We start from the raw sequence: 115,343 nt of genomic DNA on the forward strand, positions 1-115,343 counted from the left end.
AGCGATAGGATACAAGGTTGAAAAAGAGGAAGACCTAGAAAAATTGGAATCTTTCTTCATGTCCAAGGGAATGAAGATGAAGTGGATGAAGGAAGGAACACAGCATGCACTAGGCAAGTCGCTCCGGGTTCAGGATATTTCAGGATTGCCGGTTGAGTTTTTTAGCAAAATGGATAAAGCAGAGAGATTGCTGCAACGATTCGATATGCATAGGGGTTCAAGGGTCCAAAGGATCGATCATGTAAATTGTAGTGTAACGAATGTGCAAAGAGCCCATGATTTTTATGTGAAAGAATTAGGTTTTGCCTGCTCGGAAGATACAGTGGATGAATCGGGTCAATTATGGGCAACGTGGCTGCATAGAAAGCAAACGGTCCATGACCAGGCATTCATGAACGGACTTGGTCCAAGACTTCATCATGTAGGCTTCTTTCTGCCTGACCCCCTTGCACTTATCCATGCCTGTGATGTACTGGCATCACTAGGATATGCCCAGTCCATCGAACGCGGTCCCGGAAGGCATGGCCTATCCAATGCATTCTTCCTATATTTAAGAGACCCGGACGGTCACAGAATCGAATTATATAATGGGGATTACTTAACAGCTGACCCGGATACCGAACCGATTCATTGGGATTTGAATGATCCAAGGCGTCAGACCTTCTGGGGAGCCAAAGCTCCGGATTCATGGTTTGATGAGGCTTCTGCTGTTCTAGATATAATATCAGGTGAAGAAGTTCCTCTTGAAGAACCGATTCTGGCAAAAAGCAAGCCCGAATTCATCATCTGAAAAGAAGCGGGGGGGGGGGGGATAGGGTGAATGATTGTGCTTCCCGGCAAAACATATTGAAAATCATGATCAATTTGGAGAGGGCGGACATATATCTGTTCACCGCTTAAGGGAACAGAACTGGTGAATAGTTGATGGAAAACTGCTCGATTTTGGAAGATTTGTTTACTGAGTTCTTAATGTAACCTTTCACAAAGAAAAGGAAGAAAGATGGATTTGGATATCATTCATGTTCAGCGCCCACTTGAGTTGGCACTTACATTTCAATGATTCTCTTAAATTGGAAGGAAAGGAGATTCATATCAAATGGAAAAGTGAAAGAATAAAGAAGTCGAAAAAGATGACGGATATGCGAGCCAAGACTATTACTTAAAAGATATGGTCAAAGGAAAGGGCAGCAGTGGGAACTTACTGCTGCCCTATCTGTAAGCGTCATCGGTTAGACAAAAGGAGTACGGAGAGCTTAAGAATTGGGGATTTATACCTCTTGCAGCAAATGAGTTTGTTTGGGTTAGGGGATCGAGGGGGATATGGGCCAATAAGCAAGCGGCGGATTACTAGTACCGTCTTTGGAAAAATATAAACAAGTAGAGGTGTGAATTGATGGTTCGGTTGGAAAAAAACCTTGAAGAATCAGAACAAACTAATCTAGTGGATTATGAAAAGATTGTTGCCTCCAAAGAGTTTCAGAATATGCTTTCCGATAAAAAGAAATTCATCATCCCTTTTACAATTTTCTTTATGGGATATTCCCTGCTTTTGCCCTTCTTAGTTTTTTACACAAATATCCTGGATCACCCTTTCATAGGAGACATAACATGGGCGTGGGTGTACGGTGTCTCCATTACGGTTATGTCTGTATGGGTTTGCAGCATATATGTAAGGAAATCAGAAGGAATCGATGAACAAATAAAAGAAATCATCGAGAAAGAAGGGCTTTGAATCATGAATTGGACAGTTATTATTCTCTTTGCACTAATGTCGATAGGCACCCTTTTCATTACGTATTTCGCTTCAAAAAAAACTAAAACGGCAGGCTCTTTTTATACGGCTGGGGGCGGTTTGACCGCTAGGCAAAATGGACTTGCACTGGCCGGGGATTTTATGTCGGCATCCACGTTTTTAGGGTTGATTGGAGCATTTTCCTTAACGGGGTATGATGGATTTTTCCTGATGTATGGAGCACTTGTATCATTCCTTGTCGTGTTATTCCTAGTGGCTGAACCTTTAAGGAACTTAGGGAAATACACATTGGCTGATATGGTGACTACAAGGTTTAAATATAAACAGGTCCGGGGAGTGACCGCTTTCAATACCTTGGTGATATCAGTCATGTACATGCTGGGTCAACTTGTTGCTGCAGGTGCTTTATTTAAATTGCTTTTAGACATCCCGTATAATACCTCTGTCATCATCGTAGGTATTGTAATGTTGGTATTTGTTCTATTTGGGGGGATGACGGCGACGAGCTGGGTGCAGATCATTAAAGCCATCCTGCTGATTGGCGGAGTGTTTATATTATTCATGATCGTCATGTGGAAGTTGAATTTTAGTTTCATCGGAATTTTCACGGAAATGAAAACAGCGACACCCATGGGTGCAGATTACCTGAAGGCAGGTATTAAATATGCCAGTGGGTGGGATGCAGCTTCCTTGTCTCTGGGCCTAATTCTGGGAACGGCAGGTCTACCGCACATATTAATCCGTTTTTTGACTGTCCCGAATGCACAAGTGGCAAGGAAGTCGGTTGTTTGGGTGATGTGGATTATGGGTGCTTTTCATATCATGGTCATTTTTCTCGGATTCGGTGCTGCGAAGTTGGTTGGAACATCGAATATCATGGCCGCTAATCCAGCGGGTAACATGGCTGCACCTTTATTGGCCCAACTTGTGGGCGGGGACATCTTATTCGCCTTTATTGCGGCCGTTTCCTTTGCAACGATACTCGCAGTTGTTGCGGGAATCGTTTTAACAGGTGCTACGGCATTTTCACATGATTTTTACAATGAAATATTAAAAGATGGAAAAGCTACGGAAAAACAGCAAATGACTATGGCTAGATGGGCTTCCATTGGTGTGACTGCACTTGCAATCGTTTTATCATTAGGTCTGCAGGAATTCAATGTAGCGTTTCTGGCATCGATTGCCTTTACATTGGCCGCCAGTTCGAATTTACCAGTCATCCTTCTTACGATCTATTGGAAAAAATTCAATAAAACCGGTGCAATAGTCGGTATGATGACAGGTCTTTTTGGTACACTTTTGCTCGTGGCACTAAGTCCAAATGTCTGGAACCCGGTCCCCGGAGCCACCATTATGACAGGTGACCCGATTTTTCCTTTGAATTCACCAGGAATCGTTTCCATTCCGCTTGGGTTCCTTGCATGCTATTTGGGTGCCATGCTCGGTAACCGCAGGACTGGTTTGGAAACGGTTACAAAAGACAATTATAATGAAATCCTCGTAAAGTCCAATACCGGTCATGATGTTAAGGGTGTTTTGCGACATTGAATGATGTGCCTATAAATAAAGTGCAGGTCATCGCACTTGTGAATCGAATTTAAAAAGCAGCCATCTAGGTTGCTTTTTTTCTTTTTCATTGGAATAGAAATTCAAACCAACACCATAGATTATGAGAAGAGGTACAAATGATATGAAGGTTTAAGGATAACTGGCCATTCATTCAGAAAATGTTTCTAGAAATTTGACGGCGCCTTTGGAAAGATAGCGTTCTTCGAGCCAAATAAGGGCGGCTTCGGATTGTACTTCACAATCTATCAATTCGACAATTTTTATACCCTGGGTTGAAAACGATTTGGATGTGGTACGTGGCATGATGGTAGCGCCTATTCCCTCCTTCACTAAAGATAATATCATTGCAGCATCAGGACATTCACATAGAACCGCAGGTTCAAATCCATGTCTGAAGCACTCATCCACTATAAGTTCATAAGTACCTGGACCGCTTACCCTATGCAGCAATAAGAGGGGAAATTCCTTAATTTGTTTAAATTCGATGCAGTCTGGGATATCCCAATCATTTGGGGTGACAAGTACAAAATCTTCCGGTGGAAGGTTAACCGATGAGAATCGCTTCCCGTTAATTGGGAGTCGCACAATGGCCAACTCGATTTCCCTGTTTATTAAGCCTTCCGTCAAACGGTACGTATCTCCTTCCATTAACTTGAAGCGTATCTCAGGAAACTTTGCTCTAAAGGTTTTCATCCTTTGTGGAATGTAAGAAAAGCAAGTTTTTACTGACCCTATGGAAAGAGTGCCCTTTACCCCTTTACTGACTTCCTTCACTTCCAGAAGTGTTTCTTCAAACTGGTTCAATAGAGCTTCAGCTTTTTTATATAGGACATGGCCAGTTTCAGTGAGTTCAAGTTTCTTTCCATTCCGATCGAAAAGTTTTTCACCGATTTCCATTTCCATCAATTTAAGTTGCTGGCTAAGGGGCGGTTGAGCCATATGCAATTTTTTTGCAGCTTTTGTTACTTGTTCTTCCTGAACGATTGTCACAAAATATTTTAACTGCCGAATGTCCATTTGATACACCTCATACATATGATTTACATATACATATTGAATTTTTTAAGTATTTTATATATATCATAACACATGGTATATTTTGTTATAGAAATTAATTCAATATTTAGAATTTATTATATTGTAAGCGCTTCATTTACATTGATGCTAAAGGGGGATGCAAGCATGCCGGCTAAAACAGGTAAAGAATATATCGATAGGGTAGACAAAGCAAAGGCGAATGTATGGATAAATGGAGAGCAAGTAAAAGATAAGATCAGTCAACACCCAGCTTTTAAAGGGGTCATGAAAACACAGGCTGAATTATATGATTTGCAGCATGATTCCGCGAAAAATGACATCATGACTTATATTTCACCAACTTCAAACGAAAGAGTAGGGACCTCATTCATGCAGCCGCGGACTAAGGAAGACCTTGAAAAAAGGAGGAAAATGATTCAAGAATGGGCAAGGCATAATAATGGAATGATGGGACGTTCCCCTGACTATATCAACAGTGGGATGATGGCGTACGGTACTGCAGCGGATATGTTCGGCACTCAGGATTCGGCATTTGCAAAAAATATGAAGGATTATTATGAGCTCTGCCGGGAAGAGGATTTGTCGTTGACACATACCTTGATTCAACCCCAAGTTAATAGGGGAGTTAGTGCCGCAAAGCTTCCGGACCCTTACATCGCTGCACGGATTGCTGGCAAGAATTCAGAAGGGCTTATTATAAAGGGAGCCAGATTATTAGCTACACAAGGTGGAATAACGGATGAAATCATGGTTTTCCCTTCAACATTGCTAAAACAATCAGAAGAAGAAAACCCTTATGCATTCGCATTCTCCATACCAAATAATACACCGGGGTTGAAATTCATCTGTCGTGAATCATTCGACTATGGCAAATCACATTTTGACCATCCACTTGGTTCACGATTTGAGGAAATGGATACGATTATCGTTTTTGATGATGTAGTCGTTCCTTGGAATCGGGTATTTGCATATGGGGATGTCGGCATTTGCAACCAGGCTTATAATGAAAGCAATGCAGTTGTTCATATGACCCATCAGGTGGTATCGAAGAATATCGCCAAAACCGAGTTCATTCTGGGGATTTTGCAACTTATGGTGGAAACCATCAATATTGGGCAATACCAGCATGTTCAGGAGAAAATCTCGGAAGTCATCATAGCGCTTGAAACGCTAAAGGCTTTCATTACAGCTTCGGAGGCAAACGCGAAAGTGGATAAATGGGGAATGATGACACCTGATTTTACACCATTAAACATTGCCCGTAATTATTATCCGAAGATTTACCCTAGATTCAGTGAAATAATGCAGCTTCTTGGAGCTAGCGGCTTAATGGCGATTCCAAATGAAGCCGATTTCAATTCCGAGCTTCGACCGGATTTGGATAAATATCTTCAAGCCGCGAATGGCGGAGCCTATGACAGGGTAAAATTGTATCGTCTCGCATGGGATGTATGCATGAGTTCATTTGGATCCAGGCAAACGCTGTACGAAAGATTCTTTTTTGGAGATCCGGTCCGTATGGCGAGCGCTTTATATAACGGCTATGATAAACAGGAATATGTGGATCGTGTCAAGGAGTTCTTGAACCGCACTGAAAACCTTGCAGAAATAAACTGAGCACGGCAGCATTGGCAAAACATTTTAATTTAAAGGCCTTCCCGATGATGAGGAAGGCCTTTAAATATGAAATCTTGTTCATTTATTATATCGTTTATGGATATTATTCTTTTTATATGTGCCAAAGTCACTGAATTCCGTAAGTTCCATGGAGAGGGCAAGATACCTTTTTGAAAAGAGGGATGACAAATGGGTTTCCATCGTTTCGAAAAGTTGGTCACATACTTTGGTTTTATCACTGTCCTGGCGTCCAGCGCCAATTTTTAGTACGGCATGAACAAAGGCATCATCCTCTGTACCATCGGCAACACGATAATGCTTCAATTCAATGGCCCGGGAACGAATGCCGCCAATTGGAAAGATGGAAGGATAAGATATCAGTACATCATTCACCTTCCTTAATAAGTTGTCAATCTGGATTTCATCTTTGATATTATCCGTATATTCAATAATAATATGAGGCATGTGATTAGTCCCTTCCGTTAATTCTGGATTTTAGGTGAGGCAGATCCCCGCCTTCAGTAAATATATCGTCACCGACTATTGTGCTGACGAGTTTCCCGATACCTTCAATTTCAGTGATGATTTCATCGCCTACAGCAGTATCCGCCAATCCTTCTGGTGTGCCTGTCAATATGATATCGCCTGGTCTCAATGTCATGAAGCTGCTAAAATATTCAATTAAATCAGCAATGCTGAAAATCATGTCTTTCGTGTTGCCTTGCTGAGTCAATTTTCCGTTGACGTAGGTTTTGATGGCAAGATTCGAAGGATCTGGAATATCTTTGGCATCGACTAGCCACGGCCCAATGGGGGTGCAGGTATCGCGATTTTTGACCTTTAAGTTCGGTCGGTAGTAATTCTCCAGATAATCCCGTATTGCATAATCATTTGCGATCGTATATCCACTTACATACTTAAAGGCTTCTTCCTTTTTTATGTTCTTCGCCTTTTTTCCGATGACGACTGCCAGTTCACATTCATAATGCATATAAGCTGCATCTGCAGGCCGTCTTGTCTGTCCCCGGTGGCCGATAAAGGTATTGGGACCTTTTAAGAACGCAAGGGGTTCTTCCGGGGCTTTAAAAGCAAGCTCCTTCGCATGGTCTGCATAATTCAAGCCAAGCGCGAAGACAGTTCGTGGTTCCACCGGGGGAAGCCAGACAACATTCTGCTCATTGACAATCCGGCCATCCGCCAATTGTAGCTGGCCATGATATTCAATTGCTGGATGTATGGCACCTGCATAGGCTACACGTGCTCTCTTCATAAAATCCCCTCCAGTGACAGTTTTTCTTCGGAAATGATGGTATTTTCCAAATATCCGATTTCGTCAATTTCTATTCTGACATGATCATTGGCTTTTGCCAGCGGTGCATTCTCTGGAACTCCAACCAGAAGGACGTCACCCGTACTCAAAGTCATGAAGTCTGTTACATCCTCAATAAGGCGTGATATGGAGCGAATTAGATTTGAAGTTGAATTTTCTTGCCTTAGCTCTCCATTTATATATACACGGATTCCTAAAGAATCGGGGTTGGATATAAATTCCTTGGATACGACCCAGGGACCGATCGGGCAAAATCCATCACGGGCTTTATGGCGGATAGCAGGGCGGAAAACGCTTTCATGAGGGATGCTAATATCATTGGCAATCGTAAATCCTTCTATATAATCCAATGCATGTTCTTTCTTGACTCTTGTGGCCGTTTTACTGATTACAATTCCAAGTGCGGCCCCGATTTCCAATTCAGGTATGCTGTTTGGAAGGGGAACTGGATTTGAAAAAGAGGAAAACGTGTTTCTAGGTTTAATATAAAGGATCGGCCCTTTAGGAGGTTCATTATAGGGAGGATGGTCGAACTTTCCCTTCAATCCTTCCAATGATCCTTTATAGTTTAATAATGTTCCATATACCGTTCCAGAAATAGGGTTATCCAACTTTATTTGTGATACCTCATACTTATTACCGTCCATTAATATATAGCGGTTCGACAGTATTTCGATTTCTTCGGAATAATCTGACTTTTGGAGCTTCACCCTTGCTTTTTTCATGGACACTCACCCCTTGATTTTTTATTAATCATATATGATATCGTATATGATTTTTTGCTTAAGTTCAACAAATTTAGATTATTCAGTATAATTAGACAAAAAATGTTAGAAAAAAGATTGGTTTCAACAGAAAAATGCCTTGAACATTTAGTTAGTATGAAGCTAGGAATTCAAATTGAAAGAATGTGAATGGGGGATGTTCCAATGATGAATGGCAAAGAGTATTTAGAAAGTTTACGAGATGGAAGAACTGTATTCTTGAACGGCGATAAGGTAGATGATGTGACGACACACCCGGCATATCGCAATTCTGCCAGATCAATTGCCCAACTATATGATGCTCTCCATGATCCGGTAAGTGCACGGATTTTAACGGCCAGGACAGATGCAGGCCATACTACCCATAAGTTTTTCAAGGCTTCAAAGAACGCAACAGAGCTGCTTGAAGCAAGGGATGCCATAGCACAATGGTCAAAATTGAGCTATGGTTTCATGGGTCGTACGCCTGATTACAAAGCTGCTTTTACAGGATCATTGGGACCGTATAGCGATTTTTATAAGGGATTTGAAGATAATGCGAAAAGATGGTATGAAAAAACCACAAGGGACGTTCCCTTCTGTAACCATACAATTATAAATCCGGCAATGGATAGGAATAAACCGCTACATGAAAATAAAGAGGTTTTTGTGCGTACTGTAGAAGAACGGGATGATGGAATAACCGTAAGCGGAGCCAAAATGGTTGGAACTTCTGCAGCTCTTACGAATTACAATTTTGTCGCGAATTATTCTCCTGTCGATCTTGGGGAAGGAGATAGAAGCCATGCATTGATTTTCTTTGTGCCGATGAATGCGCCGGGATTAAAAATGATCAGCAGACAGTCTTTTGAAGAAACGGCTGCCAAGACAGGCACTCCTTTCGATTACCCGCTTTCAAGCCGGTTCGACGAAAATGACGCAGTCATCGTCCTAGATCATGTTTTCATCCCATGGGAGAATGTATTCGCCTATAATAATGTGGAAATTGCCAATGGATTTAGATCCAAGACTGGGTGGATGAACCGATATACATTTCATGGCTGTACACGCTATGCGGTGAAATTGGACTTTATGGCTGGGCTTCTAATGAAGGCTACGGAAATGGCAGGAACGAATCAATTTAGGGGAGTTCAAGCCAATATCGGGGAAGTGCTTGCTTACAGGAATATGTTTTGGGCAATCTCGACAGCGATGGCTGCAGATCCGATGGAAGGGCCCAATGGCACCGTTCTGCCCAATAGCACATACGCAACTGCATATAGGGTGTTCGCACCTATGGTTTGGCCAAAGGTGAAACAGATATTTGAACAGGTTGTAGCAGGTAATCTCATTCAACTCCCATCAAGCTCCAAAGATTTTTTAAACCCTGAGGTCCGTCCGTATCTCGATAAATATTATAAGGGTTCAGGCGGGGTTTCGGCTGTGGAAAGGGTAAAACTGATGAAACTTATATGGGATTCCATCGGAACGGAATTTGGTGGAAGGAATGAGTTATATGAAATCAATTATGCGGGTAACCATGAAAATATTAGGCTTGAAACCATGAAAATGGCAGATTCAAATGGACAATCGGATAAATTCAAAGCTTTTGTGGACTCGGCAATGGACGATTATGACCTTCATGGCTGGACAAATGATAAGTGGATAAATGAAGATGAAGATTAATGCATTGATGCTGATTTGATCCAGCTCTGAATGAATTAATCTGATTAAGAAAACGTGAAAAAGAAATGTTTGTATCGGACTCCCACCGGCCTTTCCACCACTGCGTGATATGAATGCGTTTACATTTTATCTTGATAGGTAAGGTGTGGAAAAAGTATAATATTATGTAAAAGGAAAGCCCAGGGGGAATCATGACGAATCTTTTGAATCTTAAGAATGATAAAGGTGAAATTCATTTAAATGATGAGAGGATGATCCTGACTTCCTCTTCAATTTTCGGTACCCTAAGAAAAGATTTGATCGAAAATATTGGATTTGAAAGGATGAAGTCTTTTTTAATACGTTATGGCTGGAATATCGGAGTCAATGATGCTAAAAAGGCACTAAAAGGGAATTTGTCAACGGTTAAGGAAATACTGAGGCAAGGGCCCATTTTACATATGCTGCAGGGTTATACAAAAGTTAATACTACGAAACTGGAATTATCAATGCATAATCAAACGGATGTACACTCTGTGAAGGTGGAAGGGGTTTGGGTGAATTCCTATGAGGCAGAGGAACATATCACCCAGACAGGCATCGCAAAAAAGCCAGTCTGTTATACATTGACGGGTTATGCAAGTGGATTTTATTCAACGGTCTGCGGTCATGAAGTGATTTTTAAGGAAAGTGCCTGTAAGGGAGCAGGCCAATTAGAGTGTATATACGAAGGTAAATCGATACATTTATGGGGCATGGAGATTCAGGATGAGTTGAAATATTATAAAAGCAAACCGATTGTTCAAGAGCTTGCCGTGACATATGAAAAGCTGCTGGAGGAACGCAATAGTTTGTCAAAAGTGATGGATATTCATAATTTGCTGACAGAAGAGTTAATTAACGGAAGAAGCCTTCAATCGATTGTGAGGACGGTTTATCAGAAAACGAAACTACCTTTGTTGATGGAGGACTTCAATAGCAATCAGGTTTATCATGCCGGGTTTCACAAAGGGAAGGTAAGGGAAGTCAGGAATCAGCTCAAACTAATGAGGGAAAATGGTCCTGTCACATTGGAGACCGGAAGAATCGTAAAAGATGGGATGGAGCTGCTTTATACTCCCATTACGTTACAAAATAAAACGTACGGCTATTGTGTTTTTGTGCAATCGGATCGGGTCGAAGGAAAAACGAACCTGGAAATCAATCGAATGATTCTTGAAAGGGTGTCCATGACTGGTTCCTTATTCCTCTTAAATGAAAAAAGCAGTTTTGAAGTCCTTGAAAGGGTAAAAGGTTTATTTCTTGAACAAATATTAAACGGAGAGTTTGCTTCCAGGGAAGAAATAATCAAAAAAAGCATGTATTTAGACGTTTCATTGGATCATCCTTTCACCATTGCGGTGCTGGGCTATGGTTTTTCCTCCGATCGGGGGACAGAGGATGACTATTTCATTCAGCAGAAAATCATCGAAGAGGTTTATAGTTTCTTTAAAAAGCGGAATCAAGTTGTCTTAACAGCCTTAAGGGATGGCAATATCGTATTGCTTATACCACTGAGCCCTGGAAATGAATTCCAATTCCGCACCAAGGAATGCATCAATCACTTATACACTGTTTTTAGCGGATATAACTTTAAAATGGGACTTGGCACTATAAGTGATGAATTGGAACGGGCTCACGAAGTTTTTCAAGAAGCTTTAACCGCATTGAATATGAATGAAGGAACTCGGGATATTATCCAATTTGAAGAAGTAGATCTGCTCTCCATTTTAATGCATACGGGAAGTACTCCAGCGGTCCTGCAAAAAGCAGAGAAAATGCTGGGTCCTTTATTGATGAAAGATGATCCAAAAATGAATGAATTATTGAAAACGCTTTATGTATTTCTGCAATGCGGTGGAAATCTTGAATGCAGTATGAAAGAATTGAACATTTCAATGAGTGGTTTACGCTATCGGATCAAAAGACTTGAAGAGCTGCTTTCCTGCCAAATAAGAAATCCTAAAAGCGCTTTTCAATTATATGCATCATTTGAAACCTTGTTAAAGGCGAAAATGATTACCATTGGTTGATTGGATTCAATCCTTTGTTAAAATTGAAATGTCGATCGATACATATACCCAGATGATTTTACTGTAAAAAGCAAGGGTATTAGTGAAAATTAATCCACCATACAATCTGGTGAGTACACTCCAAAACATAATAAAGAGTGATAGAAAAGGCATGGAAGTTCCGCTTCAATTGATTTATTTGCTTGTAAGCAGGGCTATGGGTATAATAAGTAGAGTAAATTCCTTAGTAAGTTAAGCTATTTTTGGAGGTAAATTCCGTGAAAATTACAATAAAAGATGCTAGCAAATTCGTCGATCAAGAAGTTACCATTGGAGGCTGGCTTGCCAGCAAACGTTCCAGTGGGAAAATTGCTTTCCTTCAAATCCGTGATGGCTCGGGTTTCATTCAAGGTGTGGTCGTGAAAGCTGATGTGGGTGAAGAAATTTTCGCTCGTGCGAAATCGGTTTCGCAAGAGTCTTCCTTGTATGTAACAGGTGTCATTCAAAAGGATGAACGCTCGCCGTTCGGTTTTGAGTTACAGGTGAAAGATATTGAAATCATTCATGAATCATTGGATTATCCCATTACACCTAAAGCGCATGGTCCTGAATTCTTAATGGACAACCGCCATTTGTGGCTGCGTTCAAAACGGCAGCATGCAGTCATGAAGATCCGGAATGAAATAATCCGTGCTACATATGAATTCTTTAATGAAGAAGGTTTCGTTAAAGTGGATCCCCCAATTTTAACTGGAAGCGCACCAGAGGGAACGAGTGAATTGTTCGCTACCAAGTACTTTGATGAGGATGCATACCTTTCACAAAGTGGCCAGCTCTATATGGAAGCGGCTGCCATGGCACTTGGGAAGGTATTTTCATTTGGTCCTACCTTCAGGGCAGAAAAATCCAAAACAAGACGACATTTAATCGAGTTCTGGATGATTGAACCAGAAATGGCTTTTATCGAGTTTAAAGAAAACCTGGAGGTTCAGGAGCAATTCGTTTCTTACATCGTCCAATCCGTATTGAAAAACTGTCAGCTTGAGTTGAATACACTGGGCCGTGACACAGCGAAGCTTGAACAAATTCAAGCTCCTTTCCCGCGTATTACATATGATGAAGCCATTAAGTTCCTTCATGAGCAAGGGTTTGATGATATCCAATGGGGTGATGATTTTGGAGCTCCGCACGAAACTGCGATAGCGGAAAGTTATGATAAGCCCGTTTTCATAACTCATTACCCAACCAAAATCAAACCTTTTTATATGCAGCCAGACCCTGACAGGGAAGAAGTCGTTCTTTGTGCCGATTTAATCGCTCCAGAAGGATATGGAGAAATAATTGGCGGTTCAGAGCGGATTCATGATCAGGAATTGCTTGAGCAGAGAATCAATGAGCATGGCTTGAGCGAAGATGCTTACAAATGGTATATGGAATTAAGAAAATATGGCTCTGTACCGCATTCAGGCTTCGGTTTGGGATTAGAACGCACCGTGGCATGGATCAGTGGAGTCGAGCATGTCCGTGAAACCATCCCGTTCCCACGTCTATTAAATCGATTATATCCTTGATTCCGTAATGAAGCGGTTATTTGCCATTTTTGGCAGATAACCGTTTTTTGTTAAAATTATAAACTTATTCGGGGAGCCTTATTCATGTTATACTTAACCAGAGGTGTCCAAAAACATGAATAAAGAACATTTATATGCGTGGTTTAAGGAAGGAACGATAACGATTCCATCCTTTTTGCTGACTAACTATAGTACAATGGGACTGAATGAACAAGAAATGGTCCTATTATTACAATTGCAAAGCTTCATCGATAAAGGTAACCATTTCCCTGCACCATCCCAACTTTCTGACCGAATGACATTACAGGAAACGGAATGTCTATTCTTGATCCAGCGTTTGGTCCAAAGGGGATTTATTGAAATGATGGTTGAGGAGAGCCAAGAATTCGGACAGGAAAAATACTCGTTGTCTCCTCTTTATGAAAAAATGATGGACTGTTTCTTGAAAACTTTGAAACAGACAGAGTCTGCTGAAATCCAAAAATCGGGGGAGAGCCTTTATACGATTTTTGAACAAGAGTTCGGCCGCCCTTTATCTCCATATGAATGTGAGACATTGGCAATGTGGATGGAGGACGACCATCAACCTGAAATCATTAAGTCAGCTCTGAGGGAGTCTGTCATTTCCGGTAAATTGAATTTCCGGTATATTGATCGAATTTTATTCGAGTGGAAAAAGAATGGAATTAAAACCTTGGAACAGGCAAGGGCGCAAGGACAAAAATTTAGAGTTCACCAAAAGAGGGACCGAAAGACGGAAACTGCACAACCATTGAAAGATGTGCCTTTCTATAATTGGCTCGAGCAGTAATGTAAATTGAAGGAGAACCAATATGTTGAATAAAGCTCAAATTCGATATTGTCTGGATACGATGGGTGAAATGTTTCCGAATGCCCATTGTGAGCTGAATCACTCCAATCCATTTGAATTGGTGATTGCTGTTGCCCTATCAGCTCAGTGTACGGATGTATTAGTCAATAAAGTGACGAAGGATTTATTTCAAAAATATAAAACGCCTGAGGATTACATAAGCGTTCCGTTAGAAGAGCTGGAAAATGACATTCGCTCAATCGGTTTGTTTCGTAACAAGGCTAAGAACATACAAAAGTTGTCGCGCATGCTGATCGAAGAATACGGTAAGGAAGTTCCCAGAGATCGTGATGAGCTTGTTAAATTACCTGGCGTTGGCAGAAAGACGGCGAATGTAGTCGTATCCGTTGCTTTTGATGTGCCAGCGATTGCTGTGGATACCCATGTAGAGCGTGTTTCCAAGCGCTTGGGATTATGCCGTTGGAAGGATAGTGTCCTCGATGTTGAGAAAACGTTGATGGCTAAGATACCAAAGGATGAATGGTCCGTTACGCATCACCGCCTGATATTCTTTGGACGCTATCATTGCAAGGCCCAGTCACCAAGATGTGAAACCTGCCCGCTTCTTGAATTATGCCGTGAAGGAAAAAAAAGAATGAAAAGGAAAGAAGCCAATTGACGCAGTCCATATCATTAAAAGTCCCTGAAGAATTGGACCACCCTTTGTTTTTTCCTGAAAAGGAAACCATCTTGGAAAAAAAGCGATATGCAGGTTGGAGTGGAACGATCCCATTCGAGGCTTTCCCGTATGAGTTACTTTATTATAATAATGTAGAGGTGTATGCTCCTTGGACTAAGGGGGCAATGCATATAAATGAACTGCTGGAAAAATGGAAGGAAATTGATTCAGAATGCAGTTTGCTATTTTCCGAGCGAAAAGTGGGACAGACATTGGGACTCATGAAGCAGGGTATAGGCTTATTTTTAACTGCGGTCTTCTGGATGCATGGAAAGCCAGTGGTATTGAGTGATTTCCGTGCAAAAATGGAATCCTTTACCAATATTCCGGTGAACCTGATTGAAAGGCTTTCTTTCATTCTTGCTAAACCCGCTTTTTTTCATTCTTATAGACAGCTTAGTGAGTTGTTCCGAGAATTTGAAAAGCAATATGTGAAGTTCATGATCAAAAATAAGAAGAGCCAAAAAAAACGTCTAAGCTAAAAGCTTAGACGTTTTTTTTCAATCTTTATATATTTATTCCGTATCTTGGTTTGGATCTGGATCCGGGTTAGGGTCAGGGGTCTCGACTGGTATTTCCTCTTCTACCGTACCAGGGTCAGTGGCATCATCCCCGCCTTCGACGTCCTCATCTCCATTATTGCCATTTCCATCATCAGTGTTGTTGCCATTTCCATTTCCATTTCCATTTCCATTTCCATTATTATCATTGTTGCCATTTCCATTATTGCCGTTATTGCTGTTATTTTCGTTATTACCATTATTGCCGTTTTCGCCATTGTTATTTTTGTCTTCGTCTTGATTATCTTCTTCGCCTTCAGCAGGTGTTTCTTGCTCAGTATCTTCACCTTCGGCCGGATCTTCAATCTCCTCGTCCTCAGTATCCTCAGGGACTTCCGCTACAGCAGGTATTTTGACTGATGTACTCGCAGGATCACTTTGTTGGTTATCCACTAAAGCTACCACTGAGAAAGTATATTTACTTCCAGGGGTTGGATTAGGGATCGTTAAACTAGTATCCTTCGATTTTTTTAATACGCTCTGTGCTCCGCCATCAACGGACATCTTAACCTCGAATTGGGTATTACCTTTAGGATGTGACCATGATAGATTGATTTCATTGCTTTCCTGGTTGTAAGAAGCGTTAATGCCAGGTGAGTCGATTTTTTCATATTCTGTCGTCACTTGTGTTGGCTCGTGACCTTTTACATAATATTCATAAGTGATTTTACTGCTTGGTGTATATTCATTGGCTTTGACAGCTGGATTTGAACCTTTGATGACTCCAACCTTCACAACACTATCAGGTTGATCAAAGTCCTTCGTTTCTTTTGATTGAGCCATATGTTCCATTAAATTCTTAAAGATGGATTTAGGGATCCTTTGAGATGATTCACCCAGATATTCCATTTGCTCACCAGATGCATTATCATAACCAGCCCAAACCGCGACTGTATAATTGGTTGTATAACCTGCCATCCAGCTATCTTTTACACCGGAAGATGGGATGTTGTTCTTTGCACGCTGTTCAGGCGTGAAATTGGTTGACCCCGTTTTACCGGCTACCGGGAGACTAGGTATATTGGCTAACCTTCCTGTTCCATAAGCTTCTTTCATGACGCTTTTCAACATATCCGTCACGATGAAAGCTGTGGAATCTTTCATGACCGGTTTTGATTCCGTCTTGTTTTTGATGGTTGTTTTATCACGTAAAACAATCTTTTTCACACTATGCGGTTCATTATAAATACCGTTGTTTCCGAATGAACTGTATGCACCGGCAAGTTCAAGTGTAGAAACATCCTTACCGCCGCCCAATGCTGCAGCTTCGGTGATTTCCTTGTCAAAAGGAATGCCAAGGTCAGTGGCAAAATCACGTGCCCGGTCCAAGCCGACTGCTTGAAGCGTTTTTAAAGCAGGAATATTTAATGAACGTGCCAGTGCTTCGCGAGTCGTTACAGTACCATAATGTCGTCCGGAAGCATTTTTAAGCGGTGTTCCATCACTGTAAGTATATTCCTCATCCTTGATTTGATGGTAGGTGGACCAATTTAAATATTCTACGGCAGGACCATAATCCAGAATAGGCTTAATGGTCGAACCAGGTGATCGCTTGGCATCCGTTGCATAATTCCAGCCGCGTTTAACCGTCGTGTTCCTGCCGCCGCCCACTGCTTTAATTTCACCAGTTTCTGTATCGAGTAATGTGACTCCGGCTTGGAGATCTTCACTTGGATAATTGATGATTTCATCACTATTCAACATGTTATAGACATATTCTTGGGCATCTTTATCAATGGTCGTTTGGATTTCCAAACCATCGGTAAAGACGTTATAGTCACCCATATCCCCGACTTCCTCAATTACCAAATCGATGAATGCATCGTATGCGGTCGTATCGATTTGGCTCTTATCGATTTCTTGAAGTCCTTCTGTTATATCGATGCTTTGTGCATTTTTCATTTCCGTTTCGGTGATATATCCATGTTTATTCATTAAGTGCAGAACAATATCACGGCGTTCTTTCGCACGTTCAGGGTATTTATATGGGTCATACCTGCTTGGACTTTGCGGTAATCCTACAAGCATGGCCGCTTCGTTCAATTTCAATTCGTTAAGATCTTTTCCATAATAAGTTTGCGATGCAGTTAAGATCCCGTTTGCGCGGTTTGCAAAGAAAATCTTATTCACATACATTTCGAAAATTTCTTCTTTTGTATATTTTCTTTCAAGCTGTATGGATAGCCACATTTCCTGGACTTTCCTCTTAATGGTCTTATCAGGTGTTAAATAAGAACGCTTGATAACCTGCTGGGTCAATGTACTTGCACCCTCTGAGCCGAATCCGTTTTTGAAGTTCGCTATGACGGCACTGCCCAGACGTAAGAAATCGACCCCGTGGTGTTCATAAAAGCGTGAATCTTCCGTTGCCAGGAAAGCTTCTTCGACAAGATCGGGTATGTCTTCATAATTTACATAATCCCGGTTTTCCTTTCCGATTTCAGCTAGCAATTTACCATTTTCATCGAGAATCTTGGATGTGACCGGATCTTTCAAAAGCTTTTCGTCAAGTTCTGGAGCGTCGCTTATAAAGTAAGCCATTGCAGCTCCTCCTGCAACCAGGCCTATTATTCCGATTGTAACAAGTATAAGGAAAATTCGCTTAAGCATATTGGTTGGCTTTTTAGGACCTTTTTTCTGTTCCTTTTTTTGAGTCTGCCCCTGCTTTCGGCGTTCTTCTCTAGTATTATATTTTTCAGCCATTACAGCTAACCTGCCTTTCTAAAAAAACTAAAAATTTTCTGCGATGAGCGAATCTACTACTTTAATATAGTCAATTCTCGGTTGAAAGCCAAGAGTAATCTTTCGTGAACTGCTTTCAACCTCTTGAAGAGTTATAGATTTGCGTCCGCCTTCTTTCATTCTCTTCCAATAAAAACTCAGTTGTTCAGAACTCATTACATATATATCATCCATTGCGGAAAACCGGATGATGACAAATGCAATTCCGTCTTGCTGAACGATATTTTTCATATGCTCAATTTGATGGTCATGAAAATTTTTCAGAGGGAACGAACTGCTGTTTTTCGTTTCCTTTGCCTCAAAATCAATGTACTTTCCTTTATAAACACCATTGTAATCCGTGGTCGATGCTTGTTTGAAATAAGCTTCTTTAATGACTGCAGCACTTCTTTTCGGATAGTGGACATCGACAATTTGAATGGGTGTCGGTTTTTTATGGATGACGGCAATGCCGTGTGCTAAATAATACTGATTGGTTTCGTTCAAATCGTCTTCCAATGTTTTACCCCGGTTGCTGTAACTGATTTTTTTTAGTGGGCTTTTCTTTTCTTCCATAGCCTGCGGTACAAATCTTCGCCCGTTGGGATAATGAAATGCCACTTTTACCCCTCCTTTTTTTCACTTATCTATATTAGCAAAAAAAGAATCCAAAATGTGAATAAAAAGAATTGTTTCTTAGAACGATAGGATTTATGTACAACTATATGTCACAATTCATCGCTATAGAAAGGCTGGACACATAGATGCAAATGTTAAAGATGGAAATGCAATTGCTCCATTCCATAAAAGCCCAAACCGCTAAAGGGAATAGGGATAATATTTCAAGGACGAAGGCATATGAACAATTTTTCAAAATGCATCCCGAAATACAATGGTCTTTTTTAGCGGGGATGGTTTCTAGAAATGCAGGCTGGAATATGTGTGATCTTAAAGGGATTTGGTTTTCCCATTTGCTTGGCCTGAAATACAGGCATCTCTTATTCCTGACGTATGAAGAAGCCAACTGGAGAATATTCCAAGATGCTTATCCGCAATTACTTCTCTATCATTATTCGACGAAATATGGACGTCCTTTGTTTCACTTATGTCATTATTTTTTTATTACCAAATTCATGACGAACGAATGGTATTCCTTTTGGAAACATGGAAATCGGGAAAAATTAGTCACTGCGCTTATCATAAATGAACAAAACATCATAGAAGAACCGGTTATTAAAAAGCAATCTTTCGTATTTCATTCTTTATTATTTTTCCTGCAGGACTGGATGCATTTTAGCACCGTTTTATTTCCTACTTGCAATGGAGAACTGTATGGCTCGTCCGTTTCGCATTTTAGAAATATTGATAAAAGGATTGAATTGGGGAAAAGGTTGGCCGGCCTTTTATTTTCTGAAGATTTGTTTCCGCTATTTTATGAATTTTCCTGCAGGACTGAACCAACGGGGGCCAGATATGATTATGAACAATATCGAAAAAATCCTAGGTACCATGAAACCCCGATGCTGAGGGGAGTATATCCATTGATTCATCATCAAGCAGGAAAGACAGATCAATGGGATATGAAAAAAAAGGTTAAAAAAAAATGGTTCATTGAACCCAAATGGGAAGAAGACCCGCATTTGACCGAATGGTATGACCATAAACAAAAGCAGCTGCACACGGCAGCGATGATCAAAAATTGGATTTTATAATCGCAAACAGGGAAGGCGTCGCATATGCCTTCCCTGTTTATCGGTAGTATTTATGTCTTACGTAGAGGGGCGGTTTTCTCCACTAAGCTTCGGGTTTCCCATTCCTGCCTTTTTAGTGGGCGGCTTTTGTCGTTTTTCGTTTTTTTGCTGTCTGCTTTCATTCGACTGCATAAAATCACCTCCTGTCTGTATTCTTGTTTAAAACTTCATTCTTCATTCTGCCATTGTTGTCGAAGGGCATAATAAATTAAGTGAATTGCACTTTCTTTGCCGATTCCCTTCTAGTTTTGTCAGTCATGAAGGGCTTTCTGATAAAAAAAAGAATAGTACAGGTAAAGAATGGGAGGGATCAGCATGGTCAATAAAAGTGTCGCAACAGAGGAGATATTAAGGATGATAGCTGAGATCAGTACCAGCCTGGATCGTTTGGAAATTTCATATGGGGAAACTGTAAATACAGTGCGGTGCAAACTATGGGCGGAGCAATATACTTTAGTTAATGAAGCCCAGGAAGCCATTGAGAAAGCCGAGGATTATTGGGTAAATGCTGAAGGTGCAAACCATTCCTTTTCCATTGTCCCGAAAAAAACAATAATAAAGCACAAGGTTTTCACTGAATTGCACGTATAAGCCAGAGGAATATCATTTTATAATGAACTGGATTATACTAAGGGAAACAAATGTGCGGAGGAATATATTGTGCAAAAAGAAAAACTGCAGCTATTAACAGAACAATTAATAAAATTCACGGACCAAGCTGATGATATCTATGAGGGTGTACGGAAGGAAGGAAAGGAAAAGGATTTCTTTTCGGAAGTCAAGCCGTTTGCAGATCAGGTCGGGACCGCATGCATCGAATGGGAAACCGGAATGAAGGAGTGGATGAAAGAAACCGAATTTAGGCATCTTTTCCCCGAGCAAATCGAACAAACCGCCCATAACCTTTCTGATGTGGCCGTACAGGCATTTTTTCCTAAAACAAGTTATAAGCGATTTAAAAGCCATGTTCAATCGGTCGAATTCATCCTAAATAATGTAAGAACGGAAATCAATCGGATTTTATCATAAAAACACCTACACTTTATTACCACTTTTTTCATATATTATCAGAACCATGTAATGAAAAAAGAGGAGGGCTCATTGACATGATGAGATCCGGTTTTAACCAAATCTCCCCAAATCAAGGACAGTTTCCTCAATCAATGCCGGAATATTGGGGAGGGTACCAGCAGCCAATGCCGTATTCTCCGCCTAATAATCATAATCTTGAACAACCATTTATGTATCCATATCATCTCCAGGATACAGGGGGCTATATGGCACCATATCATGATCCTTATCATGATCCTTATCAGCAAAAGGCCTATCATCCATTCCAATCAGTCCAGCAGCAGGCGATGCCTGTGGGAGCTTATCCGGGCAGCAGTGTAATGCAGCCAATGGCACAAATGCCGCCGCCAATCCAGTCCAATCAGCAGCCGCAAGCTTTTAGTCCGTTCGCCAATCCGTTACAGCCAGCTAAAAGGCCTCCGCAAGGTCAGCAGCAGGCTCATAATCCATATCCTAAGCAGCAGTTCATGCAAAAACCCCAGCCATCGGGTTTCAAATCGGTCATGAATCAATTCAAAACACAAGATGGCTCAATGGATATAACGAAAATGATGAATACAGCTGGACAAATGATGAATACAGTTTCTCAAGTATCTTCAATGGTCAAAGGAGTAGGGGGCTTCTTCAAAGCTTAGATGGTGAATAAAGGAAAAGCAGACTTACAAGTGACCCAGCCACTTTTTTAAGTCTGCTTTTATTCATGTCTAATGGATTTCAATCCGATTCCCCCTGATTTTGGGTAGCTGAAGCGTGAGGATTCCATCGCGATGTCGAGCGGTGACTTTTGCTTCATCAATGGGTTTTGGAAAGGAAATGGTTCTTGAAAGAGTACCTGCTGAAACTTCTTTTTGAAACATTCCTTGATTTTTATGTCTTCTGTCTACATGCTTTGCAGTTATGGTTACGGCATGGGCCAGCACATCAATTGATATTTGGCTGCGTGCAATTCCAGGCAAGGTGGCGGTAAGGGTATATTCTGAATGTGTTTCGTGAACATCAACCGGAAAGCTGCGTTCTTTCGCCGAACCGAAGAAATCGTCAAGAGATTGCAGCATGCCTTTAGGAGGCCTTTCGGAAAACAGCCGATCCATTTTGTTAATGAAATGGGTAAAGGGTTCTATTCTCCGATTATTATTTTTTTCAGAAGAGGTCATCACGGTGCTCCTTTCTAAAAAATTCCTTTGCCTATAGGCTATGTGAGGAATGAAGAAATGTGAATGCGCTGTTGGGTTTCAGATACAGGTCTATAGGGAATAACGTTATTGAATGATAAGTAAAGGAAATGAGGGATTAATATGACAGAAAATGGCAAGCTTTCCTACATAGATACCGGAAAAGGAAATGAAACATTGTTGTTCATTCATGGTTTTTGCGGAAGCCATGAATATTGGAGTGACATCATTGCTGGATTAAAGGATGAATACCGGATTATTGCCGTTGATATACGGGGGCATGGTGCAAGTGAGGAAATAGGGGGATCTTTCTCGATTGAAGATATGGCTGCTGATATTGCGTCATTACTGGAAGAACTGGAAATCGGACAGGTATATATGTTTGGTCATTCGCTTGGGGGATATATCACCTTGGCGTTCGCAGAAAGGTTTCCTGGGAAATTATCTGGTTTTTCATTGGTACATTCTACCGCTTTGCCGGACGATGAGACTGGAAAGGCTGGGCGCTTAAAATCTGTCGAGAAAATCGAAAGTGAGGGAATTCCTGCTTTCATTGATGGACTAATACCAAAGCTTTTCGCTAATTCCGATGATCCCAATATTGAACATACTAAGGAAATCGGATATAAAACAAGTGAAAGTGGTGCGATAGGATCTTTACATGCCATGAGGAACAGAATAGACAGAAATCATGTACTCAAAGATACGAAGTTGCCTGTCCTATTGGTTGCAGGTGAACAGGATAAGGTGATTCCCGTTGAAAAAACCTTTTCTGTTAAAGGAAGCCATATCCATGAAGTCATACTTAAAGGCAGCGGCCATATGGGAATGTTGGAAGCTCCAAGCAGACTACTCGAAGAAATCATTCGCTTTGTCGAGAAGAATTAAATGAAAAAAGAACCGAGCTGGAGACGGGATATTGACGTTTCCAGCATTTTTTTTTGAATAGGAAATAGTTTCCCTTTTGCATAGAACGTTCATTCGGTAGAATAGGAGTATGAGGTGGTTATATGAAACTGCGAAAAAATTTACAAGAAGTTATTAAGGATATAAAAACAAATGAAGATTTTAAAGATAATATAGTACATTGGCAAGTAATTGAAGCGAAAGAGGCAAAACATGTCCCTTTTCCCGATGCAATGAATGATAAGATCAAGCATGCTCTTGAAAAACGGGGGATAAATGGGCTGTATACCCATCAGGCAACTGCATTTGATACTGCTGTCAGTGGCAATAGCCTTGTAGCGGTCACACCAACAGCTTCTGGTAAAACATTATGCTATAATTTGCCGGTCCTTCAAAAAATACTGGAAAATGAAAAAACCAGGGCTCTTTATATATTTCCGACAAAAGCGCTGAGCTATGATCAAAAAAGCGAATTGAATGAAATGATTCATGAAATGGATGCTGAAATAAATAGTTATACATACGACGGGGACACACCTTCAAATATCAGGCAAAAAATTCGCCAGGCCGGGCATATCGTGATCACCAATCCAGATATGCTCCATTCCGGAATCCTGCCCCATCACACGAAATGGGTCTCTTTGTTTGAAAACTTGAAGTATGTGGTCATCGATGAACTTCATATTTACCGCGGTGTTTTCGGAAGTCATACAGCCAACGTCATAAGAAGGTTAAAAAGGATCTGCCAGTTTTATGGAAGCGACCCTGTATTCATCTGTACTTCCGCTACCATCAATAACCCAAAAGAGTTGGCAGAAGAGCTCACGGAAAAACAAATGGTTCTTATCGATAATAACGGAGCCCCAAGTGGGAAAAAGCATTTTGTGTTTTACAATCCCCCAATAGTCAATAAACCGCTGAACATACGCAGGAGCGCAGTTTTGGAAGTCAGGAAGCTGGCAAATGAATTTTTGATAAATAAAATTCAAACCATCGTATTTGCGCGAAGCAGGGTTCGCGTGGAAATTCTTTTGACATATTTACAGGAACTTGTATCAAAGCAATTGGGGCCAAAATCGATCAGGGGCTATCGCGGTGGATATCTGCCAACACAGCGTAGGGAAATTGAACAAGGCCTCAGGGATGGTTCCATTTATGGGGTGGTTTCCACAAATGCTCTTGAGTTGGGTGTCGATATCGGCCAGCTTCAGGTTTGCATTATGACTGGTTACCCTGGATCCATATCGAGTGCCTGGCAACAGGCGGGACGGGCAGGAAGAAGGCATGGTGAAGCATTGATCATCATGGTCGGCAGTTCCAGTGCCCTTGATCAATATATCGTACAGCATCCCGATTATTTCTTTACCAGAAATCCAGAAACTGCAAGAATCAATCCGGATAATCTTTTGATCTTGGTTGATCATGTAAAATGTGCAGCATATGAGCTGCCATTTAAAAAAGGCGATACCTTTGGGAAAACAGAGATTATGGACGTTCTTGAATTCCTTACGGAAGAAAGGGTCTTACACCTGAATGGGGACAAATGGCATTGGATGAATGATGCTTTTCCAGCGAGCAATATCAGCCTGCGCTCAGCGGCACAGGAAAATGTCGTGATCATCGACCAAACGAATGCACCGGTTAATCGGGTCATAGGGGAAATGGATACGTTCAGTGCAATGACCCTTCTCCACGATGAAGCCATTTATTTGCACCAGGGAATTCAATTTCAGGTGGAAGAACTTGATTGGGATGAAAAGAAAGCTTATGTACGTGAAGTCAATGTGGACTATTATACGGATGCCAACCTTGCTGTCCAGTTGTCTGTATTGGAAGTCGATAAACAGCGAACTTTCGCTTCCACAGCAGCTGCTTTTGGTGATGTCGCAATCCGAGCGATGCCTACGATCTTCAAAAAAATCAAGTTCGAAACTCATGAAAATATTGGTTCAGGTCCAATCAGTCTCCCGGAGATGGAGCTGCACACGAGTTCGGCCATGCTTTCCATGGATCCTGATATATTTAAGTGGGACGAAAATCGAATAGAACAGGGAATGGTAGGTGCGTCCCATGCACTTAATTACATGATTCCGCTATATGTTATGTGCGATCCGCATGATATTCATGTTTATCCGCAGGTTAAGGCAGCGCATAATGAAAAACCGACCATTTTTATCTATGATAGTTATCCGGGAGGCATAGGGTTAAGTGATAAAGTATATGAAAACTCTGAGGTCATTCTGCTGGAAACAATATCCATGATCGGAAATTGCACTTGTGAAAGCGGCTGTCCTTCCTGTATCGGGACGGAATCCGCAACGAAAACAGCCAAGAGTGATGCCAAACAATTATTAGGTCAATTTTGTAAGCAAAAACATTAATAGATTGCAGTGATAGGTGAAAAGAGGTGTAATTCCATGTCTTTAAAAAATAAATTGAACCGTATGAAAACGCATATGAACCTAGAGGCCGTTAAACATCCTTCTCCTGTAGAGGAAAATGACCAGACAGTGAATGAAGAAATTCCTTACTATGAAAAGTGGCTGGAGAACGATACCGTTTCCTTTCAATTCGACGGTGACTATTGTTTCATCAGGGAAGTCCGCTACCCTATAAATCACAAACACGGGTTATATGCATTTTCCGAGCTGAAAAAGGTCGTAAAAGAGTGGAATCAAACTTCATTGGAGCATCCACTATCCGCCGGGGGCGTTAAAAGTGAAGATCTGTTTTTCTTCGATACCGAAACGACAGGGCTAGGAGGCGGAGCCGGCAATACCATTTTTTTACTAGGTTATGCCTATTTAGAAGGTGAAGAAGTAGTAGTGAAGCAACATATCCTTCCGCAGCCTGGAAGTGAAATACCGCTTTATCAAAGCTTTCTGGAAAACATCAATTACGAAACGCTTGTCACATATAATGGTAAGTCCTTTGATTGGCCCCAGCTAAAAACCAGACATACCTTGATAAAAGAACATGTACCAAAACTACCGGAATTCGGACATTTCGATTTGTATCATGCTTCAAGACGCCTTTGGAGAAACAAATTGGAACGAGTGAAATTATCAGCTGTCGAAACAGATATTCTAGGTGTACATAGGGAGGATGATATTCCTGGATATTTGGCACCGATGATTTATTTTGATTTTGTTGAGAGGAAGAATCCGGAAATACTGTTTGGGATCATGAAGCATAATGAATTGGATATCTTATCATTGATCACATTGTATATTCATCTGTCCCGGAAAATCCTCCAAATCGATGGATATACGGAAGAGACCATGGAAATTGCACGATGGCTCGCTTATTTGGGAAAAAAAGAGGAGTCAGTTGAGACATATCAAAAAATATTGGAAGCGGGAAATGAGGTAGATCGGATAATAGCTGGCCATGCATTAGCCTTCCAGAAAAAGAAGCAAAAACAATTCGATGAAGCTTTGCAAATTTGGAAGGAAGTCGCCTTAAAAGGGAATGTGCAAATAAGGATACAGGCACAGATCGAATGTGCAAAATTATACGAACATCAATTTAAGGACGTCGGTCATGCGCTAAAATGTTCAATTATCGCGCATCAAGAGATGGTTAGGGAAGGGACCGCTCTGGGGAAAAAACAGTTGGAATTGGAAAAGAGAATCCGGCGGCTCGAAAAGAAAGGGGAATCAAAGGGTATTTCTGTATAAGATAAGGGCCCGAGAATGGTCTTTTAGTGCAAAAGGCCGAAAATAAAAAATATGTATACAATTATTGTAGCCTTCAACTATTATGTGTAAAATGGAAAGAGTTGAGGGTGAAATTCCGAAGCGTTCATTTCATGCCTTTACATCATATAAAATTAAGGTGAAAGCGGAGCGGAGAAATGTATAAAACGACTTTATTTCTATTTTTTGTAGTCCTTTGTTTAACGATAGTTTTGTTTACCTCATTAAAAGACAGTCTCTATTCCTTTTTATAGAAAATTCCTCAGTTCATTTGAAGGTTAGCCAGATATTAAAATGATAGTGTACTTATTGACAGCCATACATCGTTTTATACTTATTCTGTATAAATAGGTCATTTCATCAGTACACGTATCCCCTTTTTTTCATAGTCTGTAATGGTAAGACTAAACTTATCATGATGAAAGGGGACGTATTATAAATGTATTTTCGTAATAGTGGAGGAAATAACCCCCATGTAATGGGCGCATCCAACAATGTAATGGGCGCATCCAACAATGTAATGGGAGCATCCAACAATGTAATGGGAGCATCCAACAACGTAATGGGCGCATCCAATGTAATGGGAGCATACGGAAACGCACCTGGAGTAATGGGCGCATCAACCGGTAAACACTCCAACGTAATGGGAGCGTCAACCGGTAAAAACTCAAACAATGTAATGGGGGCGTACTCTAATACAATGCCAACGGCTGTGTCTCCAACACAATTTGGCCCAGCTCAAACTCTTCCTTCTCAAGTTGCTCCAGCACAAGTCTCTCCAACACAGCAATATGTTAATACGAATGTATCGAACACAGTGATTCCTGTCGTTCATCCATCACATACTACAACTGTCAATAAACATGTGAACACGTATAAGCATTACTTCCCGCATACTCAATCCGTGGTGAACGAATGCTATACTCAAAACTTGATTTGTGGCAAGCCGCCGCATAAACCATGCTGTCCGCCTAGGCATTTCGGATACTAAAAAATAAGGGCTATTAAGCCCTTGTTTTCATACATAATCATGTTAAAAGGAGATTAGTCAAGCGATGAAGGTTTTGTATATGACGGGCTACAAAGCTTTTGAATTCGGGATATTCAAAAATGACCATGAAGCCGTAAAATATATAAAGAAAGCGATGAAGGAGCGTCTCCTGCCATTGGTGGAGGATGGGCTGGAATGGGTGATCATCTCAGGTCAGTTGGGTACGGAACTTTGGGGTGCCGAAGTGGTGTTCGAATTACAGGAAGAATATCATCAGCTTAAATTAGGGGTGCTTACTCCTTTCCTGAAACAGGAAGAGTCATGGAACGAGACGAATCAAGACTATTACAGATCCATATTGGCCCGTGCCGATTTTGTTGAGTCCATTTTCAACAAACCATATGAAGGACCACAACAGCTGAAAATCAAAAATAGGTATATGGTCCATAAAAGCGATGCCATGCTCATCATTTTCGAAGCAGAAAAAGAAGGATCAGCCCGATATCCTTATTTCGAGGCGACGAAAAAAGCGGAAACACAGCCATACCCCATCTTTCAGATAAACTTTGATGATCTGCAACTTGCTGCGGAAGAAGCCAGCTGGTCCGAAGAATGATGGAGTGAAAATAATTATGGATTAAAAGTTGTTTCTAAAGCATAATCATATTATGATGAAATCTAGATACAGATTTAATGGGAATACATATCGTTCTCTGAAACAGTAAGCATACAAAAAGGTGTTTCGTTGACAAACCCAAGCAGATTTGAAAAAATAATAAAAAGTCGATTGTATTGGCGAAAGTATTGAGGTGAAGTCTTATGCTATCCGATAAGATAAAATTAACGGCTAAAGATATTCTTGAAAAAGATTTTAAAACAGCCATGCGCGGTTATAAACCTGAAGATGTGGATCAATTCCTGGATCTGATCATTAAAGATTATGAAGTGTTCCATCAGGAAATTGAAGATCTTAAACAAGAAAATCTTAAATTGAAAAAACTAGCCGAAGAGAGTACAAAACGTCCAAATCAACCTGCTCCAAGTGCCACTCCGGGAACCACTAACTTTGATATTCTTAAACGGTTATCCAACTTGGAAAAGCACGTTTTTGGTAACAAGCTTTTTGACTGAGATTTTGCATTGTAAAAGTGAAAATGATTTTGGTATTGTGTTTTCATGAATAATGGGGTATAATCAATAATGTTATGTTAACGTTTGGGTAATTGCTGCTGCATTTATGCAGTAGAGGAAAGTCCATGCTCGCACGGACTGCGATGTCCGTAGTGTTCGTGCCTGGCGAAAAAATAAGCTTGGGCAGCAATCTTGGATTGCTGACGGCTGGGAAAATGCCTAAGTCCTTTTGGATATGGCATGAATACCTATAAAAGTGCCACAGTGACGGAGCCTTTACAGAAATGTAAAGGGTGGAACGAGGTAAACCCCACGAGCGAGAAACCCAAATTAATGGTAGGGGCGCTTTCTTCCTTGGAATTGAACGAGGAGAAGGACAGAAGCACTTGCTTCTGTAGATAGATGATTACCGCCGAAGTACGAGACGCGAGTCGCTTGCAGTACTGAGGAACAAAACATGGCTTACAGAACGTTATCATATAACACCAAAAGCACAACTCTCCTTTTAAAAGGGGAGTTTTTGTTTATGGAGAATGTCCTATTATAAAAAGATTGGGCATTTCCATTTATTTTTCGTTTTCTGAAACACGGCTGTGTTAAACTTAAAACTTGGCAAGATTTTCATTGCGTTCGAATGATTAGGAAAATGGCTTAAATGAAGTCTGTCGAAACATTTTTAAAAATAGTGTTGGAATGTTAAGCATTTCTTTGTTTCTGGGTATCCTATTTATAAAGGTGCCTTAACTCTTGTTAGCCCTAAAATGAAGGTATCAAGACAGAACTAAATTTCAGGATAATGGATGGGAAGCATACATAATTGGTTTGGATGGTTTAATTGCAGCGTGTATCTTAAGGTACATGGATAATTGAGTAAAGCTTCATTTCACGGTTATTAATAAATGTTCTCGCTAAATGATCATGATATAAGCTAGGCAAACAACTGAAATATAAAAACGCGGTGGACCAAAAGGTTTACATGTAAAAAATCAATGCCTGATTCTAAAATACATAAATGAAAGAAATTCGGGAAAAGGTGCCATTGATTTGGATTAATGGAAAGAAGGTGCAGGATTAATGAAACAATTCGATATTATCGCAACATCAGCAATGGGATTGGAATCAATTGTTGCCAAGGAGGTGCGGGATCTTGGTTACGATTGTCAAGTCGAAAATGGTAAAATCACCTATAAAGGGGACCAATCCGCCATTGCCCGCTCTAATTTATGGCTGCGCAGTGCCGATAGGGTGAAAATTAAAGTTGCGGAATTTAAAGCATATTCATTTGATGAGTTGTTTGAAAAAACAAAGGCCTTGAATTGGGAGGATTTCTTATCAGCCGATGTCGAGTTCCCCGTGAGTGGTAAATCCGTTAAGTCAAAGCTATACAGTGTCCCTGATTGTCAGGCTATTGTCAAAAAGGCGATTGTTGATAGATTGAAAAGTAAATATAAGCAAGTATCCTGGTTTGCAGAGACTGGTCCTTTGTTTAAAATTGAAGTGTCTATTTTAAAAGATGTAGTGACACTTACCATAGACACTTCAGGTGCAGGTTTGCATAAACGGGGTTATCGGACAGGTCAGGGAGAGGCGCCCCTAAAAGAAACATTGGCGGCTGCGTTAATCATGCTGACCAATTGGAAACCGGATAAACCTTTCATAGATCCATTTTGTGGATCGGGAACGATTCCCATCGAGGCGGCCTTAATTGGGCAGAACATAGCACCTGGGTTTAACAGGGAATTCGTTTCTGAAACTTGGTCATGGATGGATAGCAAGGTTTGGGATGAAGCGCGGATTGAGGCTGAAGATTTAGCTGACTATGATCAATACTTGGACATAACCGGTTGTGATATTGACCATCGAATGGTCGATATAGCTAAAGCGAATAGTTTTGAAGCCGGTCTTGGTGAGCTGATTGAATTCAAACAAATGCAGGTGAGGGATATCTCGACCAAGAAAGAGTATGGTGTCATTGTCGGGAACCCGCCTTATGGTGAACGTCTTGGTGAGAAAAAAGCGGTTGAGCAGATGTATAGGGAGATGGGCCAAGCCTTCAAGAAGCTTGATACATGGTCGGTATACATGATTACTTCCAATCCTGACTTTGAACAGCATTACGGTAAGCCTGCAACGAAAAAAAGGAAATTGTTCAATGGTTTCATCCGTGCTGACCTATATCAATATTGGGGGAAAAGGCCGCCAAGGCAGCCTCAAGGTGAATGAGTAGGTAGAATATAATGGGGGATTTTTCTAGTCAGGACGATTTATTCATAATAGGTTCCAGTCTTGCTTATCATTTCCTTTTCTGTTATTCTAATAATGAATTATTTTTGTTCAGATTTAAGGAATACCTTAATATTCAATGAGCAAGAATAGTAATATAATGTGTGGAGAACACACTAGGAGGCAACAAAAATGGAACAAGGTAAAGTAAAATGGTTTAACGCAGAAAAAGGTTTTGGATTCATCGAACGTGAAGGTGGAGACGATGTATTCGTACATTTCTCAGCTATCCAAGGCGAAGGTTTCAAAACACTTGAAGAAGGCCAAGACGTTACATTTGATGTAGAACAAGGTCAACGTGGACCACAAGCATCAAACGTAAACAAAGCTTAATTCAACCCTATATTATCTACAGACAGGCTCTCTTTTAGAGCCTGTCTTTTATTTTACGAATCGGCAACCAGACAGCGTACATAGAAGAAAAAAATACATATTGCCTTTCTAACTGATAGTAGGTAAATATCTTGACTATTAATGTGAAATAAAGGATAATATACTTTTGCTTAAGATTATAATGATTCGGATTCTATATACTGATGATAGATAAAAGGGGAGACCATGATGCTTAAAACACTGCCTTTTTCGGTAACAAAGGAAGATTCTTTTTACGATAAGCTTTCAGAATGGATCGGTGATGTTTTTTACGATATTCTTCCCGAAAAAGGATTTGAGCTGCGTGACGAACAAATCTTCATGGCTTTTCAGTTAGAAAAAGCCTTTAAAGAAAAAAATGTAAGTTTTGCTGAAGCAGGGGTAGGGACCGGTAAGACCTTGGTCTATTTACTATATGCGATTTGTTATGCGAGATATACGAATAAACCGGCAATTATTTCATGTGCAGATGAAACGTTGATTGAACAGCTTGTCAAAGAGGAAGGCGACATCCAAAAAATCAAGAATGCTTTAGGTCTTGAAGTGGATGTTCGGCTAGCCAAATATCACGACCAATATGTATGTCTTAAGAAATTGGATTATGCAGTGAATCATGAGGATTCAGAGGGGATAGATCAGCTTTATGATGAGCTACCCAAGTTTGTCCATGATAACTCATCCATGAACGCCTATACAGCATATGGGGACCGTAAACAGTATCCATATTTAAATGATGAAGACTGGTCTAAAGTTGGCTGGGATCAGCTTCAAAACTGTTTTACTTGTGATAAACGCCATCGTTGCGGGCAAACCCTATCACGGGACCACTACCGAAAATCAAGTGATTTGATCATTTGTTCACATGACTTCTTCATGGAGCATGTATGGACTAAGGAAAAGCGTAAGCGTGAAGGACAGTTACCATTGCTGCCTGATCATAGCTGCGTTGTCTTTGATGAAGGGCATCTTTTGGAATTTGCTGCTCAAAAGGCTTTAACTTATAAAGTTGGGGAACAAACCCTTGCTTCGGTTTTAGAATTGCTTACAGCCAATCAGGTTCGTGAAGAAACCTTATACATCATCGAGGACTTAATTGATATCAATGAAGAGTTTTTTGATTTGTTGGATGAAAAAGCGATACATGTCAGCGGATCTAATCGTTATGAAATCCCAATGTCCAAAGAAATAACAAGCTTTGCCCAAAAGCTTCATAAAAAGGTTGAAGAATTAGAGGAGAACCTTGTTTTTGAAGCGGAAATGTACACGATCAATGATTATGATTTAAAAGTGACGGAAGAGTATTTAGAGCAGCTGGGCTACTCCCTTTCTCTATTTGTGAAGGATGAACAGGCCGTTTCCTGGTTTGAAGAAAATGAAATGACCAAAACATTGGTCATCATGCCAAGGCTTGTGCAGGATATCTTGTCTGAACAGGTATTCTCGAAAAAAATCCCTTACATTTTTTCATCGGCAACATTATCGGATAACAAATCCTTCCAATATATTGCAGATAGTTTAGGGATAGAAAAGTATGACAGCTTCTCCGTTGAATCACCATTTGATTACGATGAAGTCATGAAAATGAACATGCCGGTCTTCGAAAATGGAGATCAATTGGCAAAACTTCAATATACAATGAAGACAATTGAGGAAAATGAAGGTCGAACACTAGTGTTATTCCAATCAAAAGAAGAATTGCATTGGTTCAAGGAAAACTGCCCAATATCATCTTATCCATTTTATTTTGAAGGGGAAGCGGAAATCAGCGAGCTTGTTAAGAAGTTCCAAGAGGATGAGCAATCTGTCCTTTTCTCCTATCATTTATGGGAAGGGCTTGATGTTCCAGGACCTTCATTACAAAATGTAGTGATACACTCCCTTCCATTCCCGCCTCGCGATCCGGTTTTCGAGGCCAAACGTAACTCTGTTACCGATGCATTCGAAGAAGTGGACCTTCCATACATGCTCCTTCGATTGCGCCAGGGAATAGGGCGTTTGATCAGGACGAGCAATGATTCGGGAACCGTACAGATTTTGATTGAAAGTGACCTTTCGGAACATGTGAAAGAGAAGATTGTATCCATTCTTCCTGTAACGCTTTAACTAAAATCCAATTCAAAATAAGAGCCAAGGGACCCCTTGGCTCTTATTTATTTTAATTTATTAATCGGAGTGGTTCTGATATGAAAGACTTTTGTATAATATGGTAAAGTGTAGTTGGAAGGAGCAGTGAATATGAATAAAAAGGGTATAGATCTGATAGAAAAAGAGTTTAAAGAATATGTAAAGAAAATCTCGGCTTATAATGAAGCTCTCGCGTTAATTTTTTGGGATTTGCGTACAGGTGCACCAAAAAAGGGAGTTGAGCAACGTTCCGAAGTCATCGGCATGCTTTCCTCCGAGGTGTTTAATATGAGCACAAGTAAAGAAATGGAATCCTTCATTGCAGAACTTTCGCTGGAAAAAGCCATTCTTAGTGAAACGACGAATATAATGGTACAAGAGTGTAAAAAAGAGTTTGAAAGGAATAAGAAAATTCCTGCAAACGAATATAAGGAATTCGTCATTTTACAATCGCGTTCTGAAAGTGCATGGGAAGAGGCAAGGGAAAAAGCTGATTTTTCTTTATTTCAACCTTATCTCGAGCAAATTGTAGCTTATACCCGCAGGTTCGTGGAGTACTGGGGATATGAAGGGACGAAATATAATACCCTTTTAGATATATATGAACCAGGCATGACTGTAGATATACTTGACAGCGTATTCAGTGAGCTTAGGTCGAGGATAGTTCCATTGGTAAAACAGATTGCTGAAAGTGAGCATAGACCGGAAACAGCGTTCCTATATAAAGAATTTCCAAAAGAAAAACAGCATCAACTCAACTTGGAAATTTTAAAACAGCTAGGTTACGATTTCAAGGCTGGCAGGCTTGATGAAACAGTCCACCCTTTTGAAATTAGAATAAATAGGGGCGATGTCAGGGTGACGACCCGATACGATGAAAATGATTTTAGGGGGGCAATCTTTGGCACCATTCATGAATGTGGACATGCCATTTATGAGCAGAATATCGCCGAAGAGTTGACCGGAACACTTCTCGATGGCGGGACATCAATGGGGATCCATGAATCACAATCTTTGTTTTTTGAAAACTTCATTGGACGGAACCATAGCTTTTGGAAAAATAAATTTTCCTTATTAAAAGAATATGCTCCCGAACAATTCCATGATGTGACGCTGGATGAATTTTACCGGGGCATTAACGAATCAAAACCATCCTTCATCCGTATTGACGCAGATGAACTGACGTATCCTCTACATATTATGATTCGGTATGAACTGGAAAAGGCTCTCTTTAATGGGGAACTTGAAGTGAAGGATTTACCGGAAGTCTGGAATGAAAAATACAAAGATTATTTGGGAATTGTGCCTGAAAATGATGCAATGGGCGTGTTGCAAGATGTACACTGGGCAGATGGAAGCTTTGGTTATTTCCCTTCTTATGCATTGGGATATATGTATGCAGCCCAAATCAAGCAATCGATGCTTAAAGATTTGCCTGATTTTGATGAACTGTTGGAAGCGGGTGATATTGCGCCAATCAGGAAATGGCTTAATGAAAAGATACATAAATACGGAAAAATAAAAAAGCCTCTGGAGATTTTGAGAGAAACGACAGGGGAAGGCCTGAATGTTCAATATTTAATAAAGTATCTTGAAAACAAATATAAAGAAGTTTATAAAATCAAATGAATCAAAGAGGAAGGTCTTGGATCAAATTCCAAGCCCTTCTTCTTTTTTATGAGTATAATACCAGTACAATGGAATAAGACGGTGGGGTGATGTTATGTTTTTCTTGATAGGAAATCCTAGTTATTTAGGTTTGGTGATTTCATAATTTTCTAATAATACGAATAATGATTTATTTTTTTAATTTAAAGTTCGGTTTTTTATCAAAAATTACTTTTCAAATAGAGCCAGCGTTGGTATAATTCATATATTAATTAAATATAAAGTTTCACTCGTATAATAGCAGGGATATGGCCTGCAAGTTTCTACCGGATTACCGTAAATAATTCGACTATGGGTGAGTAATAGATCTTGTTGCGTAAATGAAGGCTTTTGCTGATTCATTTTTCATTCATGCCCAAGAAGTATTGCTTCACTCCAAAAAAGTGCCGCAATGTTTCTTGGGCTTTTTTATATGCCGGGAAATAATTGCATGGTTTATGGGTTAATAAACATCCAAGATTGGGAGGAACCTTCATGCAACTTTTAAAGGAAAAAATCTTGTCCGAGGGTCAAGCTTTATCAGAAGATATTTTAAAAGTAGATTCATTCTTAAATCATCAAATGGATCCTATGCTAATGAAAGAAATTGGTAAAGAATTCGTTAAACGTTTCGAACAAAAGGAAATAACGAAAGTGCTGACGATTGAATCTTCAGGCATTGGGCCTGGTTTGATGGCTGCGTTGGAATTGGAAGTTCCGCTCATTTTTGCCCGTAAACGTAAATCACTTACTTTAACAAATGATTTAGTGACGGCGTCCGTTCATTCGTATACAAAAAAAGAAACCAATACCATAACCGTTTCCAATAAATATATTGAAGCTGGAGATAAGGTTTTGATCATCGATGACTTCCTTGCTGTCGGACAGGCAGCCCGGGGCTTGGTGGAAATCTGTAAGCAGGTTGGAGCAGAAGTGGCCGGAATCGGCATTGTAATTGAAAAAGCATTCCAAAGCGGTGGTAAGGATCTTAGGGAACAAGGTTTCCAAGTGGAATCACTTGCGCGAATTGCTGAATTGAAATTCGGTGAGATAACGTTTGCTGAGGAAAAGGAAGGAGCAACAGTCCATGTCTAATCAATCACCATTAAAAGTTGCTTCCTTAGGATTGCAACATGTTCTTGCCATGTATGCCGGTGCAGTCGTCATTCCATTGATTGTCGGTGGGGCGCTGGGATTGACTGCAGCGCAGTTAACTTATTTAGTTTCGATAGACATTTTGATGTGCGGGATAGCAACTTTATTGCAAGTGTGGAAAAATAAATTCTTTGGAATTGGACTTCCGGTCGTCCTAGGCTGCACATTCACAGCAGTTAGCCCGATGATTGCAATTGGTACGCAATATGGAATCAACTCCATTTATGGATCTATTTTGGCGTCGGGATTGATCGTCATTATCATTAGTAAGTTCTTCGGAAAACTGGCAAGGTTCTTCCCACCCATTGTCACTGGATCGGTCGTTTTGATTATTGGCATTACACTCATTCCTGTTGCCATCAACAACCTCGGTGGAGGCCAGGGAGCTGCTGATTTCGGAGACTTGAACAATGTAGCTCTTGGATTTGGAACTTTGTTATTCATTATATTCATGTATAAATTCTCGACGGGATTCGTCCGCTCCATTTCTATTTTATTGGGGCTGTTAGTCGGAACCTTTGCAGCCTTCTTCCTTGGAAAAGTGGATTTTAGCTCAGTGGTCAGTGCCAGTTGGCTGCATATGCCACATTTTTTCTACTTTGGAACTCCGACATTCAACGTCACGGCAATCATTACAATGACATTGGTGGCGATCGTCAGCTTGGTGGAATCGACTGGTGTTTATTATGCACTTGGTGAAATCACGGACAAAGAGATTTCAGAAGACGATCTAGCTCGCGGATATCGTTCTGAAGGACTTGCCATCATGATTGGCGGTTTGTTCAATGCGTTTCCGTATACAGCTTTTTCACAAAATGTCGGCTTGATTCAATTGTCAGGCATTAAAACAAGAAATGTCATATATACAACAGCAGGCATTCTCATTTTCATAGGTTTTGTTCCGAAAATTGGTGCATTCACGACAATTATCCCTTCATCCGTGCTTGGCGGTGCAATGGTTGCGATGTTCGGGATGGTAATTGCCGCAGGAATTAAGATGTTGAGCAAAGTGGATTTTGCTTCTCAAGAAAATTTATTGATCATCGCTTGTTCAGTAGGTATGGGACTTGGGGTGACGGTCGTTCCTGAGCTATTTGCGCAAATTCCGGAAAGCTTTCAAATTTTGACGGAAAACGGTATTGTAGCCGGAAGTTTGACAGCCATTTTCTTGAATATCGTCTTTAACATCGTCCCTACAAAAGGCAAAGTGAAGGAAACGCGTATTGAAGGGCAAAATGTAGCCTGATTAAAAATAGTTTCGGTTAACTTGATAGATTCACCCATTAAATGCCCAAAATCCTCAGGTGACGAGGATTTTGGGCATTTTTCGATTTAGGCCGAAGCATATCATTGATAATGAAATTGGCGTTTTGTCAGATATAAGGAAACTCTCTCCACTTTTTGAATATATTGATAGTATATGTTCAGGAAAGTAGTGATAGGGATGGAGAAAAAATATTGTATTCATTGTCGGACCATTCTAAGCCAGGAGAATAGGTGCAGTGTGTGTGGAAAAGAGGAGTTTCAAAATATCATTATACAAGTGCAAAATCAATCTTCAGTAAAGAAGGAAGAATGAAAGTGCCCCCTTGCCGATTAGGTAAGGGGGTTTTATTGTATCGTGATTACATTTCGATCATTAAGATGATTTGTAGAGTGCCGACGCCTTCCAAGGAAATGGGGAAATGGATTGCTTCATGAAACCCATACATTTTGCCGGGCGGTGTAATGTCAATCAATGCATTCTCTCCTGCTAAAGAGGTGGCAATATTACCGTCAAGCATTTCACCTTCCAACCGCATGCCAAACATGCTTTCACCTGTTTTACTCATACACCCGTTTGTTCCCTCAATCATTATTTTCCCACGGATATCCCCTGTCATGCCAATAAGGACGCTAATGGATTCCTGTTCGAAAGGCTGTCAAATGAGGTGCGGCTTTTGAATGTCCAAAGAGAAAGGAATAACGGACTTAACGGCCAGGATGGTACCAATTAACAATGATTATAGCGTTGATTTCCAATTTCGTTCCTCCACTTGTATGGTTATGTTCTCTATTTTATCAAATATATAATCCTTTTTACCTATCCATTTAGAAAAAAAGTAAAAATATTATGAAATGCCTATAAATATAACCATTTAGCTATAAAGCATAATTGATATCCTGGTGGGTATATTAACCATATCATGAATAATTAGGGGTGGACTCATGCCGTACTTATTATCTGCATCACATATAAAGCTGCCACATTTACTTTCACAGGAAAAAATCATGGAATTTTCGAGAGAAGTATTTGGAGCCTCATTTATGAATATAGAACGGTTGCTAAAAGCCTTTAAGAATGGGCAGGTGGAAAATCGGTATTTTTCAAATGATCTTGATTGGTTTAAAGAGGATCATTCTTTTGCCGATCGGAACGATTTATATATTCAGCAGGCAGTCAAGTTTGGGAAAGAAGCTATAGAAAAATGCTTGGCCAACACAGAATTTTTAAAAGAAGAACTGCAGGCAAACGAGCTAGATGCTTTCTTCTTTATCTCAAGCACGGGAATTGCTACCCCGACCATTGATGCCAGGATAATGAATGAACTTCCATTTAACCCGCATACTAAAAGGATCCCGATTTGGGGGCTTGGCTGTGCAGGAGGGGCGAGTGGCCTATCACGTGCTTTTGAATATTGCCAAGCATACCCGGCGGCGAAGGTCATTGTTTTAAGCGTGGAGTTATGCAGTCTGACCTTTCAAAGGAATGATATCTCCAAAAGTAATTTAATTGGAACTTCCTTATTTTCTGATGGAGTAAGCTGTATTTTGGTTTGCGGTGATGAAGTCCCGAATGAACAGATTTCAAAAAAAGTAAGACATTTGCAATTTTTGGATTCGCGATCGACGCTTATGCCGAATTCATTGGATGTAATGGGTTGGGATGTTAAAGATCAAGGGTTATACGTGATCTTTTCGAAAGATATTCCTACAATCATCAAGGATTGGCTTAAACCGAATGTTCAAGAGTTCTTAATGGAGAATGGATTCGATCTCAACGATATAAAAGATTTCATTGCTCATCCTGGAGGCAAAAAAGTGATTGATGCTTATCATGAAGCCCTCGGATTCGATGAAAGCATGACGGCAGAGTCAATGGGCGTATTGAGGGAATTTGGCAATATGTCCTCAGCAACCATTTTGTACGTCCTGGAGAGGTTCATGCAGCGGGGCGGGAATAAAGGTGAGGTGGGCTTGGCTGCTGCATTAGGGCCTGGGTTTTCATCTGAACTTGTGTTAATGAGGTGGAAGTGATGATCTTTGCCATTTTCATTATCTTGCTCGCTATACAGCGCCTGGTTGAATTATATATCGCCAAACAAAATGAAAAACAGCTGAAATCTGCAGGAGCAGTAGAATACGGTGAGTCCCATTACAGATGGATGGTTCTAATGCATCTTAGTTTTTTTATTGTTCTCATTTGTGAAGTGGTCGTGCTTGAAAGGGATATGTCTGGACTTTGGCCAATTTGGCTGAGCCTTTTTCTAATTGCGCAGTCAGCCAGGATTTGGGTAATCCGTTCATTGGGGAAACATTGGAATACAAAAATCATAGTGGTTCCTGATGCCGATGTAGTCATTAAAGGTCCTTATAAATACTTCAAACATCCGAACTATATCATAGTGGCAACTGAGATTTTAGTTATTTCCTTATTATTCAATGCATATTATACTGCTATCATCTTTAGTTTATTGAATGTTTGGATGATGACGGTAAGAATCCCACTTGAAGAGAAGGCATTAAAGGAACATACGGAATATTCTACGGTTTTTAAGGGAAAATAATAATAAAAATTTAATTTCTTATTGAAAATGATTATCGTTCGTGATAAGATTCTAAATGAAGATGAAAATTATTCTCATTCGGATTTCGATAAATTTATTTTAATAATTAAAAACTAAAAGCTAATCAATAAGAGGATGGTGTTGGTAATGGTTTGGGTATTCATTTTATTGACAATCGCTACATATGGTTTTGTGATGAAACATGTATTGAATAATATTCAAAAACCGGCAAAGGCAGTTAAACCTTATAACGAGTCACCAATTGAAAACCGAGCTGCTTTTAACCCCACCCCTACAACCAGGTAAATATCCTGGTTTTTTTGCATTCAAAATGGAACTGCATGAATCCACCAATTGGTGGTTTTTTTTTTGAACATGGCCAGTAATGAATCATATAGTAAAAATGAAGCTGACGGTATGAATAACAAACGAAATCGTTTACAATAAGAATATCAAAATGACGATAGATTAAGGGGTATGGATTCATGATTCAAGAAACATTAAAGCAACAGTCCAAATTGGGGATTTTGACTGCCATGTATGAGAAATTTCAATCGGCAGGTGATACAGGCAATGCAGATAAACTGAAACAGTTAATCATGAAAGTGAATAATGAAGAGTTCATCATTGCTTTTTGCGGGCATTTTTCAGCGGGGAAATCTAGTATGATCAACTTTTTCCTTGGTGATCAAGTATTGCCTTCAAGCCCGATTCCAACAAGTGCAAATACGGTAAAAGTCCAAAAAGGGGAAGACTATGCCAAAGTCTTTTACCATCATCAGCCACCAGTCTTATTTCCTGCACCTTATGATTTTAAAGAGGTCAAGAAATTTGCCAAGGATGGGGACTCGGTGTCGGCAATAACGATAAGTTCCAATGATTTTTCACTGCCGGATTCATGTGCGATCATGGATACGCCAGGAATTGATTCAACAGATGATGCACATAGAGTTTCTACGGAATCTGCCTTGCATCTAGCAGATGTCGTCTTCTATGTCATGGACTACAATCACGTCCAATCAGAAGTGAACTTCCTATTCACGAAAGAATTGTTGGAGGCTGAAAAACCGACATACTTAATTATCAATATGATCGATAAGCATGATGGGAAGGAGCTTGGCTTTCAAGACTTCAAGCTTTCCGTTTCCGAAGCATTTGCGAACTGGAATGTATATCCTGATGGGATTTTTTATACATCGGTAAGAGACTTGAACAATAGCGAAAATGAAATAGAAGTGGTCAAGCAATTCATATATGAAATGGCGGGTAAAGGTCTAAATGATGGGAAAGATGCCATCATGCAATCGGCTAATGCCCTTGTCGAAAGGCATCTTAATTGGCTGAAGGAGCAGTATGAAGAGGAACATGCCGAGGATTTTGAAGTATTATCAGAACTTCCTCTTGAAGAACGAGTGCACCTGACGAATCAAGTGGACAGCCTATTGAAAGAAAAAAAATCATTAACGGGACGTATAGAAGACATCAAGGACCAATATGCCGATGCATTAGAAACCATTTTGAAAGGTGCATACATCATGCCCGCGGCTACACGGGACCTAGGTAAATCTTTCTTGGAATCGGCTCAGCCGGACTTTAAAATGGGTTTATTATTTGCCAAGAAAAAAACGGATGCCGAACGTGAGGCACGTATCAAGGCGTTCTTGACCGATTTACAAGAAAAGGTGAAAACCCAGCTTGAATGGCATCTTAAAGAATTAGCCGTTAAAACGCTTAATGGAGCGGAGATCCATGATTCAACACTTGAAAGTAGGGCTCAGGCACTTCAGATCGAGGTAACGGAATCTTACATAAAGAATTCCTTGAGGCCTCAAGTCGATATTACGGGTGAATATGTTTTAAACTATACGAATGATTTGGCATCAGCCATCAAGAAGAAAGCACGTGATGTATCTGAAGGATTTTTGAATGAAATGGTTACCGTTATGGAAGGAATAGTGGAACAGCAGTCCATATCCATCGATAAGGAACTTGAAGGTTTTTCTGAATTTGCGGAAGCCCTTAAAGTTACTGCTGCGATGAACGCGGAAATCGAGTACCAAACGGAACGCTTAGAGGCCATCGCTCATCAAACTGAATCATTAGTCGATGAGCGCGATATCGATATGCTTTTAACTCAATGGAATGAAGAGGAAAAAAATATTACAGTCAAAATCATGAAAACCGATAAAGGAAGTAATTCAAGGTCCGTCAACGAACACCCTGAAAGTGATCATGATGAAGAAAACAAGGAAGCTGTACCTTCCGTGACTGTTTCTTCATCTGATGCTACTGATTTACGCGGAAAAGAAAGGCTGATGGAGACTGCAACGAGTTTACAACAGGCGGCCAATCTGATCCAACCTTTAAGAGGGTTTCAATCACTTTATAAGGAATTGAAAGAGAAGGCAAATCGTTTGGAACAGCAGACGTTCACGGTTGCCCTCTTCGGTGCATTCAGTGCGGGCAAATCCTCCTTTGCCAATGCGTTGATGGGAGAAAGCGTCCTTCCTGTTTCGCCAAATCCGACTACGGCCGCAATCAACAAAATCATGTCTTCGGACGCCGAGCATCCACATGGAACGGCAACCGTCAAATTAAAGTCCGAAGCGATGCTGTTAGAAGATGTAAGCCTGGCCTTGGCAGCTTTTGATAAATCGGCAAAGACTCTGGATGAAGCACTCCAACTAGCAGGGCAAATCATTGCGAAGGCGGGGGAAGTTAATAAGGGGAAAACTCATTTATCCTTTCTTAGGGCGTTTCATCAAGGGCTGCCTGAGTACCAAAATGATCTAGGAAATGTTGTCACGGTAGATCTTGAAGGATTTAAACGTTTTGCTGCAGAAGAGTCCAAGTCATGTCTTGTTGATCTGATTGAATTGCGTTATGACTGTGAAATGACAAAGCAGGGGATGGTCCTTGTTGATACACCTGGGGCGGATTCTATAAATGCACGACATACAGGAGCAGCTTTTGAATATATTAAGAATTCGGACGCCATCCTTTTTGTGACATATTATAATCACCCATTTTCACGGGCTGACAGGGAGTTCTTGATACAACTTGGACGTGTGAAAGATTCTTTCGCTATGGATAAGATGTTTTTCATTGTCAATGCCGTCGATCTGGCACAAACCACTGACGAATTGGACGAAGTGATGGATTATGTCACAGATCAACTGAATGGATTCGGTATCCGTTTTCCAAAACTGTTCCCGCTTACGAGTAAGGGAGCGTTGATGGAAAAACAAACGCCTGGTTCGTTTAAGCATTCGTTCCTTCCTAATAGCGGAATCTCGGAATTCCAAGGCCAATTCGATTCTTTCATAGAAAACGATTTAACTGGACTTGCTATTGAATCGGCTCAAGCGGCTGTAAAAAGAACGGAAGAACTGCTACGAGATGTAATTACAGCTTCCAGGCAGGATGAGAAAGCGAAACGTAGGGATCTGGAGACCCTTTCTCATGAGGCACAGTCCATTTCGGAAATCCTCTCAGTCATTAAAGGGGATGCAGAAAAGCAACGTTTGAAAAAAGAAATCGACGAATTGACTTTCTATAGTAAACAACGAGTCTTCTTCCGGTTTAATGATTTCTTCAAAGAATCGTTCAATCCGGCTGTTTTAAAAGATGATGGAGGCGATCTGAAAATTGTCCTCAAGCAATCGATGAAGAACTTATTGGATGCATTAGGCTTTGACCTTGCACAGGAAATGCGGGCAACGGCATTAAGGACGGAAATGTTCGTAAATAAATTACTGAATGAGAAACAAAGCAGTTTGCTTCAGCAAATGCAAAAAGTAAGAAGAACCCTATCATTGCAGCCATATGAACCTAATGAGAGGGAGTCCCTTGAATTTACAGGCGCTTTTTCCCGATTAGATACGGGGGAATTCAAAAAGGAATTGGCATTATTTAAAAATCCAAAATCTTTCTTTGAAAAAAATGAGAAAGCGAAAATGAGCGAAGGGCTTCAGAAGCGTTTGGATGAACCTGCCCTTATATATGTTAAAGAACAGGGCGAGCGGATTTTCGAAATGTATAATGAAGTCCTCGATCAAGAGTTACTCGCGATTCAAAAAGAGTTTAAGACGGAAATATCGGATATCTTTGCAGGCTTACGTGCAGCATTGGAGGAAACGGTCGATTTACCGTATTATGAAAATGCTGTAGCTGAATTGGCAAAAATGCATTCGAAATAGAAACGAGGTTCATTCATGAAAGAAAACCTTATTTCAAAATTGAGATACCTGGAAAAGAAAGAGGATATGACCATTTTGATGGCTGCTGTTACTGGCAGCCATTCTTTTGGTTTATCAACCGTCCAATCTGATTATGATGTTCGGTTTATATATGTTCATAATGATAAGCGATCATACCTAAGCTTGAGTCAGCCGGTTGAAGTCATTCAATTGAAAGAAGACCAATTTGACATGGAAGGCTGGGATTTATTTAAATCATCACGTCTTGCCTTAAAGAGTAATCCTGCTCTATTTGAATTATTTCAGTCGCAAATCAAGTTGATTACGCTTCCGGATTATTATAGGAAGATGAATGGTTTGATAGCGGATTGCTATTCCAAAAAGGCACTGGGGCACCATTACTATCGGATGATGAACGACAATCTTCAACAATTGACAAAAACAAGGGAATCCAAAAGAAAAGAACTAAAAATATGGGTACAAGTATACCGTTCATATTTAATCCTGGAATATATCATCCAACGGGGTTCGCTGCCACCTTTATCGGTATGGGAATTACTTGATTTAGTTTCAATTGATCAAGAATTGAAAACCAGGATGACCCGGATATTCAAGGCAAAACAAATGGAAGAATGTATAAGCAACAATGAAAGTGAAAGGAATCTTTCGCTAATAGAAGGGAAATCACTTTCCTTAAAGAATGACATAAGTAGGCTACATCAAGGGAAGAGCATGGAAACGGAGCTTAATGAATTAATTTGGACCATTTTGAAATAGGGGGTTATGCAGATGAGTTTTATAATCGAAAAAGAAGAGCTGTTGCCGTTGTTGAATTCCAATGATATCAGAATTTGTGACTGCCGCTTTCAGCTAGGCACTCCTGATGCAGGATATAAGGCATACAAAAAAGACCATATTTCCGGCGCTGTTTATTTCGATCTAGAAAAGGACTTATCGGGGCAGGTTAAAGAACATGGCGGAAGACATCCTCTTCCTGACCTGGAAACCTTTAAAGTTAAACTGGAATCAAATGGAATCACCAATGATACGGTACTTATTGCTTATGATGGCGGGGAAGGTTCTTTTGCTTCCAGGTTTGTGTGGCTGCTGAGCTACCTTGGGCATCAGAAAGTTTTTGTTCTTAACGGGGGATATCGCGCCTGGAGGGAGGCGGGCTATCCCATTGACTCGAATCAAACGAACTATGTGCCAACAGAATATCATATCGATTTAAATGAGTCCGTTTTTGCTTCTTATCAAACAGTGAAGGATTACACAATGAATAGGCCAGACGATGTCATTTTAATGGATTCCAGGGAATCTAAACGATATGAGGGAATTGAGGAGCCGATTGATAAAAAAGCCGGACATATACCTGGTGCAGTAAATAAGGTATGGCTGAACGTTCTGGAAAATGGCTATTTTAAAAAGAGGGAAGATCTTCAGTCGAATTTCACTGGCATCGGTAATGATAAGGAAATCATTGTGTACTGCGGTTCAGGTGTAACGGCATCACCAAATTATATCGCCCTGAAAGAAGCGGGCTATAAAGATGTGAAGATTTATATTGGCAGTTTCAGTGACTGGATCTCCTATGATGATAATCCAATTGAATAATATTTTTTCCAATTAAACGATCCTTAAAAAAGGGGACAGTTATGTTAAAATGGAAGTACATCATGATAGAGGTGATAATGTGTTAATGAAAGAAAATGAGCAGCATCCTTCCTTTATGCTTGTCGATGGGATGGCGCTTTTATTTAGAGCTTTTTATGCAACGGCCGTTACTGGTCAATTCATGATTAACTCAAAAGGCATACCAACCAATGCCGTTCAAGGTTTTTTGAAGCATATGCTGACGGCGGTGAATCACTTTTCACCTAGTCATGTAGCGGTGTGTTGGGATATGGGCAGCAAGACCTTCAGAAATGAATTATTTGATGGATACAAGGCTAATCGATCAGAAGCTCCAGTCGAAATGATTCCTCAATTCGACTTGGCGAAAAAAGCGGTTGAAGCATTTGATATCCCTAACATAGGGCTCTCTGGATATGAGGCGGATGACTGTATCGGGACAATTGCCAAGGCATCTGCCCAACATAGCAGGGTGGGTATATTGACTGGCGATCAAGATATGCTCCAGTTAATAGATGAAAACATTTCCGTACTTTTGTTAAAAAAAGGGTATGGTAACTATGAAGTGCATAATCCCGGTAGCTTTTTTGAATGGAAAGGGATCACACCAAGACAAATGATCGATTTAAAAGCTTTAATGGGTGATACAGCTGATAACTATCCCGGAGTTAAAGGAATAGGGGAGAAGACAGCGTTGAAATTATTGATCCAATATCAAAGTATCGAAGGGATTCTTGAAAATGTTGCTTCATTGACGAATGGGCAGCGGGCTAAAATTGAATCCGCCGTCGATATGCTTCATTTATCCAGAAAGCTAGCTGAAATAAAATGTGATGTACCAATTTCATGTTCTTTGGACGATGCGGTCTATCAATATGATCGAGAGAAGGTCAAAAATCTGGCTAGGGATCATGAATTCAGGACTTTACTGCGAATGATCTAATCAAAAAATGGGAGCTCCCCTTTTGGAATTCCCTTTTAATTTTCGCCTGAATTTAAGAGATTGGGGCTCTACTGGCCCACTAGGTTAGGCCATTTTGGACCTTGCGATTAAACAATTGGCCACCTTCTTTAAATTAATGCCAAGTTAGCATCGCCTGAATCGACAATTTTTTAAGAACCCCCTTAAAGCAGTCCAACGCATATCATGCTTTTCTTTTGAATCTGCGAATACACGCTCAATCTTTTCTTTTCGCATATATAGGTTTTACAGCTTAATGTTGACGAGATGATCTGCTTCTTCCACATCACCTTAAGTTTTATTAAATCTATTTTAAAACAATGAAGACTTTAGGCAAAAGGGTTCTATCTAAAAGGTGAAACAAAGTTGATTGGAACGGAAGGTACGAGACTCCTGCGGGAAAAGCGCGTCGAAGGGAGACCCCGCAGGCGCTTGCGCCGAGGAGGCTCCCGGACCGCCCGCGGAAAGCGAGTGCCTGGAGTGGAAATCAACGTTCAAATTGTACAGTCTGGGAGCTCCCAAATGGGAGCTCCTTTATTTTGTACGGTGAGTTTTTTGTCGAAAAATGGATAGTCAAAATCTTTGATATACGGTAAGATAAAAATAAGGCATGAAGTATGGAGTGGATGCAGAAGTGGCGAAATCAACTGAAGAGTATGTTAGTTTTTTAGAGGGTAAGGGATTCACTTTTGGTAATGACGCGATTGGTTTTATTTATTTTGGTAAGCGCTACACGGATGCAAGTGATATTCTAGTCAATGCAGCAATAGAGTTGACATTGAAGGTACAAAAGAATTTTGATGGCAGCTTTTATATCTCCTTTTTGGAAAACTTAAAACAAAATGGCATTGAAACGCGTAGTGCAGCGGTATCGTTTGCAAAAGAACAGGGGCTGCTTAAATAAATCGGACTTCGTAACTGGAAGTCCGATTTATTTTATTGGGCTTTTCAAGAAAACTCCTGTGTCACCGGTTTCTTTTTCTTAACAGGCAGTTCAGCGAAAATCATCCCCAAGAAAATGAATGCGCAGCCGATGATGGAGGCGGTAGTCAATTTTTCCCCTATCAATATGTATGAGGATAACGCCGCAAAAACCGGTTCCATTGAAAAGATAAGCGCCACTCTTGTAGGTGTCGTATAAGCCTGGAAGAAGGTCTGTGCGAAAAAGGCGAACGCCGTGGCAAGTGCTGCAGTAACCAATAAAGCAGTCCATACATCCTTCTGTAACATGACCTCCGAGCTGAAGATGACGGAATGATTCTCATTGAAAATGAAGGCTGAAACAAATGATAATAAAGATACGGTCGAAACCTGAATCAGCGTCAACGGTAAAGCGGGAAGGGTCCGGGCATATCTAGCGGTAGTAATGATTTGCATGGCAAAACTGATTGCGCATAAAAATACCAGTAAATCACCGATATTCAAATTGGAGCGGTCAGCGAAAGTCATTAAATAAAGCCCAATGGTTGCCGCTGCGACACCTATCATTGTATTGCGGGAAAGCCTATGTTTTAAAAGCAGCAGGGAAAAAACAGGTACCATGACGACACTTAATCCTGTTATGAAGCCTGTCTTTGCAGGAGTTGTATAATTCAATCCGATCGTTTGAAGCCCATATCCCAGAAAAAGCCAAACCCCAATATGAAACCCGGCTATAATAAGGCCCTTATTCCAAGTTTTCCCCTTTTTGTGTAAAGTCGATATATAAGGAATGAGCAAGAAAACGAAGGCCATGAAGAAACGGGCGGCATTAAACGTGAATGGGTCAAGAAAAGATAGGGCATTTTGGACCATGACAAAAGTGACACCCCAAATGAATACAACGAATAATAATGAAAAATCAGCTGTCTTGTTCATGAATTTCCTCAGCCTTATTCATGCGAATGGCCCGTCTCGCCAATTCATCCGCAGACTTGTTTTCTAGGTTTGGAATCCATTTCATGAAGAATAATTCGAGCTCGTCGGAAAGCTTTAGAGCCCGTTCCAGCAATATGGCATACTTATTTTTTGCAAATCTTTTTTCAATGGCCTGGTTGATGGCCTGGGAGTCAGTACGGAAAGAAACGATTTGATACTTATTGGCTAGACAAATTTCCAATGCCTTAATTAAAGCATGGTACTCCGCTTCATGGTTTTCCATATTTCCAAGCGGAAATGAGTGCCTCTCGACCACACCGTTATTATTTATGAAAACACCTGCGCCGCTCGGCCCTGGATTGCCCGCACTGGCACCATCAATATACACTTCGATCAAGATATGCTCCTCCTCGAGTTTAACTGTCAATATGCTTTGATAAAAACGTTTCATATAAAATTAAGATTGAAACATGAGAATTTCAGGCTGATATGGGAACTATAATTAAAAAGAGTGATTCAAATGCTTACAATATATTATAAAGGGTATGACGAAAAAAAGGTATGAAAATTGTAAGCTGTTCTGCATGAATGGTGAATGGATAAGGAGCTGGAAATCTTTGAAGGTAATTATGCAATGGACATATCATGCTTCAAAAAAACCATCTGCCGATTTCGTTTCGGATTGGCTTGATGCCGGGACTGCACTGGTCATAACGGAAGATCTTGAAAAGGCAGGAAGGCTGAAAGAAGTGGAATTCAAGGATGAATTCGATACAACATGGACGAAGAAAGAGCTAAAGAAGCTCCTGGCGGAAGTTGAGGAAGAGCCGCAGGATGTGACGGTTTTTTTTGATGGAGGTTTTCAAAAAGATGAAAAGGTGGCAGGAATCGGTGTCGCGATTTATTTTCGTCAAGGGAAGAAGTTCTGGCGGTTACGCACCAATGTGAAATTGGAGCAATTTGAATCCAATAATGAAGCGGAATATGCGGCCTTTCATGAAGCGGTCAGGCAGATGGACGAACTTGGAATCCACCATCAAAGCTGTGTCTTTAAAGGAGATTCTCTAGTTGTCTTAAATCAACTTTCCGGTGAATGGCCCTGTATGGAAGAAAACTTAAATAAATGGCTCGACCGCATTGAAGCGAAACTGGATAAATTAAAGATCATTCCGGTCTGCAAGCCAATTTCCCGGAAGGAAAACCAGGAAGCCGATCGCCTGGCAACACTTGCACTGCAGGGAAAAGCCATTTTCAGCAAAATAGAGATTGCTGAGTCAAAGGAGCCATAACAACAATGAACAGGAAAAAAATATATGAAGAAGTGGAAGATGTTCTCGCTTCATTTTGCCAGGATTGTTTTTTACGAAAGCATTTTCGAAAAGAGAAGGGGCGTACGTATGCCCATCAGTTCTGTATTTCAGAATGTACGGTTGGTGAAAAATTAAAACGGCTGGGCAATGAACTTAGTGACCGAACTTAAGTGCCAGAAAATTGTTTTCATTAAGACACAAGGTCAAAAAGGATATGGTATTATAGGTAAAAAATAGAGAAAAGTGTGAGAGCAATGAAAAATAGAAGAGGGAAGCTGAATAATAAAGCGAATCCGCCTCTTACCATACCCGAAATTGATTTCATAATGGAACAATTGAAAAAAGGTGAATCTTCTTTAACTGAAGATCATGTACAACCTAGAGTAAAGATTCATGAAAAAATCAACAAAGCTTCTATTCAAATCAAAAACATTTTTCAAGATATATGTATAGAAGGAAAAATACAGCTTGAAAAGATTGAAGTGATTAAAGCGGAGGTTGCACCTGTCATTGCAGAAGCTGCAAAGAATCCTGATATTTATTACCTTTTCGAAGAGTTGCAAGCAAATAAGGAGTATACGAATAGGCATAATATCGGTGTCGGAATCATTGCCACTTATCTAGGGATGAAGCTTGGATTATCTAAAGAAAACCTTTCGGCACTGACACTGGCTGCCACGCTGCATGACGTGGGTAAAACAAGGATTCCGGAAAGTATATTGGAAAAACCGGGTAAACTGACTGCGGCAGAATATGAAGAAATGAAACGCCATACGATTTATGGGTATGAATTACTTAAGAATATCCCTGGAATCCCACCATCGATTGCATTAACTGCCCTTCAGCACCATGAACGCGAAGATGGGAAAGGCTATCCACTTGGTCTGAAGGGGAATGATATCCATCATCATTCGAAAATCGTTGCAATAGCCGATGTATTCCATGCGATGTCTTCAAATCGTGTATATCATCAGGCCATGCCGTTTTATAAGGTGATTGAGCAAATGAACAGCGATATGTTCGGTAAATTCAATCCAGAAATGCTGCTGGAGTTTGTAAGTCGATTAATGTCCACTTTGGTCGGAAAAGAAGTCACGCTTACCAATGGACGAATCGGTACGATCATCATGATCAATCCATACGATCCCCTTAAAGTTTTATTGAAAACCAGTACAGGGATTATGGATTTGCGAATGGAAAAAGAATGGCAGATCGAACGGATCATAGGATCATAGGTTAATGAAAAGAAGCCCGATTATAAAATATCGGGCTTTTCGTCATTATGCTTTACCGAATCGAAATAGGTTTTTAGCATCACTTTATTTTCGCTGAAGTCTGCAATCGTATATTGATCAAGGACCTTTAAAAAAGCATCCAAGGCATTATTAAGGACAAATTTCAACGAACAAACGGGAGAAATCACACAGTTATCGTGATCTTTAAAACATTCCACTAAATAAAAATCTTCTTCGGTTCTCCGTACCAGTTCCCCTACATTTATTTCAGCGGGTGATTTAGCAAGCCGGAAACCGCCATTTCTTCCACGTATCGTCTCGATATAGCCTAATTTACCTAGGTTATGAACAATCTTCATCAAGTGATTTTTAGACAGTTGATAAACTTCAGATATCTCTTTAATATTTGACAATTTGCTTTGGTCGTGGGAAGCCAGGTAAATCAACACTCTAAGTGAGTAATCGGAATAACTCGTCAACCTCATGTTTATCGCCTCACATTCTATCCCCATTAGACTATATCATAAATGTGAACATTTTATAAACATGAAAACTTATTATTCGAAAAGATGTATAAAAAATATTGCTTTTAATGCATTTAAGTTCTAATATAAACATGTATTTAAAATGCTTGTTTATGAAGAGGGGTTTACCTATGCTATCCCAGAAAACTATCGATGTTATCAAATCAACCGTACCTGTATTAGAAGTGCATGGTACAACTATCACAACTGTATTCTATAAAAATCTTTTCGAGGCACATCCTGAATTATTAAATGTTTTTAATCACGCCAATCAAAAAAAGGGGCGCCAGCAAACTGCACTTGCCAACACGGTTTTGGCAGCAGCTAAACATATAGATCAACTTGAAACGATCTTACCTGCCGTGAAGCAAATAGCACAAAAACACAGAAGTCTTGCAGTTAAAGCCGAACATTATCCCATTGTTGGAGAATTTCTATTAGGTGCAATCAAGGAAGTTTTACAAGATTCGGCTACAGAAGAGATCCTTCAAGCTTGGGGAGAGGCCTATGGAGTCATTGCCGATGTTTTCATTAGCATCGAAAAGGAAATGTACGACCAAGCTTCCAATCAGGTCGGCGGATGGCCTGATTTCAAACGATTCACAGTGGTGGAAAAAGTACGGGAAAGTGACGTAATCACTTCCTTTTATTTAAAGCCATCAAATGGAGACAAGGTTCCATCATTTCTTCCTGGTCAATATATTACCGTTCGTATCGAGATACCGGGTGAACGCTATTTATTCAACCGTCAGTATAGTTTGTCTGATGTTCCGGGAAAAGATTACTTCCGGATTTCCGTTAAAAAAGAAAAGCCTGGAACCTCTCCTGATGGAAGGGTCTCTAACTATTTGCATGAATCCATTCAGATGGGTGACAGTATAGACGTAACGGCTCCTGCAGGTGATTTCACCATTGATTTGGATAAACGAACTCCGGCAGTTTTCTTGAGCGGAGGCGTTGGCATAACGCCTTTCATGAGTATGGTTCAAGCGGTAGCTGAACAAACACCTGAGCGTGATGTCCAATTCATTCACGCATCCGATAATGGCAATTTACAGCCGTTCAGAATGGAACTGACAGAACTAACGAACAAGCTTGCCAGTTATCATTTATCCTTTGTCTTTAAAAATCCGAGTGAGGATGATAAGAACCTGCCGAATTTTGAAAAGGAAGGGTATATCGATAGGGAATTATTGAGCAATGTTGTTAAACCTGAAGCTGATTATTATGTGTGTGGCCCTGTACCTTTCATGAAGGCCATCATCACATACCTGAAAGAGCTTGGGGTAGATACGGATAAAATTCACTATGAGTTCTTCGGCCCAGCCATGGCGCTATAAGGTTCATTAATCGAAGGAATGTTATTGACATCAAGAAGATAATTTTGCATACTATATTAAAACAATGAACGTTGAGAGAAGATTAGTATGCGAGAATCACTGTGACAGAGAGCGGCGTCAATTGCTGGAAGACCCGCGACAGGAAAGCGCAGAACCTGCTTCTTGAGTCCTATGCAAAACATAGGCGCAAATCCTGGCGTTATCAGGCAAAGTGGAATGCATGAACTTGCATTCAATGAAGGTGGTACCACGGAGAGCAGCCCTTTTCGTCCTTATTTCGAGGATGAAAAGGGCTTTTTTTCATGTCTTAGATATTTATTGGAGGAAGTAATCGATGGAAAAGAAACGCATCGTTGTAAAGATAGGAAGTAGTTCTTTGACCAACACAAAAGGTGAAATCGACCAGAATAAATTTTCCGATCATATCCAGGCAGTGGCAGCATTAAGGAAAGCGGGACATGAAGTTGTCCTTGTTTCATCAGGTGCTGTAGCAACAGGTTTTCGCAAGCTTGGTTACCCGACGAGACCTATCACTCTCAAAGGAAAACAAGCTGCTGCAGCTGTAGGGCAAAGCCTTTTGATTCAATCGTATATGGAACAATTAGGGCACTTTGAAATCGTTCCGGCGCAGATTTTATTAACAAGGAAAGATTTCTCGAAAAAAGATAGATATAAAAATGCATATGCGACATTGATGGAATTGCTTGAACGCGGCATCCTTCCGATTATAAATGAAAATGATACAGTATCGGTCGAGGAGTTGACTTTTGGTGATAATGATATGCTATCCGCCTTAGTAAGCGGGCTCGTCCACGCGACCAACTTGATCATATTAACGGACATTAATGGGCTTTATGATTCCAATCCACAGACAAATCCAGGGGCCAAGCGATTTGAAAAGCTTTCCGAAATAACGGAGGATTTATTGCAAATGGCAGAAGGTGCGGGTTCCAATGTCGGAACCGGCGGGATGAAATCGAAGCTGATTGCAGCACAAACTGCATTGTCTCTAGGGGTGAAAGTATTCATCGGTTCTGGTTTGGGGAGTGATAAACTACTAACAATCCTTGAAGGCAATGGTGATGGCACATATATTGGGAATGATGTCTTGACGACGGTAACGAAAAACAAACAATGGATATCCCTTCATTCACAAGTATCCGGGAAAATTTTCGTTGATGAAGGTGCCGAAAGGGCTTTAGTTTCAAATGGGAGCAGTCTGCTGCCAGCTGGAATTTATGAAATTAAAGGAGTCTTCAATAAGGGCGATGTTGTCGAAGTCTTTGGTGCAAATGGATTATTAGGGCGGGGCGAGGTCCTTTATTCCGACGAAGAATTAAAACAGGCGATGGGAAAGAGGACATCCGAGCTTGTAATCACTTCCATAGAAGTGATCCATCGCGATAAATGGGTGAAAGCATAAAAAATCAATTTCATGAAAGAACAGGGGGAATTTGGAAATGAGTGAAGTGACGGCGAAAGGAAAGGCAGCCCAAAAAGCCAGTTATCAGCTAATCGGTTTGAGTACGGAAAAAAAGAATGAGGCACTTGGAAAAATTGCTGAACAACTTATTATCGATAAAGATTTCTTGATACAGGAAAACCAAAAGGATCTGGAAGATGGCAGGAAAAAAGGCTTCAGTGAGTCTACATTAGATCGAATTATGTTGAATGTTAACCGTATTGATGACATGGCAGCGGCCATTATGCTTTTAATCGATTTAAATGATCCGATTGGGGAACAATTGGAGACGATCGAAAAAGAGAATGGTTTATTGATTAAAAAGCTACGGGTGCCGATCGGGGTAATCGGGATGATTTATGAAGCAAGGCCTAACGTGACCATCGATGCAGCTACATTATCCTTGAAAACGGGGAATGCCGTCATATTAAGAGGCAGCTCGTCAGCCAAATACTCCAATATGGCACTAGTCTCTTCCATTCATAAAGCATTAGAGCATACGGAAATCCCTGTAGAAGCTGTTCAATTGATCGAGGATACGAGTCGTGAAACCGCCAAGGAACTTTTTCATCTTAATGAGTATTTAGATGTTTTGATTCCGCGCGGCGGAAAGAATTTAATTGAAACGGTCATAAAGGAGTCAACTGTTCCCGTCCTTGAAACAGGAGCAGGCAATTGCCATATCTTCATCGATCAGACCGCAGATATCACGATGGTCGAAAAAATTGTCTTAAACGGTAAAACCCAGCGCCCATCCGTATGTAATGCTATTGAGGGGCTTCTGATTCATGAAGAATGGTTTGAAGAAAATGGAGTGCGTATTTTGGAACTCCTGGACGAAAAGGGTATTGAAATATATGGAGATGAAGCGGTTTGCAGCGCCTTTCCGAGAGCGAAAACGGCTACGGAGGAAGATTGGTCAACAGAGTACCTGGCTTTAAAAATCAGCGTGAAAACTGTAAAAGGTGTATCCGATGCCATTGAACACATAAACCGATACGGTTCCAAGCATTCTGAAGCAATCCTAACAAGGGATGAACAAAACGCTTCCGCATTTTTGAATAAAGTAGATGCTGCAGCAGTTTATCACAATGCTTCCACCCGTTTTACCGACGGCTTTGAATTCGGTTATGGCGCAGAAATCGGCATTTCCACACAAAAGCTGCATGCACGTGGACCAATGGGTTTACCGGCCTTAACATCAAGCAAGTACTTCATATACGGCCAGGGGCAAATCCGGGAATGAACTTCATTTCTTTCATGGAAGGTTATGAAAACTCAATTAAGGGTAATGTATAATACATTACTTTTAAAGGAGCAGATACCATGGACAAGAGGTTTATAGCAATATATGAAAATGAAAATGAAGCGACTTCAGCAGTCAAAAATTTAAAGGAACAAGGATTTACTTCCGATCAAATATCAGTAGTGGCAAAAAACATCGATAAATTACCAAATGAAGCCGAGGAAGTCAGCCCGGCAAGAACTGATGGATTTGTAGCTGGTGCAGCAGCCGGCGGAGCTGTCGGATTGACAGGCCTGCTTATTGGAATGAGTGCATTAGCCGTACCAGGAATTGGTCCGATATTGGCTGCAGGACCGATTTTCACCACTTTTGGCGGAGCCGCAGCCGGGGCAGCATCGGGAGCAGGCGGATTGCGAAAGCCATTATTGGAACTTGGACTGGAGGAAGCCGAAGTCGATCAATATATGGAGGATATTAAAGCAGGGAAAATCCTTGTCATAGCCGATCCTTTTTAAGTTCGTAAGTAAACCACCTTGAATGAACAATATACGAAGTTTGACAGCTGAACTCAATGTCCACAAAACACAAAATTAAACAGCTCTCATTTATTTAAAAACCCCGTTCTGAATCCTTGAACGGGGTTAATCTGTTTGTAGACCAATTTTATTGCCAGTAACGATAAAATCAAAAGGAATTCCACAATTGTATGAAGAATAAAAGGAATATAGTCCTATTAGTGAGAAAGGAATGGGAATTATGGAAAATGAAGTAGAAGACGATGCCACTTTAAAAAATTAAAAAGGATTTTATTCATGATCATTTTAACCTTGAGTATCTTTATGCTGATGTTAATGTGAAAAAGCGTTTTCTAGTGATGAAAAGCAAGATTTAGTTAGAAGATTTGAATGTCCATCTTTTGTGATATTTAATACCTAAGCAACCAACCGGAGTGATTCGGCAGTTTACGGATCACACTGGTTGATTGTTTTTTAGTGCTGAGTTTTTTGCTTATTTCAACGACCGATAACGATATGAAAATTTGCGAACTTTTTATTCCGTGTTTGAGGATTTGTTCTTCCATTGTTGTTCTTCAGCTAGAAACTCAAAAAAAACATTCATGGCAGTATGCGGATGCTCATTTACTCTTTTAAAGTAATTACTTTTTCTGGCATCTGTTAAATAGCTGCTTTTTTTGATTCTATCCAACATATATTTTTGACTCATTTTCACTATTTCCTTTTGGTTGTGTTTGTTTTCTTTTAATAAGGCAAATCCTACAGCTCCCACCAATGCATAGATTCCAAGTGCGATTTTCGAAATGGGTAAAGATTCGTTCTTAAATAAAAGGAAAAAAAGATTAATGATGGAAAAGCCTATCATCACCGTCGAAAAAAAACCGTATTTCATATTTTTCTTCAATAAGGGGGACAATTTTGATTGAAGTTGTTCGATTTCGGCTTGCATGAAACTCGGTATATTATTTATTTTAATATTCATTGTATCCTCCTTAATATCTTGCATGCATCCAATAAGTAAATGGCACTAAAAAAATAGTACCTATTCAATGAAACAGGAAAAGGAACCTGATAATATATATCTTATCGTTTGGAAACGTGTTTGTCATTAATATAGCCCTTGGACTCTTTTAAAGGGAAAAGTAAAAGCAGTGATGTGAATAAGAATGCCATTTATACGTTTTGAACTAACCCAGTTAGACAGCGTTCTTGCAGTATGTTTGGAGGACAAATAAAGATCATTTGCCTTAATATACTAACAACGGTATAAATGATGAATGGATTATGGTAAAATGGTCCTTAAATGGAAACTGTATTTTTCGTTTTTTGGTTATTAATAGTTATGGATCGCCTTCCCGCGCCTTTTTTTGTCATAAATACGTGACTATTGTGGTATTTTGTTCTTTTAAATCGAGTTTTGGAACAAATCAATATATAATTAGAAAGCGAGATATTAGATTCAAAGATTAAGGAGGGACATAGAATGATGGAATGGGCTCTGATCATTTTGTTTGCTGCAGCAGTAATACTGTTCATTTTATCGTTTATTAAAAAGGATTCTGTAAAAGTGGACAGTCAATTGGAACAACTTGCTATCACTTTTGGAGATGAAATGAGTGTATTACAGGAAAAAATCAGAAACATCGAGATAGATGCTGAAATTACGGTGCAAGAGGCAGGCGTTCTAGCAATGGCTTCCGAAAAGCGGAACTTGTTGCGTGAAGTGCTCGACCTACATAAGCGAGGTTATTCATTTGAAAGCATTGCACTGAAGACAAAACAGCCGGAAGATGAAATAGAACGCATGCTTACTCCTTACATAAAAACGAAGAATGAAAGGAGAAATGTGGCCAATGACATCTAAATCAATGCGCAGCTTTGCCGGAGGCCTTGTTGTTGCAGCGGGCATATGCGGTGCAGTGTACTTCCTTGGTCCAGGAGAAGCGACCGGCACATCGGAGAAACTATCTGAAGATGAAATGAAAGAGACTCTGGCTTCAGAAGGGTATGTCATACATTCCGAAAAAGAATGGGAAGAACAGATTGCTGAAGCACAGTCGGTTAAAGATAAAGCGGAAGCGGAAAAAGAAACTGTAAAAGAACCAACAGAAAAAATCATATACCGTACAGTTCTAACTGTGTCTAAAGGCTCGACAAGCATCGATGTAGGTAAAACCTTACAAAAGGCAAAAGTCATTAAAAATGCCAATGAGTTTTCTGACGCCGTTGAAAAGAAAGGCAAGGCCAACGGATTACGACCTGGAACATATCTGGTAGATAGTGAAATGACGACGGAAAAAATCATTTCCATTATATTTAAATGAACATAAAAACGACCATCGATAAGATGGTCGTTTTAGTTTGTCAACAAAAGGGTGGAATGGTCTCATCCCGACCCCTTTTCCGTTTTGCTGAGGGAATGGTTACCTATGTTTTTTTACTGTTTTATATGGAATGAAACCTCATTAGATTGAAGAAATTTGCGAGACTCCTGCCGAATAACTGTCTAGCCGAGACCCCGGAGGCGCTTGCTTTGATGAGGCTTGTCAGACAGTCGGCGGAAAGGGAGCGGGTTTCTGAAATCAACAGGAACGTTTTTTAACAATAAAAAAGACTGTAGACCGACAATAGAATATGTTGGTCTCAGTTAGTTCACAACATAGGGTGGAATGGTCTTATCCGAATCCCTTTCACGATTTTTTTGAGGGAATGGTTACCATAATTTTAAAACAGAATTGGTTATACTCCATGAATTTTTATTCATTCAAATGGAATGAAACCTCATTAGATTGAAGAAATTTGCGAGACTCCTGCCGAATAACTGTCTAGCCGAGACCCCGGAGACGTTTGCGTCGAGGAGGCTTGGCAGACAGTCGGCGGAAAGGGAGCGGGTTTCTGAAATCAACAGGAACGTTTTTTTATATTTTCTTTAACTTTATCTTTGTCCGCACTCCGGCCCACACTGCAATGATAAGTCCTCCAATAGTATCCGCGATTAAATCGATCATTGTATCTTTATTTCCACCGCCTTGTAGTGTCATTCCGAATAATTGATCAGAACTAAATTCGTAAATCTCCCAAATGACACCACCAAATGCTGAGAAGGAGAGGGTAAACAAAAAGACAAACCAAGGGGATATCTCTTTGCCTGCATTTCTGTATACCAATCGTTCATATAAAGCAATTCCCGTAAAAGCAAGTAGGGAACCGCTTAGTAAATGTAAGAATGTGTCCCACCACCCCAGTCCATACCAACCTAAAATAGATCCTAAAAATTGTGAACCGAATAAGAAGATTAAATAGGAAATGATAATTGGCAGATTGAATTGAAGTCTGGTAAATAAGGCCAATAAAAGTGGAATTGCTCCACATACCACACCGCCTATCGAAACCAGTGATTTAAAAGTTTCATCGGCTGTATAGTAAAAAATGGATAATGCTGCCATGAAAAGTACATACACTGAACTTAATGAAATAACTAGCTTACGATTCATATGATTACCTCAACAAATTATAATTTTGATTTTTGTACACTAGAATAAATGGAGATAAGCAGGCCGCCTGTAAGACCGAAAATTATATCGTACATGGTGTCTTTATTACCGCCTCGCTGCATGGTATGAGTAAAAGTGAGATCTCCTACGAACTCATATATTTCCCAAAGAACAGTGGCAATGACTGAAAGTGAGAGAACAAAAAGAAAGAGGACCCACTTTGAAACATCTTTTCTCGCTTTTTGAGGTATGAATTGTTTATAAAGAGCAATTCCAACAAAAGCCACGAAAATACCTTTGTAGAAGTGAAGGCCAGAGTCCCACCATTTAAAATCCACATAAAAATTTGCGATAGACCCTAAAAATGACGTACAGAAAACAAAAACATAGTAACCGATTATGATTGGAATGTTAAAGGGATTATTTTTTACAAACAGTAATAAAATGGGCAAGGCACTTACCAATATTCCCCCAAGAGCTACCATCCATCGGGAAGAATCATCTTTTATGAGGTAAAAGATGAGTAAACCAGTCATGAATGCTATAAAAACCAGACTAAAAATAATGATTATCTTATGTTTCAATATACTCACCTCATTCGTAAATATTCATTAACCCCGACCTTCTGGAATATTTTTATGATGTTCTTTTTAATCGTTTTGGTTATTATCATTGTTGGCTACCATGGTGCTTTTTTATGATGTTTTTAAATTTAGCCGTGATAAACAGTAATAAAGGCATGACCAGACCATAAGTCGTTGCGTAGAATAACCATATATTTTTATTGAATTCCCCGGATGATGCGACCGTTGGAAAAACAATCAACGAATAAAAAACCATTATCATCCCTAAAGCTGTAGTAAATGGACGATAATCTTTTATATTGAATATGTTTGAAAATACAACAACCGATACATAAAAATACATCACTGTCCTGGTATAGGTTGTTAATATCCAAATCGTGGCAATTATAGCTTCAATCCGCATGAGGAAATTACCTACATTTATTTTTTTTGCCATCGTGTAACTTGGAGCGATATTTCTTGCTGTGGCACCGGGTCCAAGAACCAAAATATCCAGCATGATAACAAGAGTTAAAATGATTCCGCCGATCAAAGTGCCAATATAAAAAGCTTTTCCCCCTTTTTTTCTTTCATTGACTTTTGAAGGGAAAATCATTAAAAACATAACAGGGGATAGCGTAAACACGCTGATGTAAAAAAGTATCGCCCGTATGAAAGTTTTGGCGTCACTTTCAAATACTGGCTGAATGTTTTGGATATTTGCTTGAGGAATGATGGAAACCAAAAAAATGGTCAGTAATATTAATACGGGTATGAAGAATATTTCCAACGTGCGTGTAAACGTTTCAATACCAAGGCGAACTGTAAAGATCACAACTGCAGCTAACAATATATTTAATGCTGCAAGTGGAGTATCCGGCATCCAAAATGTTTCAATGAAATTCCCCACATAATAAATAGTCTCTGAAGCAGTGGAAAAAGACCAGAAAAAAAATGTGAGATTGATCATCTTTCCGACTAACTTACCGAAAACCTTTTCATTTATTTGATCTAAAGCGAGATCAGGATATAAATTTCCAACCCTGATGTAGAACCATACAAAAATTAATGCGATTCCTGTCCCAAATAATGCAACAAGCCACGCATCCTGCTTTGCAAAAGCAGCTAAAGGAGAAGGAGTATGTAAAATAACCGTTCCAACCGAATACAAAAGGATTAAAATCATCAATTGATGTGATGAAATCTTGAAACTACCAGGCATTGTTTTTCACCTTTTTGTTTGTTCCTTCCTTCTTAATACTCATTAGTTTTGGCTATTCATGTTCAAGTTATTCACACGAAATTAATTTGAATCGTCATGGCCTTTCTTCGACAATCCATCCCGTTTCCTATTTTGGGCTCGATTTTCATTCTGTATTTTGAAAAGTGTAACACTCCGATATGTATTATGTACGCTTGTTCATAACCTGTGTAAATCTCAAAACCGAGACAAAATGTTCACGCAATGTCATGAAAAACATCCAGGAAGATAATTTTACGACTCAATAAACGAGTGATGGGTAAATTCGTGGGAAAAAATATTGCGTATATAGAAGAATAATATTACTTGTCACTCTACCATGTAGCTTCTCCTAAACAATCACCGAATTCTAGTCCAAGAGAAAGTATATGATTTCTTAGTCCCGAACCTTAATGTTCAGTGAGTATATTATTTTAACTGCCACCTAATTTTTCACTGATGCGCTCCTTCGCGATTTTTAAACTGGTACGATTCTTGCATATTATTTATATGTATATCTTTGTGTGTATATCTAATATATGGAGAAAGGAGACACACAATCAAAAACATTTATTTGACGTTTAATTTGCCCTTGGTTATATGTCAGAAAATTAATCCGGATTCATAAAGGGAAGGCGAAGCAATTAAACTTAAAAGTTAGGAGAATATTAGTATGAAAATACCAGTGGAAAATATAGTAGAGTTAACTGTAGAACATCAATTCTTACAGGCTTATCCTATATTGAGTCAGTTGCGTACTGATTTGACTTTAAAGGAATATCTAGAATTATTGAATGATATGCGAAATGAGGGTAAAAAGTTATTTGCTTTATATCATGATACGAGCATCGTAGCTTTAGCAGGTATTAGCTGGCGTGAAGATTCATATAATGAACGCTATGTTTATGTACAAGATTTGGTTACTGATGTAAATCATCGTCCTAGTGGGCTTGGATATAATCTGCTCAGTTATATACATAATTGGGCAAAAGAACAGGGAGCTGAATATATTACATTGGAATCTTGAATTCGGCGCCTTGTTACCATATATTGTTCGTCATTTCATGTATAATCTTTTAGCTGGGGATGATACCTTTTTTCACTTCTAGACTGTGGGGGAAATGGGGAATAAAAAAATTGATGAAGTTATAGTGGGAAAAACCAGGTATTTATAAACTTGGGATCACCAACAACTTAACAAGTACAAGGAAAAAATCCATTCGCCTATTCAAAGGTAAGGTGCCCTGCACCCCAAAAACCAGTTTTAAAGCTTATAGAAACTCTGTGGAGATCTGCAGAGTTTTTTTCATTTATTTTTTTTGTGCCCCTAAGCATATCCAACTTCCTGCCACTTGGTTCAACAAAAAAATTGGAGTTTTTGCTCTCGAAAATGATAATAGAACAAAATAATTATGCGAATATTGGCGATTTATGCATTTATTCATAGAATTCCACTAATACAACTTTTTCATTTTTCTGATTTCTACATTGGATTCAAAAAGCAGCGCCATTCCTGTCATTATCCTTGTCAATATTATCATGACTACAAAGATTTAGCTCTTTGTTAATTGCAATTTATTTAAGTTAGATGGATATAATTGCAGCCAAGGTGAAAACATAATTTTAACAGGCTTTTGGTTAGAGGGGGTTAGCTTTGAAATCTCGAGTTCCTATCACATTGAGGAAGTTAATTGAAGATAAACAATCAGTGAAAAATAAAAAACAACAAGCAGACCTAAAGCAAAACGGAAATCCAGACTCCAGCAACACTAATAATCAAAACCAAAAACCATTTCAAGCGGAATACCGAAGTAAAGACTCAAAGAATCATCAAACCAAACTTATATCTTCTGATCTTCAATTTAATTTGGACCATATTAAGAAAACATTAGGAAATAGTTCAGACATAGTCATAAGAGATTTTCAAGCAGGTAAAAATGGGGAAATTAAATTAGGCATCGTATATACAGATGGCTTAACGGATTCGGTATCCGTCCAAGACTTCATCCTCGACACTTTGATGATTGAAATTCGGAACTCGGATTTGGACGGAGCGGTCTTTAATCCCTCTGACTGTTTTGAAATGATAAAATCACATGCTCTTCCTGTAGGGGGAATAGTGGAAATAACTGATTTCCAAAAACTTTTTAACCATGTTTTATCGGGAGACACGATGTTATTGATGGACGGCTCCCCAAAAGGAATAGCACTCGGCTCAAGAGAATGGGTCGATCGCGGAGTTCAGGAACCTTCCTCACAAACAGTAGTAAGAGGCCCGAAGGATGGGTTCACTGAAACGCTGAGAACAAATACTGCTTTAATACGACGGAGAATCAAAGATCCTAACCTTTGGCTTGAAACAAAACAGATTGGTGAAAAAACGCAAACAGACGTAGCGATTATGTATCTAAAAGGTGTTGCCAATGATAAAACGGTTTCAGAATTGCAAAGCAGGTTAAATCGAATCAAAATAGATGCGATTCTTGAGAGTGGTTACATTGAAGAACTTATACAGGATGAAGTATATACTCCATTTCCAACCGTATATAATACGGAACGTCCTGATGCTGTAGCCGCTGCCCTGTTAGAAGGAAGGATTGCGATATTTGTTGATGGAACGCCGTTTGTCCTTATCGTTCCAGCACTGATGGTGCATTTTTTCCAGTCCAGTGAAGATTATTATCAACGGGCAGACATTGCCACATTAATTCGAATATTACGGTATTTATCTTTTTTCCTTGCTTTGCTTACACCGTCACTTTATATAGCTGTCTCAACCTTCCATCAGGAAATGCTTCCTACTCTTTTACTCATAAGTCTAGCCTCACAACGTGAGGGTGTTCCTTTTCCTGCTTTTGTAGAGGCGATGATGATGGAGGTAGTGTTTGAAATCTTGCGTGAGGCAGGTGTGAGGATGCCTAGGGCTATCGGTTCATCCATTTCCATCGTAGGTGCATTAGTTATTGGGCAGGCTGCTGTCGAAGCAGGGTTCGTTTCAGCAACAATGGTTATCATCGTGTCCTTAACAGCCATCTGCAGCTTTGTGTTCCCAGCCAATAGCATGGCCATGGCTTTTCGGATGCTTCGGTTCTTGTTCATGATCCTTGCCGCTACATTTGGATTATACGGGATCATTTTGGGGCTGATCGTGATGGTCCTACATTTAAATAGCTTACGATCTTTTGGTTTGCCATATCTAGCTCCAAATGCACCATTCATTTTACAAGATCAAAAAGACAATATCATCAGAATGCCGCATTGGTCATTATTAAAGCGGCCTCGTTTGATCAATAAAAATGGTACAGACAGAGGAGATGTCAGTGCTCCGAAACCACCTAAATAACACCAAGATAAAATGATGAGATGATGAGGGTTCACGATGAAAAAAATGTTCATGGTATTTTTAATGTTACCTATAATTTGCTTATCCGGCTGTTGGAGCAGCATTGAGCTGAATGAACTTGCCATTGTTACTGCCATGGGAATTGATAAAAAAGAAGATGGATACCTTGTAACCGTCCAAGTTCTAAATTCCAGTGAGCTGGCAGGTGATGCCAGATCTGGTCGCACGGAAGTTGTAACCTTTAGGAAAAGCGGTGCAACCATTTTTGAAGCATTTAGAAGCTTATCAACTGATGTACCAAGGAGGTTATATGTAGCACATCTTCGTGAAGTTGTCTTTGGTGAGGAAATGGCCAGGGCAGGAATTGGAAAACCTCTGGATGTCCTTTCCCGGCAAAAGGAGTTGCGTTCGGATTTCTATATGACTGTTGCGAAGGGGTCAACTGCTTATGATACCCTTAATGTGCAAACGGCTCTTGAAAAAATACCGGCAAATAAAGTTTTTGACTCCTTGGAAAATTCAGAGAAAAGGTGGGCGCCGACAAGGACGGTCACTTTGGATGAGCTGGTCAGCAGTATCGTCAGTAAAGGCAGACAGGCCATGCTAACGGGGATTTACGTTTATGGTGAGCCCGAATCCGGAAGCAATGTTACGAATGCACAAAATCTCTCCCCGAAATCCGGTTTGCGATTGGATTATCTTGGAGTGTTCAAGAAGGATAAACTTGTCGGCTGGTTAAACAGAAGCGACAGTAAAGGTGTTAGTTACATTACTGATCATGTTAAGTCCACTGCGGTAAATATTCCATGTGAAGGTGAGCAAATTACGGTCAACACGACTAGTTCAAAAACGAAAATCAAAGGGAAAATGGAAAAAGGAAATCCGAAAATTGATATAAATGTCACGACAGAAGGGAGTATAGGTGAAGTAGAATGCACAATCGATTTAACTAAACCCGAAAAAATCGAAGAATTGAATAAAAGATACGAAAAAAACATTAAAGATAAAATAGAAGGATCGATAAAAACGCTTCAAGAGAAGTATCAAAGTGACATTTTCGGTTTTGGTGAAGAAATTCATAGAACAGATCCTAAAGCATGGAAACGTTTAGAAGAAAATTGGGATCAGGAATTCGCAAATTTGGACGTGAATGTAAGCGTTAAAGCGAAGATTCGCAATTTAGGAACCATATCAGAATCCTTCCAAAAAGAAATCGAGGAGTAAAGATCAATGTGGGCAATTATTGGAACAGTGTGTACTGGAGCTATTATTTCATTTTTCGAAATACCACCACTTATTAAAAAGAAATGCTGGAAGGAAATTGTCATTTTCATTTTATTGCTCTTAGTTGGCATGACGCTGAGTATTTTAATAATCAAGGATATTACCATTCCCACTCCTATAGACTGGATAACGAAAATATATAGTCCACTCGCTCATTTCATGGATCGTATTTTATCCTAGGGAGGTATCGAATATGCTCGAAAAAGGAAAAATCAGCTCTGGTGAATTTCTTATATTAGTCATCATATTCACCATAGGAGGAGCGATACTTACTTTACCTTCCGTACTTGTCTCATTAGCAAAACAGGATGGCTGGATTGCCTATATAATAGCTACTATCATCGGTTTATGTTTCGTTTTATTATTTACCCTGCTCGCCTCACTTTACCCATCCATGACGTATATAGAAGTTAATGAAAAAATATTTGGGAAATGGATTGGGAAGGTCTCGGCACTGCTATTCCTATTTTATTTATATTACCTTTCTTCAGCGTTACTTAGTGAAATTGGGAACTTTTTTTCAACACAGGTTCTGGTTGAGACACCTATGGAAATGATTATGATCATGTTTATATTAACAAGCTTATTTGGTGCACGGCTAGGATTGGAAGTTATCTGCCGGACTGCATTAATCTTTTTTCCTTGGCTTGTACTGCTGCTTTTCATATTATTCGTATTTCTTATCCCGGATATCAAAATCGAAAATCTGCAACCTATATTTGAAGAAGGCATGAAACCGATAATGAGGGGATCATATCACTCTTTAGCACTGCCTTATGTTCAGCTGGTTTTCTTTTTAATGATCACTCCATATGTAAACGAAAAGGCTGAAATGAAGAAAAACTTTTATTTAGGGACTTTTTTAGGTGGCGGCGTTCTATTTTTAGTGATCATTTTCAGTATCCTCGTATTGGGTGCTGATAATACAGCAAGGTTGACCTATCCTTCTTATAAACTGGGGATGAGGATAAGCATCGGGAATTTTTTTGAAAGGGTCGAGGTCATTGTGGCCTTCATTTGGGTTTTTACGGAGTATTTTAAGTTGACCATATGCTTTTATGGACTCGCCTTAGGACTAGCTCAATTGCTAGGATTAAAAAATTACAAAATTCTTCTATTCCCATTAGCTTTTCTAATTCTCACTTTTACCATCTTTTCACATCCCGATATAGTGCATTATCATAACTTTATGGCTACAGCTTGGACACCATTATCCTTAACGATTTGTTTTATTCTGCCATTGTTATTATTAATGGTTGGGAAAATTAGAAAAAAGTAAGAATAGCTTGCAACATTAGATGTTTAAGTGAACGTTAATTACATCTGTAAACAAATAAATTTGCCATGAAAACTTTGATGGGAAAAAGAACCGCGATGTAGTGGCTAACTGATTCATGGTAAAGAAATAAATAAAATATTCTGACAAATGCATTGACTAAAGAAAGTTGATGATTTAATATAACAATATATAACATTACATAATGTTGTATATCAAATATTAAAGGAGTGGGAAAATGAGTAAATCGGTTATTAATGTAAAAAGTAATGTGAAAACAGTATTGGATCAATTAAAGGGTAGGAAAATCAACAATATTTATTTTGTAGCTTGCGGGGGATCTTCTGCCATTATGTATTCGGCTAAGTATATACTGGATCGTGAAGCAAAAAATATAACTTCCGATCTATATAGTTCAAATGAGTTTATTCATCGTAATCCACAACAACTAGGGAAGGAATCTTTAGTAATTTTATGCTCTATGTCTGGAACAACTCCCGAAACGGCAGAAGCGGCTAAGTTTGCAAAAAGTAAAGGTGCGTTTACAGTGGCATTAACGAATGAACCAGGATCACCATTAGCCCAAAATGCGGACCTTTTCATTAAATATGAATGGGGTAACGGTGTAAACGCCTTTGATACAAACCTCAGTGTTTTATATCAACTAGTTTTTGGTGTACTTCATATAGCGGAAAACAATGAGAAGTTTGGAAAACTAGTATCAAGTTTAGAGAATTTACAGCCAGTGTATGAAAAAGCTCTACAGCAAGAAGCTTCTAATGCAAGAGTATTCGCCCAATCTCATGCAAAAGAACCTGTTATCTATACAATGGCAAGTGGTTCCAACTATGGGACAGCTTATTCTTTTAGTATTTGTATCTTAATGGAAATGCAATGGATCCACTCACATGCCATTCATGCTGGTGAGTACTTCCATGGACCATTCGAAATTATTGATGAAAATGTACCGTTTATCATTCTATTGGGATTGGATGAAACAAGACCATTAGAAGAAAGGGCATTATCTTTTTCTCAGCGTTATGGCAAAAAGCTAACGGTGTTAGATGCAAAACAGTATGATCTTGATGGTATCGATGAAGAAGTAAAAGGATATATTGCTCCGCTTATCTTAAATCGTGTATTGCGTCAATATGCAGAAGAATTAGCGGAAGCGCGTAATCATCCTTTAAGCAAAAGGCGTTATATGTGGAAAGTAGAATACTAATAGTTGGAGAAAACTTAATATTCTGTATATTTTATTTACGAATTATACTATAATGTTTTATAACATTATAGTATAATTTCCTGATGATAAAAGCATTTATAAGAAGGAGGGTATTCATGAGAAAAACAAAACTTATATTAGCATCATTTTTAAGTTTATCTTTAATGCTTGGGGGATGTTCTGGTGAAAAAACATCTTCAGAATCAGATGCTGGAAAAACTACCTTAACATTTTTTCATAGGTGGCCAAAGGAACCGGAAAAAACTTACTTTAATGAAGTTGTAAAAGAATTTGAAAAACAAAACCCCGATATTAATATTAAAACCGAAGCAGTGCTAAACGATTCGTATAAAGACAAAATTAAAGTAATGACTGGTACAAATAATCCACCTGATGTTTATTTCTCATGGAGTGATGAATTTGCCAGTCAGTTTGTGCGAGGCAATAAAGCTTTGGATTTAACTTCTTATTTTAAAAACGATCCGAAATGGTCTTCTCAACTCGTTCCATCCCAAGTCAAACCATATACATTTAATAATAAGGTGTATGGTGTCCCCGTAACAATGGATGGGAAAATGTTTTTCTATAACAAGGATGTCTTCGAAAAATTGAACATAAACCCGCCTAAAACATGGAATGAATTAATCGACGTATTAAAAGTGTTAAAAAAGAATAACTATACAGCCCTTCAATTCGGCAGTCAAGATACTTGGACAATTTCACATTATGTGGGCACATTGAATCAACGCCTTGTTAGACCGGAAGTGCTGACAATGGATTATAATCGAAAAACCGGAAAATTCAAGGATGACGACTACATAAAAGCGCTTGAAAAATTCCAGGAGTTGTTACCTTATTTTAATGAGAATACGAATTCAATAGATCATGAATATGCTAGGCAGCAATTTTCAGATGGTAAGGCACCTATGATTTATGCAGAAACGGCAGAAATCAAACTATTTGGACCCACTAAGTTTGAACTTGGAATGTTTAACTTTCCTGAAGTAGAAGGCGGAAAAGGTAATCAAACAAATCTAACGGGTTCGCCTGAGGGCTTTATGATTTCTTCCAAGACAAAGCATCCCAAAGAGGCGATGGAGTTTTTAAAGTTTTTAACCACTAAACAGATGGGAGAGAAACTAGTCACTGATGTGGGCAAGTATAGTGCAGTTGAAGGTACAGTGAATGAAAATAATTCTTCCCCAGAACAGCTGGAAGCGGTTCAAAGCATATTAAACGCAAAGGCAATGGCCCCATGGTTTGACATGAGCATTGATGCACGTATTGCAGATGCCTATTTAACAGGGACACAAATGATGTTAAATGGAGATAAAACACCTAAACAAATTATGCGTGATGTTCAAAAAGCCGCCGATACTGTTAGAATCGAAGCGGGGAAATAAGGGATATCATTTTCACGTTTTATTAGGGAGTGATCTTTTAATGATAAAACTCGATAAATTTGTACCTTATCTATATCTTCTTCCAGCCTTAGTTTTTTTACTGCTAGTTTATATCCCTATTTTCCAGAATATTGGCGATAGTCTGTATAATTGGAGTACTTTTTCACCAAATAAAGCATTTGTGGGGTTGGACAACTACTTTACTTTGTTTAAAGATCCCGTATTTTATGAAGCTTTAAAAAATAATATTCTTTATGCAGTCATTTCAATTGTTTTCCAGGTTTTTGGAGGGTTAATTGTTGCAGCTGTTTTAGAAGATAAATTAATCCGTAAATTTTCACCTATCTTTCGAACGGTCTATTTCTTACCAGTCGTCGTTTCAATGACAGTCATTGCATTGCTGTTTTCATTTTTTTACAACCCGGAAGTCGGATTGTTAAATCAGTTCCTTAAAATGATTGGATTGAATAATTTAGCACTACCATGGTTGGGGGATAGTGAAACGGCAATCTATGCAGTCATTGCTGTCTCACAGTGGCAATCGATTGGTTATATAGCTATGTTATATATCGTATCCATTCAAAAAATTTCACCTGAGCTATATGAAGCAGCTGAAATGGATGGAGCGAATAAAATAAAAACGTTTTTTCACATTACGGTTCCAGAAACGAAGGAAATGACATTTGTAGCCGTAATATTAACACTGACAGGTGCTTTTACAGTATTTAATGAGCCATATATCTTAACCGGAGGGGGACCGGGTACTTCTTCGGAAGTCCTAAGTACCTATTTATATAAAACGGCTTTTTCAAAAGATATGATGGGTTATGCTTCTGCCATTGCTACGGTTATCTTAATTATTACGTTACTTATTTCTCTTGTTCAAATGAAAATATTTAAAACAGGAAAGGAGGACTAATAATGGAGATGCCTAAATCAACTATCAGAGTACCGGAATTAGTTGTGGAAAATCTAAAATATGCTAGGAAAAGAAAAGCCTATAATATGAGACTAGCGCTTGTCTATGCAGGCTTGATCGCCTACTTTCTTGTTGTTGCATATCCCTTATTGTGGATGGTCATAAGCTCTTTCAAAAGCACAGAGGAAATTTTCAACCATAGTTGGTCCCTTCCACATACATGGTTGTTTGAAAATTATGTAACAGCTTGGAATAGTGGTATTTCCTCCTATTTTTTAAATAGTGTCATTGTTACTGGCTTGACTTGCATTCTAACGGTATTAGTAAGTGCGTTAGGTGCATACGGATTATCTCGCTTTGATTTTCGTGGAAAGGCTTTCATTTTGGTCATATGCTTAGGGGGGTTGATGCTATCCCCCCAAGTAAGCCTGATCCCTTTGTATAATATAATTCAGAAGCTAGGTATATATAACACCCATTGGGCGTTAATTTTACCTTATGTGGCATACAGAATTCCGCTAACCATCTTGTTGATTCGGGCCTACTTCCTGTCCATTCCGAAAGAACTGGAAGAGGCTGCCCGGTTGGATGGATGCACAAACCTTGGAATCCTTTTTAGAATTTTCATTCCTATGAGTAAGCCTATTTTATTAACAACGACAATTTTAACAGCTTACTATACATGGAATGAATTCATGTTCGCCATCATCTTTATAGACGATGATAGTTTACGTACGATACCTGCCGGTTTAATGCAATTTCGAGATGCACTGCAAACCGATTGGGGAGTGTTACTTTCCGGATTAACGATTTCAGCGGCACCTATCGTCATTTTATTTTTATTCATGCAGAAGTACTTTATCCGTGGAATTGCTAGTGGAAGTGTAAAATGATAACAGGGGGAACAGGCATGAAATTAATTGGAATTGGAGATAACGTAGTAGATTTTTATAAAGACCAAGGAAAGATTTATCCTGGCGGCAATTCATTAAACGTGGCAGTATTGTGCAATCGTTTAAATGATGAGCAATCATCATATATTGGCATTGTAGGAAATGACGGGGCAGCAGATCATGTGTTAGAGGTATTGCAAAAGGAAAAGATAGAGATTAGTAGAGTAAGACAAGCAGTAGGGGAGAATGGTATGGCAGTCGTCGCGTTGGATAAGGACGGGGACCGAATTTTTATTGGTTCCAATAAAGGGGGAATTCAATCTAAATTGGGGATTGTACTGAATGACAAGGATTTGGATTATATTCGGCAACACGACCTTCTTCATACTAGTGTATATAGCCGTATAGAGCATAATCTTCCAATATTAAGCCCATTCATTGACATTTCATTTGATTTTTCGACAAATCAAGAGGATCAATATTTACAAAAAGTTTGTCCGTATGTAGCTTATGCATTTTTTTCCGGAAGCAACTTGAACGAAGCAGAGTGCAACGCACTGATTCAAAAGGTGCATTCGTTCGGCACAAAAGTGATATGTGTTACTCGTGGGGAAAAGGGAGCACTATTATCAATTGAAAATCAATTATATGAACAAGCTATTATCCAAACCAAAGTTGTAGATACGTTGGGGGCGGGAGATTCCTTTATTGCTGGTTTTCTCTCATCTTATGTCCAAGGACAAGATGTATATAAAGCTTTACAAAAAGGAGCGTTAGTTGCCTCCCAAACCTGTCAGGATTATGGTGCTTTTGGTTATGGTAAAGTATATAATCCTGACCATATGATGGTTTAAAATATGCATGGATGAAAAAAGGTAACGAGATCCCGGATTAGGAGGGGGATTCGTTACCTTTTTCTTGCGATATTGAACTATCAATCGTAAAGGTCACGCGATTAGCAGGATAATATAGGAAGGATGAATGGATAGGCTGCTTCTTAGCGTCATATGCCACTTTCTCCACTTTGAAAAGGGGATCTCCCACTTCGCATTCTAAATATTTTGCTTCATCTGCATTTGCCAATACCATATTTAAAAGTTTCGTGTTATGAACAGGAGTTATATTATATTTATGCTTTATGATATCATACATGGAAACAGAGTTATGGACATGTTGATTTAAATTTGGCAGAATCTTTAAGGAATAATGAGAAATTTCTAAGGTGAGAGGTTGATTATCATAGTATAAGATCCTTTGTAATTCAAGTACATCACTTTCAGGCGTAATCTCCAAGGATTTGGAAATATTAGCCGGTGCAGGCAGTATCCCAAATGAAAGGATTTTAGTTTGAGGTATCTTTCCTAATTCTGACATATATTCAGCATGACCATTAACAGCAAATAATTCTCTTTTTACTTTAGGATATTGGACGAATGTTCCCTTTCCTTGTTGCCGTATTAGTAACCCTTCTTCCACCAGGTCCAAAACCGCTTTCCTGACAGTAATACGACTTACTCCATATATGTCGCATAAATCTGTTTCGGTTGGCAATCTTTCGCCAGAAGAGTAAATCCCTTTGTTTATGTCTTCGATAATAGATTGTTTTAATTGCATGTATAATGGCGTAGAACTATTAGTGTTGAGTTTCATATTTTCCCCTTTCTCGTATTTTTCCTTTTATTATAACGTAATGTGATGTTATAGTACAAATCATCAATTCGACAGACCTCGAGCAACAACAATCCGAGATAAAAATGTCATGGATCTTTTTGCGTGGGAGTTAAAGTAGATGCCCGAATCATAAAAAAGCCATAATGCGACATCAAATTCCAACATATTTCTACTTTTCCATTTTGTATAATGAGATAGAAAAATATATTAAGGGAGTGATTGTTGTAATATGAAAAACAGGAAAATTGTTTTAACTCTAGGAGTTGCCGTTTTATCGGCGAGCATTGCGGCACCAACATTTGCAGCTAATGAAACATCCCCGGGAACGCCCATTCAACAAACTTATTCGGTTTCTGGTTTTACAGACCATGCTGAACTAGGGAAAAAGCTAGAACAAATTGCGAGTGATAGCCAAGGTAAAGTAAAAGTGGATGTCGCTGGATATTCCAATAGAAATAGAGAAATCTATAAAGCAACAGTGGGAACAGGGAACAAAGTCGTTTTGATTCAAAGTGAGATCCATGGAAATGAGAAGACTGGTACGGATGCCATCTTGAATATCTTGAAGTTTTTGGGGACCAATTCTCCTGAAGCGGAGAAAATTCGTAAAGAAATTACCCTTGTCGCTTTGCCTAAAATGAATCCGGATGCTGCTGAATTGAACCGTCGGGGAAATGATATGACTTGGGCAGAGGTCGTGGAACAGTTTCCACAGTTAGCAGGAGCAAATCCATCATGGAACTATTATACTTACAAAAATGAATCTTTCGATTATGAGTCCAAACCTGGCTTTGATGTCAATCGTGACTTTAATCCTGATTTAAATTATACTCCCCAAGCTAAAGACTTCCCTGGAAAATCATCCACCCCTGGCTGGTTCATAACACCTGAATCACAAACAACACGTGATGTTTACAAGTCTCTGCTGAAGCAATACGGAAAGGTTGAGATTTTTGTCGACTTGCACCACCAAGCTCCCTATTATGAAATCGATGGAACGGATGATTTAGTCACATACTCGCTTTCCGCTCAATTTGTTCCTGATCCAAAAACGCCTTCAGGACAAGAGTATGCCAAGTATGCAAAAAACTATAATTATGATTTTTCCAGACAATTGAATGTAGCGGTATATAATGCTATGAAAGAACAAGGTAATTCACCATTTGGAAATATATCCTTATATCCGCAAAACCAGAACCTTCCTGGAACGGCTTTAGGAGCCTTTGCTTTAAACGGAAGCGGGACAGTACTATTTGAAGTTAGAGGCCAAACACAGTCCTTTGGCCAAAAGAAAAAAGGCATGCTTATTAAAGCAGTGGAAAGAGGGTTATATGGAATCATCGATGGAGTTACTGATGGCTCTGTATATAAAATCAATCCGGAACAATACGAGTCAATTCCACTGACGGAGGGCAGGCAATAATAAAGATTGAGTGAGGAAATGATATTTTTATCAACTTCCAGCCTAGATTGAAGTAACCAGACGGGGCCCGCCTGGTTTTTCTTCATCGGGGAAAAGAAAATTTTTTTGAATATCGTCTATGTATTGGAAACATAGTTATTTTACACTATTAACACAAAGTGCTAAAAATGTCAGAATATTAGTAATGATTATTTTTCATGATTATTAAATTTGATAAGGAGGGTTTTTATTGAATTTTAAAAAGAAAGTTCTATCAGTTTCATTATCTAGTTTAATGACGTTAAGCGCTGTAACAGCAGTTGCACTACCAGTCGGAGCGGTTGGAAATGGCCCCAGTGCTGGAAATGGACAAGTGACAACTTCAAATCTTCATACATATGAAAGCTTGGTAAGCTATCTTGAAACGCAGGATGCAAAACAAGAAAGGCTGGCACTGGAAGTAATCGGGGAAACGGTAAAAGGAAGGGATATTTACCTAGCGAAGTACATTACAAATCCTAAAAATCCAACTATACTATTTTTAACTCAACAGCATGGAAATGAACAATTGACTACTGAGGGTGCACTCGAATTCATTAAACATCTAGGTACGAATAAGACTAAAGGCATTTTGGAAAATATTAATATACTGATCATTCCCATGTTAAATGCAGATGGGGCCATGGGAGATGTTAATTTCCCTCTTGATGACTATTTAGCAAAAGGTGATCGGCATCTAACCCGGGCAAATGCAAATGGGGTCGACTTAAACCGTGAGCATGATAAAAAAACTGATTCCATGCAAGTAGAGGTAAAAGCTTTACACGAAAATGTATTTGCGAAATACGATATAGATTACATGATAGATTTACATCATCAAGGGACGCTAAGTGAAACAGATGGTGAACTTGTTTCAGGTTCAATTCTTTATCCTACAAATGCTAACGTAAAGCCTGAAGTGTTAGAAGCGTCAAAAAAACTGGGTGCTGTTGTATATAACTCCATTGAAACAACTGGTTGGGGGCATATTGGTAGGTATGATGGCGGTTCTGGAGAAAATATAGGCCGCAATGGTGCAGCCGTTCGTTATGATATTGCTACACTGCTCTTTGAGATGCGAGGTATGTCGGACCACAATATCGAGTCAGTGGCGCTTGGACAAAAAAGTAATGGCTATCTAATAAAGCAAACAGTAACCACTTTGGATGCAGCTGTCAGAGCCATTGCCGATGATTCAATCGAAACTGTTGATGCAAGCTTTTGGGACACCCTGCCTACACAATACAATCGTCCTGGGGCAGAATCAGACGAATAAAATGATAACACATCCCATTCTTTCAGATGGGATGTGTTTTTTTGATTCCTTATGAAATCGGAAACAGGATGGGGAGCCAGTTTTTATAACCCGATATGACATTAGTTACAGTGAAAATAGCAGTACTATAATAAAAGATGACATGGAAAAAAGCATCTGCTTTCACCTAAACAGATGCTCAGTTTATTGACAAAAGGGGTTCGAAAGGGGCTCATCTTTTAAAACAAGACTATGGTTTTCTATATGTTTTTTTATTGTTTTATGAAATCAGCTTGAACGTTTTTTATAGAAAAAAACTGTAGGCAAACTCGCTTTCTTCGAATTTGTCTACAGTCTAAAGCATCTGTTTTCATCTAAAGGGATGCTTTTTGAATTTCAGGACTTTTTTATTTTGTTGCTCTTATAAACTTTTTTCGGCTGAATTCTCCTCATTTTGTTCTTCTTTTAGTTGTAAGGCTACTAAACTGGCAAAGTCATGAATGATGGTGGCTGCCAATAGTGATGTAATTTGTGTTGGATCGTACGGCGGGAGAACTTCCACCAGGTCAAACCCAATAAAGTTGAATCCTTGCAGAGAGCGTATCATCTCTAGGGTTTCAAAGCTATTTAAACCGCCAACCTCCAAGGTGCCAGTTCCAGGAGCACAGGATGGATCAACAAAATCAATATCAAAGGTCAAGAAACATGGTGTATCCCCAATGGTTTTCTTGACTTCCTTCACGACATCTTCGATTCCTCTTTTCTTCAGCTCGGGCGTGGTTATCACATTGTAGCCTAGATCTGTACTGGAATCTATATCTCCTGGATGATTGAGCGTACCTCTGATGCCAATCTGGAAAACTTTATCCGTTTGGAGCAAGCCTTCCTCATATGCACGGATAAACGGTGAACCATGCCAGTATTTTTCATCATAATAAGTATCCCAGGTATCTGTATGTGAATCAAAATGAAGAAGTGCAACAGGACCGTGTATTTTTGCGGCAGCTCTTAGATTAGCCAATGTTACTGAATGATCTCCTCCGATGCCTATTGGAATGATACCGTTTTTCATCAAGTCTGCCATGGCCTTTTCAATTATCTCATAACTTCGATGTATATTATGGGGAATCACCGAAACGTCCCCAATATCAATTGCATTACATTCGTCAAACGGAAATACCTTGTGAATGGGATGGTAAGGAAACAACGTCATGGATGCTTGGCGGACTGCCTGTGGGGCAAACCGAGCTCCTACCCTGAATGAAGCAGCTGTATCAAAAGGCATACCTACCACTGCCAATTTGGCATTTTCTCTTGAAGAAGGTAAGCGCATAAATGATCCGGTGGTACAAAACTCTGGTTTAACATCAGGGGATAAAGGATATTTCATTTTTTCTATTCCTCCATTTTCTTATATCTATAATAGTTTTGGAACTCATTTTGAAACTCATCATTTTGAAACTCATATAGGTGAATTCCTATAGATGATTAATCATGCAATTATCATGCCAAGTCACAGTAACTGATTTAGTGAGGGTTTTTACTAGATATCTTTGGCTTGGGGTATGCAAAGGCGAATAATTTATGGGAAATTGAATCGCCAATGAAGAGATGCTGCAAGACTTCATTTCCATGAATCAATCATGTGCCGTTAAGAATACAGGAATTAAGTAGCATTTTTGGCGTCTTTCGTTTGTCGAACTAAACCGAAATCATGTGGCACAGAAATTGCATTAAGGTATACAGGTAAAACTTTTTAAAAAAGAGGGAGGCATGGGGATTTATCTAGTTAAGAAATGAACCTACTAGTTTGAAAGCGGTTTCAAGGAGGAATGATAGGTGGAAAATGAGGTTACATTGAAAAGATCACTGAAATTATGGCAAATCGTTATGATGGGGTTAGCATATATGACCCCCATGGTCGTATTTGATACATTTGGCATTGTATCTGGGATTACGGGCGGCCATGTACCGACTGCCTATATCGTTGCATTGGTGGGGATGCTTTTTACAGCTGCCAGCTATGGAAAACTTGTAAAGGTTTTTCCTGCTGCAGGTTCAGCCTACACTTATACGCAAAAGGCCATAAACCCGCATTTGGGATTCCTGGTAGGATGGTCTTCGTTGTTAGACTATTTGTTTTTACCTATGGTCAATGCATTGTTGACCAAAATTTATCTCACAGCATTATTTCCAGGAGTTCCTACATGGATTTGGGTAGTAGTGTTCGTAGCAATCGTCACCATTCTCAATCTCAGGAGCGTCAATGTACTTGCAAACTTTAATGCGCTTTTTGTTTTAATTCAGATTGCCATCATGGCAGTGTTCATCATTCTTGTTGTCAAAGGTTTAAATGATGGAGAAGGTACAGGAGAAGTGTTTACGATAAAGCCTTTCGTAAATGAAGGAATGGACTTTTCGGCAATAATAACCGGGGCCACGATCCTTTGTTTTTCCTTTTTGGGATTCGATGCGGTAACGACACTATCTGAGGAAACGCCGGATCCGAAAAAAACGATTCCAAAAGCGATATTTTTAACTGCACTTTGGGGTGGAATCATCTTCATTACCGCATCTTTCTTTATTCAGCTCTTTTTTCCGGATATATCCCGTTTTAAGGAACCGGATGCTGCATTACCGGAAATCGCCCTTTATGTAGGTGGGAAGCTATTTCAATCCATTTTTCTTTGTACGACTTTCGTCAATACGCTAGCCTCGGGACTAGCATCGCATGCCAGCGTTTCCCGTCTTTTGTATGTTATGGGACGTGATAAAGTGTTTCCTGAAAAATGGATTGGGTTTATTCACCCTAAGTGGAAGACGCCAGCGATTAATGTACTCATAGTTGGAGTCATTTCATTATCGGCTTTATTCTTTGATTTAGTGACAGCAACGTCACTGATCAACTTTGGTGCATTAATGGCATTTACCTTTGTAAATCTGTCAGTGATCAGCCATTTTATCATTCGGGAAAAGAAGCATCGAACGTTAAAGGGGTGTATTCAATACTTAATAATGCCTTTAATTGGAGCTATAGCAATTGGAATTCTTTGGATCAACCTTGAAGAGAGTTCCTTAATAATGGGAACAAGTTGGTTCATTATTGGTTTTTGTTATCTATTATATATCACAAAAGCATTCCGGAAGGCTCCGCCGCAATACCAAGTTGAAGAAATTCAGCTTTGAGACTTTGCAAGGATGCATCAGGGACAAAAAAGGTTTTGAAATGGTTTCATTCCAAAACCTTTTTGGTTTTTTATAAGCTTCCTCGCCGCAAGCGTCTCCGGGGTCTCGACTAGTCGCGAATTTCCTCAATTCAGCGAGTTTTCATCTCGTATAAAAAAGTGAAAAACATGTTGGATAAACCTGTTTACTTTAAAATCATGGCCGGGTGAGGTTATTCTTTAAAAAAAACATTCCAGTTGATTGGAACGGGTGTTGAGACTCCTGCGAGGAAAGCGCGTCAAAGGGCGAGCGAACCTACAGGCGTAAAGACCGCCCGCGGAAAGCGAGTGCCGCGATGAAACGTTCAAATTGTACTAATCCTTAAAAGACTGTGGATAAACTCGATTTTCATCAGTTTGTCACCGAATGACGCATCCTAGAAGGATGCGTTTTTTAATCATCACTGTTTACATATGCAAATCTGAATTGCTTATGAATTAATTCATATTTCCTGATGATTGCATGTGGATGTTGATGATTGCAAATGGCGGTATATTGCTATCTATATAGTATCCTCAAAGCTGGCACGAAAGTTGCTTAATAAGTTATAAGAATATAAGTGAGGTGCTAAAATGACAGAGAAAATTAAGGTAATTGAAAAACGTCAATTGGATAATCCATTGCAGGAATTCCAGGATATCTTAAAAGAAGCAATTCATGTTTTGAACTATCCAGATCAGGTTTTTGATTTTCTGAAAGCGCCAATGCGTTTTCTGGAAGTCTGCATTCCTATTCAAATGGATAATGGGGAGACAAGGATGTTTCAAGGGTATCGGGCTCAACATAATGATGCAGCCGGTCCAACTAAAGGGGGGATTCGGTTTCACCCGGATGTCACTCCCGAGGAAGTTAAGGCATTGGCCGGGTGGATGAGCTTGAAATGCGGAATAACCGATCTTCCATATGGAGGGGCAAAAGGCGGCATTGTATGTGATCCCAGACAGATGAGTTCATCTGAGCTTGAACGATTAAGCAGAGGGTATGTCAGGGCAGTAAGTCAAATAGTGGGACCTACTAAAGATATTCCGGCACCTGATATGTATACGAATTCACAAATCATGGCCTGGATGCTGGATGAATACGATCACATCAGGGAATTCGATTCACCCGGCTTCATTACAGGAAAGCCTCTGAGATTAGGTGGATCGAAGGGCAGGGAAAAGGCCACTTCCAAGGGAGTATTATATACACTTCAAATGATATGTGATTTAAAGGGGATTCCTATTGAAGGCATGCGGGTAATCATCCAGGGATTCGGGAATGTTGGCAGTCATTTGGCCATGTATTTATATGAAATGGGGGCTAAGGTTGTCGGAATAGCGGATGAGCTTGGAGGTTTATATGATCCGAATGGTTTGGACATCCCTTACCTTTTGGAGAACAGGGGCTCGTTTGGGGTCGTTTCGAACTTATACAAAGATTCATTATCCAATCAAGAATTATTGGAAAAAGAGTGTGATGTGCTGATTCCCGCAGCCATTAGCGGAGTGGTGAATAAAGATAATGCAACACGATTAAAATGTGAAATCCTGATCGAAGCAGCAAATGGTCCGACAACAAAGGAAGCGATCAAGATTCTTGATGATAAAGGTATAGTGCTAGTCCCGGATATTTTGGCGAATTCAGGAGGGGTGATAGTTTCGTATTTTGAATGGTGCCAGAACAACCAAGGTTATTATTGGACGGAAGAGCTTGTGGATGAACGATTGAAGGAAAAGATAACGGACAGCTTTTTGAATGTCTACCATACTTCACAAAAATATTCCGTGAACATGAAAGTGGCGGCTTATATTGAAGGGATTCGCAAAATAGCAGAAGCATCCCAGCTTCGAGGTTGGGTCAGGTTCTGAACGAATTAGGGCTTACAAGAAAGGAGGCAATCCGTTGAATTTTGATATTCTTTCCGAAAATAAAGAAAACCAGGCTATTCATCATTATTGCTTATTGTCACAAGATTATAGATATGATGTGACCATTGTATATTCAGGCCAGTTTTTCGGTAAAGCAATGGTGACTTCCATGCAAAGCGGAAGAATGATCCTGCTTTGTGCCAATGATATTAATTTAGATCAATACTGGGCTCCGACCCTTGGCATTGAACAAGAAGATATACCTGAGTTCCAAAACTTTCTCAAGTTAGTGTTACAAACCCCATTTCATTTTGAAGAATACTGAAGGAAGGAATGATGTAGATGTACGTTGATGTGATTCTAAGCCCTTGTGATGGCAGGATTGAAAAAATATCAATATCCAAGAATTCCAGATTTTACGAATGGGAACAATTATTTCAGATTAAGAAGGCAGATGGATGTGTGGAAATCATTGATATTGGTGTAAGCGGAAAGATAGAATCATTGGAGGTATTGGAGGGCGAACCAGTGGTGGCCGGCGAGGTCCTCGCCTATTTCAGGGAAGATTTATTCGTGACCGGCAGCGATTAATATAAAAACGAAAAGAAGATGAAATGATTCATCTTCTTTTTCGGCTTATCCGATAATCCTTTACTGCTTTCTTATTCATGTTCCCCTATACCCCAATTTTGCAGAAACCCGATTACCAGTTTCCATCACATTCTTAATGAGGAAATCAAGTCTTTCTTCTGTCAGGTTAAAGCTGACAAAACCTATGCTCACCGCACCGTGAACTTCCCCAAAATGGTTCAATATCGGCACGGCAACAGAACATGTTCCCTCTGTTCTTTCACTGTGACTGATTCCATGACCCTTCATTTTAGTCTCTTGCAATATATCCCAAAAAGCTGCTCTTTCTTGAATTGGCAGAAGAGCATCCACGATTTTTTCCGCTTGTTTATATGGCATATAGGCGAGCATCGCTTTATTGGCGGCCCCAATATGCATAGGAACTCGTGAGCCAAGCTGGTCATAAACCCGGATTTGGCTTTTTTCACTGTCGATTCGTTCGATAACGAGTGATTCCATTCCTATTGGCTGGCTGAGATAGACGCTTTCCTCCACTTTGTTCATCAGCCTTTCCAGTTCAGGCCTTATTTGGCTGATGTAATCCATTTTGTCATACATACGTAAACCATATTCGAGCCAAATATTCCCCAAACCATATTGTTTGGATTGCCCGTCCTGTTGGATTAATCCATGCGAGGACATCGCTTTTAACAAACGATGCATGGAGCTGACAGGAAGATCACATTCTTGGGAAAGTTCCGTAATTGACAGCCAGTTTTCCGATGAATTGGAAACCAGCACCTTTATAACGTTCATGGCGCGGTCGATCGATTGCATAAACAAACCACCTATCTTTCATTACAAGTTGAATAAAACTTTGATTTATTTGAATATTTAAAACATATTGACATTATACCAAAGTTGATTTTATAATAAAAGAAAAATTCCTAACAGCGGAAACGTTTTCCACTATTCGGAAAAGGAGGGGGAGGCAGTGACATTCTGTTCGTCCATGTACAAACCATTGGAACGTGTCATTGTAAAACATCCTAAAGAAGCTTTTATTAGTCAAGAGCATTTAAGCCAAGCATGGCGGAACTTCAACTTTGCGGAAGAGCCTGATTTCAACGAAGCACTAAAAGAGTATGGTGACTTTATATCCATTTTGGAGAAATATGTTTCAAACATCGATTATTTGCCAGCATCTTCGCTAGTCGGCATTGACTCCATATATGCGCATGACCCGGTCAAATTCACAAGCCAAGGAGCCATTATTTTAAAGTCCGGGAAAGAATTGAGACAGCCGGAAGCTAATGTATACAAGGAATATTGTAAAGAAAAGAACATCCCGATTATTGGGTATTTAACGGGTGATGCGGTTGCGGATGGCGGTGATATCGTTTGGCTTGATGATAAGACCCTTGTTGTCGGACATGGTTATCGTACAAACGCTGAAGCCATTCGGCAATTAAAGGAAATGACCGCACATCTTGTGGATGAATTCATCGTAGTTCAGCTTCCGCATGATCAGGGAGAGGCAGAGTGTCTCCATCTTATGTCTTTCATCAGTCTTGTCGACCATGATTTAGCAGTGGTTCACTCCCGCCTTATGCCTGTTTTTTTCAGAAAACTGCTGATTGAACGAGGCATTCAGCTTATCGAAGTGCCGGTTGATGAGTACTTGACCTTAGGCTGTAATGTGCTTGCCATTGCTCCGCGGGTTTGCGTGATAGCTTCTGGTAACGCTTACACAAAGCGGAAGCTTCTTGATGCCGGAGCAACAGTTTATGAATACAAAGGAACTGAAATCAGTTACAAAGGCACTGGCGGTCCAACTTGTTTAACCTGCCCGGTGGTGCGTACAAATATTAATGAAGGGGGATTGGCATGAGTCAATTACTATGGGGTGCTCCAGAAACGCTTCGTGCTTTGTTATGTGAACTTGTTAGCTGGGAAAGCCGTACTCTTACATTGGGGGAGCGCACGTTTCCTTATAAGGTTCAAGAAAAATTGAGGGAGCTTGATTATTTTAAAAGGAATCCGGCGTACTTATCGCTTCACGAGGCTGATTTAGGGAGAAATTTTGTCAATGCCTTTTATAAACATCCCGATAGCAAGGAGACCGTTGTATTAATTAGCCATTTTGATACGGTTCATACCGAAGAATATGGTGATCTTGAGGCTCTTGCTTTTCAGCCGGAGGAGCTCACGAAAAAGCTTCATGACCGGAAAGGAGATCTACCGGAAGAAGCGCGCATTGATCTTGAATCGGGAAAGTACTTGTTTGGCAGAGGAACGATGGATATGAAAATGGGGCTTGCCCTTCATATGGCTATCATCGAAAAGGCAAGCATCGAAAAATGGCCGATCAATCTCCTGCTGTTAACGGTTCCTGATGAGGAAGTGAATTCTGCGGGAATGAGGGCTGCAGTTAAAGAACTTGTGACTTTACGGGATAAATATGACCTTTCCTATAAAATGTTTTTTAATAGTGAACCGTCCTTTTCACAGAAACCGGGTGATAATAGTCATTATATTTATTCCGGGACTTTGGGGAAAATCATGCCCGCTGCCCTTTTTTATGGGAAAGAAACTCATGTGGGTGAGCCATTAAAGGGCATAACGGCTAACTATATAGCCTCGTTCCTCACGCAGCTCATGGAGTGGAACACTCTTTTTCAGGAAAGTGATCTTGGTGAGGAAACACCTTTACCGGTATCGCTTCAGCAAAAAGATCTGAAACTGCAATATTCAACCCAAACACCTTATCGTGCGGCAGCGCTTTATAATGTGTTCATTATGAAAAGGACAGCTGCAGAGATAATGGATTTATTCGAGCAGGTTGCAAACGAAGCGGCGATTAAATGCAATGAATCTTATAAAGCTCTTTGTCTGCGTGAACAAATTGAAGGTGTAGGTGAAGTGCAAGTATTGCGCTACGAAAAGTTACTTTCATATGCCGAGGGCAAATTTGGCGGCAGTTTTGTTGAGCAAATAAAGAGTGAAGTTAAAGGAAACATGGATTTGGATGAGCGGGAAAAATCACTTAGGATCGCTGAAAAGTTGATGATACAATGTCAGGAGCTTTCACCCGCCATTGTATTGCTGTTCGCACCGCCATATTATCCAGCCGTCAATACGTCCGATGATCCGCTTATCATGGAATCTGTGAAATTAATGAAGGAAACTGCCAGCTTGCTTGGTAAAGAAGTGAGCCATATTCATTATTTTAATGGCCTTTGCGATTTAAGCTATGTTCAGTATAGCGATGAGTCTGATGGATGGACGGCTTTTGAAAAAAATACACCGGTCTGGGGCGATACTTACAGCATTCCTTTTGCTGATATGCAAAAACTTCAGGCACCCGTACTTAATGTGGGTCCGTTTGGTAAGGATGCACACCAGAAAACTGAGCGCCTTCACATCGATAGTGCCTTCGTTCATACGCCCGTTATGCTGGAGAAGTTAATAAAGAGTATGATTAATTGTTTGGTTGAGAAGTGATGGTCCGACAGGAAAACTGGATTAATGGTATTAAACTTTAACTGGGGGTATTTATATGAATAACCTGCCTGATGGTCAAATCACTTCCGAGCCGCTTAATCAAAATAATAAGCCACATAACCAACTAACGGAGTTACCGGAAAAAGGGATTAACCCTTTTGTCCTGATGTTTATCGTCATTGTAATCGTGACGATTTTAACCTATATCTTACCTGCAGGCCAATATGAAAGAATTGAAAAGGATGGCAGGAGTGTAGTCGATCCTACTTCGTTTGAATTTGTTGATTCAACACCAGTGGGATTATTGGAAATGTTCAGCAGTATTCACGCAGGGATGATCGAAGGAGCGTCAATTATCTTATTCGTCTTTTTGTTTGGCGGAGCACTTGGAATCATGCAGGCAACAGGAGCGCTGGATTCTTTCATTAAGTTTGTGGCTGTCCGATTCGGAACAAAAGAGAAATTGCTTATTCCGTTGATGGTATTAATCTTCGCGTCATTAGGGACTCTGATCGGCTCTGCTGAAGATGCATTAGTTTATATCGCAATCATTGTTCCGATGACGATTGCATTAGGCTTCGATGCACTTACAGGCTTTGCGATCGTCATCCTTGGAACATTGGCGACTGGATTCATTTCGGGCATTACGAACCCTTTTAATGTAGGAGTTGCCCAAAGCATCGCAGAATTGCCCATGTATTCGGGAATGGGATTGCGAATCGCTCTTCTTGCAGTGTTTTATGTCGTTACAGTATTGTACATCTATTTCCATGCAATGAAGGTTAAAAGAAACCCTGAACTGGGGGAGTATGGGAAATTCAGGCGTGAAGATCATGCACATCTTGATAAAAACTTTAGGATGAGTAAAAGACATAGCGCTGCTTTAATTATTTTATTGGTGAATTTCATTCTATTAGTATATGGAGTTATTAAATTAGGATGGTATATAAGTGAAATTGGCGGCTTGTTTTTATTAAGCGGGATCATAATGGGCATAATTGGTGGCTTAACTCCATCCAAGATGGCTAATGGTTTTATTTCAGGAGCAGGCGACATGGTTTCTGGGGCATTGATAATAGGAGTTGCGCAGACAATCTTGGTCATCATTACAAGTGGCGGATTGCTGGATACTATTTTATATTATGCGGCAGGGTTGGTTGAGCAGCTTCCTCCCGCCATAAATGCAATCGGAATGTTCATTGTCCAATTATTTCTTAACTTCATTGTTCCATCCGGAAGTGGACAAGCAGCATTGACGATGCCGATCATGGCTCCATTAGCGGATTTAATGGGTGTGACAAGACAAACGGCAGTGTTGGCATTCCAATTAGGGGATGGGATTTCGAATATGATATTTCCGACTTCTGGAGTGCTATTGGCTGGACTGGCAGTGGCAGGCATATCATTTACGAAATGGGTAAAATGGGTGTTTCCATATCTTTTGATTCAGGCTGCGGTAGCGATAATCTTTTTGATCATTGCTCAAAGCATACAGTATGGCCCTTTTTAAAGATCCGAAAAGTATGAATATTCGAATTAATGGGAGGCGTTTATGATGAAGACAATACAGGAGACGATTGAGGATGAAGTGATTTCATGGAGACGTCATTTTCACGAAAATCCGGAGCTCTCATATCAGGAGCACCAAACTTCTGAATTCATCTACAGGAAATTAAAAACCTTTTCAGGATTAGAAGTGACGAGACCAACCGAAACGAGCGTTTTAGCGGTTCTTAAAGGAGCTAAAAAATCTGCCCGGAAATCGAATACCATATCTTTTCGTGCGGATATTGATGCACTCCCGATTGAAGAGGAAGCAGAAATTGAATATAAATCAAAAAATCCAGGGGTTATGCATGCATGCGGACATGATGCACATGCTGCGATGTTATTAGGTGCTGCTAAAGTCCTCTCCGGGAAAAAAGATGCGGTCGATGGAGAAATCAGGTTTATTTTCCAACACGCAGAAGAGGTTCTGCCAGGGGGAGCTCAGGAATTGGTGAAAAAAGGGGTCATGGAAGGAGTGGATTATGCATTTGCACTGCATGTTACGCCTTATGAACGAACAGGGACAATATGTTTAAGGGAAGGGGTATTCTGTGCAGCAGCCGATGATTTTGAAATTAAAATTATTGGTCAGGGCGGTCATGCGTCGACTCCGGAATTAACGGTAGATCCGCTGATCATTGGTGCAGAAATTACCACGAATATTCAACATATCGTTTCCAGAAAAATTTCAGCTCTTAGGACACCTGTCATTTCAGTCACTCAGTTCCATTCCGGAAGTGCGCTCAATGTCATACCAGAATATGCAGAAATCGGTGGTACCATTCGTTCCTTGGACTCTGATAGCCGAGTGAAAGCAAGGGACTATCTAGAGCAAATCGTTAAGGGGATTTCAGAAGCGCATGGGGCAAAATGTGAAATTACCTGGTATTTAGGGTATCCAGCAGTGGTAAATGATAAAGCTGCTGTTGATATTTCAAGAACGGTCATGGAAGGTATTTTTGAAGAAAATAACATCATCCAGGTTGATGATCCCATGTTTGGAACAGAAGATTTTTCGGCTTTTTCCGAAATCGTTCCCTCTTCCATGCAATTTCTAGGCGTCCATAATGATGAGTTTGGAAAAGCTTATCCTCTGCACCATCCTAAATTTAAAATCGATGAGAAGGCTTTAGGATATGGAGTAAGATATTTTGTAGCAATAGCGGAGAAATTGTGCAGTCATCAAAATAATTGAGAAAGCATGGGCTCCGAAGAGGCACCCGTTATAGTTTAAGAGAGGAATTCTATATTTCTATAATTTCCGCTTCTGGAATAAAAGAAACTTCATTTAAAGTACAGGTTCAAAATTAATTTCCAACATTTTAAAAAGATAAACTACCTATATAGGAGGAATATATATGTTTAACCACGCGATTGTAAGAAAGATTGGAAAGAGTTTTGTAAATGGCTTAACAACATCGGATTTAGGAAACCCGGATTATGAAAAAGCGCTTGTGCAGCACGAGGCTTATGTAGAAGCATTAAAACGCTGCGGTGTGAAAGTGACCGTTCTCGAATCGGATGAAAGATTCCCTGATTCTACGTTTGTAGAAGATACCGCCGTGGTGACACCAAAATGTGCGCTTGTAACCAATCCTGGTGCAGATAGCCGTAATGGTGAGATTATTGAAATGAAAGAAGTTTTAAAGGACTTCTATGACACAATCGAATATATTCAATCACCGGGAATGTTAGATGGCGGAGATGTAATGCAAGTTGAAGATCACTTCTATGTTGGCCTTTCAACCAGAACGAATGAAGCAGGTGCTCTGCAGTTCAAAGATATCATGGGTAAGTATGGTTATGATACGACCATCATTCCCCTTAAGAAATTCTTTCATTTAAAAACGGGTGTCAATTACCTCGGAGACAATAATTTATTAGTGGCCGGGGAATTCATTAATCACGGGGCTTTTTCTAGCTTTAATCAAATAACCGTAAAAGAGGAAGAAGAATATTCGGGTAACTGTGTCAGAATGAACGACTCTGTTATTGTCCCAAAAGGGTTTGAGGGTACAAAGAAAAAAATTGAAGATTTGGGATACAAAGTGATTGAAGTGGAAATGTCGGAATTTCAAAAACAAGATGGCGGCCTTAGTTGTCTCTCATTGAGGTTCTAAGATGGTTTTGCTGAAGGCATAGGCTAATAGATTAGATAAGGACGTGATTATATGGGGTATGGACTGGAGAATAATGATCAGCTGCAACGCTCAATGAAAAGACGCCATTTATTTATGCTTTCACTTGGCGGCGTAATTGGTACAGGCCTTTTTTTAAATGCAGGCTATACAATCAACCAAGCGGGGGCAGGAGGAGCCCTGATCGGTTATCTAGCCGGCGGTCTTATTTTGTATATGGTTATGGTCTGCCTTGGCGAGCTGGCCGTTCATATGCCGGTTACAGGTTCATTCCAAAAATATGCTGCCGAATATATAGGGCCTTCCGCTGGTTTCTCTCTAGGATGGATGTATTTCGTAGGTTCAGCCGCAACTGCAGGAGTTGAGTTTACGGCAGCAGGAATATTGATGAAACAATGGTTCCCCCATAGTCCTACCTGGATGTGGTGTGCTGTGTTCATAGTGCTTTTATTTACATTGAATGCATTAACGACAAGAGGTTTTGCAGAGGCGGAATATTGGTTCGCTGGAATAAAAATCGTTGCAGTGATTTTGTTTATCTTGATTGGAATCGCTGGCATCTTTGGTTTTGTCACTTTATCTGATCGTCCAACCCCATTCTTTGAGAATTTGGCTCCCTCTGGTCTTTTTCCAGCAGGTGGCATTACAATTATCTTTGTGACAATGATGAATGTAATATTTTCTTATCAAGGCTCAGAACTAATAGGAATAGCGGCAGGGGAAAGTGAAAAACCTGAAGAGAACATCCCTAAAGCCATTCGAAACGTACTATTTAGAATCATTGTTTTTTACATTTCGTCCATTATCATCCTTTCCGCCATATTCCCTTCTTCGGAATTAGGCTTATTGGAAAGTCCTTTTGTTACTTTGATGAAGATAGCGGGGATACCTTATGCAGCAGGTATCATGAATTTCATTATTTTGACAGCCATTCTTTCTGTGGGGAATTCATGTCTTTATGCATCTACGCGCTTGCTTTGGTCGATGGCCCATGATGGAATGGCACCTAAGGTGTTTGGTCTATTGTCCAAAAGGAAAGTGCCATTGAATGCCCTTCTTTTTACGATATGCTTTTCGCTTCTATCGTTATTGACTAGCTTCATTGCGGCGGATACTGTTTTCGTGATACTTATGTCCATAGCGGGTATTTCCGTCACGATCTCTTGGATGGGAATTGCTTTATCGCAATATATGTTTAGAAGGAAGTTTATAAAAGCGGGAGGTAAAACGGAAGATTTACAATACATAGTACCATTTTACCCATTTGTCCCGTTGTTTTGTTTAGGCTTTTGTTTGCTGATTCTAGTATTCCTTGCCTTTGACCCTACTCAACGAGTTGGACTGTTTTATGGAATAGGATTTTTGGTAGCCTGTATATTATTCTATAAATTTAAATTGGCTAAGAAAGTAGAGTCAAACACTAACTATGAAAATGAAAAAATATTGTAATAGAGTTAAATTTGCTGTTATATATGAAACCCTTATTAAATTGAAGAAATTTGCGACACTCCTGCCGAATAACTGGCTAGCCAAGACCCCGGAGACGCTTGCTTTGATGAGGCTTGGCAGACAGTCGGCGGAAAGGGAGCGGATTTCTTCAATTAATTGTAACTTCTTTCTGGCGGTTCCATCAATTGAAATGGTTTCATCCCGAACCATGATCTAAACTAGGTTTTCATCATGTTCTTACAACTTAATCTATATCGATTGCCCGTTCGTATTAATAGGTTAGCCAGTTTATTTTACTGGTTGACCTTTTTTTAATCTTGAAGTTGCGGTCACTGTGTTGATCATTTACAAAATCGGAAGGGAAATACTGACATTGTGACGAAGTAGAAGGAATATCTTACAAAAGAGGAAGGAGGAATTAACATGTCTGATAACAAAGTGATTAACAACATCACAATGAGCTTAGATGGGCGGGACCTCGTCATGGAGCGTATATTTGACGGGCCGCGGGACCTTGTTTTTAAAGCGTTTTCGAATTCTGGGCGTTTGGCTAGCTGGTGGGGGCCGAGTGGATGGCAAACGGAAAATCGGGAGTTTAATTTTAAGCCTGACGGCGTATGGCATTATTGCATGCGGTGCACAGATGAAAACCAAGGTGAATTTTATGGCCAAGAATCTTGGGGTAAAGGTGTTTATCAAGAAATAATCGTACCGGAGAAGATTGTCTTCACGGATATGTTTTCAGATGAAGAAGGCAACGCAGCAGACGGTATGCCAGTTACACTGATAACGATGACGTTTGTTGAACACGAGGGTAAGACTAAACTCATCATGCGTTCTAGATTCGCTTCAGTCGAGGGACTTCATCAAGTAATGGAAATGGGTGTAGTCCAAGGATGTGCCTCACAATTTTACCGCCTCGACGACCTTCTCGTAAAGCTTCAAAAGATAGGGTAATAAGCATTCTATTAAACAAATACGATTCTTCCTTAAGCAGGATCGCTTTTTTTATGCTGCTAAGGGCAGTAAAGCATATGAAAAATTAACTTTCTTGCCAGATGGAGACGGAATTAGAATAGGGGGAAAGTAATGAAAATCAATCATTTAAATTTAACTGTTAATGATGTTACAGCATCAAGGGAGTTTTTAGAAAAATACTTTGGTTTATCATGTGCAGGAAGTCGTGGAGATGGGTTCGCCGCAATGAAAGATGATGATGGATCCATATTGACACTAATGAAAGGAAGCGATGTACAATACCCCAAGACTTTTCATGTTGGATTCATACAAGAAAATGAAGAACAAGTTAACAGGATCAATCAGAAGTTAAAGGATGATGGATTCATGGTAAAACCTCCAAAACATTTACACAGATATACCTTCTATGTAGAAGCGCCTGGAGGATTTAACATTGAAGTACTGTGTTGAAAAAGTAAATTGGAGTAAAAAACGCAGTTCAGTGAGGTACGGAGAAGCGTATCACAAGTTAAGATTTAACAACTGATGTATTTACATGTTATTCAGCATCAGGCGCTTTTATAAGAAGCCCTATTCCTCAATTTAAGTGGTGAGAATGGGGCTTTTTATATTGGTATTTTCCTGACGCTCCCCCTAATAGTGACAAGAAATTATTATATATTTAGAAATAGACCTCGCAAGAATATTTTAATTTAATATATACACAAATTGGTGGTTTGTAAATATGTACGGAGTACAAAGTGTAGACAAAAAAGAGTTAAGTCAAAACATCTCTGGTAAAATTCTATGTCACCTCAATCTCTTCTTCCCGTTTTACCGGGAGAGACATAAAGGAGATAATCGGACGTTGTTCGCAAATTAAATCTATTCATGATAAGATAAATTAATCAAATAATCAAATACTAGTAAGGCGGGGTGGTGTCAGTCAATTCTGGCTCCTCCCTGCCTTTTTTGCCCACCCGATATTTGGAGGTTTTATTTTGAATGTTATCGTAAATAAATGTAAAAAAATGGGTTACAAGCGTGTTTCTTTGTACGCCATCATAGCACTTTGTTTTGTCTCCTCTATTTTCTTTGTTAATCACAATTATTCATTCTATGAACTTCCAATAGCCAAAGTCATCAAAACAAATCTGGAAAATACAACTGAATTGAATGATATGTATCAAAATGAAGATCGACTATTTACCCAGAGTATAATAGCTGTATTACAAAATGGAGAAGAAAAAGGAAAACTTATTCATTTAAGGAATGAATATTCCTCATCCGGAGCTTATGATCAAGAATATCGGGCTGGAAATGATTTATTTGTTTCGATTGATACGAAGAAAGAAGAAAATTCAGAGTTAACTGGAACCATAAAAGACGTAAAGCGTGATAAATTTGTGTTGATTGTAGCATGGATTTTTATCTTGACATTACTTATCGTTGGAAAAAAGCAAGGACTGTTTTCAATTATAAGTTTGGCAGTCAATGCCATATTGTTGTCATATGCATTAGATTTTTATTTGAATACATCAAACATTAGTTTGGTATTGATATGCAGTATAAGTATCATTCTATTTACGGTCCTTTCCCTTTTACTCGTTAACGGTTTTAATGAAAAAACATATGCAGCTATTATTGCGACACTGTTAGGGACTTTTTTATCGCTGTTCATTACTTATCTTGTTATGTGGTTAACTTCCGAAAATGGTCTTCGATATGAAGAAATGCAATTTGTCACTCGTCCTTATAAAATGGTGTTTATGGCAGGGTTATTTATCGGATCTTTAGGAGCCGTAATGGATATAGCCATTACCATGTCTGCTTCGATTTTTGGGTTGTATGAAAAGAATAACCACATATCAGTAAAAGCACTTAAAACTTCTGGATTAGAGATTGGAAAAGACATTATGGGAACCATGACAAATATTTTGTTTTTTGCCTATATAAGTGGCTCCATACCTATGATTATTTTGTATTTGAAAAATGCTTCTGCATTGGGATTTACCCTTTCCATGAACCTAACATTGGAATTGGCCCGTGCCCTAGCTGGTGGTATTGGAATCGTGTTAACTATTCCGATAGGTCTATATATTTCTATTTTTTTCATTAATCGAAAGAGGGAAAGATAATGAATGTATTAGTGTTGCTAGCGTTCATACTATTAATATTGATGATCTGGATTGGTGGAAAAAAAGGAGCACGTTCATTTTTTGCTTTGTTCCTAAACTTTGGTGTAGTACTTTTTACCATCATTTTTATGACAAATCCAAATAATGATCCGTATATCGTAACATTGATTGCATGTACTGTGATTAGTTATATTAATTTATTTTTTATTAATGAGGTGAACAGTACAACAAAAACAGCATTCATTTCTACTATTATCACGATCGTTATTGTACTCTTTTTTATTGTCATTGTGACGGAAAATGCGATGATACAAGGTTTTGGTGAAGAAGAAATAGAAGAGCTTAGCATCTTTTCCCTTTATATTGGAGTAGATTTTGTTAAAATTGGAGCTTCAGTAATTATTATGAGTACTATTGGCGCCATTATCGATACAGCCATGGCCATTTCATCTCCCATGCGAGAAATGTTTCATCATCATCCATCCATTAGCAAGAAAGATTTATTCACATTTGGATTAAGTATTGGGAGGGATATCTTAGGAACATCTACGAATACATTATTTTTTGCCTTCTTTGGAGGCTATTTGGCATTGCTTATATGGTTTAAGGATTTATCCTATTCTGTTGGAGAAATCGTAAACTCAAAAATATTTAGTGCTGAAATGATCACTATATTTTGTGCTGGAACAGGTGTAGCCCTGATAATTCCTATTACTGCCTTGATTACTGCTTATTTTTTGGTGAAAAAAAGAGGAAATAAAGAGAAAGTTATATAGGTTTCATGGCAAAAAGGCTTATGAGCACTCATTTGCCATTTTAATTCCTTCATAACGTTCATGATGTATATGTTAAGATAATAACGAAAAAGCTGACTGAAGAAGCCCGTTCAAAACGGCTCCTGTCATCAGCTTTTTTTTACTTTAGTCCCCAAACGGTTTGATACTGCATCCCGAAATCAAACATGTATATTGAGTTGCTTACGGAGACGTTGCATTTCCGAATTGAAATAGGCTTTGCTGTAATCACATCCGACAATGGCAACGATATTGCCGTCATCATCAATGATTGGCGCAAAGCTTGTTTTCCACTCACCGTACCTGTCTTCGTATATGGGAGTAACACCCGCTTTACCATTAAACGCCTGGTAAGCGACATTAACCATTTCCGGGGGACCAATATATTCTTCCCCCGGTTCAATGACAAAGCCCTTGTCTGCAACGAGGTGAATCAGACGTCCATCCTCCGTCATGGTAAATATAAAGACCCATTCAATTACGCCTTCCTTTTCTTGAATCATGGTAAGTTTTTGTTTTAATTTCTGGGAATAGGAAGTTTGCCGGTTCATATTTTTCTGCAGACTGATAACCTCTTCAGCTGGAATGATAGCTGCGGTTACAGCGGCAACGGAACGAAGCCGTTGATTTATTTGTTCTTCTAAAATGGCCCGTTTATTTACTGGTGAAAAGCGTGCCTCTTCAATTTTATTACGTAATTTTTTATATTTCCTGCTCATCGTCGGCTGGCTGACTTCCAATACCTTTGCCGCTAGTTTTAATGATTTGTATTGTTCCATTGCCATGTTGATCAGTTGATCACCTAACATCGTTTTTGCAGATGCGGATTTAGAGACGGCCGTCGATTACGGATTATTCGGCATCTTCTTCGGTGCAGGCCAAGTATGTTCATCAGGTAGCCGCATTCTTGTTGAAGAAAGTATTTATGATGAATATGTAAAACGCTATGTGGAACGCGCAAATAAAATCAAAGTAGGACCAGGTCTTGCGGAAGACAGCAACATGGGGGCAATTGTCAGCGAAGCGCAAATGAAAAGCATTTTGAACTATATTGAAATCGGCAAACAGGAAGGTGCGACACTTGCAGCAGGCGGTTACCGTCATGTTGATGACGGACTTGACAAAGGATACTTCATTGCACCGACTGTATTCACCGATGTAACACCTGACATGCGCATCGTACAAGAGGAAATCTTCGGTCCAGTCGTCGTCATTCAAAAGTTTAAAGGTGAAGAAGAAGCTATTAAACTTGCAAATGATACAGACTACGGCCTTGCAGGCGGTGTCTTCACTAACGATGGGGCAAAAGGATTGCGAGTGATCAAGAAGGTACGGGCAGGCATCACATGGGTAAATGATTATTATCCAACATATGTCGAGGCGCCATGGGGCGGTTACAAACAGAGCGGGATTGGACGCAGTTTAGGCAAATACGGCCTGGATGAATACCAGGAAATTAAACAAATCAACATTAATCTCGATGTAAAACCTGTCGGCTGGTTTCCAAACTAATCATCTGATTAGAGAGGAAGCAACTTACTTTCTTTCTTCAAACCAAAAGCCTAATCCAAATACGGATTAGGTTTCATTTTGTAACAAAAGGGGTGCGGAAATAAAAAATTCCGAACCCCTTTTTAAATTTCCTTTTAATCAACGGCAGCCTTAATTTTACGAACCAAATGGTTGGCTGGCATTAGTTGATCTAAAGTAATATTTCAAGTTGATTTCGCTGAATAGAAATATGTTTAAAAAGCGTCCTTAACATCTCAGGTTTTAATCCTTCTATTTTAAAAAGACTGTGGGCGAAAGAATTCTATCTAAATGTTAAAACAAGTTGATTGGAGCGGGTGTACGAGACTCCTGCGGGAAAGACGCGTCCAAGGGAAGACCCCACAGGCGCAAGCCGAGGAGGATCCCGGACCGCCCGCGGAAAGCGAATGCCTGGAGCGAAATCAACGTTCAAATTGTTCAAGCCAAAAAAACTGTAGGCAAACTCGATTTTCATCGAGTTTGCCTACAGTCTGAAACGTAATTCTAAATACGGCTTGGTTTTTTGGAGAGAAACTTTTTAAAACACTCAAAAAATTTTTCTTAAGCTATAAATAACGGAGAGTTCAACAATCCAAAAGAATTTAGCTTTTTCGCAGTTTTTCTTCCTATGCAACAAAAGGGGGAGTTTTCCTTTGATGAGTGAAAATGGATTTGAGCATAAAAAACACCATTGATATGATAAAAGTGTCATTCCAATGCATATTTATCGCTTTTAATCAGAAATAGCATATGGGGACTGAATATGTTCTTACCGCTGTAACACTTATTCTCTGTGTCTTTGGTTGAGTACATAGTATCATAAAGGGATGAGGTTAGGAGTGAAGAATGATGACTAAATTTTATTCGGATATGACAGTGGAGGAAGCGATATCAAGTTTTCCGATAGGAAGCACTGAAGTTGAAGTTTTGAATGATACAGATGATTTCATCGGATTTTTGACAATAGAGGCGCTATCTGCGGCAGTGCAGCAGAGTGATTTGACGAAGCCCATTTCTCATTTCATTACTGTGAATGCACCGCTGCAAAATTTACGGAATTACTCAATACCATTTGAACAATTTCAAGCATTCTTCGAGAGTGATTTATGCAGGGTTGTATTTAATGCCCTGTATGATGGCGTGTATATCACGGATGGTGCTGGAACGACATTGTTTATCAATCAAGCTTATCAGCGTATTACTGGAATAAGAGAAGAGGAAATTATCGGAAAACCGATGAGTTATTTAATTGAGCAAGGCATGATATCCGTTTCTGCTTCACTGGACTCCATTCGAACGAAGAATCAAGTTACATTGACGCAAAGAATTCGAAATGGAAGAAAGATTATCGTATCGGCCACACCTATTCTATCGCCACAGAATGAAGTCATATTTGTCATAAATAGTGTTAGGGATATTACGGAATTAATCAGGATGAAGTACACGATTGACAGCCAAAAGTTATCTTTCCAACCTATTTCTCAATTATTGCCTGGTTCGGAACAGGTGAATTTGCAGGAAATAATCATCGGGCCTTCTACAACTCCTTTATTCAAACTGGCTGATAAAGTAGCTAAAACGGATGCGAAGATCTTGTTACAGGGGGAAACGGGAGTAGGGAAGAGTTTAATCGCGAAGTACATACATGGCAAAAGCTCCAGGAAAGAAAAGATTTTCCTTGAATTAAATTGCGGAGCCATCCCAGCAAACTTGGTGGAATCTGAACTTTTTGGATATGAACCAGGGGCATTCACCGGATCACTTAAGAATGGGAAAATGGGGATTTTCGAGAAAGTGAATGGTGGCACGTTATTTTTGGACGAAATTGGGGATTTACCTTTAGAGCTACAGGTAAAACTTTTGAAAGTGGTGGAAGAAAACAAGTTTATGAGAGTGGGTTCTACCGAAATGAAAGAGGTGGATGTCAGGTTAATTACAGCCACCCATCGCGATCTGGCCTCCCTCGTTCAAGAAGGATCTTTCCGCGAAGACCTATATTACCGGCTTAATATCGTATCCTTTGAAGTCCCGCCCTTACGTCAGCGAAAGGAAGAAGCGATCCCACTTTTGGAAATGTATTTGAAAAAATTCAATGAAAAATATAATGAAAAGAAAAAGATGACACCGGAATGCTATGAATGGCTGACGAACTATTCATGGCCTGGCAATATACGTGAGCTTGCGAGTCTTGCAGAGCGACTGGTCGTCACGACCTATGATGATACGATTGATTTGCCTAATTTACCATCTTTCATCCAGCCGGTCTTATCAAAAAAACCAACAACAACACATTCATTGAAGGAAGCCGTTTCCGAGCTGGAGCGTTCCCTGATCCTGAATGCGATGAAGAAATATGGGACTACAAGGGCCGCTGCCATCTCTTTGAATATCAGTCAAAGCGCTTTGGTGCAAAAAATGAAAAAATTTCACATTCGATTAGAAAACGAATCGAATTAGTTTTTCTGATTTGATTTTTACTCATTGTTTCTGCTGTCACGCATGAAAAAAAGGTTATCCACCCTAAAAAATTAAGCGTTTTCACTTTGGCATGATTCCTGCATTAGTAAATACATGAAAGGGGAGATAACCATGAATATTTCTATTTTTTCAATGGCTAACAAATTGGTGACAGGATCAAATTCTTTACAACAGCTGACTGATGAGGTTACGCGATTAGGGATGAAGAATCCGTTGATAGTTACAGATCAAATTTTAGTGGGTGCTGGGGTTGTGCAAAAGGTTGAGGATTTACTTTCTACTGAATACGGTATTTTTTCGGATGTGAATCCTGAACCGGAAATTGAAATCGTTGAGCAATGTGTACGGTCAATCAGGGATGGAAAACATGATGGACTGATTGCGGTAGGCGGTGGCAGTGCGATGGATATTGCGAAAGCCTCTTCCGTCATGGCCACGAATTCGGGCAGCATCGAGTCATATTTCGGCACGAACTTGATTGAAGTTCCAGGGCTACCTTTAATAGCCATACCGACGACGGCCGGAACCGGGTCAGAAGTGACGAATATTTCAATTTTATCGGACAAAAAAGAACAGGTTAAGAAGGGAATTGTAAGTGCGTATCTTTTACCGGATGTAGCGATAGTTTCGCCCGTCATGACACTGACTTGCCCGCCAAGTGTTACTGCTGCGAGCGGAGTGGATGCACTTGTTCATGCGGTCGAGGCTTATATTTCCAAATTTGCTTCGCCCGTTACGGATGCCTTGGCAATTGGGGCGATGAAGTTAATCGCAAAAAATTTACCAAAAGCTTATGCTGCGCCAGATAGTTTGGAAGCACGGGAAGCGATGATCACTGGTAGCCTAATGGCAGGGTTAGCTTTTGGAAATGCCGGAGTTGGAGCTGTCCATGCCCTGGCATATCCGCTTGGAGGCCGCTTCCATTTATCACATGGAGTCAGCAATTCTTTATTACTGCCATTTGTCATGAAGTGGAATAAAATTGCATGTTTGGAAAGGTTCCGTGACATTGCTGAAGCACTTGGAGAGAAAGTCAATCATTTAAATGATGATGAGGCAGCGGAGAAAGCCATTGAAGCGATGACCAGGATATGTCGGTATGTTGATATACCACAGTCACTAAGTGAATTGGACATTCCTGAATCGGCTTTAAGTGAAATGGCTGCTGAGGCCATCAAACAAGTCCGTTTACTTCGCAATAATCCCCGTGCATTAAACGTCCGGGATATCGAAAAAATTTACCGGTCAGCCTATGGCTTTTAAGTGGGGGAAACAATATGAAATGGAAAAAACGTCGCTAAGGAGAAGAGACATCGTTTATACCTGCGGGACCTTTTAAAATTAGACTGCCATTTGTCCATTATCGTTTTGAATGGCCCGACTATGTTCAAGGCTTATTGATGTGTGCAGTTGATCTTGGGGCGATTACACTGCTTGCAGACCATCTGGGTATGCCTTTTGATGTGGCTCTAGCCGTCGTTGTCTTGAATGGATTATTATACTTGGCACATCATTTACTCGGCGACCCAGTTATACCAGGTTGGATTACACCTGCTGTTCCATTGCTTGTATGTGTTCGTCGGGCAATTTCCGGAAGGGCCTGATCGGGTATATGCACTGGTTGCGTTTCAATTAACATTAGGTATTTTATCGATATTTCTGGGAATGACTGGACTTGCGAGTAAGGTCGTTCGATTAGTGCCGAATCAATCAAATCAGGCATCATTTTAGGAGCGGGTATTGGTGCTGTCGTTTCCATTTTTGAAGTGGGCGGAAAGTTTGATTTATTTCCTTATACAATAAGCATTTGTATCGGCTTTGCCTTTTATCTGCTTTTTTCGAAAAGTTTTGGAAAATTAAAAATGCGAAATAAAGCTTGGGTATTCATAGGCAACTTAGGGATATTGCCAGCAATCTTGCTTGCGGTCTTTGTAGCCCCTATTTTTGGAGAAGCAAAATGGCCTGATATCCAATGGGGATTCAGCAGTCCTGATTTTGCTACGCTTTGGTCAGACTATACTGTTTTCGGTTTAGGTTTTCCTGCCTTGACCTTCTTTTTAAGTGCGATTCCAGCTGTTTTTGCTACTTATTTGGTCGTATTCGGGGATGTGCTCAAAACAAAAGCGCTGCTTTCTGAATCCGATGAGGTCAGGGAGGATGAAAAAGTGGACTATAATCCAAACAGAGCTCATTTAATTTTTTGGTGGCCGCAATGTGATCATGAGTTTTATCTGACCTGATATAACAATGTGCGGTCCGTTGTGGGCAGCCATGCAGGTCGTGGTCGTTGATCGGTTCAAGAATGGCAAGAAAGCCATGAATTCGTTCTTCGGCGGTGCGGGCTCGTTCCGTTGGGGTACGAATACAGGGTTATTCTTATTGCCGGTAGTCAGCTTGGTGGAACCAATTCTCGGTGTTGCCTTGGCCTTGACGCTTTTGGTACAAGGATATGTTAGTGTTCGCGTCGGTGTGATGCAGGCGAAGAGCCAACGCGACCTGGGAATTTCAGGGGTCGTCGCTGCCATCCTTGTTATAAAAGGTGCTGGAATGGCGTTTGCAGCAGGAATTCTATTATGTGCCCTTCTATATGACAAGGACTTTTTCAAGGGAGAGAATGATAAGACTTTTACAGATCATGCAGAAGAAGAGGAGATTAAAGCAGGATGAAAAAAGTAGTGGAAAAATGGCCTATTTATATAAACGGCGCACCTATTCATACAGAAAGTCATTTTGTAGTGGAAAATCCAGCAACATTGGAGCCTGTGGGCTATGTTCCGGACGCTAACGAAAAAGAGGCAAAGGCTGCTGTCGATGCAGCTCAAGCTGCCTTTCTGACTTGGTCGAAAACAAGTGCATATCATAGGGCGGAATTACTTGAGAAGTGGTACACGATCATTGAGAACAGGCTGGATGAAATCGCAACGATCATGACACTGGAACAAGGAAAGCCATTGACAGAGGCAAAAGGTGAAATGAAATATGCTTCTAGTTTCGTGAAATGGTTCGCTGAAGAGGCAAAGCGTAACTACGGGGAAATCATACCAGCCTCCGTTGCTTCAAAGCGTATTTTAGTGCAAAAGCAGGCAGTCGGTGTCGTTGCTGCCATTACCCCGTGGAATTTTCCTGCCGCCATGATCACGAGGAAAGTGGCGCCAGCCCTTGCTGCGGGATGTACGGTGGTCATCAAACCCGCGGAACAAACGCCTTTGACCGCTTTGCTATTGGTTGAATGTGCCCATGAAGCAGGCATTCCGGCCGGTGTGATAAATATTGTTACTACACAAAAGCCGGGTGATGTATCAGATATGTGGATGAATGATTCACGTGTAAAAAAGATCACATTTACCGGCTCCACTCCTGTAGGGAAACATCTAATGAAAAAGGCGGCAGAGACAGTAAAAAAAGTCTCGCTTGAACTCGGTGGATTGGCTCCGTTTATCATCGCTGAGGATGCGAACATCGAAGAAGCAGTTAAAGGTTTGATTCAATCGAAATTCAGGAATGCTGGACAAACATGTATTTGTGCGAACAGGATATTCGTCCATGAGGCAATTGAACAGCCGTTTTTACAAGCTTTTGAAGAAGCCGTTTTAACTTTGAAGGTTGGAAATGGAATGGAAGGAACCGATCTTGGTCCATTGATAGATGGAGCCGCAGTGAAAAAAGTTCAGCATCAATTAGAGGATGCTGCAAGTAAAGGGGCTATCATCCATAAAACCTCAAAAGTCGATGAAAAACAAGGCTATTTTATCGCACCAGCCATACTTTCCAATGTAACGGATGATATGCTGTGCATGCAGGAAGAGACGTTTGGGCCAATTGCGCCAGTCAGTACATTCAAAACCGATCAAGAAGCGATCGATCGAGCCAATAACACGATTTTTGGCTTGGCAGCTTATGTGTATACCGAGTCACTAAATAAGGCAGTTGCCTATTCGGGTAGCCTTGAATATGGGATTGTCGGTATTAATGACAGTGCCCCATCCACAGCCCAAGCACCATTTGGAGGCATGAAGGAAAGTGGTTTAGGCAGGGAAGGGGGACACTATGGCATGGATGAATATTTAGAAGTGAAGTATGTATCCATGCAGCTTGCCAGTAAATAAAACAGAAGAGTCTTCAGGCATTCAAAAAAAGAGTAAAAGGCACATCAAATATCGATGTGCCTTTTACTCTTTTTCGATTGTTAAAAAGTATTTTTACGTTCCTTCAGATATGAAGGAGGGAAGGTCATGTTTCCAAGAATGACATCGAAGTCAGCACCGGTGGCCTTGGGAACGTTACTTGTAATTACCATGGAAAGTCTCATTTGCAAGTAATGCAAAAGCCACCGCTTCTTTAACTTCAGAAGAGTTTCCCAACTCTTCTTGAGTCAAGACTTGAATAGAATTTCCAAGCAGTGACTGAATCATATTTAATAACGTCTTGTTGTAGCTGCCCCCTCCGCCAATGATCACTTCTTCTATATTAGTTTTGGGAAAGATGTAATTTCGATAGTTCTCCACAATGGATTTTGCTGTAAACATCGTTACTGTTGCTAAAATATCATGACTGGGAAGTGATTCAAACATCTTTAATAGATTTACTACATATTGTTTGCCAAACAGTTCCCTACCCGTTGATTTTGGCGGAGAGCTCATAATAGTTACATTTCCAATGCCCCCGATGTTTTGAAGTAATCTGCCCTTCGCTTCACTCAAAAGATCTTGCCCTGGATCTAACGAAAGAAATAGCCGTAACTACCATTCATGACTATGTAAAAAAAACGTTTGGCTTAAAAATCCAGCATGGCAGACAGGTAATTGAAGCCGCCATCGCTCAAAAAAAAGAGGCGGAAATGCTCGAGGTAGTCGAAGGTGCCCCTGTATTGCTGATTGAACGAAGAAGTACCCTGGATACCAATCAACCACTTGGGCTTGTCAGATCTGTCTACCGGGCAGATCGATATAAATTCAGAATCAATTTGGAGCGGCTACCATGAGCAAAAATACGAAGGCATTAAGAATCCCGTTCTTAAAAGATTAATTAAAAGTAATTTAACTTGATAAGTAAACCCCTTGCCCAATATGGACAAGGGGTTTTAGAATATCATTTTTCAAGTTTAAGAGTGACTTTAATTATTTCGCTAAGCTTTCTGCCAATCGGTTTTCTTTCCAAATGACTGTAATACCGAGGCCAATGACGATGATGACAGCAGCGAAAAGATAAGGGTAGTGGATGTTTATGTCAAATAGCAATCCTCCCATAGATGGCCCGGCGATATTCCCTAAGCTCGTATAGGTGGAGTTCATACCAGCAACGAATCCTTGTTCTTTCCCGGCAGCTTTTGATAAAAATGTCGTCAATGCCGGACGAAGCAAGTCAAATGCAAGGAAGATGAAGCAGGTTACCACAAGAACTGCCAAAAAGCTAGAGATCATAGTGGAAGCTACCGCAAAAATTGCACCGACGATTAAACATAATTGGATAAGCTTCTTTTCGCCGAGGATATCTACCAGTTTTCCAAACATAAATACTTGCACAACAACTCCGAAAATAGAGCTTATTGTAATGATAATTGCAATGTCCTTCGGCGTGAAGCCGAATTTATGATCAGAAAATAGGCTAAAAACAGTTTCATAGGCCGATAAACCAAAAGCGAGTACAAATACTATGATGAACGCAATAAAGTAAAGCGGATTAAGTGATCTTTTTAAATCTCCCATAAAGTTTGTTTGCTTTGTATTAGCAGAAACTTTTGCAAGCTGTTCCTTTGTCATTGGCTCTTTTAAAATGAATATTGATGAAAGGCAAGCTAAAAAAGCAATGCCCGCCGCAAGGAAGAAGGGCAAGCGAATACCATATTCTGCAATAAAGCCACCGATTCCGGGACCTATTATAAAGCCTAAGCTAATGGCAGCTGAAATATAGCCCATTGCTTTTGGCCGTTCCTGAACTGATGTAATGTCCGCAACATATGCAGTAACACCTGGCATGATAAAGGCGGCACTGATTCCGCCTAGGATCCTTGATAAATAAAACACCGATACGTTTGTCCCTACACCGAAGATCAGTTCTGAAACTCCAAAAAGGAATAAGCCGATGATGATGATTTTCTTTCTGCCGTAACGGTCAACCCAACGACCTGCGAATGGTGACATAATAAGCTGTGATACCGCAAATACGGCAACCAGATAGCCCATCGTACTTCCTGATAAATGCATGATATTCATAAATGACGGCATAACAGGGATGATGAGTCCAATTCCCAGAAAAGCAATGAATATATTGCTTAGAAGAATAATTAATACCGCCTTTTGTTCTTTAATTGGTTTATTCATGTTTTAACACCACTTTCTTTGTAAATCATTTTTGCGAAATACCCCTCCAAAACACTTTCCAAGAGGCTGCTAATTTATCCTTCAGCCGTTTCTCATCATTGCCGTATACAAGCTCAAGCAAAATGGAATCCACCACTCCTAAGAATGCATAGGTCGGCGTTATGGCTGCATCTTCGACGATTAATTTGGCATTGATCCAATCATGGAATTTACATTCCAGAATCGCCTGCACCTTTTCCTCGATATCCATGACTTCCTGCCCGATTTCTTTTTCAAGATGGGCTGGCGGAAAAAAGGACATACGCAGCCAAAACTTTATATGCTCATTTTTTTGGAAAAGATCGATGACCAATTGTAGGAATCCGTATAAATCATTTTCAGGATTTTTTGAATCAACTTTACTGAAATATTGGAGTTTCGAAGATAGCTCCGTCTCTTTCGCATCACGTAAAACTTGCAGAAAAAGATCATCCTTGCCTTTAAAATGAGCGTAAATGGATTGCTTTTTCATGCCGACTTCTTCAGCTATTTGAGAAAGCGAAGCTCCTTCATAACCATGAATCGTGAAATATTTTAGAGCAGCTTCCTTAATTTCATTACTTTTCAATAATATCACCTCATAATTTAACGAACGTTCGTCAGTTATAATAGCAAATTAAATAAATATATGCAAGCGAATACGTTTATATAAAGGTATTTTGCAACAGAATTCTTCATTCATTCATAATTATTGGCTTTATTTGAAAAGGACAATAAATATGCATTCAAGGCTATTCACTTATTTCCCGCATATAATTCTATATTGTAAATAAAGAGACAGGTGGGATGAAGTTGGATACGTATGACATCAGAAAAGTGATTCATTACTATTACACAAAAATACAAGAAACGAATCATCCTTATTATTGGTACTGTTTGGCTGAGACTCAAAGTAGGGCCGGGTTAACAAGTGAAGCAATGCAAACGATTGATAACGCCCTGTCGTTTCCAAATCCTTATCCTTCAAGGCAGGAACTGCAAGACATGCAAATGAACCTCCAAACTGTTCTTTCTAGGGAAATGAACTCCAACAGAACGGTCATAGTGACCTCAAAGCAAGGCGATATTGATGGGGACGGGATAAAGGACAATGTTTTTCTTACTGGAAACAAAACCCCTGATAGCCCCTTTTGGAGGGATTTAACTTTGGTTATCCAAAATGGGAGGACTCATCAATATCAACAAGTTCCCATGAAAAATAACGCAGGATATAATCCGACCCTTTTTCTTGGTGATTTTACAGGTAATAAGGGAGATGACATTTTAGTGGTCATTGATACAGGAGGAAGCGGTGGTTCCATTTATGCGTATGTTTTTTCAGATCGTAACGGTCAACTCATGACCATTTTTAATTCAGATACATTCAATGAAACCTATAAATACGATGTGAATTATGAAAACCAATACAAAGCAAAGGTGAACAGTTATTACCTAAAAGAAAGGTACATTCTTGATCTTACTTATAAGGATAAGGACTATTTATCTGAGATATATAACAAGGATGGTGTACTGAAGGCGCCAATAGAAGGGTGGGTCAATCCTTTATCTGGTTTATATCCGGTTGATTACAATAGGGATGGCATATATGAGCTCGAAGCGTATCAGAGGATCGCGGGGAGGTACAATGCCGACTCACTGGGATTTGTACTGACCGTATTGAAATGGAACGGGGAAGCGTTTGCTCACGACCGGCAGAATGTGGCTGTTTTTGGAGGGGAAATATAGCACACTGTAAAGGAAGGTACGGGCGAGATCTTCGCCCAAAAGAAACCGGACAATGGTTCAGCTGACTGTGTGAATTTACGAAAATTGTACCGGCTTTCTAAGCGGACGTGATGGTTTCTTTACTTCATCTAAGATTAAACAAAATTTTTTCAAAGGGGAGTATTGCTAATTGGAATTTTTAGTAGGCAATGCCTACACGTGATTTTAAATAATCACTACTTTTTATTTGGCTGAATGCAAATTCTGCTGTATCCGGCACGGATATTTCAACCCCATCCTCTGGCAAAAAGTCACCTTCTACACGATATGTACCAACACTTTCTCCATCGGGCAAATACGTAGGACAGACAATAGTCCATTGAAGTGTTGATTGTTTAAGCATATCGTAAACTTTATGATGTTCTTTCGCTGCGCGGGTAGACTTACGCTTTGATTCACTTGACTGATAACGCAGAGAACTTGGGGGTGTTCTACTTTGCAGGATTCCTGCTGTTCCAATGGTTATAATTCGTCGTATACCTTCGTTTTCCATCGCTTCGATAATTAGGGGCATACTTGCTGATAAAGTGGTTGTCCCATCAGTATTCAGCGCACTAATAACTACATCAATCCCATGCATGGCACGAACGATATCAGCTTTATTTAAAACATTACCTTGAATGATGGTTAAATTGGCATTGTTTATTCCAATCTTGTCTGGAGTGCGAACTAAAACTGTAACATGATGCCTGTCATGCAGACCATAAGTAACTAACTGACCCCCAACTCGTCCAGTTGCACCCAAAATTAAAATATTCATATAACTGAACCTCCTTTTTTCGAATACAATCATTCCACTAAGATTATATCGTCATTTTCAACTAATGGGAGCTTTAGTGCATTAAGACATTATAATTTTTATCGTTTGCTTGCAATGACCAAGAAGAAAAACATTCGTTGATAAAGATACAAAATGGGCCGCTCAAAAGCTTCATGAGGGGCCCCTTTAAAGTGGAAAAAAATATAAAAACGTTTTAAAACAAGACAATAGCGACCACAATTTTGCCCCTAATATTCCTGTCCTTCTTTCGATTTTAGAAAAGCATCAACTGATTCATCTAATAATTTTTCCCGATTAGGATCTTCATTGACATCTGTATCCACTTCCATTACGTCGTTGGTTAATTTATCAACCTGGTTTTTATGTTGAGCTGGATTATGGTTATTATTTTTGTTTGACATATAAACCCCTTCTTTAACAGATATTTTTTATTTAGTATGAACAATTGATCCAATATGAAATCCAATATTCTGTAAGATTATTTCAGCTTCTTTCCCGAAATGAGTCTTGTTGTCGATGGAAGTGGAAGGATAGATGATTTTATTTCGATATTATTGACTGAATATTGTGAATATTGTAATATTTAGTTTGCGTATTTGTTTTTTAAAACGAGGTTTCATATTAAAAACAAATGGTTTTTTCCTTGTGCAAAGTCAAATAATCTGACAGGAGGTTTTTGTTTTGAAGAAAAGAATAAGGAATACTTCTTTTGGTTTTTTGTTGGTAGTTTCTATAATTCTATCATTATCAATATTTCTTCCTTCTTTTGGCCAAACTGCTGTAAAGCAAACGGACTTAAAAGTAACTTTATTAGGAACAGGTTCGCCTCTTTTAAGTACCTCTCGCTCCGGTCCAGCTACTCTTGTAGAAGTTGGTGATGAAAAACTCCTCTTTGATGCTGGACGTGGAACTGCTTTACAATTATATAAAGCGAATATGTTACCAGGCAATGTTGACAAGTTATTTCTTACTCATTTGCATTCGGATCATACAATCGGCATACCAGACGTCTGGCTTACAGGCTCATTACCAACAGGTGGGCTAAGAGACCAAGCATTTAAGATTTGGGGACCTAAGGGAACCGAGAAAATGATGTTACATATGAATAAAGCATTTAAAGCCGATTTGGATGCAAGGGATGACTCTGGAAATGGGAACGTTGAAGGAGCAAGTATTACGGCAAATGATATCAAGGAGGGCATTGTCTATAACAAAAAAGGAATTGAAGTAATAGCCTTCAAGGTTGACCATAAATCAATTGAGCCTGCTTTCGGTTATCGGGTAAATTACAAAGGACATTCAGTAGTTATCTCAGGTGACACCCGTTATAATGAAAATCTTATTACATTTGCTAAAGGTGCTGACGTAGTTATTCATGAGGTTGCTGCTGCAAAACCTGATAATGAATCAGAATCAATAGCCAATATACTTGATCTTCACACTACACCGGAGGAAGCAGGTAAAGTCTTTAGCCAAATACAACCAAAACTTGCTGTGTACTCACATATTGTATTATTAGGTGGATTAACAGAAGAAAAAGCTAATTTGCTCGATAGAACAAAAAAAACATATGAAGGAACTGTTTTAGTAGGTGAGGATTTGTTGTCCATTGAAATAGGGGACAAGGTTCAAGTACAGCAGCCAGGAAACGAGGCGAACTTAGGGGGAAAATAGAAGACAAGCTTTAACGAGCAAATTCTTTAAACATATTAATTCATATTAGGAGCGTTTGGAAAACAAGGGCTGCCTCACCAGAGCAAATAAATGCACATTGTCTAAAGGGAATCCAAAAAGAAGGATTCCCTTTAGACTTTCGAATTAAATGAATGGCATATGAGATGAACTATATTTTTGTAATCGCCCATTGGTAAGGTAGAAGAAGGTAAAACAGAGTCGGGCCGTCAGAAGAAATCAGTGAGAAGGACGAGGAATATTATATGGTTCTTATACGAATAGAGGAAAAAACGGCGGAAAGAAATCAAAATTTGCTTTTGCCTGCATAGACCAAAAGCAAGGCTTTTTTTTAAGTCAAATATTAAGGAAGACAAAACGAAAAAAATCCCCGATATGTATATCGTGAATGGCTCCAGGAAGTCTATGATAATGCTTATTTTTTTCACTCTCTCTTCACCATGATTTTATTCATTTTGATGCCAGCACGTTACATTACGTATGAAATTAGAACCAAGACTGTTGAACTTCTTGAAGTTGTTGTTGAGCTTCTTCAAGCTGTTGCTGTGCTTGTTGGAAAAGTTGTGGATTATCATTAGCTTGGGCAGATTGTATAGCCTGTTTGGCTTGTTGTGCGGCATTGATAGCTTGCTGATATTGTTGTTTTTGTGTCATTTTAAAAGTCTCCTTCATTATTTTTATTAAAGGCTAAACCTTTAATCTTTTGTATTTTGCATAAAATTTTTTGATATTATTCATGTACAGGGAGATCCATGTCTCCTTAAGTATGGATAGAAGGCATGAACGGCAAAAATCTGTTTTTCGTGAAGTCAATAAACGTTTAAGCCAATTAAAAAACAAGATGAAAGGTGAACCATACCAACATATGGTTATTCCCTAATTCAAATGAAATCCGTTACAAATCACCACTGGATATTACTTCAGCATAGAAACAACGAAAGAAAATACAACTTAGACTAAAATAGCCACGCTGATTATCCAATCGGTTAAACAATCTGTCGGGACCATAGTAGCTTTAGATGCTCATCGTTTCACCTTCATCAATTTATTAGACCTATCACATTAAAAAAACCTCCCGAAGTTCTGAGAATACTAAGTCTATCCAATAATTGATCTGATTAACCGTGCTTTTTTTCTGGGCGTTTCATAATTATATCGCGATTGGGCATAAGCATACGAAGCTTTTCGAACATCTCAGATGTCCGGTTAATGAGGAGTAATATCCATTTTTGAGTATATCAGCTATTACTATTGTAAACATACAAAGCCTTTGGATTTGCGGTTTCCTTGTTCGTTTAAGGATTGGATAGTTGCCGATTATTTTAATAGTGGCGTAAGGATAAAACCTTGGATCGAGGTTGTTAAATATTACCGAACGGTTGAAGAATATTACCAACTTTTAAAACAAACTGGTTTCATGATTAAAGATATGAGAGAAGGCATTCCAAGACCTGAGGAAATTAAAAGTGAAAGTGTATATAAACGAAGTGTTGAATTACAATTAAGATGTTTCACTACAAAAAAACGCCAGTCATGTTATTCCATTAAGGACCATATTCTTGATTAAGAGAAGGGATTATTCGTAAGTAATTGAATTATAAATTATTCAATTACTGGGGCAGGATAGCGTAATATTTTGCTTGCAGATATAATGTTTAAAGACGGAGCTTAATGCTATGCTCCAATTACTCTGATGTTTACCAGTGATCTGTGTCGAAATATTCGAAAAAGGGGGGCGAGGTGTATAATGAAGGACCATGACCATGATAAGATTTACAACACTGCGGTAGAGGCAACTTTGGAAGTGATTGGAGGGAAATGGAAACCTGTAATTCTCTTTCATCTAACCTTTGGCAAGAAACGTAACAATGAATTGAAAAGCTTGATACCCGCAATCACTCAAAAAATGTTAACACAGCAACTTCGGGAGCTTGAAGAGGAAGGTGTAATCTTACGTATTTCTTACAACCAGGTTCCACCGAAGGTAGAGTATGAATTGACAGACTACGGCTGGAGTCTTAAGGAGATCCTGCATCTGATGTGTAGGTGGGGGGATTCGCATATAGAGAAAAAGTACGGGGGAAGGGCTACCGTTCTAGCAAACCCGCAGCTTGATAACGTACATAATATATGAAGCCGACCTATTACAAGGCCGGCTTTTCGTTTATGGGATGACTTTGCGTTTACGAAAATCGTCGAAGATGTTCATAAACATCGCTTCGGTATCTACGTATTCGTGAAAACCAAAGCGACGGGCCTTAGTTCCGTCGGCGAAGAAATCGTAATCCCAAGAGAACACGAAATCACCGAATCGCCAGGAGGATACGTCTTTATATAAATGTCGAGCAAGCCCATGATTCTCGACCATTTTGTTCCAAAGCTGCTCCTTGTCCGCCATGACAACGTCCAGTGACATCTGCAGCGGAGGCGCCGTCTCCAAGCCGAAGTAGTTAGCGATCTTCGGCCATAATTCATTCCAACGGAATAGATCGCCGTTTGTTATGTTAAACGCCTGATTGGCACAACGCTCTTCAGTCGCCGCCCATACTGTAGCCTTCGCGAGAAGTCCGGCATCTGTCATCTCCAAGAGGCTATCGTAAGCACCCGGCTTGCCAGGAAACCGCAACGGAAGTCCAAGATCCTTTGAAATTGAGGCGTAAATCGCAATGACCATGGCGAGGTTCATTGGATTTCCAAGCGAGAAGCCGCAGACTACAGAAGGACGGAGCGCCGACCAAGTCCAATTTTTACCTTTTTGTTTTTGTTCTAAGAAATCTTGCTGATCAACATTGAATTCGGGCGGCATATGGTTCGCGTCTGTTTCGCGAGCAGGAGTTTTGAACGGGCCGAGATGTGCGCCATATACCTTGTATCCCTGCATTAAACTGACATGTTTTAAGCCCGCTGCGATGGGTTCGATGGCCTCTACGGTATTCACTAGCATGGCAAGGTTAGGCGGAACAAGTTGGGCCCAAGTCGGACGGTCCTGATAGGCAGCATAGAAGATGTGTGTTACCTCAGTTAAACTCTTTAGCTTCTTGCGAGTGTCGTCCATATCGAGAAGATCCACAGTCACATACCGGACACGGCCGACTGACTCTCCGCCCCGACGTGATACGCCGATTACGTCCCAATCAGGTAAGGTAATGAGGTGATCGATGAGGTTGCGACCGATTACACCATTTGCGCCAACGACCAAGGCAACTTTGCGTATTGTTTTAGATTCATTATTCATAGTGTGCAGCTCCTCCTTACTGTGTTACGTTCACTGTTATTTTGAATCAAGGAACCACACTTGAGAAGTACGCACTTTGAAGTGACATAAGCACTTTTTTGTAATTCAGCAGTGCTTACGCTTAACGGGTGCGTTAATAAAATAAATTAGCATTCATTCATTTTGCAGCTTTTTCACATTTTCAATCTACCGTAATCGGGCGCTTTCTTAGAATAAGGTTGGCGCCCATCTAACTTGATAAGTCAAAGTTAAATATATAGAAGTGATAAAAGAACCACTTTATTCTGCCTTACATAATCTTGTGTACTTATTTCATTTGCAAATAATCCTGGAAGAGAGGCCATGGTGTAATGGTGAACAATGAGAAAGCCATTCCATTCTAGTCTTTCGTGGCAAGCATCAAGAATGGCTTTACAAGAATATCCCAAATCAGATAAAACTTTCGCCCCCTTACTACAAAATCATGGAGGAGAATACAATGAGTCGATTAAATAATTACGAGGTTCTAAATCAACTGAAATACATTGATGGTATTACTATTATTGATAACAAAGGGACTATCTTGTTTACAGTTAAATTTAATCCTCGATTTCACTCTGAAGTTCTTGAACGAGAGGAAATATTAGGAGAAAGCTTATTTTCCGTATTTCCTGCGTTGAATGAAAAATCGAGTACGTTGTTAAATGCAATGAAAACAGGTCGTCCCATTTTTAGAGGTAAGCAAGAAATTGTTGATTTTATGGGACGAAAAATTGAAACCACAAATATTTCCTTACCAATCAGAGCCCATGGGAAAATTATAGGGGCAATTGAATTTTCTAAAGAAATAAGTAAAGAAAATCATATTCCTAATAATGCAATCGAGATAAATTCAGAAATGTTTAAAGATGATAAACGATTACTAGAAAATATTCATCCAGAACGAGCAAAATATACATTGAAAGATATTATTACGAATAACGAACAAATGAAAAATTTAAAGCGCTTAACCGAAAAAATTGCAAAAGGGAGCTCACCCGTCTTTATATATGGTGAAACAGGAACAGGAAAAGAATTATTTGCTCAAGCGCTGCACAATGCCAGTAATCGTGTAGAAAAGCCTTTCATTGCGCAAAACTGTGCAGCAATTCCGGAAGCTTTAATTGAAAGTATTTTGTTCGGTACAATAAAAGGGAGTTTTACAGGAGCGGAAAATAATCCAGGCTTATTTGAAATAGCGGAAGGAGGAACGATTTTTCTAGATGAAATTAACTCAATGCCAATTCATCTACAGTCCAAGTTATTAAGAGTACTGCAAGACGGATATATTCGAAGATTAGGAGATAAAAATATTAGAAAAGTTGATGTGCGTGTAATCACCGCATCCAATAAACGCCCTGAAGAATGTGTAAAGGATAAGGATATGAGACTTGATTTATATTACAGATTATGTGTAATGACACTCAATATTCCACCATTACGGGAACGGAAAGATGATATTAAGCTTTTATTGGAATCTTTTATATCTAAATATAATGTGTTGCTGCACAAAAATATAAACAATGTATCGAGAGAGGTATATGACTTTCTCTTGAGGTACAACTGGCCAGGAAATGTACGGGAGTTGGAACATATTGTTGAATTTGCAATCAATCAAATAGATGACTGGGAAGATACACTTCAAATGAAAGATATTGAAGAGCGTGTGAAGAATTTCATTCGACATAGTGAAGAAGATCTTCAAATTGAACCCTTAAAAGAAGCTGTTGCCAGATTAGAAAAGAAAATGATCGAAAAGGCAATCCAGCAAACAAAAAACAATGTATCACAAGCAGCTAAAATACTCGAAATTCCAAGACAAACTCTGCAAAATAAGATCAGATTATACGAAATTATGCCCAAAAGCTAACAATAGAGAAATAAACTTATGCACATAGTGCCCAAAAAATAACATTAACTGCTCAAATATTAACAATTTAATCAATTTACCATCTGCAATCGACATATTTATTAAGAGATACTCTTATTTTTTCTGATTTTTCTGCTTAAATCAGCGGAAAATGATGTGTTCTTTTGGCATACTTCTTGCTTAAGTAAACTCATGAAACACAAGGGAATTGCGACCTTACATAAATAGGAAGAAACATTTTGTCATAAAGTTGGAAAAAGGGGTGAAAAGTTGACGTTTAGAAAATGGAGTATAAAAGATCAGGAATTATATTGAATCAAAAAAGAACCATATAATGAAAAAATTTTATCGTCATAATGAAAACACTGTCGGTATTGATTAGGCAATATGGTGCTGTGAATTTTGAAACTAAGGGGGAAGCGAATTGATATTTGGTGTATTGAAAGATATTAAAGTCGGGGAGTTCCGAGTAATAGCAACTCCATTAGAGGTGGGAACTATTAAAAGCGATGGTCATACCGTCCTTGTTCAAAAAGATGCGGGACTCCTAGCAGGGTTTAGCAATGAAGAATACGAGGAGCAAGGTGCTGAGATAGTAGACGAGTTGAAGGAAATGTATGAAAGGTCTGACCTCTTAGCAAAGGTTAAAGAAATTGAAGAAATCGAGTACAAATTACTTAGAGAAAATCAAATTATCTATACCTGTATCCATCCAGCTGCTAATGAACAACAAGTCCAAGCCATTCTTGACAGCAAATGTATTGCCTTTACGGCAGAAGATTCACATCGATTCGGCTCAGTGAATTGTGAAGCGGCAGGTAAACAAGGAGCTTTAATGGGCTTGCACTCGATGCTG

The 115,343-nt window shown here is 39.6% G+C and carries 103 protein-coding genes, 1 other RNA gene, 5 pseudogenes and 1 riboswitch (2 of these 110 cut by a window edge); of the genes and pseudogenes, 81 read left to right on the plus strand and 28 right to left on the minus strand.

Annotation, left to right across the window (positions count from 1 at the left end):
* The 3 genes from hpaD to J7E52_RS21740 form a co-directional block, all read left to right on the plus strand.
* Positions 1 to 790, plus strand: partial view of a 3,4-dihydroxyphenylacetate 2,3-dioxygenase gene (hpaD, locus tag J7E52_RS21730; protein WP_214750486.1) — the 3' portion only. Its footprint begins 194 nt before the window's first position; 790 of the gene's 984 nt are visible here — the last part of the coding sequence; its start codon lies off the left edge, out of view; it ends in the stop codon at positions 788 to 790.
* A 603-nt stretch (positions 791 to 1,393) separates the two neighbouring features.
* Positions 1,394 to 1,732 (plus strand): DUF485 domain-containing protein, encoded by a 339-nt coding sequence (locus J7E52_RS21735; protein WP_214750487.1) that lies wholly within the window; start codon positions 1,394 to 1,396, stop codon positions 1,730 to 1,732.
* A 3-nt stretch (positions 1,733 to 1,735) separates the two neighbouring features.
* Entirely contained in the window at positions 1,736 to 3,301 is a 1,566-nt protein-coding gene (locus tag J7E52_RS21740; RefSeq protein ID WP_214750488.1) for a solute symporter family protein, read from the plus strand.
* A 168-nt stretch (positions 3,302 to 3,469) separates the two neighbouring features.
* Here J7E52_RS21740 and J7E52_RS21745 read toward each other — a convergent pair whose 3' ends face one another.
* Entirely contained in the window at positions 3,470 to 4,339 is an 870-nt protein-coding gene (locus J7E52_RS21745; protein WP_214750489.1) for a LysR family transcriptional regulator, read from the minus strand.
* 165 nt (positions 4,340 to 4,504) lie between these two features.
* On the opposite strand from J7E52_RS21745, the gene hpaB reads away from it, so the two are divergent.
* On the plus strand, positions 4,505 to 5,977 hold the full coding sequence (gene hpaB / locus J7E52_RS21750; protein WP_214750490.1) for a 4-hydroxyphenylacetate 3-monooxygenase, oxygenase component: 1,473 nt from the start codon (positions 4,505 to 4,507) through the stop codon (positions 5,975 to 5,977).
* Positions 5,978 to 6,055: 78 nt separating this feature from the next.
* Here the strand turns inward: hpaB and J7E52_RS21755 are convergent, their stop codons facing one another.
* From J7E52_RS21755 to J7E52_RS21765, 3 genes are read right to left on the minus strand one after another with little or no spacing between them, the layout of a single operon-like run.
* Complete coding sequence (locus J7E52_RS21755; protein WP_214750491.1) at positions 6,056 to 6,442, minus strand: 5-carboxymethyl-2-hydroxymuconate Delta-isomerase; 387 nt, start codon at positions 6,440 to 6,442, stop codon at positions 6,056 to 6,058.
* 4 nt (positions 6,443 to 6,446) lie between these two features.
* Complete coding sequence (locus J7E52_RS21760; RefSeq protein WP_214750492.1) at positions 6,447 to 7,247, minus strand: fumarylacetoacetate hydrolase family protein; 801 nt, start codon at positions 7,245 to 7,247, stop codon at positions 6,447 to 6,449.
* Complete coding sequence (locus J7E52_RS21765; RefSeq protein ID WP_214750493.1) at positions 7,244 to 8,032, minus strand: fumarylacetoacetate hydrolase family protein; 789 nt, start codon at positions 8,030 to 8,032, stop codon at positions 7,244 to 7,246. The genes J7E52_RS21760 and J7E52_RS21765 overlap by 4 nt, the downstream gene beginning before the upstream one ends.
* Before the next feature lie 204 nt (positions 8,033 to 8,236).
* Here J7E52_RS21765 and J7E52_RS21770 point away from each other — a divergent pair, with 204 nt between their 5' ends.
* The 6 genes from J7E52_RS21770 (at position 8,237) to J7E52_RS21795 (ending at position 15,369) form a co-directional block, all read left to right on the plus strand.
* The gene (locus tag J7E52_RS21770; protein WP_214750494.1) at positions 8,237 to 9,736 is read left to right on the plus strand and encodes a 4-hydroxyphenylacetate 3-hydroxylase family protein; all 1,500 of its coding nucleotides are present in this window, start codon (positions 8,237 to 8,239) and stop codon (positions 9,734 to 9,736) included.
* A gap of 191 nt (positions 9,737 to 9,927) precedes the next feature.
* Positions 9,928 to 11,787, plus strand: a complete 1,860-nt coding sequence (locus J7E52_RS21775) for a XylR N-terminal domain-containing protein (protein WP_214750495.1) — start codon at positions 9,928 to 9,930, stop codon at positions 11,785 to 11,787.
* 257 nt (positions 11,788 to 12,044) lie between these two features.
* Positions 12,045 to 13,337, plus strand: coding sequence for an asparagine--tRNA ligase (asnS, locus tag J7E52_RS21780; protein ID WP_214750496.1), 1,293 nt, complete (start codon positions 12,045 to 12,047; stop codon positions 13,335 to 13,337).
* A gap of 115 nt (positions 13,338 to 13,452) precedes the next feature.
* The gene (locus tag J7E52_RS21785) at positions 13,453 to 14,148 is read left to right on the plus strand and encodes a DnaD domain-containing protein (protein WP_214750497.1); all 696 of its coding nucleotides are present in this window, start codon (positions 13,453 to 13,455) and stop codon (positions 14,146 to 14,148) included.
* Between the two features lie 22 nt (positions 14,149 to 14,170).
* A complete protein-coding gene (nth, locus tag J7E52_RS21790; protein WP_214750498.1) occupies positions 14,171 to 14,827 on the plus strand; it encodes an endonuclease III in 657 nt (218 codons plus the stop codon).
* The gene (locus J7E52_RS21795) at positions 14,824 to 15,369 is read left to right on the plus strand and encodes a YpoC family protein (RefSeq protein WP_214750499.1); all 546 of its coding nucleotides are present in this window, start codon (positions 14,824 to 14,826) and stop codon (positions 15,367 to 15,369) included. The genes nth and J7E52_RS21795 overlap by 4 nt, the downstream gene beginning before the upstream one ends.
* 33 nt (positions 15,370 to 15,402) lie before the next feature.
* Here J7E52_RS21795 and J7E52_RS21800 read toward each other — a convergent pair whose 3' ends face one another.
* The gene (locus J7E52_RS21800; protein ID WP_214750500.1) at positions 15,403 to 18,150 is read right to left on the minus strand and encodes a PBP1A family penicillin-binding protein; all 2,748 of its coding nucleotides are present in this window, start codon (positions 18,148 to 18,150) and stop codon (positions 15,403 to 15,405) included.
* Positions 18,151 to 18,177: 27 nt separating this feature from the next.
* Positions 18,178 to 18,789 (minus strand): Holliday junction resolvase RecU, encoded by a 612-nt coding sequence (recU, locus tag J7E52_RS21805; RefSeq protein ID WP_214750501.1) that lies wholly within the window; start codon positions 18,787 to 18,789, stop codon positions 18,178 to 18,180.
* A 143-nt stretch (positions 18,790 to 18,932) separates the two neighbouring features.
* Here recU and J7E52_RS21810 point away from each other — a divergent pair, with 143 nt between their 5' ends.
* The 4 genes from J7E52_RS21810 (at position 18,933) to J7E52_RS21825 (ending at position 21,625) form a co-directional block, all read left to right on the plus strand.
* Positions 18,933 to 19,880, plus strand: a complete 948-nt coding sequence (locus J7E52_RS21810) for a DUF2515 family protein (protein ID WP_214750502.1) — start codon at positions 18,933 to 18,935, stop codon at positions 19,878 to 19,880.
* A 354-nt stretch (positions 19,881 to 20,234) separates the two neighbouring features.
* Positions 20,235 to 20,510, plus strand: coding sequence for a hypothetical protein (locus J7E52_RS21815; protein WP_214750503.1), 276 nt, complete (start codon positions 20,235 to 20,237; stop codon positions 20,508 to 20,510).
* Positions 20,511 to 20,579: 69 nt separating this feature from the next.
* Positions 20,580 to 20,948 (plus strand): YppE family protein, encoded by a 369-nt coding sequence (locus J7E52_RS21820; protein ID WP_214750504.1) that lies wholly within the window; start codon positions 20,580 to 20,582, stop codon positions 20,946 to 20,948.
* Between the two features lie 77 nt (positions 20,949 to 21,025).
* Entirely contained in the window at positions 21,026 to 21,625 is a 600-nt protein-coding gene (locus J7E52_RS21825) for a YppG family protein (RefSeq protein WP_286197990.1), read from the plus strand.
* 69 nt (positions 21,626 to 21,694) lie between these two features.
* Here J7E52_RS21825 and J7E52_RS21830 read toward each other — a convergent pair whose 3' ends face one another.
* Positions 21,695 to 22,144 (minus strand): Hsp20/alpha crystallin family protein, encoded by a 450-nt coding sequence (locus J7E52_RS21830; RefSeq protein ID WP_214750505.1) that lies wholly within the window; start codon positions 22,142 to 22,144, stop codon positions 21,695 to 21,697.
* Positions 22,145 to 22,285: 141 nt separating this feature from the next.
* Here J7E52_RS21830 and J7E52_RS21835 point away from each other — a divergent pair, with 141 nt between their 5' ends.
* The 13 genes from J7E52_RS21835 to J7E52_RS21895 all read left to right on the plus strand — a co-directional run bounded on the left by J7E52_RS21835 (position 22,286) and on the right by J7E52_RS21895 (position 37,715).
* The gene (locus tag J7E52_RS21835; protein ID WP_214750506.1) at positions 22,286 to 23,050 is read left to right on the plus strand and encodes an alpha/beta fold hydrolase; all 765 of its coding nucleotides are present in this window, start codon (positions 22,286 to 22,288) and stop codon (positions 23,048 to 23,050) included.
* Between the two features lie 122 nt (positions 23,051 to 23,172).
* On the plus strand, positions 23,173 to 25,449 hold the full coding sequence (locus J7E52_RS21840) for a DEAD/DEAH box helicase (RefSeq protein ID WP_214750507.1): 2,277 nt from the start codon (positions 23,173 to 23,175) through the stop codon (positions 25,447 to 25,449).
* 36 nt (positions 25,450 to 25,485) lie between these two features.
* Complete coding sequence (locus tag J7E52_RS21845) at positions 25,486 to 26,748, plus strand: ribonuclease H-like domain-containing protein (RefSeq protein WP_214750508.1); 1,263 nt, start codon at positions 25,486 to 25,488, stop codon at positions 26,746 to 26,748.
* A gap of 457 nt (positions 26,749 to 27,205) precedes the next feature.
* Entirely contained in the window at positions 27,206 to 27,757 is a 552-nt protein-coding gene (locus J7E52_RS27120) for a CotD family spore coat protein (RefSeq protein ID WP_286197991.1), read from the plus strand.
* 64 nt (positions 27,758 to 27,821) lie between these two features.
* Positions 27,822 to 28,373 carry an SLOG family protein gene (locus tag J7E52_RS21855; protein ID WP_214750509.1) on the plus strand — a complete coding sequence of 184 codons (552 nt, stop codon included), beginning with the start codon at positions 27,822 to 27,824 and terminating at the stop codon, positions 28,371 to 28,373.
* A 203-nt stretch (positions 28,374 to 28,576) separates the two neighbouring features.
* Positions 28,577 to 28,888, plus strand: coding sequence for a cell division regulator GpsB (gpsB, locus tag J7E52_RS21860; protein WP_076365757.1), 312 nt, complete (start codon positions 28,577 to 28,579; stop codon positions 28,886 to 28,888).
* Between the two features lie 80 nt (positions 28,889 to 28,968).
* An RNA gene (rnpB, locus tag J7E52_RS21865) (RNase P RNA component class B) lies at positions 28,969 to 29,358 on the plus strand.
* A 604-nt stretch (positions 29,359 to 29,962) separates the two neighbouring features.
* Positions 29,963 to 31,111, plus strand: a complete 1,149-nt coding sequence (locus tag J7E52_RS21870; protein ID WP_214750510.1) for a THUMP domain-containing class I SAM-dependent RNA methyltransferase — start codon at positions 29,963 to 29,965, stop codon at positions 31,109 to 31,111.
* A 192-nt stretch (positions 31,112 to 31,303) separates the two neighbouring features.
* Positions 31,304 to 31,504 (plus strand): cold-shock protein, encoded by a 201-nt coding sequence (locus J7E52_RS21875; protein WP_034307871.1) that lies wholly within the window; start codon positions 31,304 to 31,306, stop codon positions 31,502 to 31,504.
* Positions 31,505 to 31,729: 225 nt separating this feature from the next.
* On the plus strand, positions 31,730 to 33,646 hold the full coding sequence (locus J7E52_RS21880; protein ID WP_396020302.1) for an ATP-dependent DNA helicase: 1,917 nt from the start codon (positions 31,730 to 31,732) through the stop codon (positions 33,644 to 33,646).
* A 132-nt stretch (positions 33,647 to 33,778) separates the two neighbouring features.
* The gene (locus J7E52_RS21885; protein ID WP_214750511.1) at positions 33,779 to 35,296 is read left to right on the plus strand and encodes a carboxypeptidase M32; all 1,518 of its coding nucleotides are present in this window, start codon (positions 33,779 to 33,781) and stop codon (positions 35,294 to 35,296) included.
* A 249-nt stretch (positions 35,297 to 35,545) separates the two neighbouring features.
* A riboswitch (purine riboswitch) is annotated at positions 35,546 to 35,647 on the plus strand.
* 162 nt (positions 35,648 to 35,809) lie between these two features.
* The gene (locus J7E52_RS21890) at positions 35,810 to 36,409 is read left to right on the plus strand and encodes a xanthine phosphoribosyltransferase (RefSeq protein ID WP_214750512.1); all 600 of its coding nucleotides are present in this window, start codon (positions 35,810 to 35,812) and stop codon (positions 36,407 to 36,409) included.
* Entirely contained in the window at positions 36,402 to 37,715 is a 1,314-nt protein-coding gene (locus J7E52_RS21895) for a nucleobase:cation symporter-2 family protein (protein ID WP_214750513.1), read from the plus strand. Before J7E52_RS21890 ends, J7E52_RS21895 begins: the two co-directional genes overlap by 8 nt.
* 379 nt (positions 37,716 to 38,094) lie before the next feature.
* Here the strand turns inward: J7E52_RS21895 and J7E52_RS27295 are convergent, their stop codons facing one another.
* On the minus strand, positions 38,095 to 38,301 hold the full coding sequence (locus J7E52_RS27295; protein ID WP_309476923.1) for a hypothetical protein: 207 nt from the start codon (positions 38,299 to 38,301) through the stop codon (positions 38,095 to 38,097).
* Positions 38,302 to 38,677: 376 nt separating this feature from the next.
* Between J7E52_RS27295 and J7E52_RS21905 the strand changes: the two genes are divergently transcribed.
* The 7 genes from J7E52_RS21905 to J7E52_RS21935 all read left to right on the plus strand — a co-directional run bounded on the left by J7E52_RS21905 (position 38,678) and on the right by J7E52_RS21935 (position 47,073).
* A complete protein-coding gene (locus J7E52_RS21905) occupies positions 38,678 to 39,766 on the plus strand; it encodes a type III polyketide synthase (RefSeq protein WP_214750514.1) in 1,089 nt (362 codons plus the stop codon).
* Positions 39,766 to 40,296: an isoprenylcysteine carboxyl methyltransferase family protein gene (locus J7E52_RS21910; protein WP_214750515.1), complete on the plus strand. Its 531-nt coding sequence runs from the start codon at positions 39,766 to 39,768 to the stop codon at positions 40,294 to 40,296. Before J7E52_RS21905 ends, J7E52_RS21910 begins: the two co-directional genes overlap by 1 nt.
* Before the next feature lie 147 nt (positions 40,297 to 40,443).
* A complete protein-coding gene (locus J7E52_RS21915) occupies positions 40,444 to 40,602 on the plus strand; it encodes a hypothetical protein (RefSeq protein ID WP_214750516.1) in 159 nt (52 codons plus the stop codon).
* A 179-nt stretch (positions 40,603 to 40,781) separates the two neighbouring features.
* Entirely contained in the window at positions 40,782 to 44,495 is a 3,714-nt protein-coding gene (locus J7E52_RS21920; RefSeq protein WP_214750517.1) for a dynamin family protein, read from the plus strand.
* A gap of 15 nt (positions 44,496 to 44,510) precedes the next feature.
* Positions 44,511 to 45,272, plus strand: coding sequence for a nucleotidyltransferase domain-containing protein (locus tag J7E52_RS21925; RefSeq protein ID WP_214750518.1), 762 nt, complete (start codon positions 44,511 to 44,513; stop codon positions 45,270 to 45,272).
* Between the two features lie 12 nt (positions 45,273 to 45,284).
* The gene (locus J7E52_RS21930; protein ID WP_214750519.1) at positions 45,285 to 46,112 is read left to right on the plus strand and encodes a sulfurtransferase; all 828 of its coding nucleotides are present in this window, start codon (positions 45,285 to 45,287) and stop codon (positions 46,110 to 46,112) included.
* Positions 46,113 to 46,197: 85 nt separating this feature from the next.
* Complete coding sequence (locus tag J7E52_RS21935) at positions 46,198 to 47,073, plus strand: 5'-3' exonuclease (RefSeq protein ID WP_214750592.1); 876 nt, start codon at positions 46,198 to 46,200, stop codon at positions 47,071 to 47,073.
* Positions 47,074 to 47,215: 142 nt separating this feature from the next.
* On the opposite strand, the pseudogene J7E52_RS27500 reads toward J7E52_RS21935, so the two are convergent.
* Positions 47,216 to 47,325: pseudogene (locus J7E52_RS27500) on the minus strand (transposase); the annotation flags it as partial.
* Positions 47,326 to 47,713: 388 nt separating this feature from the next.
* On the opposite strand from J7E52_RS27500, the gene J7E52_RS21945 reads away from it, so the two are divergent.
* On the plus strand, positions 47,714 to 47,995 hold the full coding sequence (locus J7E52_RS21945; protein ID WP_228467451.1) for a DUF6123 family protein: 282 nt from the start codon (positions 47,714 to 47,716) through the stop codon (positions 47,993 to 47,995).
* Positions 47,996 to 48,039: 44 nt separating this feature from the next.
* On the opposite strand, the gene J7E52_RS21950 is transcribed toward J7E52_RS21945, so the two are convergent.
* Complete coding sequence (locus tag J7E52_RS21950; protein ID WP_214750520.1) at positions 48,040 to 48,948, minus strand: DMT family transporter; 909 nt, start codon at positions 48,946 to 48,948, stop codon at positions 48,040 to 48,042.
* Complete coding sequence (locus tag J7E52_RS21955; RefSeq protein ID WP_214750521.1) at positions 48,932 to 49,345, minus strand: reverse transcriptase-like protein; 414 nt, start codon at positions 49,343 to 49,345, stop codon at positions 48,932 to 48,934. The genes J7E52_RS21950 and J7E52_RS21955 overlap by 17 nt, the downstream gene beginning before the upstream one ends.
* Before the next feature lie 220 nt (positions 49,346 to 49,565).
* Between J7E52_RS21955 and J7E52_RS21960 the strand changes: the two genes are divergently transcribed.
* The 3 genes from J7E52_RS21960 (at position 49,566) to J7E52_RS21970 (ending at position 51,493) form a co-directional block, all read left to right on the plus strand.
* Complete coding sequence (locus J7E52_RS21960) at positions 49,566 to 50,237, plus strand: reverse transcriptase-like protein (RefSeq protein WP_286197993.1); 672 nt, start codon at positions 49,566 to 49,568, stop codon at positions 50,235 to 50,237.
* A gap of 5 nt (positions 50,238 to 50,242) precedes the next feature.
* Complete coding sequence (locus J7E52_RS21965) at positions 50,243 to 50,428, plus strand: zinc-finger domain-containing protein (protein ID WP_101222353.1); 186 nt, start codon at positions 50,243 to 50,245, stop codon at positions 50,426 to 50,428.
* Positions 50,429 to 50,512: 84 nt separating this feature from the next.
* Positions 50,513 to 51,493 carry an HD-GYP domain-containing protein gene (locus tag J7E52_RS21970; protein ID WP_214750522.1) on the plus strand — a complete coding sequence of 327 codons (981 nt, stop codon included), beginning with the start codon at positions 50,513 to 50,515 and terminating at the stop codon, positions 51,491 to 51,493.
* A 20-nt stretch (positions 51,494 to 51,513) separates the two neighbouring features.
* On the opposite strand, the gene J7E52_RS21975 is transcribed toward J7E52_RS21970, so the two are convergent.
* Complete coding sequence (locus J7E52_RS21975; protein WP_214750523.1) at positions 51,514 to 51,978, minus strand: RrF2 family transcriptional regulator; 465 nt, start codon at positions 51,976 to 51,978, stop codon at positions 51,514 to 51,516.
* A 170-nt stretch (positions 51,979 to 52,148) separates the two neighbouring features.
* Here J7E52_RS21975 and hmpA point away from each other — a divergent pair, with 170 nt between their 5' ends.
* The 4 genes from hmpA (at position 52,149) to J7E52_RS21995 (ending at position 56,580) form a co-directional block, all read left to right on the plus strand.
* Positions 52,149 to 53,357: an NO-inducible flavohemoprotein gene (hmpA, locus tag J7E52_RS21980; RefSeq protein WP_214750524.1), complete on the plus strand. Its 1,209-nt coding sequence runs from the start codon at positions 52,149 to 52,151 to the stop codon at positions 53,355 to 53,357.
* Between the two features lie 334 nt (positions 53,358 to 53,691).
* Complete coding sequence (proB, locus tag J7E52_RS21985) at positions 53,692 to 54,780, plus strand: glutamate 5-kinase (RefSeq protein WP_214750525.1); 1,089 nt, start codon at positions 53,692 to 53,694, stop codon at positions 54,778 to 54,780.
* Between the two features lie 37 nt (positions 54,781 to 54,817).
* A complete protein-coding gene (locus J7E52_RS21990; RefSeq protein ID WP_214750526.1) occupies positions 54,818 to 56,065 on the plus strand; it encodes a glutamate-5-semialdehyde dehydrogenase in 1,248 nt (415 codons plus the stop codon).
* A gap of 80 nt (positions 56,066 to 56,145) precedes the next feature.
* Positions 56,146 to 56,580 carry a general stress protein gene (locus J7E52_RS21995; RefSeq protein ID WP_214750527.1) on the plus strand — a complete coding sequence of 145 codons (435 nt, stop codon included), beginning with the start codon at positions 56,146 to 56,148 and terminating at the stop codon, positions 56,578 to 56,580.
* Between the two features lie 535 nt (positions 56,581 to 57,115).
* Here J7E52_RS21995 and J7E52_RS22000 read toward each other — a convergent pair.
* A complete protein-coding gene (locus tag J7E52_RS22000) occupies positions 57,116 to 57,562 on the minus strand; it encodes a DUF5392 family protein (RefSeq protein ID WP_214750528.1) in 447 nt (148 codons plus the stop codon).
* 501 nt (positions 57,563 to 58,063) lie between these two features.
* Here J7E52_RS22000 and J7E52_RS22005 point away from each other — a divergent pair.
* The gene (locus J7E52_RS22005; RefSeq protein ID WP_286197994.1) at positions 58,064 to 58,444 is read left to right on the plus strand and encodes a hypothetical protein; all 381 of its coding nucleotides are present in this window, start codon (positions 58,064 to 58,066) and stop codon (positions 58,442 to 58,444) included.
* Positions 58,434 to 58,904, plus strand: coding sequence for an endolytic transglycosylase MltG (locus tag J7E52_RS22010; protein WP_214750529.1), 471 nt, complete (start codon positions 58,434 to 58,436; stop codon positions 58,902 to 58,904). Before J7E52_RS22005 ends, J7E52_RS22010 begins: the two co-directional genes overlap by 11 nt.
* A gap of 594 nt (positions 58,905 to 59,498) precedes the next feature.
* On the opposite strand, the gene J7E52_RS22015 is transcribed toward J7E52_RS22010, so the two are convergent.
* The 3 genes from J7E52_RS22015 to J7E52_RS22025 all read right to left on the minus strand — a co-directional run bounded on the left by J7E52_RS22015 (position 59,499) and on the right by J7E52_RS22025 (position 61,859).
* Entirely contained in the window at positions 59,499 to 60,074 is a 576-nt protein-coding gene (locus J7E52_RS22015; protein WP_214750530.1) for a DUF2238 domain-containing protein, read from the minus strand.
* Between the two features lie 17 nt (positions 60,075 to 60,091).
* Positions 60,092 to 60,658, minus strand: a complete 567-nt coding sequence (locus J7E52_RS22020; RefSeq protein ID WP_214750531.1) for a DUF2238 domain-containing protein — start codon at positions 60,656 to 60,658, stop codon at positions 60,092 to 60,094.
* Between the two features lie 85 nt (positions 60,659 to 60,743).
* Positions 60,744 to 61,859, minus strand: coding sequence for a GerAB/ArcD/ProY family transporter (locus J7E52_RS22025; RefSeq protein ID WP_214750532.1), 1,116 nt, complete (start codon positions 61,857 to 61,859; stop codon positions 60,744 to 60,746).
* 691 nt (positions 61,860 to 62,550) lie between these two features.
* On the opposite strand from J7E52_RS22025, the gene J7E52_RS22030 reads away from it, so the two are divergent.
* The 10 genes from J7E52_RS22030 (at position 62,551) to J7E52_RS22075 (ending at position 73,074) form a co-directional block, all read left to right on the plus strand.
* Positions 62,551 to 62,904, plus strand: coding sequence for a GNAT family N-acetyltransferase (locus tag J7E52_RS22030; protein WP_214750533.1), 354 nt, complete (start codon positions 62,551 to 62,553; stop codon positions 62,902 to 62,904).
* Between the two features lie 681 nt (positions 62,905 to 63,585).
* Positions 63,586 to 65,220 carry a spore germination protein gene (locus J7E52_RS22035; RefSeq protein WP_483861544.1) on the plus strand — a complete coding sequence of 545 codons (1,635 nt, stop codon included), beginning with the start codon at positions 63,586 to 63,588 and terminating at the stop codon, positions 65,218 to 65,220.
* A 36-nt stretch (positions 65,221 to 65,256) separates the two neighbouring features.
* Positions 65,257 to 66,444: a Ger(x)C family spore germination protein gene (locus J7E52_RS22040; RefSeq protein WP_214750534.1), complete on the plus strand. Its 1,188-nt coding sequence runs from the start codon at positions 65,257 to 65,259 to the stop codon at positions 66,442 to 66,444.
* Between the two features lie 6 nt (positions 66,445 to 66,450).
* On the plus strand, positions 66,451 to 66,684 hold the full coding sequence (locus J7E52_RS22045; RefSeq protein ID WP_053535516.1) for a hypothetical protein: 234 nt from the start codon (positions 66,451 to 66,453) through the stop codon (positions 66,682 to 66,684).
* 13 nt (positions 66,685 to 66,697) lie between these two features.
* The gene (locus tag J7E52_RS22050; RefSeq protein WP_214750535.1) at positions 66,698 to 67,783 is read left to right on the plus strand and encodes a GerAB/ArcD/ProY family transporter; all 1,086 of its coding nucleotides are present in this window, start codon (positions 66,698 to 66,700) and stop codon (positions 67,781 to 67,783) included.
* Positions 67,784 to 68,018: 235 nt separating this feature from the next.
* Complete coding sequence (locus tag J7E52_RS22055) at positions 68,019 to 69,005, plus strand: SIS domain-containing protein (RefSeq protein WP_214750536.1); 987 nt, start codon at positions 68,019 to 68,021, stop codon at positions 69,003 to 69,005.
* Positions 69,006 to 69,121: 116 nt separating this feature from the next.
* Positions 69,122 to 70,408: an ABC transporter substrate-binding protein gene (locus tag J7E52_RS22060; RefSeq protein WP_214750537.1), complete on the plus strand. Its 1,287-nt coding sequence runs from the start codon at positions 69,122 to 69,124 to the stop codon at positions 70,406 to 70,408.
* Positions 70,409 to 70,448: 40 nt separating this feature from the next.
* On the plus strand, positions 70,449 to 71,327 hold the full coding sequence (locus J7E52_RS22065) for a carbohydrate ABC transporter permease (protein ID WP_214750538.1): 879 nt from the start codon (positions 70,449 to 70,451) through the stop codon (positions 71,325 to 71,327).
* A 2-nt stretch (positions 71,328 to 71,329) separates the two neighbouring features.
* Entirely contained in the window at positions 71,330 to 72,220 is an 891-nt protein-coding gene (locus J7E52_RS22070) for a carbohydrate ABC transporter permease (protein ID WP_214750539.1), read from the plus strand.
* Between the two features lie 17 nt (positions 72,221 to 72,237).
* On the plus strand, positions 72,238 to 73,074 hold the full coding sequence (locus J7E52_RS22075; protein WP_214750540.1) for a PfkB family carbohydrate kinase: 837 nt from the start codon (positions 72,238 to 72,240) through the stop codon (positions 73,072 to 73,074).
* Between the two features lie 37 nt (positions 73,075 to 73,111).
* Here J7E52_RS22075 and J7E52_RS22080 read toward each other — a convergent pair whose 3' ends face one another.
* Positions 73,112 to 73,870 (minus strand): GntR family transcriptional regulator, encoded by a 759-nt coding sequence (locus J7E52_RS22080; RefSeq protein WP_214750541.1) that lies wholly within the window; start codon positions 73,868 to 73,870, stop codon positions 73,112 to 73,114.
* Positions 73,871 to 74,120: 250 nt separating this feature from the next.
* On the opposite strand from J7E52_RS22080, the gene J7E52_RS22085 reads away from it, so the two are divergent.
* Positions 74,121 to 75,314, plus strand: coding sequence for a M14 family zinc carboxypeptidase (locus J7E52_RS22085; protein ID WP_214750542.1), 1,194 nt, complete (start codon positions 74,121 to 74,123; stop codon positions 75,312 to 75,314).
* Between the two features lie 229 nt (positions 75,315 to 75,543).
* Positions 75,544 to 76,608, plus strand: a complete 1,065-nt coding sequence (locus J7E52_RS22090; RefSeq protein ID WP_286197999.1) for a M14 family zinc carboxypeptidase — start codon at positions 75,544 to 75,546, stop codon at positions 76,606 to 76,608.
* 400 nt (positions 76,609 to 77,008) lie between these two features.
* On the opposite strand, the gene speB is transcribed toward J7E52_RS22090, so the two are convergent.
* Entirely contained in the window at positions 77,009 to 77,977 is a 969-nt protein-coding gene (gene speB, locus J7E52_RS22095) for an agmatinase (protein WP_214750543.1), read from the minus strand.
* A gap of 449 nt (positions 77,978 to 78,426) precedes the next feature.
* Between speB and J7E52_RS22100 the strand changes: the two genes are divergently transcribed.
* From J7E52_RS22100 to J7E52_RS22115, 4 genes are all read left to right on the plus strand, one after another.
* On the plus strand, positions 78,427 to 79,773 hold the full coding sequence (locus tag J7E52_RS22100; protein ID WP_309476924.1) for an APC family permease: 1,347 nt from the start codon (positions 78,427 to 78,429) through the stop codon (positions 79,771 to 79,773).
* A gap of 611 nt (positions 79,774 to 80,384) precedes the next feature.
* The gene (locus J7E52_RS22105; RefSeq protein ID WP_214750544.1) at positions 80,385 to 81,662 is read left to right on the plus strand and encodes a Glu/Leu/Phe/Val family dehydrogenase; all 1,278 of its coding nucleotides are present in this window, start codon (positions 80,385 to 80,387) and stop codon (positions 81,660 to 81,662) included.
* 34 nt (positions 81,663 to 81,696) lie between these two features.
* Entirely contained in the window at positions 81,697 to 81,987 is a 291-nt protein-coding gene (locus tag J7E52_RS22110) for an SAV0927 family protein (protein WP_137019970.1), read from the plus strand.
* 17 nt (positions 81,988 to 82,004) lie between these two features.
* Positions 82,005 to 82,253, plus strand: coding sequence for a biotin/lipoyl attachment domain-containing protein (locus J7E52_RS22115; RefSeq protein WP_137019971.1), 249 nt, complete (start codon positions 82,005 to 82,007; stop codon positions 82,251 to 82,253).
* A 75-nt stretch (positions 82,254 to 82,328) separates the two neighbouring features.
* On the opposite strand, the gene J7E52_RS22120 is transcribed toward J7E52_RS22115, so the two are convergent.
* Positions 82,329 to 83,069, minus strand: coding sequence for an IclR family transcriptional regulator (locus J7E52_RS22120; protein ID WP_214750545.1), 741 nt, complete (start codon positions 83,067 to 83,069; stop codon positions 82,329 to 82,331).
* Positions 83,070 to 83,244: 175 nt separating this feature from the next.
* Here J7E52_RS22120 and J7E52_RS22125 point away from each other — a divergent pair, with 175 nt between their 5' ends.
* From J7E52_RS22125 to J7E52_RS22170, 10 genes are all read left to right on the plus strand, one after another.
* Positions 83,245 to 84,123 (plus strand): dimethylarginine dimethylaminohydrolase family protein, encoded by an 879-nt coding sequence (locus J7E52_RS22125; protein WP_214750598.1) that lies wholly within the window; start codon positions 83,245 to 83,247, stop codon positions 84,121 to 84,123.
* The gene (locus J7E52_RS22130) at positions 84,120 to 85,736 is read left to right on the plus strand and encodes a M20/M25/M40 family metallo-hydrolase (RefSeq protein ID WP_214750546.1); all 1,617 of its coding nucleotides are present in this window, start codon (positions 84,120 to 84,122) and stop codon (positions 85,734 to 85,736) included. Before J7E52_RS22125 ends, J7E52_RS22130 begins: the two co-directional genes overlap by 4 nt.
* A gap of 55 nt (positions 85,737 to 85,791) precedes the next feature.
* A complete protein-coding gene (locus tag J7E52_RS22135) occupies positions 85,792 to 87,246 on the plus strand; it encodes a YfcC family protein (protein ID WP_214750547.1) in 1,455 nt (484 codons plus the stop codon).
* Between the two features lie 45 nt (positions 87,247 to 87,291).
* Positions 87,292 to 88,479: an amidohydrolase gene (locus tag J7E52_RS22140; RefSeq protein ID WP_396020305.1), complete on the plus strand. Its 1,188-nt coding sequence runs from the start codon at positions 87,292 to 87,294 to the stop codon at positions 88,477 to 88,479.
* Positions 88,480 to 88,642: 163 nt separating this feature from the next.
* The gene (locus J7E52_RS22145; protein WP_214750549.1) at positions 88,643 to 89,404 is read left to right on the plus strand and encodes a dimethylarginine dimethylaminohydrolase family protein; all 762 of its coding nucleotides are present in this window, start codon (positions 88,643 to 88,645) and stop codon (positions 89,402 to 89,404) included.
* A 51-nt stretch (positions 89,405 to 89,455) separates the two neighbouring features.
* Entirely contained in the window at positions 89,456 to 90,871 is a 1,416-nt protein-coding gene (locus tag J7E52_RS22150) for an amino acid permease (protein WP_214750550.1), read from the plus strand.
* A 423-nt stretch (positions 90,872 to 91,294) separates the two neighbouring features.
* The gene (locus J7E52_RS22155; protein ID WP_214750551.1) at positions 91,295 to 91,828 is read left to right on the plus strand and encodes an SRPBCC family protein; all 534 of its coding nucleotides are present in this window, start codon (positions 91,295 to 91,297) and stop codon (positions 91,826 to 91,828) included.
* 132 nt (positions 91,829 to 91,960) lie between these two features.
* Complete coding sequence (locus tag J7E52_RS22160; RefSeq protein ID WP_214750552.1) at positions 91,961 to 92,299, plus strand: VOC family protein; 339 nt, start codon at positions 91,961 to 91,963, stop codon at positions 92,297 to 92,299.
* Positions 92,300 to 92,829: 530 nt separating this feature from the next.
* Positions 92,830 to 93,966: a YibE/F family protein gene (locus J7E52_RS22165; protein ID WP_396020304.1), complete on the plus strand. Its 1,137-nt coding sequence runs from the start codon at positions 92,830 to 92,832 to the stop codon at positions 93,964 to 93,966.
* Positions 93,966 to 94,742, plus strand: coding sequence for a YibE/F family protein (locus tag J7E52_RS22170; protein ID WP_214750553.1), 777 nt, complete (start codon positions 93,966 to 93,968; stop codon positions 94,740 to 94,742). The genes J7E52_RS22165 and J7E52_RS22170 overlap by 1 nt, the downstream gene beginning before the upstream one ends.
* A 179-nt stretch (positions 94,743 to 94,921) precedes the next feature.
* Here the strand turns inward: J7E52_RS22170 and J7E52_RS22175 are convergent, their stop codons facing one another.
* On the minus strand, positions 94,922 to 95,545 hold the full coding sequence (locus J7E52_RS22175; RefSeq protein WP_214750554.1) for a cache domain-containing protein: 624 nt from the start codon (positions 95,543 to 95,545) through the stop codon (positions 94,922 to 94,924).
* A gap of 13 nt (positions 95,546 to 95,558) precedes the next feature.
* Here J7E52_RS22175 and J7E52_RS22180 point away from each other — a divergent pair.
* The 5 genes and pseudogenes from J7E52_RS22180 to J7E52_RS22200 form a co-directional block, all read left to right on the plus strand.
* Positions 95,559 to 96,272 (plus strand): annotated as a pseudogene (locus J7E52_RS22180) (aldehyde dehydrogenase family protein); the annotation flags it as partial.
* An 864-nt stretch (positions 96,273 to 97,136) separates the two neighbouring features.
* Positions 97,137 to 98,747 (plus strand): sigma-54 interaction domain-containing protein, encoded by a 1,611-nt coding sequence (locus tag J7E52_RS22185; RefSeq protein WP_286198002.1) that lies wholly within the window; start codon positions 97,137 to 97,139, stop codon positions 98,745 to 98,747.
* Between the two features lie 132 nt (positions 98,748 to 98,879).
* Positions 98,880 to 100,031: an iron-containing alcohol dehydrogenase gene (locus tag J7E52_RS22190; RefSeq protein ID WP_214750555.1), complete on the plus strand. Its 1,152-nt coding sequence runs from the start codon at positions 98,880 to 98,882 to the stop codon at positions 100,029 to 100,031.
* A gap of 56 nt (positions 100,032 to 100,087) precedes the next feature.
* Positions 100,088 to 101,435, plus strand: a pseudogene (locus J7E52_RS27300) (hypothetical protein).
* Complete coding sequence (locus J7E52_RS22200) at positions 101,432 to 102,874, plus strand: NAD-dependent succinate-semialdehyde dehydrogenase (protein ID WP_214750556.1); 1,443 nt, start codon at positions 101,432 to 101,434, stop codon at positions 102,872 to 102,874. The pseudogene J7E52_RS27300 and the gene J7E52_RS22200 overlap by 4 nt, the downstream one beginning before the upstream one ends.
* An 80-nt stretch (positions 102,875 to 102,954) precedes the next feature.
* On the opposite strand, the pseudogene J7E52_RS22205 reads toward J7E52_RS22200, so the two are convergent.
* A pseudogene (locus tag J7E52_RS22205) lies at positions 102,955 to 103,462 on the minus strand (anhydro-N-acetylmuramic acid kinase); the annotation flags it as partial.
* Positions 103,463 to 103,512: 50 nt separating this feature from the next.
* Between J7E52_RS22205 and J7E52_RS22210 the strand changes: the two are divergent.
* On the plus strand, positions 103,513 to 103,749 hold the full coding sequence (locus J7E52_RS22210) for a UTRA domain-containing protein (protein WP_309476925.1): 237 nt from the start codon (positions 103,513 to 103,515) through the stop codon (positions 103,747 to 103,749).
* A 136-nt stretch (positions 103,750 to 103,885) separates the two neighbouring features.
* Here the strand turns inward: J7E52_RS22210 and J7E52_RS22215 are convergent, their stop codons facing one another.
* Positions 103,886 to 105,088 carry an MFS transporter gene (locus J7E52_RS22215; protein WP_214750557.1) on the minus strand — a complete coding sequence of 401 codons (1,203 nt, stop codon included), beginning with the start codon at positions 105,086 to 105,088 and terminating at the stop codon, positions 103,886 to 103,888.
* Between the two features lie 25 nt (positions 105,089 to 105,113).
* Positions 105,114 to 105,695: a TetR/AcrR family transcriptional regulator gene (locus J7E52_RS22220; RefSeq protein WP_214750558.1), complete on the minus strand. Its 582-nt coding sequence runs from the start codon at positions 105,693 to 105,695 to the stop codon at positions 105,114 to 105,116.
* Between the two features lie 416 nt (positions 105,696 to 106,111).
* Here J7E52_RS22220 and J7E52_RS22225 point away from each other — a divergent pair, with 416 nt between their 5' ends.
* Positions 106,112 to 106,852 carry a VCBS repeat-containing protein gene (locus J7E52_RS22225; protein ID WP_286198021.1) on the plus strand — a complete coding sequence of 247 codons (741 nt, stop codon included), beginning with the start codon at positions 106,112 to 106,114 and terminating at the stop codon, positions 106,850 to 106,852.
* A 178-nt stretch (positions 106,853 to 107,030) separates the two neighbouring features.
* Here J7E52_RS22225 and J7E52_RS22230 read toward each other — a convergent pair whose 3' ends face one another.
* Positions 107,031 to 107,651, minus strand: coding sequence for an NAD(P)-dependent oxidoreductase (locus J7E52_RS22230; protein WP_214750560.1), 621 nt, complete (start codon positions 107,649 to 107,651; stop codon positions 107,031 to 107,033).
* Positions 107,652 to 107,899: 248 nt separating this feature from the next.
* A complete protein-coding gene (locus J7E52_RS22235) occupies positions 107,900 to 108,073 on the minus strand; it encodes a hypothetical protein (protein ID WP_214750561.1) in 174 nt (57 codons plus the stop codon).
* A 280-nt stretch (positions 108,074 to 108,353) separates the two neighbouring features.
* On the opposite strand from J7E52_RS22235, the gene J7E52_RS22240 reads away from it, so the two are divergent.
* Positions 108,354 to 109,346, plus strand: coding sequence for an MBL fold metallo-hydrolase (locus J7E52_RS22240; RefSeq protein ID WP_214750562.1), 993 nt, complete (start codon positions 108,354 to 108,356; stop codon positions 109,344 to 109,346).
* A 504-nt stretch (positions 109,347 to 109,850) separates the two neighbouring features.
* Here the strand turns inward: J7E52_RS22240 and J7E52_RS22245 are convergent.
* Positions 109,851 to 110,018 carry a hypothetical protein gene (locus J7E52_RS22245; RefSeq protein WP_202316424.1) on the minus strand — a complete coding sequence of 56 codons (168 nt, stop codon included), beginning with the start codon at positions 110,016 to 110,018 and terminating at the stop codon, positions 109,851 to 109,853.
* 412 nt (positions 110,019 to 110,430) lie between these two features.
* Positions 110,431 to 110,616: pseudogene (locus J7E52_RS27630) on the minus strand (IS110 family RNA-guided transposase); the annotation flags it as partial.
* Positions 110,617 to 111,111: 495 nt separating this feature from the next.
* Between J7E52_RS27630 and J7E52_RS22250 the strand changes: the two are divergent.
* Positions 111,112 to 111,498 (plus strand): winged helix-turn-helix transcriptional regulator, encoded by a 387-nt coding sequence (locus J7E52_RS22250; RefSeq protein ID WP_214750563.1) that lies wholly within the window; start codon positions 111,112 to 111,114, stop codon positions 111,496 to 111,498.
* A gap of 30 nt (positions 111,499 to 111,528) precedes the next feature.
* Here J7E52_RS22250 and J7E52_RS22255 read toward each other — a convergent pair whose 3' ends face one another.
* On the minus strand, positions 111,529 to 112,599 hold the full coding sequence (locus tag J7E52_RS22255) for an SDR family oxidoreductase (protein WP_214750564.1): 1,071 nt from the start codon (positions 112,597 to 112,599) through the stop codon (positions 111,529 to 111,531).
* 478 nt (positions 112,600 to 113,077) lie between these two features.
* On the opposite strand from J7E52_RS22255, the gene J7E52_RS22260 reads away from it, so the two are divergent.
* Entirely contained in the window at positions 113,078 to 114,487 is a 1,410-nt protein-coding gene (locus tag J7E52_RS22260; RefSeq protein WP_214750565.1) for a sigma-54 interaction domain-containing protein, read from the plus strand.
* A gap of 424 nt (positions 114,488 to 114,911) precedes the next feature.
* Positions 114,912 to 115,343 carry the start of an alanine dehydrogenase gene (locus J7E52_RS22265; protein WP_214750566.1) on the plus strand. Its footprint extends 735 nt past the window's final position, so the window shows 432 of its 1,167 coding nt (coding positions 1–432); its start codon is at positions 114,912 to 114,914; its stop codon lies off the right edge, out of view.

This window comes from Bacillus sp. ISL-34, from assembly GCF_018613325.1.
Classification (GTDB): domain Bacteria; phylum Bacillota; class Bacilli; order Bacillales; family DSM-1321; genus Peribacillus.

Excerpts from the sequence above, each read along its gene's own strand:
- J7E52_RS22015 (WP_214750530.1), bottom strand. The coding sequence starts at position 60,074 with ATGAATCGTAAGCTAGTTATTTCATTAAGTTCAGTGTATGTACTTTTC.
- J7E52_RS21995 (WP_214750527.1), top strand. The coding sequence starts at position 56,146 with ATGGACAAGAGGTTTATAGCAATATATGAAAATGAAAATGAAGCGACT.
- J7E52_RS22065 (WP_214750538.1), top strand. The coding sequence starts at position 70,449 with ATGATAAAACTCGATAAATTTGTACCTTATCTATATCTTCTTCCAGCC.
- J7E52_RS22075 (WP_214750540.1), top strand. The coding sequence starts at position 72,238 with ATGAAATTAATTGGAATTGGAGATAACGTAGTAGATTTTTATAAAGAC.
- J7E52_RS21990 (WP_214750526.1), top strand. The coding sequence starts at position 54,818 with ATGAGTGAAGTGACGGCGAAAGGAAAGGCAGCCCAAAAAGCCAGTTAT.
- J7E52_RS21870 (WP_214750510.1), top strand. The coding sequence starts at position 29,963 with ATGAAACAATTCGATATTATCGCAACATCAGCAATGGGATTGGAATCA.
- J7E52_RS21845 (WP_214750508.1), top strand. The coding sequence starts at position 25,486 with ATGTCTTTAAAAAATAAATTGAACCGTATGAAAACGCATATGAACCTA.
- J7E52_RS21935 (WP_214750592.1), top strand. The coding sequence starts at position 46,198 with ATGAAAGAAAATGAGCAGCATCCTTCCTTTATGCTTGTCGATGGGATG.
- speB (WP_214750543.1), bottom strand. The coding sequence starts at position 77,977 with ATGAAATATCCTTTATCCCCTGATGTTAAACCAGAGTTTTGTACCACC.
- J7E52_RS22150 (WP_214750550.1), top strand. The coding sequence starts at position 89,456 with ATGGGGTATGGACTGGAGAATAATGATCAGCTGCAACGCTCAATGAAA.
- J7E52_RS21920 (WP_214750517.1), top strand. The coding sequence starts at position 40,782 with ATGATTCAAGAAACATTAAAGCAACAGTCCAAATTGGGGATTTTGACT.
- J7E52_RS21925 (WP_214750518.1), top strand. The coding sequence starts at position 44,511 with ATGAAAGAAAACCTTATTTCAAAATTGAGATACCTGGAAAAGAAAGAG.
- J7E52_RS22160 (WP_214750552.1), top strand. The coding sequence starts at position 91,961 with ATGAAAATCAATCATTTAAATTTAACTGTTAATGATGTTACAGCATCA.
- J7E52_RS22055 (WP_214750536.1), top strand. The coding sequence starts at position 68,019 with ATGAGTAAATCGGTTATTAATGTAAAAAGTAATGTGAAAACAGTATTG.
- J7E52_RS21930 (WP_214750519.1), top strand. The coding sequence starts at position 45,285 with ATGAGTTTTATAATCGAAAAAGAAGAGCTGTTGCCGTTGTTGAATTCC.
- J7E52_RS21910 (WP_214750515.1), top strand. The coding sequence starts at position 39,766 with ATGATCTTTGCCATTTTCATTATCTTGCTCGCTATACAGCGCCTGGTT.
- J7E52_RS22130 (WP_214750546.1), top strand. The coding sequence starts at position 84,120 with ATGAGTCAATTACTATGGGGTGCTCCAGAAACGCTTCGTGCTTTGTTA.
- J7E52_RS22080 (WP_214750541.1), bottom strand. The coding sequence starts at position 73,870 with ATGAAACTCAACACTAATAGTTCTACGCCATTATACATGCAATTAAAA.
- J7E52_RS22070 (WP_214750539.1), top strand. The coding sequence starts at position 71,330 with ATGGAGATGCCTAAATCAACTATCAGAGTACCGGAATTAGTTGTGGAA.
- J7E52_RS21775 (WP_214750495.1), top strand. The coding sequence starts at position 9,928 with ATGACGAATCTTTTGAATCTTAAGAATGATAAAGGTGAAATTCATTTA.
- J7E52_RS22190 (WP_214750555.1), top strand. The coding sequence starts at position 98,880 with ATGAATATTTCTATTTTTTCAATGGCTAACAAATTGGTGACAGGATCA.
- J7E52_RS21965 (WP_101222353.1), top strand. The coding sequence starts at position 50,243 with ATGAACAGGAAAAAAATATATGAAGAAGTGGAAGATGTTCTCGCTTCA.
- hpaB (WP_214750490.1), top strand. The coding sequence starts at position 4,505 with ATGCCGGCTAAAACAGGTAAAGAATATATCGATAGGGTAGACAAAGCA.
- J7E52_RS21855 (WP_214750509.1), top strand. The coding sequence starts at position 27,822 with ATGAAGGTTTTGTATATGACGGGCTACAAAGCTTTTGAATTCGGGATA.
- J7E52_RS22225 (WP_286198021.1), top strand. The coding sequence starts at position 106,112 with ATGCAAATGAACCTCCAAACTGTTCTTTCTAGGGAAATGAACTCCAAC.
- J7E52_RS21760 (WP_214750492.1), bottom strand. The coding sequence starts at position 7,247 with ATGAAGAGAGCACGTGTAGCCTATGCAGGTGCCATACATCCAGCAATT.
- J7E52_RS22005 (WP_286197994.1), top strand. The coding sequence starts at position 58,064 with ATGATGGAATGGGCTCTGATCATTTTGTTTGCTGCAGCAGTAATACTG.
- J7E52_RS21815 (WP_214750503.1), top strand. The coding sequence starts at position 20,235 with ATGGTCAATAAAAGTGTCGCAACAGAGGAGATATTAAGGATGATAGCT.
- J7E52_RS22245 (WP_202316424.1), bottom strand. The coding sequence starts at position 110,018 with ATGACACAAAAACAACAATATCAGCAAGCTATCAATGCCGCACAACAA.
- J7E52_RS22060 (WP_214750537.1), top strand. The coding sequence starts at position 69,122 with ATGAGAAAAACAAAACTTATATTAGCATCATTTTTAAGTTTATCTTTA.
- J7E52_RS21800 (WP_214750500.1), bottom strand. The coding sequence starts at position 18,150 with ATGGCTGAAAAATATAATACTAGAGAAGAACGCCGAAAGCAGGGGCAG.
- J7E52_RS22025 (WP_214750532.1), bottom strand. The coding sequence starts at position 61,859 with ATGCCTGGTAGTTTCAAGATTTCATCACATCAATTGATGATTTTAATC.
- J7E52_RS21890 (WP_214750512.1), top strand. The coding sequence starts at position 35,810 with ATGCAACTTTTAAAGGAAAAAATCTTGTCCGAGGGTCAAGCTTTATCA.
- J7E52_RS21875 (WP_034307871.1), top strand. The coding sequence starts at position 31,304 with ATGGAACAAGGTAAAGTAAAATGGTTTAACGCAGAAAAAGGTTTTGGA.
- J7E52_RS22255 (WP_214750564.1), bottom strand. The coding sequence starts at position 112,599 with ATGAATAATGAATCTAAAACAATACGCAAAGTTGCCTTGGTCGTTGGC.
- J7E52_RS22115 (WP_137019971.1), top strand. The coding sequence starts at position 82,005 with ATGTACGTTGATGTGATTCTAAGCCCTTGTGATGGCAGGATTGAAAAA.
- J7E52_RS21970 (WP_214750522.1), top strand. The coding sequence starts at position 50,513 with ATGAAAAATAGAAGAGGGAAGCTGAATAATAAAGCGAATCCGCCTCTT.
- J7E52_RS27120 (WP_286197991.1), top strand. The coding sequence starts at position 27,206 with ATGTATTTTCGTAATAGTGGAGGAAATAACCCCCATGTAATGGGCGCA.
- J7E52_RS22230 (WP_214750560.1), bottom strand. The coding sequence starts at position 107,651 with ATGAATATTTTAATTTTGGGTGCAACTGGACGAGTTGGGGGTCAGTTA.
- J7E52_RS22120 (WP_214750545.1), bottom strand. The coding sequence starts at position 83,069 with ATGCAATCGATCGACCGCGCCATGAACGTTATAAAGGTGCTGGTTTCC.
- J7E52_RS22010 (WP_214750529.1), top strand. The coding sequence starts at position 58,434 with ATGACATCTAAATCAATGCGCAGCTTTGCCGGAGGCCTTGTTGTTGCA.
- J7E52_RS21915 (WP_214750516.1), top strand. The coding sequence starts at position 40,444 with ATGGTTTGGGTATTCATTTTATTGACAATCGCTACATATGGTTTTGTG.
- J7E52_RS21825 (WP_286197990.1), top strand. The coding sequence starts at position 21,026 with ATGATGAGATCCGGTTTTAACCAAATCTCCCCAAATCAAGGACAGTTT.
- J7E52_RS22185 (WP_286198002.1), top strand. The coding sequence starts at position 97,137 with ATGATGACTAAATTTTATTCGGATATGACAGTGGAGGAAGCGATATCA.
- J7E52_RS21880 (WP_396020302.1), top strand. The coding sequence starts at position 31,730 with ATGATGCTTAAAACACTGCCTTTTTCGGTAACAAAGGAAGATTCTTTT.
- J7E52_RS21830 (WP_214750505.1), bottom strand. The coding sequence starts at position 22,144 with ATGACCTCTTCTGAAAAAAATAATAATCGGAGAATAGAACCCTTTACC.
- J7E52_RS21810 (WP_214750502.1), top strand. The coding sequence starts at position 18,933 with ATGCAAATGTTAAAGATGGAAATGCAATTGCTCCATTCCATAAAAGCC.
- J7E52_RS22030 (WP_214750533.1), top strand. The coding sequence starts at position 62,551 with ATGAAAATACCAGTGGAAAATATAGTAGAGTTAACTGTAGAACATCAA.
- J7E52_RS22200 (WP_214750556.1), top strand. The coding sequence starts at position 101,432 with ATGAAAAAAGTAGTGGAAAAATGGCCTATTTATATAAACGGCGCACCT.
- J7E52_RS22170 (WP_214750553.1), top strand. The coding sequence starts at position 93,966 with ATGAATGTATTAGTGTTGCTAGCGTTCATACTATTAATATTGATGATC.
- J7E52_RS22050 (WP_214750535.1), top strand. The coding sequence starts at position 66,698 with ATGCTCGAAAAAGGAAAAATCAGCTCTGGTGAATTTCTTATATTAGTC.
- J7E52_RS22145 (WP_214750549.1), top strand. The coding sequence starts at position 88,643 with ATGTTTAACCACGCGATTGTAAGAAAGATTGGAAAGAGTTTTGTAAAT.
- J7E52_RS22215 (WP_214750557.1), bottom strand. The coding sequence starts at position 105,088 with ATGAATAAACCAATTAAAGAACAAAAGGCGGTATTAATTATTCTTCTA.
- J7E52_RS21835 (WP_214750506.1), top strand. The coding sequence starts at position 22,286 with ATGACAGAAAATGGCAAGCTTTCCTACATAGATACCGGAAAAGGAAAT.
- gpsB (WP_076365757.1), top strand. The coding sequence starts at position 28,577 with ATGCTATCCGATAAGATAAAATTAACGGCTAAAGATATTCTTGAAAAA.
- J7E52_RS22250 (WP_214750563.1), top strand. The coding sequence starts at position 111,112 with ATGAAGGACCATGACCATGATAAGATTTACAACACTGCGGTAGAGGCA.
- J7E52_RS21905 (WP_214750514.1), top strand. The coding sequence starts at position 38,678 with ATGCCGTACTTATTATCTGCATCACATATAAAGCTGCCACATTTACTT.
- J7E52_RS21885 (WP_214750511.1), top strand. The coding sequence starts at position 33,779 with ATGAATAAAAAGGGTATAGATCTGATAGAAAAAGAGTTTAAAGAATAT.
- J7E52_RS22125 (WP_214750598.1), top strand. The coding sequence starts at position 83,245 with ATGTACAAACCATTGGAACGTGTCATTGTAAAACATCCTAAAGAAGCT.
- J7E52_RS22175 (WP_214750554.1), bottom strand. The coding sequence starts at position 95,545 with ATGGCAATGGAACAATACAAATCATTAAAACTAGCGGCAAAGGTATTG.
- nth (WP_214750498.1), top strand. The coding sequence starts at position 14,171 with ATGTTGAATAAAGCTCAAATTCGATATTGTCTGGATACGATGGGTGAA.
- J7E52_RS21785 (WP_214750497.1), top strand. The coding sequence starts at position 13,453 with ATGAATAAAGAACATTTATATGCGTGGTTTAAGGAAGGAACGATAACG.
- J7E52_RS22235 (WP_214750561.1), bottom strand. The coding sequence starts at position 108,073 with ATGTCAAACAAAAATAATAACCATAATCCAGCTCAACATAAAAACCAG.
- J7E52_RS21755 (WP_214750491.1), bottom strand. The coding sequence starts at position 6,442 with ATGCCTCATATTATTATTGAATATACGGATAATATCAAAGATGAAATC.
- J7E52_RS22105 (WP_214750544.1), top strand. The coding sequence starts at position 80,385 with ATGACAGAGAAAATTAAGGTAATTGAAAAACGTCAATTGGATAATCCA.
- proB (WP_214750525.1), top strand. The coding sequence starts at position 53,692 with ATGGAAAAGAAACGCATCGTTGTAAAGATAGGAAGTAGTTCTTTGACC.
- J7E52_RS21950 (WP_214750520.1), bottom strand. The coding sequence starts at position 48,948 with ATGAACAAGACAGCTGATTTTTCATTATTATTCGTTGTATTCATTTGG.
- J7E52_RS22040 (WP_214750534.1), top strand. The coding sequence starts at position 65,257 with ATGAAAAAAATGTTCATGGTATTTTTAATGTTACCTATAATTTGCTTA.
- J7E52_RS21745 (WP_214750489.1), bottom strand. The coding sequence starts at position 4,339 with ATGGACATTCGGCAGTTAAAATATTTTGTGACAATCGTTCAGGAAGAA.
- J7E52_RS22045 (WP_053535516.1), top strand. The coding sequence starts at position 66,451 with ATGTGGGCAATTATTGGAACAGTGTGTACTGGAGCTATTATTTCATTT.
- hmpA (WP_214750524.1), top strand. The coding sequence starts at position 52,149 with ATGCTATCCCAGAAAACTATCGATGTTATCAAATCAACCGTACCTGTA.
- J7E52_RS22085 (WP_214750542.1), top strand. The coding sequence starts at position 74,121 with ATGAAAAACAGGAAAATTGTTTTAACTCTAGGAGTTGCCGTTTTATCG.
- J7E52_RS21975 (WP_214750523.1), bottom strand. The coding sequence starts at position 51,978 with ATGAGGTTGACGAGTTATTCCGATTACTCACTTAGAGTGTTGATTTAC.
- J7E52_RS21840 (WP_214750507.1), top strand. The coding sequence starts at position 23,173 with ATGAAACTGCGAAAAAATTTACAAGAAGTTATTAAGGATATAAAAACA.
- J7E52_RS21765 (WP_214750493.1), bottom strand. The coding sequence starts at position 8,032 with ATGAAAAAAGCAAGGGTGAAGCTCCAAAAGTCAGATTATTCCGAAGAA.
- J7E52_RS22260 (WP_214750565.1), top strand. The coding sequence starts at position 113,078 with ATGAGTCGATTAAATAATTACGAGGTTCTAAATCAACTGAAATACATT.
- J7E52_RS27295 (WP_309476923.1), bottom strand. The coding sequence starts at position 38,301 with ATGAGTAAAACAGGTGAAAGCATGTTTGGCATGCGGTTGGAAGGTGAA.
- J7E52_RS22140 (WP_396020305.1), top strand. The coding sequence starts at position 87,292 with ATGAAGACAATACAGGAGACGATTGAGGATGAAGTGATTTCATGGAGA.
- J7E52_RS21770 (WP_214750494.1), top strand. The coding sequence starts at position 8,237 with ATGATGAATGGCAAAGAGTATTTAGAAAGTTTACGAGATGGAAGAACT.
- J7E52_RS21740 (WP_214750488.1), top strand. The coding sequence starts at position 1,736 with ATGAATTGGACAGTTATTATTCTCTTTGCACTAATGTCGATAGGCACC.
- J7E52_RS21735 (WP_214750487.1), top strand. The coding sequence starts at position 1,394 with ATGGTTCGGTTGGAAAAAAACCTTGAAGAATCAGAACAAACTAATCTA.
- J7E52_RS22155 (WP_214750551.1), top strand. The coding sequence starts at position 91,295 with ATGTCTGATAACAAAGTGATTAACAACATCACAATGAGCTTAGATGGG.
- J7E52_RS22000 (WP_214750528.1), bottom strand. The coding sequence starts at position 57,562 with ATGAATATTAAAATAAATAATATACCGAGTTTCATGCAAGCCGAAATC.
- J7E52_RS21895 (WP_214750513.1), top strand. The coding sequence starts at position 36,402 with ATGTCTAATCAATCACCATTAAAAGTTGCTTCCTTAGGATTGCAACAT.
- J7E52_RS22135 (WP_214750547.1), top strand. The coding sequence starts at position 85,792 with ATGAATAACCTGCCTGATGGTCAAATCACTTCCGAGCCGCTTAATCAA.